Annotated in this window: 115 protein-coding genes, 5 tRNA genes, 2 rRNA genes and 1 riboswitch (2 of these 123 running past the window's edge); of the genes, 34 read left to right on the top strand and 88 right to left on the bottom strand. The window is 60.7% G+C overall.

What is annotated here, in order from left to right:
* A protein-coding gene (locus OZ911_RS02980; RefSeq protein WP_016484728.1) for a C13 family peptidase crosses the window boundary here: on the top strand, positions 1-306 show its end. The gene continues 1,428 nt to the left of window position 1, outside the view; 306 of the gene's 1,734 nt are visible here — the last part of the coding sequence; the start codon falls outside the window, past its left edge; its stop codon occupies positions 304-306.
* Between the two features lie 27 nt (positions 307-333).
* Complete coding sequence (locus OZ911_RS02975; RefSeq protein ID WP_016484727.1) at positions 334-981, top strand: oxidoreductase; 648 nt, start codon at positions 334-336, stop codon at positions 979-981.
* A gap of 82 nt (positions 982-1,063) precedes the next feature.
* Here the strand turns inward: OZ911_RS02975 and OZ911_RS02970 are convergent, their stop codons facing one another.
* From OZ911_RS02970 to OZ911_RS02955, 4 genes are all read right to left on the bottom strand, one after another.
* On the bottom strand, positions 1,064-1,351 hold the full coding sequence (locus OZ911_RS02970; protein WP_016484726.1) for a YceK/YidQ family lipoprotein: 288 nt from the start codon (positions 1,349-1,351) through the stop codon (positions 1,064-1,066).
* A complete protein-coding gene (gene ubiX / locus OZ911_RS02965; protein WP_023047368.1) occupies positions 1,348-1,977 on the bottom strand; it encodes a flavin prenyltransferase UbiX in 630 nt (209 codons plus the stop codon). The genes OZ911_RS02970 and ubiX overlap by 4 nt, the downstream gene beginning before the upstream one ends.
* Positions 1,974-3,323 carry a UDP-N-acetylmuramate:L-alanyl-gamma-D-glutamyl-meso-diaminopimelate ligase gene (gene mpl / locus OZ911_RS02960; protein ID WP_023047369.1) on the bottom strand — a complete coding sequence of 450 codons (1,350 nt, stop codon included), beginning with the start codon at positions 3,321-3,323 and terminating at the stop codon, positions 1,974-1,976. Before mpl ends, ubiX begins: the two co-directional genes overlap by 4 nt.
* Positions 3,324-3,389: 66 nt before the next feature.
* Positions 3,390-5,420 carry a sigma-54-dependent Fis family transcriptional regulator gene (locus OZ911_RS02955; RefSeq protein WP_023047370.1) on the bottom strand — a complete coding sequence of 677 codons (2,031 nt, stop codon included), beginning with the start codon at positions 5,418-5,420 and terminating at the stop codon, positions 3,390-3,392.
* A 255-nt stretch (positions 5,421-5,675) separates the two neighbouring features.
* Here OZ911_RS02955 and exaC point away from each other — a divergent pair, with 255 nt between their 5' ends.
* The 9 genes from exaC (at position 5,676) to OZ911_RS02910 (ending at position 14,962) form a co-directional block, all read left to right on the top strand.
* On the top strand, positions 5,676-7,196 hold the full coding sequence (exaC, locus tag OZ911_RS02950) for an acetaldehyde dehydrogenase ExaC (RefSeq protein WP_016484722.1): 1,521 nt from the start codon (positions 5,676-5,678) through the stop codon (positions 7,194-7,196).
* Between the two features lie 226 nt (positions 7,197-7,422).
* Complete coding sequence (eat, locus tag OZ911_RS02945) at positions 7,423-8,871, top strand: ethanolamine permease (RefSeq protein ID WP_023047371.1); 1,449 nt, start codon at positions 7,423-7,425, stop codon at positions 8,869-8,871.
* Positions 8,872-8,916: 45 nt separating this feature from the next.
* The gene (locus OZ911_RS02940) at positions 8,917-10,311 is read left to right on the top strand and encodes an ethanolamine ammonia-lyase subunit EutB (protein ID WP_016484720.1); all 1,395 of its coding nucleotides are present in this window, start codon (positions 8,917-8,919) and stop codon (positions 10,309-10,311) included.
* Between the two features lie 8 nt (positions 10,312-10,319).
* Positions 10,320-11,138 (top strand): ethanolamine ammonia-lyase subunit EutC, encoded by an 819-nt coding sequence (eutC, locus tag OZ911_RS02935; RefSeq protein ID WP_070086845.1) that lies wholly within the window; start codon positions 10,320-10,322, stop codon positions 11,136-11,138.
* A 108-nt stretch (positions 11,139-11,246) separates the two neighbouring features.
* Positions 11,247-11,705, top strand: coding sequence for a GNAT family N-acetyltransferase (locus OZ911_RS02930; RefSeq protein WP_016484718.1), 459 nt, complete (start codon positions 11,247-11,249; stop codon positions 11,703-11,705).
* Positions 11,706-11,974: 269 nt separating this feature from the next.
* Positions 11,975-12,622 (top strand): DedA family protein, encoded by a 648-nt coding sequence (locus tag OZ911_RS02925; protein ID WP_016484717.1) that lies wholly within the window; start codon positions 11,975-11,977, stop codon positions 12,620-12,622.
* 20 nt (positions 12,623-12,642) lie between these two features.
* Complete coding sequence (locus tag OZ911_RS02920; RefSeq protein ID WP_023048657.1) at positions 12,643-13,458, top strand: M90 family metallopeptidase; 816 nt, start codon at positions 12,643-12,645, stop codon at positions 13,456-13,458.
* A 93-nt stretch (positions 13,459-13,551) separates the two neighbouring features.
* Positions 13,552-14,079 (top strand): inorganic diphosphatase, encoded by a 528-nt coding sequence (ppa, locus tag OZ911_RS02915; protein WP_016484715.1) that lies wholly within the window; start codon positions 13,552-13,554, stop codon positions 14,077-14,079.
* A gap of 181 nt (positions 14,080-14,260) precedes the next feature.
* Positions 14,261-14,962, top strand: coding sequence for a LexA family transcriptional regulator (locus tag OZ911_RS02910; protein WP_016484714.1), 702 nt, complete (start codon positions 14,261-14,263; stop codon positions 14,960-14,962).
* 260 nt (positions 14,963-15,222) lie between these two features.
* Here the strand turns inward: OZ911_RS02910 and OZ911_RS02905 are convergent, their stop codons facing one another.
* Both OZ911_RS02905 and OZ911_RS02900 read right to left on the bottom strand, forming a co-directional pair.
* Positions 15,223-16,434, bottom strand: coding sequence for a glycosyltransferase family 4 protein (locus tag OZ911_RS02905; RefSeq protein ID WP_268968570.1), 1,212 nt, complete (start codon positions 16,432-16,434; stop codon positions 15,223-15,225).
* A gap of 263 nt (positions 16,435-16,697) precedes the next feature.
* Positions 16,698-18,875, bottom strand: a complete 2,178-nt coding sequence (locus OZ911_RS02900; protein WP_023048659.1) for a TonB-dependent siderophore receptor — start codon at positions 18,873-18,875, stop codon at positions 16,698-16,700.
* Between the two features lie 181 nt (positions 18,876-19,056).
* Here OZ911_RS02900 and OZ911_RS02895 point away from each other — a divergent pair, with 181 nt between their 5' ends.
* From OZ911_RS02895 to OZ911_RS02885, 3 genes are all read left to right on the top strand, one after another.
* On the top strand, positions 19,057-19,749 hold the full coding sequence (locus tag OZ911_RS02895; protein ID WP_023048660.1) for a response regulator transcription factor: 693 nt from the start codon (positions 19,057-19,059) through the stop codon (positions 19,747-19,749).
* Positions 19,749-21,095, top strand: a complete 1,347-nt coding sequence (locus OZ911_RS02890) for a HAMP domain-containing sensor histidine kinase (protein WP_268968569.1) — start codon at positions 19,749-19,751, stop codon at positions 21,093-21,095. Before OZ911_RS02895 ends, OZ911_RS02890 begins: the two co-directional genes overlap by 1 nt.
* Before the next feature lie 82 nt (positions 21,096-21,177).
* A complete protein-coding gene (locus OZ911_RS02885; protein ID WP_070086742.1) occupies positions 21,178-22,068 on the top strand; it encodes an alpha/beta hydrolase in 891 nt (296 codons plus the stop codon).
* A 7-nt stretch (positions 22,069-22,075) separates the two neighbouring features.
* Here OZ911_RS02885 and OZ911_RS02880 read toward each other — a convergent pair whose 3' ends face one another.
* Positions 22,076-23,062 carry a zeta toxin family protein gene (locus OZ911_RS02880; protein WP_016484708.1) on the bottom strand — a complete coding sequence of 329 codons (987 nt, stop codon included), beginning with the start codon at positions 23,060-23,062 and terminating at the stop codon, positions 22,076-22,078.
* A gap of 139 nt (positions 23,063-23,201) precedes the next feature.
* A riboswitch (FMN riboswitch) is annotated at positions 23,202-23,343 on the top strand.
* An 80-nt stretch (positions 23,344-23,423) separates the two neighbouring features.
* On the opposite strand from OZ911_RS02880, the gene ribB reads away from it, so the two are divergent.
* The 5 genes from ribB (at position 23,424) to OZ911_RS02855 (ending at position 29,491) form a co-directional block, all read left to right on the top strand.
* Positions 23,424-24,074, top strand: a complete 651-nt coding sequence (gene ribB, locus OZ911_RS02875; RefSeq protein ID WP_070086743.1) for a 3,4-dihydroxy-2-butanone-4-phosphate synthase — start codon at positions 23,424-23,426, stop codon at positions 24,072-24,074.
* Positions 24,075-24,267: 193 nt separating this feature from the next.
* Positions 24,268-24,510: an exodeoxyribonuclease VII small subunit gene (locus OZ911_RS02870; protein ID WP_003255380.1), complete on the top strand. Its 243-nt coding sequence runs from the start codon at positions 24,268-24,270 to the stop codon at positions 24,508-24,510.
* Entirely contained in the window at positions 24,507-25,394 is an 888-nt protein-coding gene (gene ispA / locus OZ911_RS02865) for a (2E,6E)-farnesyl diphosphate synthase (RefSeq protein ID WP_016484706.1), read from the top strand. Before OZ911_RS02870 ends, ispA begins: the two co-directional genes overlap by 4 nt.
* 205 nt (positions 25,395-25,599) lie before the next feature.
* Positions 25,600-27,495 (top strand): 1-deoxy-D-xylulose-5-phosphate synthase, encoded by a 1,896-nt coding sequence (gene dxs / locus OZ911_RS02860; RefSeq protein ID WP_023048247.1) that lies wholly within the window; start codon positions 25,600-25,602, stop codon positions 27,493-27,495.
* Between the two features lie 124 nt (positions 27,496-27,619).
* Positions 27,620-29,491: a TonB-dependent receptor domain-containing protein gene (locus OZ911_RS02855; RefSeq protein WP_070086744.1), complete on the top strand. Its 1,872-nt coding sequence runs from the start codon at positions 27,620-27,622 to the stop codon at positions 29,489-29,491.
* On the opposite strand, the gene OZ911_RS02850 is transcribed toward OZ911_RS02855, so the two are convergent.
* From OZ911_RS02850 to nrdR, 12 genes are all read right to left on the bottom strand, one after another.
* Positions 29,469-30,281, bottom strand: coding sequence for a cobalamin-binding protein (locus tag OZ911_RS02850; protein ID WP_070086745.1), 813 nt, complete (start codon positions 30,279-30,281; stop codon positions 29,469-29,471). The two genes, OZ911_RS02855 and OZ911_RS02850, sit on opposite strands and share 23 nt — an antisense overlap.
* Positions 30,281-30,700 carry a hypothetical protein gene (locus tag OZ911_RS02845; protein ID WP_016484702.1) on the bottom strand — a complete coding sequence of 140 codons (420 nt, stop codon included), beginning with the start codon at positions 30,698-30,700 and terminating at the stop codon, positions 30,281-30,283. The genes OZ911_RS02850 and OZ911_RS02845 overlap by 1 nt, the downstream gene beginning before the upstream one ends.
* Complete coding sequence (ribA, locus tag OZ911_RS02840) at positions 30,697-31,314, bottom strand: GTP cyclohydrolase II (protein ID WP_016484701.1); 618 nt, start codon at positions 31,312-31,314, stop codon at positions 30,697-30,699. Before ribA ends, OZ911_RS02845 begins: the two co-directional genes overlap by 4 nt.
* A gap of 233 nt (positions 31,315-31,547) precedes the next feature.
* Positions 31,548-32,291, bottom strand: a complete 744-nt coding sequence (locus OZ911_RS02835) for a substrate-binding periplasmic protein (RefSeq protein WP_016484700.1) — start codon at positions 32,289-32,291, stop codon at positions 31,548-31,550.
* Positions 32,292-32,306: 15 nt separating this feature from the next.
* Positions 32,307-32,810 carry a phosphatidylglycerophosphatase A family protein gene (locus OZ911_RS02830; protein ID WP_003255391.1) on the bottom strand — a complete coding sequence of 168 codons (504 nt, stop codon included), beginning with the start codon at positions 32,808-32,810 and terminating at the stop codon, positions 32,307-32,309.
* Positions 32,807-33,775 carry a thiamine-phosphate kinase gene (thiL, locus tag OZ911_RS02825; protein WP_016484699.1) on the bottom strand — a complete coding sequence of 323 codons (969 nt, stop codon included), beginning with the start codon at positions 33,773-33,775 and terminating at the stop codon, positions 32,807-32,809. The genes OZ911_RS02830 and thiL overlap by 4 nt, the downstream gene beginning before the upstream one ends.
* Before the next feature lie 18 nt (positions 33,776-33,793).
* Positions 33,794-34,294: a transcription antitermination factor NusB gene (gene nusB, locus OZ911_RS02820; protein WP_023049296.1), complete on the bottom strand. Its 501-nt coding sequence runs from the start codon at positions 34,292-34,294 to the stop codon at positions 33,794-33,796.
* A complete protein-coding gene (gene ribH, locus OZ911_RS02815; RefSeq protein ID WP_003255395.1) occupies positions 34,291-34,767 on the bottom strand; it encodes a 6,7-dimethyl-8-ribityllumazine synthase in 477 nt (158 codons plus the stop codon). The genes nusB and ribH overlap by 4 nt, the downstream gene beginning before the upstream one ends.
* Positions 34,768-34,858: 91 nt before the next feature.
* Entirely contained in the window at positions 34,859-35,950 is a 1,092-nt protein-coding gene (ribBA, locus tag OZ911_RS02810; RefSeq protein ID WP_016484697.1) for a bifunctional 3,4-dihydroxy-2-butanone-4-phosphate synthase/GTP cyclohydrolase II, read from the bottom strand.
* Between the two features lie 18 nt (positions 35,951-35,968).
* On the bottom strand, positions 35,969-36,634 hold the full coding sequence (locus OZ911_RS02805; protein ID WP_016484696.1) for a riboflavin synthase: 666 nt from the start codon (positions 36,632-36,634) through the stop codon (positions 35,969-35,971).
* A gap of 42 nt (positions 36,635-36,676) precedes the next feature.
* Positions 36,677-37,807 (bottom strand): bifunctional diaminohydroxyphosphoribosylaminopyrimidine deaminase/5-amino-6-(5-phosphoribosylamino)uracil reductase RibD, encoded by a 1,131-nt coding sequence (gene ribD, locus OZ911_RS02800; protein WP_070086746.1) that lies wholly within the window; start codon positions 37,805-37,807, stop codon positions 36,677-36,679.
* A 2-nt stretch (positions 37,808-37,809) separates the two neighbouring features.
* On the bottom strand, positions 37,810-38,274 hold the full coding sequence (nrdR, locus tag OZ911_RS02795) for a transcriptional regulator NrdR (protein WP_003255402.1): 465 nt from the start codon (positions 38,272-38,274) through the stop codon (positions 37,810-37,812).
* Between the two features lie 106 nt (positions 38,275-38,380).
* Here nrdR and OZ911_RS02790 point away from each other — a divergent pair, with 106 nt between their 5' ends.
* Genes OZ911_RS02790 through trxA form a run of 3 tightly spaced genes read left to right on the top strand, consistent with a single transcriptional unit; the run spans position 38,381 to position 40,397 of the window.
* Entirely contained in the window at positions 38,381-38,833 is a 453-nt protein-coding gene (locus OZ911_RS02790) for a YbaY family lipoprotein (protein WP_070086747.1), read from the top strand.
* A complete protein-coding gene (locus OZ911_RS02785) occupies positions 38,834-39,493 on the top strand; it encodes a class I SAM-dependent methyltransferase (RefSeq protein ID WP_016484693.1) in 660 nt (219 codons plus the stop codon). It begins immediately after the preceding gene.
* Positions 39,494-39,524: 31 nt separating this feature from the next.
* Entirely contained in the window at positions 39,525-40,397 is an 873-nt protein-coding gene (trxA, locus tag OZ911_RS02780; protein WP_016484692.1) for a thioredoxin, read from the top strand.
* Positions 40,398-40,532: 135 nt separating this feature from the next.
* Here the strand turns inward: trxA and OZ911_RS02775 are convergent, their stop codons facing one another.
* Positions 40,533-40,877 carry a hypothetical protein gene (locus tag OZ911_RS02775; RefSeq protein ID WP_016484691.1) on the bottom strand — a complete coding sequence of 115 codons (345 nt, stop codon included), beginning with the start codon at positions 40,875-40,877 and terminating at the stop codon, positions 40,533-40,535.
* A gap of 130 nt (positions 40,878-41,007) precedes the next feature.
* Here OZ911_RS02775 and OZ911_RS02770 point away from each other — a divergent pair, with 130 nt between their 5' ends.
* From OZ911_RS02770 to OZ911_RS02750, 5 genes are all read left to right on the top strand, one after another.
* On the top strand, positions 41,008-41,583 hold the full coding sequence (locus OZ911_RS02770) for a DUF2796 domain-containing protein (protein ID WP_023049328.1): 576 nt from the start codon (positions 41,008-41,010) through the stop codon (positions 41,581-41,583).
* On the top strand, positions 41,584-42,294 hold the full coding sequence (locus OZ911_RS02765; protein ID WP_070086748.1) for an ABC transporter ATP-binding protein: 711 nt from the start codon (positions 41,584-41,586) through the stop codon (positions 42,292-42,294). It begins immediately after the preceding gene.
* A complete protein-coding gene (locus tag OZ911_RS02760) occupies positions 42,294-43,559 on the top strand; it encodes an ABC transporter permease (RefSeq protein WP_023047570.1) in 1,266 nt (421 codons plus the stop codon). Before OZ911_RS02765 ends, OZ911_RS02760 begins: the two co-directional genes overlap by 1 nt.
* Before the next feature lie 126 nt (positions 43,560-43,685).
* A complete protein-coding gene (locus tag OZ911_RS02755; RefSeq protein WP_024717607.1) occupies positions 43,686-44,198 on the top strand; it encodes a DUF3299 domain-containing protein in 513 nt (170 codons plus the stop codon).
* Positions 44,199-44,307: 109 nt separating this feature from the next.
* Complete coding sequence (locus OZ911_RS02750) at positions 44,308-44,991, top strand: OmpW/AlkL family protein (RefSeq protein ID WP_014589498.1); 684 nt, start codon at positions 44,308-44,310, stop codon at positions 44,989-44,991.
* On the opposite strand, the gene OZ911_RS02745 is transcribed toward OZ911_RS02750, so the two are convergent.
* Positions 44,979-46,184 (bottom strand): MFS transporter, encoded by a 1,206-nt coding sequence (locus OZ911_RS02745; protein ID WP_031311890.1) that lies wholly within the window; start codon positions 46,182-46,184, stop codon positions 44,979-44,981. The two genes, OZ911_RS02750 and OZ911_RS02745, sit on opposite strands and share 13 nt — an antisense overlap.
* Positions 46,185-46,286: 102 nt before the next feature.
* On the opposite strand from OZ911_RS02745, the gene OZ911_RS02740 reads away from it, so the two are divergent.
* Positions 46,287-46,730, top strand: coding sequence for a winged helix-turn-helix transcriptional regulator (locus tag OZ911_RS02740; protein WP_070086749.1), 444 nt, complete (start codon positions 46,287-46,289; stop codon positions 46,728-46,730).
* Between the two features lie 131 nt (positions 46,731-46,861).
* Here OZ911_RS02740 and OZ911_RS02735 read toward each other — a convergent pair whose 3' ends face one another.
* Positions 46,862-47,794 carry an NAD-dependent epimerase/dehydratase family protein gene (locus OZ911_RS02735; protein WP_023047572.1) on the bottom strand — a complete coding sequence of 311 codons (933 nt, stop codon included), beginning with the start codon at positions 47,792-47,794 and terminating at the stop codon, positions 46,862-46,864.
* A complete protein-coding gene (locus OZ911_RS02730) occupies positions 47,787-48,671 on the bottom strand; it encodes a sugar nucleotide-binding protein (protein ID WP_024717608.1) in 885 nt (294 codons plus the stop codon). The genes OZ911_RS02735 and OZ911_RS02730 overlap by 8 nt, the downstream gene beginning before the upstream one ends.
* Positions 48,672-48,909: 238 nt before the next feature.
* Between OZ911_RS02730 and OZ911_RS02725 the strand changes: the two genes are divergently transcribed.
* Together OZ911_RS02725 and OZ911_RS02720 are read left to right on the top strand one after the other, a co-directional pair.
* A complete protein-coding gene (locus OZ911_RS02725) occupies positions 48,910-49,971 on the top strand; it encodes a hypothetical protein (RefSeq protein ID WP_023047573.1) in 1,062 nt (353 codons plus the stop codon).
* A 16-nt stretch (positions 49,972-49,987) separates the two neighbouring features.
* Positions 49,988-50,782 (top strand): TSUP family transporter, encoded by a 795-nt coding sequence (locus tag OZ911_RS02720; protein WP_024717609.1) that lies wholly within the window; start codon positions 49,988-49,990, stop codon positions 50,780-50,782.
* A 76-nt stretch (positions 50,783-50,858) separates the two neighbouring features.
* Here OZ911_RS02720 and OZ911_RS02715 read toward each other — a convergent pair whose 3' ends face one another.
* On the bottom strand, positions 50,859-51,668 hold the full coding sequence (locus tag OZ911_RS02715) for a helix-turn-helix domain-containing protein (protein WP_023047574.1): 810 nt from the start codon (positions 51,666-51,668) through the stop codon (positions 50,859-50,861).
* A 178-nt stretch (positions 51,669-51,846) separates the two neighbouring features.
* Here OZ911_RS02715 and OZ911_RS02710 point away from each other — a divergent pair, with 178 nt between their 5' ends.
* Both OZ911_RS02710 and OZ911_RS02705 read left to right on the top strand, forming a co-directional pair.
* Positions 51,847-53,289, top strand: a complete 1,443-nt coding sequence (locus OZ911_RS02710) for an alanine/glycine:cation symporter family protein (protein WP_060519285.1) — start codon at positions 51,847-51,849, stop codon at positions 53,287-53,289.
* Positions 53,290-53,352: 63 nt separating this feature from the next.
* Positions 53,353-54,351: an asparaginase gene (locus OZ911_RS02705; RefSeq protein ID WP_016484678.1), complete on the top strand. Its 999-nt coding sequence runs from the start codon at positions 53,353-53,355 to the stop codon at positions 54,349-54,351.
* 106 nt (positions 54,352-54,457) lie between these two features.
* Here the strand turns inward: OZ911_RS02705 and OZ911_RS02700 are convergent.
* From OZ911_RS02700 to OZ911_RS02655, 10 genes are all read right to left on the bottom strand, one after another.
* Positions 54,458-54,553 (bottom strand) — tRNA-Sec (locus tag OZ911_RS02700).
* Positions 54,554-54,559: 6 nt separating this feature from the next.
* A complete protein-coding gene (selB, locus tag OZ911_RS02695) occupies positions 54,560-56,482 on the bottom strand; it encodes a selenocysteine-specific translation elongation factor (protein ID WP_070086739.1) in 1,923 nt (640 codons plus the stop codon).
* Positions 56,479-57,906 (bottom strand): L-seryl-tRNA(Sec) selenium transferase, encoded by a 1,428-nt coding sequence (gene selA / locus OZ911_RS02690; RefSeq protein ID WP_070086738.1) that lies wholly within the window; start codon positions 57,904-57,906, stop codon positions 56,479-56,481. The genes selB and selA overlap by 4 nt, the downstream gene beginning before the upstream one ends.
* A 154-nt stretch (positions 57,907-58,060) precedes the next feature.
* Positions 58,061-58,987 (bottom strand): formate dehydrogenase accessory protein FdhE, encoded by a 927-nt coding sequence (gene fdhE, locus OZ911_RS02685; RefSeq protein ID WP_023048323.1) that lies wholly within the window; start codon positions 58,985-58,987, stop codon positions 58,061-58,063.
* A 4-nt stretch (positions 58,988-58,991) separates the two neighbouring features.
* The gene (locus OZ911_RS02680) at positions 58,992-59,648 is read right to left on the bottom strand and encodes a formate dehydrogenase subunit gamma (RefSeq protein WP_016484674.1); all 657 of its coding nucleotides are present in this window, start codon (positions 59,646-59,648) and stop codon (positions 58,992-58,994) included.
* Positions 59,645-60,595, bottom strand: a complete 951-nt coding sequence (gene fdxH, locus OZ911_RS02675; RefSeq protein ID WP_016484673.1) for a formate dehydrogenase subunit beta — start codon at positions 60,593-60,595, stop codon at positions 59,645-59,647. Before fdxH ends, OZ911_RS02680 begins: the two co-directional genes overlap by 4 nt.
* Positions 60,595-63,663 (bottom strand): formate dehydrogenase-N subunit alpha, encoded by a 3,069-nt coding sequence (fdnG, locus tag OZ911_RS02670; protein ID WP_139138803.1) that lies wholly within the window; start codon positions 63,661-63,663, stop codon positions 60,595-60,597. Before fdnG ends, fdxH begins: the two co-directional genes overlap by 1 nt.
* A 128-nt stretch (positions 63,664-63,791) precedes the next feature.
* The gene (locus OZ911_RS02665; RefSeq protein ID WP_016484670.1) at positions 63,792-64,553 is read right to left on the bottom strand and encodes an SDR family NAD(P)-dependent oxidoreductase; all 762 of its coding nucleotides are present in this window, start codon (positions 64,551-64,553) and stop codon (positions 63,792-63,794) included.
* 24 nt (positions 64,554-64,577) lie between these two features.
* Complete coding sequence (locus OZ911_RS02660; RefSeq protein WP_016484669.1) at positions 64,578-65,363, bottom strand: sulfite exporter TauE/SafE family protein; 786 nt, start codon at positions 65,361-65,363, stop codon at positions 64,578-64,580.
* A gap of 31 nt (positions 65,364-65,394) precedes the next feature.
* Positions 65,395-66,420, bottom strand: a complete 1,026-nt coding sequence (locus OZ911_RS02655) for a TauD/TfdA family dioxygenase (RefSeq protein ID WP_023048324.1) — start codon at positions 66,418-66,420, stop codon at positions 65,395-65,397.
* A 410-nt stretch (positions 66,421-66,830) separates the two neighbouring features.
* Here OZ911_RS02655 and OZ911_RS02650 point away from each other — a divergent pair, with 410 nt between their 5' ends.
* On the top strand, positions 66,831-68,225 hold the full coding sequence (locus tag OZ911_RS02650) for an aminotransferase-like domain-containing protein (protein WP_023048325.1): 1,395 nt from the start codon (positions 66,831-66,833) through the stop codon (positions 68,223-68,225).
* A gap of 200 nt (positions 68,226-68,425) precedes the next feature.
* Here the strand turns inward: OZ911_RS02650 and OZ911_RS02645 are convergent, their stop codons facing one another.
* Entirely contained in the window at positions 68,426-68,974 is a 549-nt protein-coding gene (locus OZ911_RS02645) for a single-stranded DNA-binding protein (protein WP_016484656.1), read from the bottom strand.
* Positions 68,975-68,983: 9 nt separating this feature from the next.
* Positions 68,984-70,378 carry an MFS transporter gene (locus OZ911_RS02640; RefSeq protein WP_016484655.1) on the bottom strand — a complete coding sequence of 465 codons (1,395 nt, stop codon included), beginning with the start codon at positions 70,376-70,378 and terminating at the stop codon, positions 68,984-68,986.
* 129 nt (positions 70,379-70,507) lie between these two features.
* On the opposite strand from OZ911_RS02640, the gene uvrA reads away from it, so the two are divergent.
* Entirely contained in the window at positions 70,508-73,342 is a 2,835-nt protein-coding gene (gene uvrA / locus OZ911_RS02635) for an excinuclease ABC subunit UvrA (RefSeq protein WP_023048326.1), read from the top strand.
* Positions 73,343-73,415: 73 nt separating this feature from the next.
* Here uvrA and bfr read toward each other — a convergent pair whose 3' ends face one another.
* From bfr to OZ911_RS02375, 52 genes are all read right to left on the bottom strand, one after another.
* Complete coding sequence (gene bfr / locus OZ911_RS02630) at positions 73,416-73,880, bottom strand: bacterioferritin (protein ID WP_003255449.1); 465 nt, start codon at positions 73,878-73,880, stop codon at positions 73,416-73,418.
* A gap of 163 nt (positions 73,881-74,043) precedes the next feature.
* Positions 74,044-75,483: a catalase gene (locus OZ911_RS02625; protein WP_023048328.1), complete on the bottom strand. Its 1,440-nt coding sequence runs from the start codon at positions 75,481-75,483 to the stop codon at positions 74,044-74,046.
* Between the two features lie 171 nt (positions 75,484-75,654).
* Positions 75,655-76,041, bottom strand: coding sequence for a 50S ribosomal protein L17 (gene rplQ / locus OZ911_RS02620; RefSeq protein ID WP_003255451.1), 387 nt, complete (start codon positions 76,039-76,041; stop codon positions 75,655-75,657).
* 42 nt (positions 76,042-76,083) lie between these two features.
* Entirely contained in the window at positions 76,084-77,085 is a 1,002-nt protein-coding gene (locus tag OZ911_RS02615; protein ID WP_003255452.1) for a DNA-directed RNA polymerase subunit alpha, read from the bottom strand.
* Positions 77,086-77,107: 22 nt separating this feature from the next.
* Positions 77,108-77,728 carry a 30S ribosomal protein S4 gene (rpsD, locus tag OZ911_RS02610; RefSeq protein WP_012270238.1) on the bottom strand — a complete coding sequence of 207 codons (621 nt, stop codon included), beginning with the start codon at positions 77,726-77,728 and terminating at the stop codon, positions 77,108-77,110.
* 15 nt (positions 77,729-77,743) lie between these two features.
* The gene (rpsK, locus tag OZ911_RS02605; protein ID WP_003255454.1) at positions 77,744-78,133 is read right to left on the bottom strand and encodes a 30S ribosomal protein S11; all 390 of its coding nucleotides are present in this window, start codon (positions 78,131-78,133) and stop codon (positions 77,744-77,746) included.
* An 18-nt stretch (positions 78,134-78,151) separates the two neighbouring features.
* The gene (gene rpsM, locus OZ911_RS02600; RefSeq protein ID WP_003255457.1) at positions 78,152-78,508 is read right to left on the bottom strand and encodes a 30S ribosomal protein S13; all 357 of its coding nucleotides are present in this window, start codon (positions 78,506-78,508) and stop codon (positions 78,152-78,154) included.
* Positions 78,509-78,639: 131 nt separating this feature from the next.
* Entirely contained in the window at positions 78,640-78,756 is a 117-nt protein-coding gene (rpmJ, locus tag OZ911_RS02595; protein WP_002555468.1) for a 50S ribosomal protein L36, read from the bottom strand.
* 28 nt (positions 78,757-78,784) lie between these two features.
* A complete protein-coding gene (secY, locus tag OZ911_RS02590) occupies positions 78,785-80,116 on the bottom strand; it encodes a preprotein translocase subunit SecY (RefSeq protein WP_003257108.1) in 1,332 nt (443 codons plus the stop codon).
* Positions 80,117-80,551 (bottom strand): 50S ribosomal protein L15, encoded by a 435-nt coding sequence (rplO, locus tag OZ911_RS02585; protein ID WP_003255461.1) that lies wholly within the window; start codon positions 80,549-80,551, stop codon positions 80,117-80,119.
* 3 nt (positions 80,552-80,554) lie between these two features.
* Positions 80,555-80,731 carry a 50S ribosomal protein L30 gene (gene rpmD / locus OZ911_RS02580; protein ID WP_016393393.1) on the bottom strand — a complete coding sequence of 59 codons (177 nt, stop codon included), beginning with the start codon at positions 80,729-80,731 and terminating at the stop codon, positions 80,555-80,557.
* A 2-nt stretch (positions 80,732-80,733) separates the two neighbouring features.
* The gene (gene rpsE, locus OZ911_RS02575) at positions 80,734-81,234 is read right to left on the bottom strand and encodes a 30S ribosomal protein S5 (RefSeq protein WP_003255465.1); all 501 of its coding nucleotides are present in this window, start codon (positions 81,232-81,234) and stop codon (positions 80,734-80,736) included.
* Positions 81,235-81,237: 3 nt separating this feature from the next.
* The gene (gene rplR, locus OZ911_RS02570; protein WP_003255467.1) at positions 81,238-81,588 is read right to left on the bottom strand and encodes a 50S ribosomal protein L18; all 351 of its coding nucleotides are present in this window, start codon (positions 81,586-81,588) and stop codon (positions 81,238-81,240) included.
* A gap of 10 nt (positions 81,589-81,598) precedes the next feature.
* Entirely contained in the window at positions 81,599-82,132 is a 534-nt protein-coding gene (gene rplF / locus OZ911_RS02565) for a 50S ribosomal protein L6 (RefSeq protein WP_003255469.1), read from the bottom strand.
* Positions 82,133-82,144: 12 nt separating this feature from the next.
* Positions 82,145-82,537: a 30S ribosomal protein S8 gene (gene rpsH / locus OZ911_RS02560; protein ID WP_003255471.1), complete on the bottom strand. Its 393-nt coding sequence runs from the start codon at positions 82,535-82,537 to the stop codon at positions 82,145-82,147.
* A gap of 209 nt (positions 82,538-82,746) precedes the next feature.
* Positions 82,747-83,052 carry a 30S ribosomal protein S14 gene (gene rpsN, locus OZ911_RS02555; RefSeq protein WP_009681970.1) on the bottom strand — a complete coding sequence of 102 codons (306 nt, stop codon included), beginning with the start codon at positions 83,050-83,052 and terminating at the stop codon, positions 82,747-82,749.
* 13 nt (positions 83,053-83,065) lie between these two features.
* On the bottom strand, positions 83,066-83,605 hold the full coding sequence (gene rplE, locus OZ911_RS02550) for a 50S ribosomal protein L5 (protein ID WP_003255474.1): 540 nt from the start codon (positions 83,603-83,605) through the stop codon (positions 83,066-83,068).
* Positions 83,606-83,625: 20 nt separating this feature from the next.
* Positions 83,626-83,940, bottom strand: a complete 315-nt coding sequence (gene rplX / locus OZ911_RS02545; protein WP_003255476.1) for a 50S ribosomal protein L24 — start codon at positions 83,938-83,940, stop codon at positions 83,626-83,628.
* Positions 83,941-83,951: 11 nt separating this feature from the next.
* Positions 83,952-84,320 carry a 50S ribosomal protein L14 gene (gene rplN / locus OZ911_RS02540; protein WP_002555479.1) on the bottom strand — a complete coding sequence of 123 codons (369 nt, stop codon included), beginning with the start codon at positions 84,318-84,320 and terminating at the stop codon, positions 83,952-83,954.
* Between the two features lie 23 nt (positions 84,321-84,343).
* Complete coding sequence (gene rpsQ, locus OZ911_RS02535) at positions 84,344-84,610, bottom strand: 30S ribosomal protein S17 (RefSeq protein WP_023534981.1); 267 nt, start codon at positions 84,608-84,610, stop codon at positions 84,344-84,346.
* Positions 84,611-84,612: 2 nt separating this feature from the next.
* Positions 84,613-84,804, bottom strand: a complete 192-nt coding sequence (gene rpmC / locus OZ911_RS02530; RefSeq protein ID WP_002555481.1) for a 50S ribosomal protein L29 — start codon at positions 84,802-84,804, stop codon at positions 84,613-84,615.
* On the bottom strand, positions 84,804-85,217 hold the full coding sequence (gene rplP / locus OZ911_RS02525) for a 50S ribosomal protein L16 (RefSeq protein ID WP_003255479.1): 414 nt from the start codon (positions 85,215-85,217) through the stop codon (positions 84,804-84,806). The genes rpmC and rplP overlap by 1 nt, the downstream gene beginning before the upstream one ends.
* Positions 85,218-85,229: 12 nt before the next feature.
* Positions 85,230-85,916 carry a 30S ribosomal protein S3 gene (gene rpsC, locus OZ911_RS02520; protein ID WP_003255481.1) on the bottom strand — a complete coding sequence of 229 codons (687 nt, stop codon included), beginning with the start codon at positions 85,914-85,916 and terminating at the stop codon, positions 85,230-85,232.
* Positions 85,917-85,929: 13 nt separating this feature from the next.
* A complete protein-coding gene (rplV, locus tag OZ911_RS02515) occupies positions 85,930-86,262 on the bottom strand; it encodes a 50S ribosomal protein L22 (RefSeq protein WP_003103908.1) in 333 nt (110 codons plus the stop codon).
* An 11-nt stretch (positions 86,263-86,273) separates the two neighbouring features.
* Positions 86,274-86,549, bottom strand: coding sequence for a 30S ribosomal protein S19 (rpsS, locus tag OZ911_RS02510; RefSeq protein WP_003255482.1), 276 nt, complete (start codon positions 86,547-86,549; stop codon positions 86,274-86,276).
* 16 nt (positions 86,550-86,565) lie between these two features.
* Positions 86,566-87,390, bottom strand: a complete 825-nt coding sequence (gene rplB, locus OZ911_RS02505; protein ID WP_008089816.1) for a 50S ribosomal protein L2 — start codon at positions 87,388-87,390, stop codon at positions 86,566-86,568.
* Positions 87,391-87,404: 14 nt separating this feature from the next.
* Entirely contained in the window at positions 87,405-87,704 is a 300-nt protein-coding gene (gene rplW, locus OZ911_RS02500; protein ID WP_003255484.1) for a 50S ribosomal protein L23, read from the bottom strand.
* Entirely contained in the window at positions 87,701-88,303 is a 603-nt protein-coding gene (gene rplD / locus OZ911_RS02495) for a 50S ribosomal protein L4 (RefSeq protein WP_003255485.1), read from the bottom strand. The genes rplW and rplD overlap by 4 nt, the downstream gene beginning before the upstream one ends.
* A 12-nt stretch (positions 88,304-88,315) precedes the next feature.
* Positions 88,316-88,951 (bottom strand): 50S ribosomal protein L3, encoded by a 636-nt coding sequence (rplC, locus tag OZ911_RS02490; protein ID WP_003257089.1) that lies wholly within the window; start codon positions 88,949-88,951, stop codon positions 88,316-88,318.
* Between the two features lie 80 nt (positions 88,952-89,031).
* Entirely contained in the window at positions 89,032-89,343 is a 312-nt protein-coding gene (rpsJ, locus tag OZ911_RS02485) for a 30S ribosomal protein S10 (RefSeq protein WP_003186070.1), read from the bottom strand.
* A 142-nt stretch (positions 89,344-89,485) separates the two neighbouring features.
* Positions 89,486-90,679: an elongation factor Tu gene (gene tuf, locus OZ911_RS02480; protein ID WP_016484647.1), complete on the bottom strand. Its 1,194-nt coding sequence runs from the start codon at positions 90,677-90,679 to the stop codon at positions 89,486-89,488.
* Between the two features lie 27 nt (positions 90,680-90,706).
* A complete protein-coding gene (fusA, locus tag OZ911_RS02475; RefSeq protein ID WP_016484652.1) occupies positions 90,707-92,851 on the bottom strand; it encodes an elongation factor G in 2,145 nt (714 codons plus the stop codon).
* 30 nt (positions 92,852-92,881) lie between these two features.
* Complete coding sequence (rpsG, locus tag OZ911_RS02470; RefSeq protein WP_003246741.1) at positions 92,882-93,352, bottom strand: 30S ribosomal protein S7; 471 nt, start codon at positions 93,350-93,352, stop codon at positions 92,882-92,884.
* A 106-nt stretch (positions 93,353-93,458) separates the two neighbouring features.
* Positions 93,459-93,830 (bottom strand): 30S ribosomal protein S12, encoded by a 372-nt coding sequence (rpsL, locus tag OZ911_RS02465; RefSeq protein ID WP_003255492.1) that lies wholly within the window; start codon positions 93,828-93,830, stop codon positions 93,459-93,461.
* 211 nt (positions 93,831-94,041) lie between these two features.
* The gene (gene rpoC, locus OZ911_RS02460) at positions 94,042-98,241 is read right to left on the bottom strand and encodes a DNA-directed RNA polymerase subunit beta' (protein ID WP_016484651.1); all 4,200 of its coding nucleotides are present in this window, start codon (positions 98,239-98,241) and stop codon (positions 94,042-94,044) included.
* A gap of 64 nt (positions 98,242-98,305) precedes the next feature.
* Positions 98,306-102,379 (bottom strand): DNA-directed RNA polymerase subunit beta, encoded by a 4,074-nt coding sequence (gene rpoB, locus OZ911_RS02455; RefSeq protein ID WP_016484650.1) that lies wholly within the window; start codon positions 102,377-102,379, stop codon positions 98,306-98,308.
* 220 nt (positions 102,380-102,599) lie between these two features.
* Entirely contained in the window at positions 102,600-102,965 is a 366-nt protein-coding gene (gene rplL / locus OZ911_RS02450) for a 50S ribosomal protein L7/L12 (protein WP_007957596.1), read from the bottom strand.
* A 77-nt stretch (positions 102,966-103,042) separates the two neighbouring features.
* Positions 103,043-103,543 carry a 50S ribosomal protein L10 gene (gene rplJ / locus OZ911_RS02445; protein ID WP_016484649.1) on the bottom strand — a complete coding sequence of 167 codons (501 nt, stop codon included), beginning with the start codon at positions 103,541-103,543 and terminating at the stop codon, positions 103,043-103,045.
* A gap of 197 nt (positions 103,544-103,740) precedes the next feature.
* Complete coding sequence (rplA, locus tag OZ911_RS02440) at positions 103,741-104,436, bottom strand: 50S ribosomal protein L1 (protein ID WP_016392127.1); 696 nt, start codon at positions 104,434-104,436, stop codon at positions 103,741-103,743.
* Entirely contained in the window at positions 104,436-104,867 is a 432-nt protein-coding gene (gene rplK / locus OZ911_RS02435) for a 50S ribosomal protein L11 (protein WP_003255500.1), read from the bottom strand. Before rplK ends, rplA begins: the two co-directional genes overlap by 1 nt.
* 119 nt (positions 104,868-104,986) lie before the next feature.
* Complete coding sequence (nusG, locus tag OZ911_RS02430; protein WP_003255501.1) at positions 104,987-105,520, bottom strand: transcription termination/antitermination protein NusG; 534 nt, start codon at positions 105,518-105,520, stop codon at positions 104,987-104,989.
* Between the two features lie 9 nt (positions 105,521-105,529).
* Positions 105,530-105,898, bottom strand: coding sequence for a preprotein translocase subunit SecE (secE, locus tag OZ911_RS02425; protein WP_016484648.1), 369 nt, complete (start codon positions 105,896-105,898; stop codon positions 105,530-105,532).
* Positions 105,899-105,942: 44 nt separating this feature from the next.
* Positions 105,943-106,018: transfer RNA gene (locus OZ911_RS02420), tRNA-Trp, on the bottom strand.
* 54 nt (positions 106,019-106,072) lie between these two features.
* Complete coding sequence (gene tuf / locus OZ911_RS02415; protein WP_016484647.1) at positions 106,073-107,266, bottom strand: elongation factor Tu; 1,194 nt, start codon at positions 107,264-107,266, stop codon at positions 106,073-106,075.
* Between the two features lie 78 nt (positions 107,267-107,344).
* Positions 107,345-107,420: transfer RNA gene (locus OZ911_RS02410), tRNA-Thr, on the bottom strand.
* Positions 107,421-107,449: 29 nt separating this feature from the next.
* A tRNA-Gly gene (locus OZ911_RS02405) sits at positions 107,450-107,523 on the bottom strand.
* A 24-nt stretch (positions 107,524-107,547) separates the two neighbouring features.
* Positions 107,548-107,631 (bottom strand) — tRNA-Tyr (locus OZ911_RS02400).
* 152 nt (positions 107,632-107,783) lie between these two features.
* Complete coding sequence (locus OZ911_RS02395; RefSeq protein WP_016484646.1) at positions 107,784-108,209, bottom strand: hypothetical protein; 426 nt, start codon at positions 108,207-108,209, stop codon at positions 107,784-107,786.
* Between the two features lie 7 nt (positions 108,210-108,216).
* Complete coding sequence (locus tag OZ911_RS02390) at positions 108,217-108,966, bottom strand: pantothenate kinase (RefSeq protein WP_016484645.1); 750 nt, start codon at positions 108,964-108,966, stop codon at positions 108,217-108,219.
* Positions 108,956-109,915 (bottom strand): bifunctional biotin--[acetyl-CoA-carboxylase] ligase/biotin operon repressor BirA, encoded by a 960-nt coding sequence (gene birA / locus OZ911_RS02385; RefSeq protein ID WP_031312439.1) that lies wholly within the window; start codon positions 109,913-109,915, stop codon positions 108,956-108,958. Before birA ends, OZ911_RS02390 begins: the two co-directional genes overlap by 11 nt.
* Positions 109,916-110,177: 262 nt before the next feature.
* Positions 110,178-110,293: ribosomal RNA gene (gene rrf, locus OZ911_RS02380) — 5S ribosomal RNA — on the bottom strand.
* Positions 110,294-110,427: 134 nt separating this feature from the next.
* Positions 110,428-112,038: ribosomal RNA gene (locus tag OZ911_RS02375) — 23S ribosomal RNA — on the bottom strand (it continues 1,282 nt past the right edge of the window).

Genomic DNA, 112,038 nt, shown 5'->3' with positions numbered 1-112,038 from the left:
GCTCGGGCCGACCGCGTGTCCTTCGGGTGCTCGGAAGAAGCCGATTTCACCTACTTTGGTGACGCCCTGTTCGCAGAAGCACTGAACCAGACCGACGACCTGAAACAGGCGTTTGAACTGGCACGCGCCAGCGTTGCCGAAAGAGAACAAAGGGAAGGCTTCGAGGCTTCGGAGCCCCAGCTGTGGGCGCCGCCAGCAGTACTTGAACACTGGCAGCACTTGCGCCGGCAACAGGCCGAAGAAGCATTGCGTAACGCCGCACAGGCCAACGTGGGAGGACAGGCAAAAATGCCTGGCAGCCACTAGACTTGTGTGTAACAAGGGAGAGACATCATGTATTTGACGCCTCAGCATGTCCTGCTTGCCGGTGCCACCGGCCTGACCGGTGAGCACCTGCTTGACCGCCTGCTCAACGAGCCCACCATCACCCGCGTACTGGCGCCTACCCGCCGGCCGCTGGCCGGGCATCCGCACCTGGAAAACCCGGTCGGCGACCCGGCGGTATTTCTTCCACAGCTGGCCGGGCGTGTTGATATCGCCTACTGCTGCCTGGGCACCACGCTGAAACAGGCCGGCTCCGAATCGGCTTTCCGCGCAGTGGACCTGGACATGGTAGTGGCGTTCAGCAAGCGTGCCCGGGAGATGGGCGCACGGCATTTGCTGGTGGTCAGTGCGCTGGGCGCCGACCCAAAATCGTCTATTTTCTACAACCGGGTGAAGGGCGAGATGGAAGAAGCGCTCAAAGCCCAGGACTGGCCGCAGCTGACCATCGTGCGGCCGTCTTTGCTATTGGGCGAGCGGATTGAGCCACGGCTCGCGGAACAACTGGCTTCGCCGTTTTCCCGGTTGATCCCCGGCAAGTACAGAGGGATCGAGGCTTGTACCCTGGCCCGAGCCTTGTGGCGGCTGGCGCTGGAGGAAGAGGACGGGGTGCGGATTGTGGAGTCGGATGAGCTTCGCAAGTTGGGCAAAACCCCCTGAAAGCTGCACTGGACCGTTGCAGGAGCGGCCTTGTGTCGCGATAGGGCCGCAAGGCCGCTCCCACAAGGGTGCACGGCGCTGGCTAGAGGCCGCCGGTGGCCTGGAAGCCTACCCCGGCCGCAGTCAGCAATGACAACGGCAACAACAGCGTATCGAGCAGCATGCTGCCGGGCAGGTCCAGGCCTGGATAGGCCGGTGCATCAGCCCCGTAGTGGTCCCGCGGGCAGCACCCGCCATTGATGACGTACAAATCCAGCCGGGTACCGGCATACACCACCGGTGCCCCTGGCTTGGCGGCATCCAGGGTGCGCGCAGTGGCGCAGCCGCCCAGCATCACCAGCGCCGCCACACCTAGCAACGCACGCTTCAATCATCCACCCCGAAATGATGCTCGCCCCAACGCGGCAACATGTCCTGGGGAATGGCCAGCAGGTTGAGGATGCGCGCCACGACAAAGTCGACCAGATCATCGATGGTTTGCGGCTGGTGATAGAAGCCCGGCGCCGCCGGCAGGATTACCGCCCCCATTTGCGACAGCTTGAGCATGTTTTCCAGGTGGATGGTGGAAAACGGTGCTTCGCGGGGTACCAGAATCAGCTGGCGACGCTCTTTGAGGGTAACGTCTGCCGCACGTTCGATCAGATTGTTGCAGCCACCTGTGGCGATCGAGGACAGGGTACCCGTAGAGCAAGGTACCACCACCATCGCCGCCGGGGCGCCGGAGCCTGAGGCCACCGGCGACATCCAGTCTTCCTTGCCGTACACACGGATCTGCCCGTCGGCGGCGCCGGTATATTCGGTAAGAAATGCCTGCATCGCCTGAGGCTTGGCCGGTAGCACCACGTCGGTCTCGGTGGCCATCACCAGCTGCGCGGCCTTGGAGATCAGAAAGTGCACCTCGCGGTCCTCGCGCACCAGGCAATCGAGCAGCCGCAGGCCATACTGGGCGCCCGAGGCGCCCGTCATGGCCAGGGTGATGCGTTCCGGCCCGCTCACTTCAGGGCCTCGGCCAGCTTGCCGTGCAGGCCACCGAAGCCGCCGTTGCTCATGATCACCACGTGGGTGCCGGGGCGTGCCTGGCCTTTGACCCGCTCGATGATCGCGTCGAGGCTGTCGGCCACCACGCTCGGTACCTTGCACTTCGCAGCGGTGGCCGCCAAGTCCCAGCCGAGGTTGGCCGGGGCGTACCAGATCACCTGGTCGGCGTCGTTGACGCTTTCCGGCAATCCGTCACGGTGGGCGCCGAGCTTCATCGAGTTGGAGCGTGGCTCGATCACGGCAATCACAGGCGACTCGCCAACACGCTTGCGCAGGCCGTCGAGGGTGGTGGCGATGGCGGTCGGGTGGTGGGCGAAGTCATCGTAGATGGTCACGCCCTGCACTTCGGCAACCTTTTCCATGCGCCGCTTGACGCTCTTGAAGGCGCTCAGGCCCTCGATGCCCATGGCCGGGACCACGCCGACATGGCGGGCCGCCGCCAAGGTAGCCAGGGCGTTGGCAACGTTGTGCTGGCCAGTCAGCGCCCAATCCACCACGCCCTGCACCTCACCCTCGAACAGTACCTCGAAACGCGAGCCGTCGGCGCTGAGCAGGCGCGCCTGCCACTGGCCGCCTTCGCCCGTAGTCTGCACCGGGGTCCAGCAACCCATGCCGATCACCCGCTCCAGCGCTTGCTCGGTGGTGGGGTGAATGACCAGGCCTTCGCCCGGGATGGTGCGCACCAGGTGGTGGAACTGCCGCTCGATCGAGGCCAGGTCCGGGAAAATGTCCGCATGATCGAACTCAAGGTTGTTGAGGATCGCGGTACGTGGGTGGTAGTGGACAAATTTCGAGCGTTTGTCGAAGAAGGCGCTGTCGTACTCGTCGGCTTCGACCACGAAGAACGGCGTATCGCCCAGGCGCGCCGACACCGAGAAGTTCTGCGGCACACCGCCAATCAGGAAGCCCGGGCTCATGCCGGCATGTTCCAGCACCCAGGCCAGCATGCTGCTGGTGGTGGTCTTGCCGTGGGTGCCGGCAACGGCCAGTACCCAGCGGCCCTGCAGCACGTGGTCTGCCAGCCATTGCGGGCCGGAAACATAGGGCAGGCCTTTGTTCAGCACGTACTCCACCGCCGGGTTGCCACGGGACATGGCATTGCCGATGACCACCAGGTCTGGCGCCGGGTCCAGCTGGGCGGGGTCATAGCCTTGGGTCAACTCGATGCCCTGGGCTTCGAGCTGGGTGCTCATCGGGGGATAGACATTGGCGTCGGAGCCGGTGACGCGATGGCCAAGTTCCTTGGCCAGCACCGCCAGCGAGCCCATGAAAGTGCCGCAAATACCGAGAATGTGAATATGCATGGTTGACCTCGCAAAACATCGAGGCAGGGTAGCCCAGGGCGCGACAATTCGCACTCGCTGTTTCGCTTAGTCAACCCGGGTGATGCCGTGTTTGCGCAGTTTTCGATACAAGGTATTGCGGCTGATGCCCAAGTGCTCGGCGACGCGGGTCAGGTGCCAGTGTTTTGCCTCTAGTACTGACAGGAGAGCTTCGCACTCAGCGGTCTCAAGGCGCACTGGCGTGCTTTTGTGGGAGAGACTGTTTTGCTCATGATCTCCAAGGCTATTGCTGAACCCGTGTGGGAGCGGGCTTGCCCCGCGAACACCGGCAAGGCCGGTGCCATCCACCGCGTTGCCTGCTTCGCGGGGCAAGCCCGCTCCCACAGAGGCCGCATTGCTGCGGAAGGTCGCGGGCAGGTCGCAGAGCTCAATGAAGGTGCTATCGCAAAGCGCTACCAATGTACGCAGTACATTGCGCATCTGCCGCACGTTCCCCGGCCAGGTGAAGTCCAGCAGCGCCTGGCGCGCACTGGGCTCCAGCTCGACCCGATGCCCCTGCGCCTCCTGACGCAGCAGGAAGTCCAGCAACTGCGCCTTGTCACTGCGATCGCGCACCGCCGGCAACGCCACCTCCAGGCCATTCAGGCGGTAATACAGGTCCTCGCGGAAACTGCCCTGTGCCACCCGCTCCAGCAGGTCGCGGTGGGTAGCGCTGACAATGCGCACGTCAACCGCTTGCGGTTCACCCCCGATCGGCACCACCTGGCGCTCCTCCAGCACCCGCAGCAGGCGGGTTTGCAGGGCCAGCGGCATGTCGCCGATCTCGTCCAGCAGCAAGGTCCCGCCGTCAGCCTGCAGCAGCTTGCCGCGCATGCCTTCTTTGCGTGCGCCGGTAAAGCTGCCACCTCGGTACCCAAACAGCTCGCTCTCGATCAGGCTCTCCGGGATCGATGCGCAGTTGATGGCGACAAACGGCTTGCCGCGCCGCTCACTGGCCTGGTGCACGGCCTGGGCAAACGCCTCCTTGCCACAACCGGTCTCGCCACGCAGCAACAACGGCACATCACGCTCAAACACCCGTACGCAGCGACGAAAGTCGTTTTGTAATGCCGGGTCGAGCAGGCAGATGGCCGGCTCCACTTCGCGCACGGGCTGGCGATAAGCGGTGGGCACTGACCATACCGGCGTACGTGCCTGGCCGCGCAGGCTGGCGAACACCTGGCGGCCGTCCCGGGTGTGTAGCGGCCATACCGTACTGCCAGCGGGCATGGCGCGGTTGAACAACTCGTCGTGGCTGCAGGCAAAGAAGCGCTGCATGGGCTTGCCCAGCACGCCACCGCGCACGGTCCCCAAGAGGTTCAGCGCACTCTGGTTGGCCGCACAGATGCGCCCGTCACCGTCGAACGCCAGCAAACCTTCGCTGAACAGGCCAACCGATTCGGCCTGCAGGTGGAAACGCAGTAACCACTGCTGCTCGAAATGGCGCAGGAAATAGCAGCTTTCAATCATCTTCGCCGAGAGGTTGACCAATGCCATGGTGTGAAACTGACTCTGGCGGGAAACATCAGGCCGGGCCGACGACACATCAAGCACCGCCAGCAGTTCGCCATGGGGGTCGAACACCGGGCTGGCCGAGCAGGTCAGCCCGGTATGGCGGCCCCGAAAGTGCTCATTCTGGTGGATGGTCAGGGCCTGGCGCTCGACCAGGCAGGTGCCGATGCCGTTGGTGCCCTCGCGCGCTTCGCTCCAGTCGGCGCCCAGCCACAGCCCGGCACGCTCGAAGCTGCGCCGCTCGGCGGGCGCGCTGACGCAATTGAGGATTACCCCGCGGGCGTCGGTCAGCAATACCGCGTGGCCAGCCCCGGAAAGCTGCTGGTGAAGGCTGTTCATCTCATGGTCGGCAATTTGCAGCACCTGGTGCAGGCGCTCGCGGCTTTCCAGCAGGCGCCCGTGCTCAAGCACCAGCGGGGCCTCGATCACAGCAGGGTCAAGGTGGTAGTCCTCGAGGCAGCGCAGCCATGAGCGGGCGATGGACGGGTCACTGCCCCCCTCCCCGGCCCCACCGTGGGCAACGGTATGGACTTGCTGGGCATGGCGACTGAAAGGATTGCTCTGCATTGTTGTAGTTCTCCGCAGATAGAGAGTCTGATCAGCATCCTCCACCCGGGATGGCTTTGCAATGCACCCTGCGGCAACGTGTCGCAAATGGCACAAAGTGTCACCCCAGTGCGTACCGGCGCTGGTACAGCGCCCGTCAACCTGGCCCAGGCAACTGACCCAAGTCATTGATTTGCCTGGCGTGCCAAACGCTGGCCCAACCTTTGCTCTACGCTTCTCAACTCCCCAACAAACATAACAGCCAGGAGACACACCATGCGTTACGCACATCCCGGTACCGACGGCGCGAAGGTTTCCTTCAAGAGCCGCTACGGCAACTACATCGGTGGCGAGTTCGTAGCTCCGGTCAAGGGACAGTATTTCGAGAACACGTCCCCGGTGAATGGCAAACTGATCGCCGAATTCCCCCGCTCCACTGCCGAAGACATCGACAAGGCGCTCGACGCCGCCCACGCCGCTGCCGATGCCTGGGGTCGCACGTCGGTGCAGGACCGTTCCAACGTGCTGCTGAAGATTGCCGACCGCATCGAGCAGAACCTTGAGCTGCTGGCCATTACCGAAACCTGGGACAACGGCAAGCCCATCCGCGAAACCCTCAACGCCGACATTCCGCTGGCCGTCGACCACTTCCGCTACTTCGCAGGCTGCATCCGCGCCCAGGAAGGCGGCGCCGCCGAGATCAACGAAGGCACCGTGGCCTATCACATCCACGAGCCGCTGGGCGTCGTCGGGCAGATCATCCCGTGGAACTTCCCGATCCTGATGGCGGCCTGGAAGCTGGCGCCTGCGCTGGCCGCCGGTAACTGCGTGGTGCTCAAGCCTGCCGAGCAGACCCCACTGGGCATCACCGTGCTGCTGGAAGTGATCGGCGACCTGTTGCCACCTGGCGTGCTCAACGTGGTGCAAGGCTATGGCCGCGAAGCGGGTGAAGCGCTGGCGACCAGCAAGCGCATCGCCAAGATCGCCTTCACCGGTTCTACCCCGGTTGGCTCGCACATCATGAAATGCGCGGCCGAAAACATCATTCCGTCCACCGTCGAGCTGGGCGGCAAGTCGCCGAACGTGTACTTCGAAGACATCATGCAGGCGGAGCCGAGCTTCATCGAAAAGGCTGCCGAAGGCATGGTGCTGGCATTCTTCAACCAGGGCGAGGTCTGCACCTGCCCGTCGCGTGCCCTGGTGCAAGAATCGATCTACCCGCAGTTCATGGAAGTGGTGATGAAAAAGGTGCTGCAGATCAAGCGCGGCGACCCGCTGGACACCGACACCATGGTCGGCGCCCAGGCCTCGCAGCAGCAGTTCGAGAAGATTCTTTCGTATCTGCAGATCGCCCAGGACGAAGGCGCCGAGCTGCTGACCGGTGGCAAGGTCGAGAAGCTGGAAGGCTCGCTGGCCACCGGTTATTACATCCAGCCGACCCTGCTCAAGGGCAACAACAAGATGCGCGTGTTCCAGGAAGAAATCTTCGGACCGGTGGTCAGCGTCACCACCTTCAAGGACGAAGCCGAAGCACTGGCGATTGCCAACGACACGGAGTTCGGCCTGGGTGCCGGCGTGTGGACCCGCGACATCAACCGTGCCTACCGCATGGGCCGCGGAATCAAGGCCGGCCGCGTGTGGACCAACTGCTACCACCTGTACCCGGCGCATGCGGCGTTTGGCGGGTACAAGAAGTCCGGCGTTGGCCGTGAGACCCACAAGATGATGCTCGACCACTATCAGCAGACCAAGAACCTGCTGGTGAGCTACGACATCAACCCGCTGGGCTTCTTCTAAACCGCGTCGCGGCCTTCGCAGGCTCGCCCGCTCCCACAGGTTCACCGTTGCTTCCAGAACCGATGCAATACCTGTGGGAGCGGGCAAGCCCGCGAAGAGGCCGGACCTGATCTACACAAAACCCAGAGCGGCAACCGTGCACCAACCGCTCTGGCTCGCTTCCTGCAGTACACATCACCATCGGCCCGAACCCTTCCGGCCACCAAGAAAAAGAACAGGTGAATCTATGCCAAGCGATCATTCCGCCGGCTCGCCGGCAGGCTCTTCCGTCGACTTCGAAAAAGTTGGGTCGGACTATTTCCAGCAACGTGAACTGAAAAAAGGCGCCGCCGGCTGGGTACTGCTGGTCGGCCTGGGCGTGGCCTATGTCATCTCCGGCGACTATGCCGGCTGGAACTTCGGCCTGGCCCAGGGTGGCTGGGGCGGCATGTTCCTCGCCACCTTGCTGATGGCCACCATGTACCTGTGCATGTGCTTTTCGCTGGCCGAACTGTCGTCGATGATCCCCACCGCAGGCGGCGGCTACGGCTTTGCCCGCAGCGCCTTCGGCCCGTGGGGCGGCTTCCTGACCGGCACGGCAATCCTCATCGAATACGCCATTGCGCCCGCAGCCATCGCCGTGTTCATCGGCGCCTATTGCCAGTCACTGTTCGGCATTGGCGGCTGGATGATCTACCTGGCGTTCTACATCGTGTTCATCGGCATCCACATCTTTGGTGTGGGTGAGGCGTTGAAGCTGATGTTCATCATCACCGCCATCGCCGCCATCGCCCTGGCGGTGTTCCTGGTGAGCATGGTGCCCCATTTTGATGCAGCCAACCTGTTCGACATCGCCAAAACGGACGCAGTAGGTGCCAGCAGCTTCCTGCCGTTCGGCTATGTCGGCGTGTGGGCGGCCATCCCTTACGCCATCTGGTTCTTCCTTGCCGTCGAAGGCGTGCCGCTGGCCGCCGAAGAAACCAAGAACCCCAAGCGTGACCTGCCGCGCGGCCTGATCGGCGCCATGCTGGTACTGCTGGCCTTCGCCCTGCTGATCCTGGTGGTCGGCCCTGGCGGTGCAGGCTCCGAAGCGCTGAAAGCATCGGGCAACCCGCTGGTCGAAGCGCTGTCCAAGGCTTACGGCGGCAGCACCTGGATGGGTGGCTTCGTCAACCTGGTGGGCCTGGCCGGGCTGATCGCCAGCTTCTTCTCGATCATCTACGCCTATTCCCGGCAGATCTTCGCCCTGTCCCGCGCAGGCTACCTGCCGCGCAAACTGTCGGAAACCAACAAAAGCAAGGCCCCGGTACTGGCCCTGATCATCCCCGGCATCATCGGCTTTGCCCTGTCGCTGACCGGCCAGGGCGACTTGCTGATCCTGGTGGCGGTATTCGGCGCTACGCTGTCCTATGTGCTGATGATGGCCGCGCACATCACCCTGCGCATCCGCCGGCCGAAGATGGAGCGCCCGTACCGCACCCCAGGTGGCATCTTCACGTCAGGCGTGGCACTGGTGCTGGCCTGCCTCGCCGTGGTTGCCGGTTTCCTGGTTGACCCGCGTGTGGTGATTGGCGCCGCAGTGATCTATGCGGTATTGATTGCCTACTTTGCTTTCTACAGCCGCCACCATCTGGTCGCTGGCACGCCGGAAGAGGAATTCGCCGCCATCCAGCAGGCCGAAGAGGCCTTGCACTGATTGCCGCCACCCGCCGCGGGGCAGCCCGCGGCTCTGGAGATTTGTATGGCAAGTTTCGTACACACGGTAGGCCACCTGGTCTACCGCTTCGACAGCCTCAAGGACGTGATGGCCAAGGCCAGCCCCGCACGCTCGGGGGACTACCTGGCAGGCGTGGCGGCCAGCAACGACGGCGAGCGTGTTGCTGCGCAGATGGCGCTGGCCAATATCCCGCTGACCCACTTTCTCAATGAAGCCCTGATTCCTTACGAAGCGGATGAAGTCACCCGCCTGATCATCGACACCCACGATGCCCAGGCCTTTGCCCCGGTCAGCCACCTGACCGTGGGCGGCCTGCGCGACTGGCTGCTGAGCGAAGAGGCCGATGAAGACAGCCTGCGCGCACTGGCGCCAGGGCTGACGCCGGAAATGGCGGCGGCGGTGTCGAAGATCATGCGCGTGCAGGACTTGGTGCTGGTGGCGCAGAAGATCCGCGTAGTCACCCGGTTCCGCGGCACCATGGGCTTGCGCGGGCGCTTGTCTACCCGGCTGCAGCCCAACCACCCGACCGACGAGCCGGCCGGTATCGCCGCCAGCATTCTCGACGGGCTGCTGTACGGTAACGGCGACGCGATGATCGGCATCAACCCGGCCACCGACAGCATTGCCTCGATCTGTGCCCTGCTGGAAATGCTAGACGCCATCATCCAGCGCTACGACATCCCCACCCAGGCCTGCGTGCTCACCCATGTCACCACCTCGATCGAGGCGATCAACCGCGGCGTGCCGCTGGACCTGGTGTTCCAGTCCATTGCCGGCACCGAGGCGGCCAACGCCGGGTTTGGCATCAACCTGAACGTGTTGCAGGAGGGGTACGAAGCGGGCCTGTCGCTGAAACGCGGCACCCTTGGGCAAAACCTGATGTATTTCGAAACCGGCCAGGGCAGCGCACTGTCGGCCAACGCCCACCATGGCGTCGACCAGCAAACCTGCGAGACCCGTGCCTATGCCGTGGCCCGCCACTTCAAGCCGTTTCTGGTCAACACCGTGGTCGGTTTCATCGGCCCGGAGTACCTGTACAACGGCAAGCAGATCATCCGCGCCGGCCTTGAAGACCACTTCTGCGGCAAGCTGCTGGGTGTGCCGATGGGCTGCGACATCTGCTACACCAACCACGCCGAAGCCGACCAGGACGACATGGACACCCTGCTGACCCTGCTGGGGGTGGCCGGGATCAACTTCATCATGGGCATCCCTGGCTCCGACGACATCATGCTCAACTACCAGACCACCTCGTTCCACGACGCGCTGTACGCACGCCAGACCTTGGGCCTGAAGCCCGGGCCGGAGTTCGAGGCATGGCTGGCCCGCACCGGCATCTTCACCCAGGCCGATGGCCGGGTGCGTTTCGGTGACAACCTGCCCCTGGCTTTCCGCCAGGCCTTGGCACAGCTTGCATAGGGATGACCATGGACCATCGCACGCCTACCCCCGACAACCCTTGGCTGGCCCTGCGCAACCTGACCCCGGCGCGCATCGCCCTGGGCCGCGCCGGCACCAGCCTGCCGACCGGGGCGCAGCTGGACTTCCAGTTCGCCCATGCCCAAGCCCGCGATGCCGTGCACCTGGCGTTCGATCATGCCGGCCTGGCTACCCAGCTGAGTGAGCGCGGACGCGAAAGCCTGGTGCTGCACAGCGCCGCCAGTGACCGCCATCAGTACCTGCAACGCCCGGACCTGGGCCGGCGACTGAACGATGCGTCGATTGCCACCCTGCGCCAGCACACCCAGGCCAACCCCGGCGGCGTCGATCTGGCCATTGTGGTCGCCGATGGCCTGTCAGCGCTGGCCGTGCACCGTCACACCCTGCCGTTTCTGAACCGTTTAGAGGAACAGGCCGCCGCCGACGGCTGGACCAGCGCCCCGGTTGTGCTGGTCCAGCAGGGGCGCGTGGCAGTGGCCGACGAGGTCGGTGAACTGCTGGGCGCACGGATGACGGTGATGCTGATCGGCGAGCGCCCGGGGCTGAGCTCACCCGACAGCCTTGGCCTGTATTTCACCTACGCGCCGAAGGTGGGCCTGACCGATGCCTACCGCAACTGCATTTCCAACATCCGCCTGGAGGGGTTGAGCTATGGCATGGCGGCGCACCGCCTGCTGTACTTGATGCGTGAAGCCTGCCGGCGGCAGCTTTCAGGAGTGAATCTGAAGGACGAAGCCGAGGTCCATAGCCTGGAGAATGAAGGCAGCGCCAGCCAGAAAGGCAACTTCCTGCTGGGTAAAGGGTAAAAAACCTGTCACGAAAGGCGGATTGCACTTGTGACATGCATTGGGCAGGATGCCCTTGAAAGCTGCTGGCATTCCGCTGTTTCCCCAAATGGACTCTGAGGGCCGCACATGCGCATCATCAAGGCAACCCTGGAACACCTCGACCTGCTCACCCCATTGTTCGTCAAATACCGGGAGTTCTATGGGCAGTTGCCCTACCCCGACAGCTCGCGCAGCTTTTTGGAAAAGCGCCTGAAGCGGGATGAATCGGTGATCTACCTGGCACTTCCCGATGATGACGACAGCAAGCTGATGGGTTTTTGCCAGCTCTACCCCAGCTACTCGTCGCTGTCGTTGAAACGGGTATGGATTCTGAACGACATCTACGTGGCCGAAGACTCGCGGCGCATGCTGGTGGCCGACCACCTGATGCGTGAAGCGAAGAAAATGGCCAAGGAAACCAACGCCGTGCGCATGCGGGTGTCGACCAGTGCGGACAATGAGGTAGCGCACAAGACCTACGAATCCATCGGGTTTCGTGAAGATACCGAGTTCAAAAGCTACATCCTGCCAATCAGCCAGGATTGACCCGCATGCCGGTACCGGCCTCATCGCCGGCAAGCCAGCGCCCACAGGTTGGCCACTACCTCAGGGCAGTCGTTGACCTGTGGGGGCTGGCTTGCCGGCGATGAGGCCGGTACAGTCGATACAACTGTCCAGGCCTTGCACCGTAACCCCCCGCTACAATCTCTCCGGGCATGCCCCTCACTTCGCCGTATAATGCCCCTCCTGTCATGTGTGAAAATTTACCCATCCTCAGGTAACCCTGCCTACACCCAAGAACACAGGTGCTGTACATGGATTTCAACCCGTTGGACCTTATCCTGCATCTCGATGCTTACCTCGATCTGCTGGTCACCAATTACGGTCCCTGGATCTACGCCATTCTATTCACCGTGATCTTCTGCGAAACCGGGCTGGTGGTCATGCCATTCCTGCCGGGCGACTCGCTGCTGTTCATCGCCGGCGCCGTAGCGGCAGGTGGTGGCATGGACCCTGTGCTGCTGGCTGGCCTGTTGATGGCTGCCGCAATCCTGGGCGACAGCACCAACTACGTCATCGGCCGAACAGCCGGGGAGCGGTTGTTCAACAACCCCAACTCGAAAATCTTCCGCCGCGACTACCTGCAGCGCACCCACGAGTTCTATGAACGCCATGGCGGCAAGACTGTGACCCTGGCGCGTTTCCTGCCTATCCTGCGTACCTTCGCACCGTTCGTCGCCGGCATCGCCCACATGCATTACCCGCGTTTCCTTGGCTTCAGCGTTGCCGGGTCGCTGCTGTGGGTCGGCGGCCTGGTCACCCTGGGCTACTTCTTCGGCAACGTGCCATTCATCAAGCAGCACCTGTCGCTGATGGTGGTGGGCATCATCATCCTGTCGCTGGTGCCGATGCTCCTCGGCCTGTTGCGCAGCCGCCTGGGCCGTGCGGCCAAGGCTCACTGACCTTTTAGCGAACAGCAGGCATGTGGTCGTTCAGCGCCTGGCGGCGCAAGCGCGCGCTGGCGCGCTACCCCATCGAGCCCGAACAGTGGCAGGCCGTGCGCGAGCGCCTGCCCATACTGGACGGCATCAGCGACGAGGAAGACCACTGGCTGCGTGAAGCCTGCATCCTGTTCCTGCTCGACAAGCACCTCACCTGCTTGCCAGGTGTCGAACCCGACGACGAGCAGCGCCTGTTGCTGGCCGCCCAGGCACAGTTGCCGCTGCTGCACCTGGGTGAGCTGAACTGGTACCAGGGCTTCCACGAAATCATCCTGTACCCCGACGATTTCAAGAGCCCCCAGCGCCACCGCGATGCCAGTGGCGTGGAGCATGTGTGGGACGGCGAGCACAGCGGCGAAGCCTGGCAACAGGGGCCGATCATTCTGGCCTGGAACGGCGTGCTGGCCGGTGGTGGCTGGGAGGCCTACAACCTGGTCATCCATGAGCTGGCGCACAAGCTCGACATGCTCAATGGCGATGCCAACGGCCTGCCCCCGCTACACAGCGGCATGCCGGTGGATGAATGGGCAACGGCCATGCAGCAGGCCTACGACGACCTCAACCGCCAGCTGGACAACAACCCCGACGCCGAAACTGCCATCGACCCGTATGCCGCGGAAAACCCGGCGGAATTCTTTGCCGTCACCAGCGAATACTTCTTTAGTGCCCCCGACCTGCTGCATCAGGCTTATCCACTGGTCTACCGCCAGTTGTCGCAGTTCTACCGGCAAGACCCGCTGGCGCGGCTGCACCGGCTGCAGGCCGAACACCCCGCATACGGCGAAAGCCACGCCTGACGGGGCCGCACATCAGGCCAGGCGTGGCATGCCCCGGCAGAATGTGCCTATAATCGCCGCCACTTTTTTGGTCAAACACGGGGGCACTGCCCAATGAGCTACAGCAAGATTCCGGCGGGCAAAGACCTGCCGAACGACATCTACGTCGCCATCGAAATCCCGGCCAACCACGCGCCGATCAAATACGAGATCGACAAGGACAGCGACACCCTGTTCGTCGACCGTTTCATGGCCACCCCGATGTTCTACCCAGCCAACTACGGTTTCATCCCGAACACCCTGGCTGACGACGGTGACCCGCTGGACGTGCTGGTGGTTACCCCTTACCCGGTAGCGCCAGGCTCGGTTATCCGCGCTCGTCCGGTTGGCGTGCTGAACATGACCGACGACGGCGGCGGTGACGCCAAGGTCATCGCTGTGCCTCACGACAAGCTGTCGCAGCTGTACGTCGACGTGAAGGAATACACTGACCTGCCAGCCCTGCTGATTCAGCAGATCGAGCACTTCTTTGCCAACTACAAAGATCTCGAGAAGGGCAAGTGGGTCAAGATCGAAGGCTGGGATGGCGCTGACGCCGCCCGTGCCGCGATTACCAAATCGGTTGCTGCCTACAAGGGCTGATACCGATTGTAAAAAAACCCGCTTCGGCGGGTTTTTTTATGCCTGAATCGGCGACAAGCCTTCATCGGTAAAATGTCCTACGCAGTCCTACACCAACGCCCTACAACGAGGCACTTTTCTTACAAGCCTCGTCAACAACTGGTTCATTTCCTTGCGGGGGCCCCGTCATTACACTCGCCCCATGAACACTTCCGGCGACCGCCTTAAAGCCCTTCTCCACGAATGTGGCCTGTCCGCTTCCGCTTTCGCCGCCCAGCGCAGCGTCACACCGCAGCACGTCAACAACTGGTTCAAACGCGGCGTGCCCCTGGCCCGCCTGGACGAACTGGCCGATCTGTTCTGTGTGCATCGGCGTTGGCTGCGCACGGGCGAAGGGCCAAAACACCCAAACCCGGTCCAGCGCAACTGCCCGCCACGCCAGGCGCCGGCCAACCCGCCCAGCCCACTGTCGGCACACCGTGCCCGGCAGGTAAAAGTGCCCTTTTTCGAACTGCAAAATGGCCTGCTTTCGCCGGTGCCCAGCAAACACCTGCGCCTACCCGCAAAAGCGCTGAAAAGATTGGGAGTGCACGCCGATAACGCCATCTGCCTGGCCATGACGGCAAACAACATGGTTCCGCAGGTGCCGCTGGGGGCCACTTTGGCAGTCGACCTGGGCATGACGCGGGTCATTGAGGGCGAAACCTACGCGCTGCTGCATAACGGCGCGCTGAGGGTAAACAACCTCAGCCTCAGCCCACAGGGCACCCTGTACCTGCGCAGCCATGACCGGCGCAATTACGCCGTCGAACGCTACACCCCTGCCCAGCGCCAGGCGCAGGGCCTGGAGATTATCGGGTGGGTATTCCACTGGTCGCATTTCCGCCAGCAGCGGCCTGGCTGAAACAACCTGTGCCATTTTTTGCTGGGCATCTTGCGCGTGCCCTTGTATGCTACGCCGCACATTAAGCCCCGACCGGCGCAAGCCGCGGTCCAGAGGGCTCGGCGATATCCCACACGGGCATCTGCCATCTCTTTCAGGCCCTTGATGGCCACACAGTTAAGGCGATTGCGGCTTACCATAAATTAGTCGGAAGCGTCCCCGAGAAGCCGGCCACAAGCCGGCTTTTTAATGCCCGAACGAATAGCCCATCATTGGCCATGTCAGGCGCGCGGCCTTGCAGAGGGCGTCAAACTGCTCTTCAGGAATGCCTCGCGCACCTGGTGCATCTGCAAGTGTGTTTTCCCGGTCGCATACTCCAGCCCCGCAAGCCCCATTTCCAACGCCAGTTCGGGATGCCGGGCAGCATGACGAATACAGGCTGCGAGGCTGGACGGGTTCCCGGTTTCAAACGTCAGCGCGTTTTGCTTGCTCGTGATGTCCAGTACCCCGGCTGTGTCAGAACCGATGACGGGAACGCCCTGGCTGAACGCGTCAAAAATGATGCGGGGCTGTTCCTGCTTCAAGGTCGGCACCAAAAGCCAGTCATGCTGGGCAATGATGCTGAAAAAGTCTCTGCCATAATCAACGGCGCTCTGGAACCGCACCTCGACGCTGCCACGGTTTTCAGCTGCAAAGCGTAAACAGTGCGCTTTCAAATCACCCTCACCCATGATGGTGACGGTGAGATCAACGTGCTCGACTTGCAGTTGCTTAATGGCTTCAAGGACTACCAGAACACCTTTATCAAGAACAAGCCGTGAGGGGTAAAGCACGTTGAGTGTACGGTTGCGCCTGCCTTCGAACCGTTTTCTGACTGCCTCGGGGCTTGCCATGAATTTTTTGTCGAGCCAGCTGGCAGGGTTGATCAACGTGCGGCTGTTATCACGCCCAAGGAAATAGTCCTTGTAAAAAGACTGGCTAAATATTCTGGCATTTGCCAGCTTTACGCAGCGCTTCAGCAAAAGGGTGTGCACATGGTGTTCGATGATTGCTCTGAGGGTTCGCGGCTGTCCTTGGGCCAGCATCCAGAAAGAAGATTCTATGACAACCACCCACTGAAAGCGGAAGAACGGCTTGAGCGGCAACACGTAGAAAGATAAAGGGAACGCCCAGCCCGCCCCGTCAGAATGAACAATTTGGGCCTTCTTGCAGGCGTTGATGACAGTTAGGAAGTTCGGAATAAAGTTCTTTAATACCGACCTGAACCCATGATCCTTGCGCAACTCATAAAGCCATTTTATATCCAGATGAGCGATGCTCTGCAGCCCGTCAACATCACGGCCTCTCTCAACAGGGCAGCACATTCCGAAATTCTCTATGTAGCCCAAATGAAGTTCTATATCTTTGACCCACAACGGGTCCGTAAATAAAACACCTTGCTCATTTACTACAACAGGAATGCGGGTAAACAGAATATATGGGTCTTCAATCATATTCCCCTCACAGGGATACCAGGACGCCAACGATTGAATTGTCTACATGGGGCTTACTCCTCAATACCAGCCGTCCATCTCAACAACGTTCCAGCGTCCTTGCAGACCTTCTGCTTACGCAGCAAGCGCTCCGCTTGGGGTTCACTCTAGTGCGCCTTCACAAATTGCACACGTGGTGTAGCAACAATTTCTCATCATTTGCTGGCCCCATCGCGGCACAAGGCCGCTCCAACAGGGACCGCAGACGTGGCGAAACACGCTGATCAGAAATCGTATCGCGCCCCAACCATCATGCTGCGCGAGGGCCCATAGAAGTTGAACGTCGACGTCGATCCCACCCGCGACAGGTAGTCCCGGTCAAACAGGTTGTTGACGTTGAAAGTGGCCGTCAGCTTCGAGGTAACCGGGTACGACAGCATCGCGTCCACCGTGGCATAGCCGGGTGCATCGATACGCACGCCACCATTCTCGGAGTAGAAACTGCTCATTGCCGATACACCGCCGCCAATGGCCAGGCCGGTTAGCGGGCCTTGGCTGATGGTGTACTTGCTCCACAGCGAAGCCTGGTTGCGCGGCATGATGAAGAACGTGGTTTCGGCATCACCCTTGAGGGTTTCGGTTTCCATCCAGGTGTAGCCGGCCAGCAACTCCCAGTTTGGCGTCAGCTTGCCGCTCACTTCCACTTCCGCGCCTTTGACGCGGGTCTTGCCGGAGGCAATCGAGAAATTGGTGTCTACACCATCCTCGTCATATTCGGTGGTGGCACGGTTCTTGTCAGTCAGCCGGAATACCGAGAAACGGGTATTCAGGTCGCCGCCAAAATAGCTGCTCTTGAGGCCGAGCTCGTACTGCTCGCCTTCACGTGGCTTCAACACCCGGCCGTTGCTGTCGGTGTCTGATTGCGGCTTGAACACCTGCGAGTAACTGGCGTACAGCGCATGGTTCTCGGTCAGGTCGTAAACCAGGCCGCCATACGGGGTGAAGTGGCCATCTACACGTTTGCTGTCGTTGGTGGAAGCACCGTTGCTCAGGGTAGTGGTGTAGAAATCACCGCGGTACCAGCTGAAGCGGCCACCGGCAATCAGCGCCAGGCGCTCGATCGGGCGGAAGGTAACCTTGGAATACAGGCCGTATTCCTCTTCCTGCATGCCGGTCTCGGTGCTGTAGTTGGGCGACGGTTTGGCGAACTGCTTGGGCGAGTAGGTGTTGACGTTGATGGCGCCCAGGTTGGTGGTGCCGTTGAGGTACTCGGTGTCGTAGTTCTTGTAGTCGGTGCCGACCACAAACTCGCTGACCTGGCCGAGGGTTTCGAACGGCTGGCTGTAGCTGGCGTCCAGCGAGTAGGTGTCCTGGGTAAAGTCGCGGGCGCTGGCGCGCTCGGAGTTGGCACCAGTGTTGGCATTGGTCGCGGTGAAGGCATAAAGGTAGTTGGTGTCACGGTGCGAGCCGCGCGCCGCGACACGGCCATAGCCGCCGTTGTCGAAGCGGTGGGTCAGCTCGGCCACCAGGTCGGTGGTCTTGCCATCGAAGTAGTTCCAGTCAGCCCCCAGGAAACGGGAATGGCTGAAGTCGGGCACCTCGCCGGACAACGTTGCTGGGTAGCCATTGTGCGGCGTGATGTTTTTCACTTCGTGCATCAGGCCAAACGATAGCGTGGTGGCGTCGTCAAGGTCGACATCCAGCGCACCGTAGTAGCTGTTGCTGGTGTTGGCGTTGTAGTCGACCTCACCATTGGTGTCATCACGGGACGCGATGAAACGCCCGCGCACGCGGCCAGCGTCATCCAGCGGCCCACTCAGATCGATTTCTTCGTGGTTGGTGTCCCACGTGCCATAGCTGCCTTCGACGTGGCCCTGGAATTCGGCGGTCGGGCGCTTGCGCACCATGTTGACGATGCCACCCAGTTCACTGGTGCTGCTGAACAGCCCGGCCGGGCCGCGCATGATTTCGACACGGTCGAACGCCGCCAGCGATGGCACGGTACCAAAGATGCTGGCCATTGGTGCCGGCAGGCCGTCAATGTTGAACTCGCTGTACTCGTAGCCGCGGGCGTATATCGACGACCGGCCACTGTCGTTGGTCAAGGTACGCAGGCCGGCGGTGTACTTGGCCAGGTCATCCAGGTGCACGAACTGGCGGTCTTTGACGTAGTCCTGGGTGTACACGGTGATCGACTGGGGGATGTCCTTCAGCGCTGCTGGCGTCTTGGTGCCCACGGTCGCTGCATCGACGCTGTAGCCACCGGTCGCTTCGGAGGGCAGCATGTCATAAAGGCGGTTGCCTTCAATGGTGAGTGCCGGCAGGTCGAGCGAGCTATCCTCGGCTGCTGCCTGGGTCGCTACCGTTTCCGCCAGTGCCGACAGCGAAAACGGCGCCAGCAAACCCAGTACAAGCCAGCCCCGAGCCCATGGCGAGCCCCCCACACTTTTGAAACCGTTCATGACACACCCTTAGCCCAAATGATATTAATTCGCAAACGAAACAAGTTGCTTTTTGCGAACGATACCGGAGGGTAAACGGGGGCGCAGCAGGATTAACCTTCTTAACACACCCAGGCGTTGCCCTCTCCTGCTGGCAATGGGATGATTCGTAACTGATACAGGTTCTCATTCAAGGCTCGCCGTGCCCACCTCACTTCTCCTCGCCGAAGACGACGCAAGCCTGCGTCAGGACCTGGAATGCCATTTCCTCAAACGCGGTTTTCGGGTGCACGCCTGCGCCACGGGCACGCAGGCCCTGGACGCAATCCGGCAATCTTCGTTCGACCTGGTGTTGCTGGACATCATGCTGCCGGGTATCGATGGCCTCAGCCTGCTCGGTGAGCTGCGCCGACAACAGGCGGTGCCGGTCATGCTGATGTCGGCGCTGGGGGCCGAGCAGGACCGCATCAGTGGCTTTACCCGTGGTGCCGACGACTACCTGCCCAAGCCCTTCAGCCTGGCGGAGCTGGACGCACGGGTGGATGCCTTGCTGCGGCGCGTGGCATTCGATCGCGGCATGGTGCTGCGTACCGATGTCGGCGAAGTGCTGCTGGACCACGACCGCCAGGACGTTATCCACAACGGCAACGCCGCTGGCCTCACCGCTTCCGAATTCCGCTTGCTGGTCACGCTGCGGGCGCACCCCAATGAAGCCTTGAGCAAACCGTTCCTGTACCAGACCGTGCTGCATCGGGCCTATACCCGCCTGGACCGGGGCCTGGATGTACATGTGTGCAACCTGCGCCGCAAACTGGCCGATATCAGTGCCCAGCACCTGCAGATCCAGGCCGTGCGCGGGCAGGGGTACATCCTGGTCGACACGGAACAGCCCTGATGCGGCGCCACCCGTTGCTGTGGAAACTGGCCGTACTGCAGGTCAGCTTCTGCCTGCTGCTGACCTGGCTGATCTGGACCTGGGGCCTGTCCGTGGAACGCAGCACCTATTTTCTGTCCCGGGCCGACCAGGATTACCTGGCGCGCTATGCGCAACAAGCTGAAGACGCCTGGAACCAAGGCGGCGCAATCGGCGCCGAGGCCTGGCGCAGGCAACTGGAGCAGGCCGAGGATACGTGGGTGGCGGTGATCGGGCCGCACCTGCAAAGCCTCGGCACCACGCCGCTGAGCGCCAAGGAAGCCAGCCACCTGACCTTCATGCGCAAACTGGACTGGCCAATGAGCCGGCGCCTGCAGGATGAACTGCCCTACGTCAGCATTGAGTTCCCGCAACACCCCGAGCACGGCCGCTTGGTGCTGCAACTGCCCGAACGTATGTTGCCCACCGGCCTGACGCCATGGACCCATGCGATCACCCACGGCGTTGCCCCAGCACTGCTCGCCCTGCTGCTGGGGCTGGCGTTGTATCGGCATCTGGTAGTACCGCTGAACCGCCTGCGCGACCGCGCCGACGCCCTGCGTGCCGACGACCTTGACCACCCCGCCTTGCCCCTGCTGGAACGCCGCGACGAGCTGGGTGAACTGGCACAGGCCTTTGAGCATATGGCCGGGCGCCTGCGCCAGAGCCTTGAGCAACAGCGCCTGCTGTTGCGCACACTGTCTCACGAATTGCGCACGCCCCTGGCGCGGTTGCGCATCGCCCACGACAGCGACTTGCCGCCGCCGCAGTTGCGCGAGCGCCTGGACCGCGAAGTCAACGACATGCAGAAACTGCTGGAGGACACGCTGGACCTGGCCTGGATGGATACCGAACAACCCAGCTTGCCAACCGAGCCGGTATTGATAGCTTCGGTATGGGAAGCACTGTGCCAGGACGTCTGCTTCGAAAGTGGCTGGGACCGTGCGCGCCTGTCGTGTTTGCTCGGTACCGAGTGTGTGGTGCACGCCCATCTGGACAGCCTGGCTCAAGCCCTTGAAAACCTGATGCGCAATGCCATTCGCCACTCGCCAGCCCAAGGCCGGGTATGCCTGGATGGCTGGCGTGAGGGTGATTGCTGGCACTTGCGCCTGAGCGACCAGGGCCCCGGCGTACCTGACGCCGACCTTGAACGTATCTTCAAGCCCTACCAGCGCCTGGCCGACAGCGGCGCCGGGTTCGGCCTTGGCCTGGCCATCGCTCGCCGCGCCATCGAACTGCAGGGTGGCCGCTTGTGGGCCCGCAATGGCCACCCTGGCCTGTGCCTTCACATGACGTTGCCGAGGGCACGGGACTGTTTAGAAAGTTAATGCGCTTTACGCTCAATCAGGACTGATTATCATCTTGGCGTTTCAGCCTTGCGGTCCTCGCAACGCCCTGACGAGAAGCCTGATGAGCAAGATGATCCTGACGCTGGCTTTGGCACTGGCCCTTGCAACCCCCGTGGCCCTGGCGCAGCCCGAGCGAAACCAGAAGATGGACACCTCGCTGCTGCAACGTCAGGACCTGGCCTACCGCTTCAGCCAGCTCGACCTTGACTCGGCCGATGGCCAGCGTCATTACCGTTTGTGGATCGGCACGCCGAACCGCCCGGCACCTGCCGCAGGCTACCCGGTGCTGTGGATGCTCGACGGCAATGCCGCCCTGGGCGCCCTGGACAGCGACCTGCTGAATAAGCTCGCCAAGGGCCAGGCGCCGCTGTTGGTGGCGGTGGGGTACCAATCCGAGCAGCGCATCGAGCGGGCCAGCCGCACCTACGACTACACCCCGGCGATTGCTGGGCTGACAGAACAGCGCGATCCGCTGACCGGCCAGCCCAGCGGTGGCGTGGATGTGTTTTTCGATCTGTTGACCCGCCACATGCGGCCGATGGTGGCCAAGGTGGCACCTATCAACCTGCAGCGCCAGACGCTATGGGGGCATTCATATGGGGGGCTGGCAGTGTTGCATGCGCTGTTCACTCGGCCTGAAGCCTTCAGTGATTACGCGGCGGCCAGCCCTTCATTGTGGTGGCATGACGGCGCGATCGTTCGCGAGGCGCAGGGGCTACAGCAGCGATTGGGTAACAAGCGACGACAGTTGCTGCTGATGCGCGGCGATGAAGAGCCGTCGAGCCCTCGGGGGCCGATGAAAGGCGATGTGGAACGGCCGGCGCGGGAGCTGGCGGCATCCCTGGCCGAAGTGCCAGGGATGGAGGTGCACTTTGAACGGTTCAATGGACTGGGGCATGGCGCCATGCTGCCAGCCTCACTGCGCCTGGTCTTGGAGCAGATGACGCATTAGGCCCCGCTCAAGGGTAGATGTACTTGAGCACATACATACTCAACTGGTGGAACACGTCTGCGGGCACGCGCGGCATTTCCGTCTGTGCCCGATCGAGCGTCTTGCAACACAAGCGGACCATCTGCTGTCGCGTGTCCTCCTCAAGCATGCCGGTATGCACAACCTGGGAATATTGCGGATAGGAACATGGCGCGTTGGCCGCAGGGGTTCGGCGAATTTCGAATGACGGGTTCAACTGCGCAGCGGTAAAGAACGGCTTCCCCTTGAAATCTGGCTGAGGCGTCAGGTTATCAACGGCTTCGCAGCGGCTGGAGCATAGCACCTGGCTGTCCATGCCCGTCTCGATTCCGCGTTGATACAACGTGATTTCAGAGTCTTGCACTTTTATGCAGGCATTTTCGAAGGCGTCCAGGATAGCCCGGGCATTGGCTTGCGAACCCTCAATCACCGACAGTGGCATGAACCGTTCGGGCTCGTTTGCGCCGATGCTTTTGATGCCCCGGTCGAGGGTCGCCCAATGGCTGAACTCCTTTTGGCACGCAATCAGGTGCACTTCGAATCGATAACCAGCCTCTACGGCTTGCGCGGGGAAATCGGCGAAACGAAGATCATCGAGCGCGCATTCCATGATGATGTTGTATCGATTATCAAAGGCATGGTTGAAAACCTTTTCACACAAGGCCCAGATGAATGGCTCGGTGTGTTCGTAGACATGCAGCACGCCCTTTTCCTGCATGGCCGCGTAATGCGGATGCAGTTCGCGAAACGAGGGCAAGTACAGTCGCACAAAGTCATCATAGCGCCCGCTTGGCAGCAGGTGGTTGTCCAGCAGGTAAGTCTTGCCGGAGCCTTGGGCCCCGGCCACGATCAAGATGCTGGGGTTGGGGTTGCTGTCCAGGCCCGAGGCGTAGCGTTTTTTATCGAACCAGAGCGGCTCAAGCGAAGCAAATACCTTGTCAAGATCGGCGGCAGTGTAGGGGTAGAGTGTGGTCATGGGTGCTCCTGGGTGAGGTAAGACAGAGCCTGCACTCTATGGGCTGGAAACTGGCACGATGTGGTAAGTGGCTACATGCATGCGCCAAAAGTCGAGGTGCACCGGGTTGCCAGCCAGGCGTCACAGTGCTGTATGCTTGGCGGGTCTTCAGGGCGGGGTGCAAGTCCCCACCGGCGGTAAATCGAAAGATGAGCCCGCGAGCGCCCCGGCCATGCCGGGGGTCAGCAGATCTGGTGCAACTCCAGAGCCGACGGTCATAGTCCGGATGAAAGAAGGCGTCAGGCAGGGGCCATCCGGGCGCCCCTGCGCGCGCATTTTGTTCGCCCCGAGACGTTCATCGATCACTCACGAGGAGCGTTTCATGTCCACCCAGCACCACTCGAAGTTCCCCAATGTTTCCGCCGCCATCGCCGCCTTCCAGGCCGGGCGCCCTGTATTGTTGCTCGACGATGACGACCGCGAGGACGAAGCGGACATCATTGCCGCTGCCGAAAACATTACGCTGCAGACCATGGCCATGATGATTCGCGACTGCAGCGGCATCGTCTGCCTGTGCCTGGACGAAGCCACCGTCGACGCACTGCAACTGGCGCCAATGGTGCAGAACAACCAGGCCCGCCACGGCACCGGCTTCACCGTTACCATCGAGGCGGCAGAAGGCATCACCACCGGGGTTTCTGCCCAGGACCGCATCACCACCATTGGCGCGGCACTGCGCTCCAGCGCCGAACAGCGCCATATCGTCAGCCCGGGGCATGTGTTCCCGCTGCGCGCCCGCAATGGCGGGGTGCTGACCCGCCGTGGGCACACCGAAGGCTCGGTGGACCTGGCGCGCCTGGCCGGCCTGCGCCCGGCGGCAGTGCTGTGCGAGCTGATGAACCCCGATGGCAGCATGGCGCGTGGCGAGCAGGTGGCGGTTTATGCGCGGCAGTACAACTTGCCGGTGCTGACCATCGAGGAGCTGGCGCGGTACCGCGAGGCGATGCTGGAACGGGAAGCAGAGCTGGCCTGATAGGCCACCTTGAGGCTATTCGCGGGCTTGCCCGCTCCCACAGGGTCCGCGCCGGGTTCAGAACCGGTGTAATACCTGTGGAGGTTTACCCGCGAAGAGGCCGGCAAATCCAACCGCATTGCCCGGGAAGTTTGCTCCCCCCGCCCCGCTCTGCTAGTGTCGCGCCGTTCTGAATGCCACCGAGAAAGTCGCCATGGCCCGCAAAAAAGCCTCCCTCGATTTCGAGCAATCCCTCGCAGACCTGCAAGCACTGGTCGAGCGCCTGGAGAACGGCGAGTTGTCGCTGGAAGAGTCGCTGGCCGCCTTCGAGCAAGGCATCGCCCTGACCCGTGATTGCCAGGGTGCACTGGCCCAGGCCGAACAGAAGGTGCAGATCCTGCTGGAACGCGACGGCGAACTGGCCGCGCAGCCCTTCGACGCGGAGCCGGAAGCATGATCGGCACCTACCAGGCCAGCTGCCAGGCGCGGGTCGACGCTGCCCTCGAACGGCTGTTCGTTGCCCCGTCCAAAGAGCTGGAACGCCTTTACGCCGCCATGCGCTACAGCGTGATGAACGGCGGCAAGCGCGTACGCCCGCTGCTGGCCTACGCGGCCTGCGAAGCCTTGGGCGCCCCGGCCGAACAGGCCAACGGCGCGGCCTGCGCGGTCGAACTGATCCACGCCTACTCGCTGGTGCATGACGACCTGCCAGCCATGGACGATGACGACCTGCGTCGCGGCCAACCCACTACCCACAAAGCGTTCGACGAAGCCTGCGCCATCCTGGCGGGCGACGGTTTGCAGAGCCTGGCGTTCAGTGCCCTGCTCGACCCGGGCCTCAGCCCGCAGGCCGACAGCGTACGCCTGACCATGGTCCAGGCCCTGGCCAAGGCCGCCGGCCCGGCAGGCATGGTCGGCGGCCAGGCCATCGACCTCGGTTCGGTAGGCCTGAAGCTGGACCAGCAGGCACTGGAGTTCATGCACCGGCACAAGACCGGCGCACTGATCGAGGCCAGCGTACGCCTCGGCGCCCTGGCCAGTGCCCGTGCCGAACAGGCGCAGCTGGATGCCTTGCAGGTGTATGCACAGGCCATTGGCCTGGCATTCCAGGTGCAGGACGACATCCTCGATGTGGAAAGCGACACCGCCACCCTGGGCAAACGCCAGGGTGCCGACATAGCACGTGACAAACCGACCTACCCGGCCCTGCTGGGCCTGGAAGCGGCCAAGGCCTACGCAACCGAACTGCGCGACCAGGCGCTGGTCGCACTACAAGGGTTCGGGGAAACGGCCGAGCCGCTGCGGGCCTTGGCCCGCTACATCGTCGAACGCCGTAACTGATTGATTGGGGCCGCTGCGCGCCCCATCGCCGGCAAGCCAGCTCCCACAGGTACCTCAGCGGCCTGTGATATGTGAAGCTCCTGTGGGAGCTGGCTTGCCGGCGATGGGCTGCACAGCAGCCCCGTGCGACACCCGTCTGAATGGGCAGTATTTCCTACAATGGGGTAAACTGCCGCGTCTTCACACACCTATAACGACTCGCCTGATGCCCACGACGTTTCAAGAGATCCCCCGCGAACGCCCGGTCACGCCGTTGCTCGACCGCGCTGACACGCCTGTCGGCCTGCGCCGGTTGGCCGAAGCCGACCTGGAGACCCTGGCCGACGAACTGCGCCAGGAACTGCTCTACACCGTGGGTCAGACCGGTGGGCATTTTGGTGCCGGTCTGGGCGTGATCGAGCTGACCATCGCCCTGCACTACGTGTTCGACACCCCGGACGACCGGCTGGTGTGGGACGTGGGCCACCAGGCCTACCCGCACAAAATCCTCACCGGGCGCCGTAACCGCATGCTCAGCCTGCGCCAGAAGGACGGCATCGCCGCCTTCCCGCGCCGCAGCGAAAGCGAGTACGACACCTTTGGCGTCGGCCACTCCAGCACCTCGATCAGCGCCGCATTGGGCATGGCCATTGCCGCCCGTCTGCAGAACAGCGCACGCAAGTCGATCGCGGTGATCGGCGACGGTGCGCTGACTGCCGGCATGGCCTTCGAGGCGTTGAACCACGCCCAGGAAGTCAACGCCGACATGCTGGTGATCCTCAACGACAACGACATGTCGATTTCGCGCAATGTCGGCGGCCTGTCCAACTACCTGGCCAAGATTCTCTCCAGCCGCACCTACGCGAGCATGCGCGAAGGCAGCAAGAAAGTGCTGTCGCGCCTGCCGGGCGCCTGGGAAATCGCCCGCCGCACCGAGGAATACGCCAAAGGCATGCTGGTGCCGGGTACGCTGTTCGAAGAGCTGGGCTGGAACTACATCGGCCCGATCGACGGCCATGACCTGCCGACCATGATCGCCACCCTGCGCAACATGCGTGACCTGAAGGGCCCGCAGTTCCTGCATGTGGTGACCAAAAAGGGCAAGGGCTTCGCCCCGGCCGAGGTCGATCCGATCGGCTACCACGCCATCACCAAGCTGGAGCCGGCCGACAAGCCTGCCGCGCCGAAGACCGTCAGCGGCCCGAAATACTCCGCCGTGTTCGGCCAGTGGCTGTGCGACATGGCCGCTGCCGACAACCGCCTTGTGGGTATTACCCCGGCGATGAAGGAAGGCTCGGACCTGGTCGACTTCAGCGAGCGTTACCCGGAGCGCTACTTCGACGTGGCGATCGCCGAGCAACACGCCGTGACCTTGGCAGCCGGCATGGCCTGCGAAGGGAGCAAGCCGGTGGTGGCGATCTACTCCACCTTCCTGCAGCGTGCCTACGACCAGCTGATCCACGATGTAGCGGTGCAGAACCTCGACGTGCTGTTCGCCATCGACCGCGCCGGCCTGGTTGGCGAAGACGGCCCGACCCACGCAGGCAGCTACGACCTGTCTTACCTGCGCTGCATCCCGGGCATGCTGGTGATGACCCCGAGCGACGAAAACGAGCTGCGCAAGATGCTCAGCACCGGACACCTGTACAACGGCCCGGCAGCCGTGCGCTACCCGCGCGGTACCGGCCCGAATGCGCCGATCAGTGGCGATCTGGACCCACTGGAAATCGGCAAAGGCGTGGTTCGCCGCCAAGGCGAGAAAGTCGCCCTGCTGGTGTTCGGCGTGCAGCTGACCGAGGCCATGCAGGTGGCCGAGCAGATCAACGCCACGGTGGTCGACATGCGCTTCGTCAAGCCGCTGGACGAAGCCTTGGTGCTTGAACTGGCTGGCAGCCACGCGCTGCTGGTAACCATTGAAGAGAACGCCATCATGGGTGGCGCGGGTGCAGCGGTGGGCGAGTTCCTTGCCAGCCAGGCAGTGCTCAAGCCGCTGCTGCACCTGGGCTTGCCCGACATCTACGTCGAGCATGCCAAGCCTGCGCAGATGCTGGCTGAGTGCGGGCTGGATGCGGCCGGGATCGAAGCTTCGGTAAAAGCCCGCATGGCCAGGCTCGGCCTGTAATCCCTGGGGCCGCTTTGCGGCCCATTCGCGGGGCAAGCCCGCTCCCACAGGTCCATCACGCTTTTCGAGAACATTGACAATCCTGTGGGAGCGGGCTTGTCCCGCGAATACTTTGGGGCTGCCCATGAAACCATCCGCCTGTGCCGCACTACTCTGTGCCCCCACATTCCTGCTAGCCGCCGAGCGCGACGACGCCCTCAAGCTCCCCGACGTGCTGATCAGCGCCAGCCGCCAGGTCGAGTCGCGCACCGCCACCAGCGCTGCCAACACCGTCTTCACCCGTACTGACATCGATCGCCTGCAACCCGCCAGCGTCACCGACCTGCTCAGCCGCGTGCCCGGCGTGCAAGTGGCGCCAACCGGTGGCCGGGGCAGCCTGCCTGGCATCTTCATCCGCGGCACCAAGGCGGCACAAAGCCTGGTGCTGGTCGATGGGGTGCGCATTGCCAACGCTACCTCTGGCGACAGCGGCCTGCAGTTTCTGAACGTCGACCAGATCGAGCGGGTGGAAGTGCTGCGCGGCTCGCGCTCGGCGGTGTACGGCAGCGACGCCATTGGCGGGGTAATCCAGATCTTCACCCGTCGCAGCAATGGCCCCGGCCTGCAGCCGCGCCTGCGCATGGCCGCCGGCAGCAACCAGACATTCCAGCGCAGCCTGGGGCTGTCTGGCGGCAGCGACGCGACCCGCTTCAACCTTGGCGCCAGCCTGGATGAAACGGCCGGCATCGACTCGACCGGGCCGTCCTTCGCCAGCGATGGCGACCACGACGCCTACCGCAACAAGGCATTCAACCTGAGCCTGAGCCATACCTTTGGCGAACGCTTCGAGGCCGGCCTGAACCTGCTCGACAGCCGTGGCCGCAGCGAATACGACAACCCGTTCGGCGGCTTCGACCCGGTCACCTTCGAAAGCTACGGCCAACAGCCGTACACCGATTTCAGCGTCAGCAGCCTGGGCAGCTACTTCGACGCCCAGCTCACCGACATCTGGCATTCGCGGCTGGAACTGGCCCACAGCGAGAACCGCGACGACAAGCGCGACAAGCTCAGCGCCGAACGCTTCGTGTTCAATACCTACCGTGATCAGGTCACCTGGCAGAACGACCTGGCCCTGGGCGAGCGACACAGCGTGTTGCTGGGTGGCGACTGGTACGAAGACCGCGTGCACGCCAGCACCGACTTTACCGAGGACAGCCGCTGGAACCGCGCCGTCTTCGTCCAGCACCGCTACCAGGGCGAGCAGTTCTCAACCGAGGTGGGCGTGCGCCATGACCGTAACCAGCAGTTCGGCGGCCAGACCACCTGGAGCGGCAGCCTGAGCGTACCGTTGAATGCGCAGAATGATGTGCTGCTGTCCTACAGCGAGGGCTTTCGGGCGCCAACCTTCAACGACCTCTATTACCCCCAGTTCAGCAACCCGGACCTGGACCCCGAGCACTCCAGAAGCTACGAGCTGCAATGGCGCAGCCAACTGACGACGCACAGCCGCCTGGAAGCCTCGCTATACCGCACCGATCTGCGCGATGCGATCGTGTTTGGCCAGGACTCGGTACCCCGCAACGTGGCCTCGGCACAGATCAACGGTTTCGAAATGGCATTGGCGCAACAGTGGGGCGCCTGGCACAGCCAGCTGGGCCTGGCACTGATCGACCCGCGTGACCGTGACAGCGGCCACACTCTCGCCCGCCGTGCACGCCGCACGTTAAGCCTGGATCTGGACCGTGAGCTCGGGCGTTTCACCGCGGGGGCAAGCTGGCAAGCGGTCAGCGGCAGCTACGACGATGAGGCCAACCGCAACGGCATCGGCGGCTATGGTGTGCTCGGTCTGCGCGGTAGCTGGGCCGCCACTGATGAACTGAAACTGGAAGCGAAGCTGGATAACCTGCTGGACCGCTCTTACAGCCGCGCCCTGTACAGTTATGAGGGGGCCTATCACCCCTACCGTGAAGAAGGCCGTACGCTGCTGTTCAGCGTTACCTGGACGCCGGCGCTTTAGCCGCGAGCGCTGCGCACAAACGGGCGGTGGCTTCGATCATCTGCCCACTGGGCCGCTCAATGCCTTTGTCGGGTATCACCAGCAAACCGCCATCGGCAACCGCACGCAGTTGCGGCCAGGCCTTCCAGCTTGCCAGTTGCGCTTGATCACCCGCCAGGATGACCTGTGGATTTCGCAGCAGCACAGACTCCACATTCACCTGCGGCGCTGGTTGGCTGAGGTCGGCGAACACATTGCGCGCCCCGCACACGGCCAGGGCATCGCTCACCACCTGCCGGCCACCCAGGGTGTACAACGGCTGGTCCCACACCTGATAGAACACCTGCAAGGGCTCGTCACGCCGGTACTGCTGGCGCAGCTGCCGCAGCCGTTCCCGCAGGGCCTGGGCATATTGATGGCCTTGCCCGGCACGGCCGATACGCTCGGCGATGGCTTCGATCTGCGCGATCAACTGGTCGATGTCACGGGGCTCTGCACTGAAGGTGGCAATGCCCAGGCGCTTGAGCTGGTCGCGCTGGGCAGGTGGCACGCTGCCCGGCCAGAGCAGCAGCAAGTCAGGGCGCAGGCTGAGCAGGCGCTCCATGTCCAGTTGACCTTGGCGCCCTACCGAGGGCAGGTCGCGCAGGGCTGCCGGCCGTTCGCCACCGTCGAGCACGCCGACCAGCAGGTCGTCGGCCTGCAGTTCAAGCATGATTTCAGTCATCGAAGGCGCCAGGCTGACCACCCGCAAGGGGTCAGCGGCCAGCGCGGTACAGGCGAACAGCGCCAGCAGGCCAGGTAGAAAGCGCATCAGCCCAGTTGGCGCGGAATGCGATAGAGGTACAGCACCACCACGGTGGACAACGCCAGCAGGATCTGCGGCACCGCCTCCAGGCCGACCAGTACAGACAGTGCGGCGACCCAGGCCGGCAAGCAGGCGTACAGCATGGCCATGCGCCGCACCCGCGCCAGTTCGATCCAGGCAGCGGGCTCTTCGCCCGTGCCGAGCACCTTGGAGGTGGCGATCAGTGCGCGCTTGTAAGCGCCGAAGCGCGGCAGGCTGAGGAACATGGTCGCCGCGCCGGCGATGAACAGTGGCATGGCCAGCACCGGGATCAGCGCGTCACCACCACCAAAGGCCCAGGCCATGACCGGCAGCGGCACCAGGCCAACCGCCAGGTACTGCCACCAGGCCAGTGCCAGGCGCCGCTTGACCTCGGCGCGGGTCACGCCTGGGGCACCTCGCCCTGGTGTTCATTGCCCAGCATGTGGCCGAGTTTACCGGCCTTGGTCGCCAAGTAGTAACGGTTGTGCGGGTTGTGGCCGGTGTGCAGCGGTACACGTTCGGCAACCACGATATTCATGTCGGTCAGGGCTTTGACCTTGCGCGGGTTATTGGTCATCAGGCGCAGGGCTTTCACGCCCAAGTGCTCCAGCATCGGCAAGCAGATGGCGTAGTCGCGCTGGTCGGCGGCAAAGCCCAGGCGTTCATTGGCTTCGACGGTATCGGCGCCACCATCCTGCAGCTCGTAGGCGCGAATCTTGTTCAACAGGCCGATGCCACGGCCTTCCTGACGCAGGTACAGCAGTACCCCACGGCCTTCACGGGCGATCGCCTGCAGCGCGGCTTCCAGCTGCGAACCGCAGTCACAGCGCTGGCTGAACAGGGCGTCGCCGGTCAGGCACTCGGAGTGCAGGCGCCCCAGCACCGGCTGGCCATCCGCAATGTCACCCAGGCTGAGCACTACGTGCTCGCGGCCAGTGGCTTCGTCGAGGAAGCCGTGCATGGTGAAGGTCGCGAATGGCGTCGGGAGTTTAGAGGCGGCAACAAAGACGACGGGCACGTTGTGCTCCTGGAATAAGTTGGAAATTTCTCGTGGGCCGATTGTATCAGCCGGTTGCAGGCTGTGGGCGGGCTGAATACCGCGGGTTAAGATCGAAAAGTTCGATGCTTAGGTTCACCAGGCCCGGCCTTATCGCCGGCAAGCCAGCGCCCACAGGTACTTCACAGGATCCGAAGCCGCGGTGATCCTGTGAGCGCTGGCTTGCCGGCGATGGAGTGCGAAGCGCCCCTGCTTCAATGGGGTTTGCTGTCTGCAGTGAACGGGTACGGCTGTTTCCAGTGCTCGAAAATCGGCTTCAGCTCGCCGCTGCGCACCAGTTCGTCCATGCGCTTGTCGAACAGGTCACTCAGGGCCTTGGCCTGGCCATTGTGGGCAAACGCCAGGTACAGCGGTAATTCGGCCACATGGTTAAGGCGGAAGCGCTCGGGGTGGGATGACTGGCTGAGGACGTAATTGACTTCGGTCAGCGCATCAATGTAGAAGTCCACCCGGTCATGCTCGAGCATCGGCAGAATGCCTTCGCGGCGCTGAATTTCACGGAATTCATGCACATCTGGCAGGTAGCTGCCGTAATCGTAGCCACGCACCCAGGCCAGGCGATACTTGCCCACGTCCTGCGCAGTGGGCACAGGTTTGCTGGCAAGCCCCAATGCGTAGATGTGGTCGACGTCGAAGTGCCAGCGTGGGTACAGGTTGTCGTCGTTCTCTTGCTTGTACGAGCCCACCCAGGCATCGGCTTCGCCGCGTTTGACCAGCCCGACTGCACGGCTGTAGGGCGCGCTCTGGGTCACCACCTGGACCCCTGCCGGCTCGAACACCTTGCGCAGTACGTCCCAGGCCACCCCGGTACCGTCAGCGTTGGTGTAATCGAGCCATTCTTCACTGACCAGGTGGATCTGCTTGGGCACGCCTTCAGCAGCTGCCACCCATGGGGCAACGCTCAGCAGCACTGCCAACAGCAACGTCCTTATGGCCATTCACGCGCTCCCTGTTCAGGCAACCGCCCACACCAGAACCTGCATGCCCAGCCAGGCAAACACGCCGGCCAGGATATCGTCGAGCATGATGCCGACACCCCCGTGCACATGGCGGTCGATCCAGCGGATCGGCCATGGCTTGAGGATGTCGAAGAAGCGGAACATCAGGAACCCTGCCAGCAACCACTGCCAGCCCTCCGGCACCAGCCAGAGGGTGATCCACATGCCGACAATCTCATCCCAGACAATGCCTTCATGGTCGTGTACGCGCAAGTCATTGGCGACTTTGCCGCACAACCAGAAGCCAAACAGCATGCTTACGCCCAGCAACAGCCAGTAGCCCCAGTCAGGCAGCATCTGCCACAACGGGATGAACGGTATGGCCACCAGCGAACCCCAGGTACCCGGGGCCTTGGGCAAGGTACCCGAACCGAAGCCAAAAGCGATGAAGTGCCACGGGTTGCGCCAGACCGAAGGCGGAACAAACTCCGCAGGCACCTGATTGGGGTGATCGGTCACGGTGTCTCCCTAAAGTGTTGATAGCCCCGCTGAACGGGGGTGATGTCCCGGCCCTGCACATCGCGCAAGGTGACGCCCTGCCCTTCGAGCACACGACCAATGGTATGCACCTCGACCACGCCAAGATCAGCCAAGGGCGCCAGCGCCTCAGGCGGCAGCGTAAAGGCCAGCACGTAATCATCGCCACCGGCGAGGGCTGCCTGCACTGCTGCTTCGCGGCCGAGGAAAGCCTCTACAGCAGGAGACACTGGCACCTGGGCCAGGTTCACCTCCAGCGCAACGCCGGACGCCTTGGCGATGTGCCCGCAATCAGCGAGCAGGCCGTCAGAGATGTCCAGCGCCGCCGTGGCCCGACCACGCAGCAGCGTTCCGAGGGTGAGCTGCGGCATTGGCGACCAGTAATGGGCCAGCAGCGGCTCGGCCTGTTCAGCAGGCGCCTCGCGCTCGCCCAGCACCAGCGGCAGCGCGCCGGCCGCCTTGCCCAGCACCCCGCCAACGCACAGCAGGTCGCCTGGCCGTGCACCGCTACGGCGCAACGCCTGGCCTGTCGGTACACGGCCAAACACGGTAACGGTTATGCTCAGCGGGCCTCGGGTAGTGTCACCCCCGATCAGGCTCATGCGGCAACGGTGGGCCATGCGGCTGAGGCCGTCAGCATAGGCTGCCAGCCAGTCAGGGCCAACATCAGGCAAGGTCAGGGCGAGGGTGAAGCCGATCGCAGTTGCACCCATGGCGGCCAGGTCACTGGCGGCCACGGCCAGCGAACGCTGGCCAAGCAGCAGCGGATCGCAAACAGCGGGAAAATGCACCCCGGCGACCAGGGTGTCGGTCGACACCGCCAGTTGCTCACCGGGGGGAAGGGCCAGCAGGGCGCAATCGTCGCCGATACCCAGGGCCACGCCTTCGCCGCCCTGCGCACAAGGCGCGGCGGCGAAGTAATGGTTGATCAGCTCGAACTCACCCATGGCTCGGCAGCGCCAGAATCAGCGCTTGTTCGCCTTGACTTCGGCTTCACGCAGCGACGGTGCCAGCTTGTCCAGCACGCCGTTGACGAACTTGTGGCCGTCGGTGGCACCAAAGACCTTGGCCAGCTCGACACCTTCGTTGATCACTACGCGGTACGGTACGTCGACGCGCTTGATGAACTCCCAGGTGGACAGACGCAGCACGGCCAGCTCGACCGGGTCGAGCTCTTCCAGCGTCATGGTCATGCAAGGCGCCAGGGCCTTGTCGATTTCGCCCTTGATTGCCGGAACCCCATGCAGGATTTCACGGAAATAGGCACCGTCGACATCGGTGAAATCGTTATCCACCCGGAACTGCGCTTCGATCTCGTTCAGCGAATGCTGCGCCATGTGCCACTGGTACAGTGCCTGGGTCGCGAGCTTGCGGGCTTCGCGGCGCTTGGCGCTCTTCGAGGGCTTGCCGGCATCCGCAGGTTTTGGATCGCGCGGGTTGAAACGATCGCTTTCGTCGCTAATCACTTGGCCTCCAACTGCGCCAGCAGGCTGACCATTTCCAGTGCGGACAGGGCAGCTTCAGCACCTTTGTTGCCGGCCTTGGTGCCGGAACGCTCGATGGCTTGCTCGATGGAGTCGACGGTCAGTACGCCGAAGGCCACTGGAACACCGAACTCCATGGACACCTGGGCCAGGCCCTTGGTGCATTCGCCCGCCACGTATTCAAAGTGCGGGGTACCGCCACGGATCACGGCGCCCAGGGCGATGATCGCGTCGTAGGCGCCTTGCTGGGCGACCTTCTGTGCTACCAGCGGGATTTCAAATGCGCCCGGGGCACGGATGATGGTGATGTCGCTTTCGCTGACACCGTGGCGTACCAGGGCATCAACGGCACCGCTTACCAGGCTTTCAACGACGAAGCTGTTGAAGCGGCCAACCACCAAAGCATAGCGACCTTTGGGGGCGATGAAGGTACCTTCGATGGTCTTCAGGGTCATTCCGATATTCTCATCTTCAAGAGCGAGGCCGCATACAAGCGGCCTCGACAGGGGTCTGGACTCGAGCAGAGGGCGTCAATGCCGCCTCAAGTCACTCGGAGGGCACGTATTCTACAACTTCCAGATCGAATCCGGATATCGCGTTGAACTTCATCGGCGAACTCATCAGGCGCATCTTGCGCACACCGAGGTCGCGCAGGATCTGCGAACCGGCACCCACGGTGCTGTAGGTAGTCGGTGCCTTGGCGGGTGCATCGCCCGCGCTTTCGCGGATGTGGGCCAGCAACACGTCGCCGTCCAGCGGGTGACCCAGCAGCAGCACCACGCCACTGCCAGCCTCGGCCACGGCAGCCATGGCAGCACGCAGGCTCCAGCGGCCTGGCTGCTTGACCAGCAACAGGTCGCGCAGCGGGTCCATGTTGTGCACACGCACCAGGGTAGGCTCTTCGGCGCAGATCTTGCCCAGGGTCAGGGCCATGTGCACGTCGCCTTCGACCGCGTCGCGGTAGGTGACCAGGTTGAACTCGCCCAGCTCGCTCTCCACCGGCTGCTCGGAAACACGCTGCACGGTGCGCTCGTGGATCATGCGGTAGTGGATCAGGTCGGCGATGGTGCCGATCTTCAAGCCGTGCTCGGCGGCGAACACTTCCAGCTCGGCGCGACGCGACATGGTGCCGTCGTCGTTCATCACTTCGCAGATCACGCCGCTTGGCTCGAAACCGGCCATGCGTGCGAGGTCGCAGGCGGCTTCGGTGTGGCCGGCACGGGCCAGGGTACCGCCGGGCTGGGCCATCAGCGGGAAGATGTGGCCAGGGCTGACGATGTCTTCGGCCTTGGCGTCCTTGGCAGCGGCGGCCTGCACGGTGCGTGCTCGGTCGGCGGCGGAGATGCCGGTGGTTACGCCTTCGGCGGCTTCGATCGATACGGTGAACTTGGTGCCGAAGCCCGAGCCGTTGCGCGGCGCCATCAGCGGCAGCTTCAGCGTTTCGCAACGCTCGCGGGTCATCGGCATGCAGATCAGGCCACGGGCGTGCTTGGCCATGAAGTTGATATGTTCGGGCAGGCAGCATTCGGCCGCCATGATGATATCGCCTTCGTTCTCGCGGTCTTCGTCATCCATGAGGATGACCATTTTGCCCTGGCGGATGTCTTCGACCAGTTCTTCGATGCTGTTGAGCGCCACGCGGCACCCCCTTCTCAATCAGGATTTCAAGAAGCCGTTGGCGGCCAGGAAGCTTTCGGTAATGCCACTGCCCTTGCTCGGTTCGGCAGCCTTGTCACCCAGCAGCAAGCGCTCCAGGTAACGGGCCAGCAGGTCGACCTCAAGGTTTACCCGACGCCCTGCGCGGTAGTCGGCCATGATGGTTTCGGACAGGGTGTGCGGGACAATGGTCAGCTCGAACTCGGCGCCATTGACCTCATTGACCGTCAGGCTGGTGCCGTCGACGGTGATCGAACCCTTGTGGGCGATGTACTTGGCCAGCTCCTTGGGTGCACGCACACGGAACTGGATGGCGCGGGCGTTATCGCTGCGCGAGATGATTTCGCCGACGCCGTCGACATGGCCGCTGACCAGGTGCCCGCCCAGACGGGTGGTGGGGGTCAGGGCCTTTTCCAGGTTGACCTTGCTGCCGCTCTTGAGGTCGATAAATGCGGTGCGTTTGAGGGTTTCGACGCTGACATCGGCCCAGAAGCCATTGCCCGGCAGTTCGACGGCGGTCAGGCACACACCGTTGACGGCGATGCTGTCGCCGAGCTTGACGTCGCCCAGGTCAAGCTTGCCGGTGTCGACGTGGACGCGCACATCCCCCCCCTTGGGGGTGAGGCTGCGGATGGTGCCGATGGATTCGATGATGCCGGTGAACATGGGGTCTTCCTCAAAAACGGTTTGCACGGGGCAAGCCCGGCATTATACGCCGGGCGCCGGCAGGGGGATGGCCGTGACCCGCCAGTCATCGCCCACTGCGCGCATTTCGGTAATTTTCAATCGCGGCGCTTCGCTCATCTTGTCCAGCGGCCACTCCAGCAATGGGCGGGCGTCGGAGCCGAGGAAGGTGCCAGCGACGAACAGCTGATACTCGTCGATCAGGCCTTGGCGGGCAAAGGCGCCGACCAGGCCGGCACCGCCTTCCAGGAGGATTTCGTTGACGCCGCGGGCGGCCAGGGCCTGCAACAGCGCCGCAAGGTCGACCTGGCCATTGTCGCCCGGCAAGCTGAGCAGTTCGTGGCCGGCAGCGGCATAGCGCGGGTCATCTGCGACAGCGGTCACCACCAGTGCCGGGCCGGCCAGGAAGAACGGCGCAGCCAGTGGCAGGCGCAGGCGGCCATCGACCAGCACTCGCAGCGGGGTGCGGCTGAGTGCCAAGGCGGTGGTTTCGGCGTCCAGGCCCAGCTCGGCGCCACGTACGGTCATGCGCGCATTGTCGGCCAGCACACTGGCAGCGCTGGTCAGCACCACGCTGGAACGGGCACGCAGGCGCTGCACCGCCGAACGGGCAGCGGGGCCGGTGATCCACTGGCTTTCGCCGCTGGCCATCGCGGTGCGGCCATCCAGGCTCATGGCCAGCTTGGCGCGCACGAACGGCAGGCCGTGTTCCATGCGCTTGAGAAAGCCTGGGTTGAGCGCGCGGGCCTCGGCTTCGAGCACGCCACTGGCCACTTCGATGCCAGCCTCGGCCAGGCGCCGCAGGCCCTGCCCCGCCACTTGCGGGTTAGGGTCCTGCATGGCTGCCACCACCCGCGCTACGCCAGCCTTCACCAGTGCTTCGGCGCACGGCGGCGTGCGGCCATGGTGGCTGCACGGCTCGAGGGTAACGTATGCACAGGCGCCACGGGCACGCTCACCGGCCTGGCGCAGGGCATGCACCTCGGCATGTGGCTCGCCAGCACGCACATGCCAGCCTTCGCCCACCACTTCGCCATCGCGTACGATCACGCAACCTACGCGCGGGTTGGGGTGGGTGGTGTACACGCCCTTACGCGCCAGCTCCAGCGCGCGGGCCATGTAGTGGGCGTCAAGGATGGCGGCTTGGCTGGGCATGTTCACTCTTTAGCCGGCTCACGGGCCAGGCGGTCGATTTCTTCGCGGAACTCGTCGAGGTCCTGGAAGCGTCGGTACACCGAGGCAAAGCGGATATAGGCCACCTCGTCGAGCTTGCGCAACTCGGCCATGACCATTTCTCCCACCACCAGCGATTTGACTTCGCGCTCGCCAGTGGCACGCAAGCGGCTTTTGATGTGCGCCAGCGCCGCTTCCAGGCGCTCGACGCTGACCGGGCGCTTTTCCAGCGCCCGCTGCATGCCGGCGCGCAGCTTTTCTTCGTCGAAAGGCTGGCGCGTGCCGTCCTGCTTGATCAGCCGGGGCAGCACCAGTTCGGCGGTTTCGAAGGTGGTGAAGCGCTCGCCACAGGCCACGCATTCGCGGCGGCGGCGCACCTGCTCGCCCTCGGCAACGAGGCGAGAGTCGATGACCTTGGTGTCGTTGGCACCGCAAAAGGGACAGTGCATGGTGGCAGGCAACAAAAAAAGGGAGGGCCATGGTAGCGCATTGCACTGGCAAGACAAGCCAAAGGGGTTAACATCCATGGGAAATCTGCCCGTGAAGGACGACCCCATGCACTACCGAACGCTCGTTGTGCTGTGCTGCGCCGCCCTGCTCGCTGCCTGCGGCAGCGACAGGCCGAAAACCGATACGCCCCCGGCGCCCACGCCAACCCGCTCGGCCAAACCGGCCGAAGTACTGGGACCGCTGCCGGCCTACCAGCGCGAACTGAGCGGCACCTTGCTGGAAATCCCGGCAGGTGCCGACGTGGAACTGGCCTTGCTGGTCATCGACGAACGCGACCGCCCGCAACGCCTGCTGGCCAGCAGCAACCTGACCGGCACCGGCCAGGCCCTGCCCTACCACCTGCGCTTCAACCCCGAAGCGTTCCCGGCCGGCGCGCGGGTCGAGCTGCGTGGCCGCGCCAGCAGCTCCGGCCAGTTGATCATGCACCTGCCACCGGTGCGTATCAGCCAGGCCCAAACCCAAGCCACCGGCCCGCTGCGTTTCGAGAAGGCGCCGTAAGTGGCACCCGTGGCCCTGCAACAGGCCCTCAGCGGCCTGATCGGCGAAGCGCGCCTGATCGTCAGCGAGCTGCCCGGCTGTGACCTGAAGCTGTGGTTGATCGACGACCAGAACATGGACCGCGCTTTCAGCAGCGAAGAAACCCGGCGCATCCTTGAAGAGCCGCCCTACTGGAGTTTTTGCTGGGCCAGTGGCCTGGCCATGGCCCGCTACCTGGCCGAGCGCCCGGAGTGGGTGGCCGGCAAGCGCGTGCTGGACTTTGGCGCCGGCTCAGGTATCGCCGGTATTGCCGCCGCGCGCGCCGGTGCATTGGAAGTGGTGGCCTGCGACCTCGACCCGCTGGCCCTCGATGCCTGCCGCGCCAATGCCGCGCTGAATGGGGTCGAGCTTAATTACAGCAGTGACTTTTTTGCCGAGGACGACCGCTTCGACCTGATCCTGGTCGCCGATGTGCTGTACGACCGCGCCAACCTGCCGCTGCTGGACGCCTTCCTCGGCCGCGGCCGCCAAGCGCTGGTGGCCGACTCGCGCGTACGCAACTTCTGCCACCCGCTGTACCAACAGCTGGGCGTGCTCGAAGCGCTGACCCTGCCGGACCTGGCCGAGCCACACGAATTCCGCAGGGTCAGCCTGTACCACGCCAGCCGCGACGCCTTATAGTGGTGCCATTCACGAGTTTGCGAGAGTCGCGATGACCCAAGACACGCCTTACATTTTCGACGCTACCGATGCCACCTTCCAGCAACTGGTAATCGAGAACTCCTTCCACAAGCCGGTGCTGGTGGACTTCTGGGCCGAGTGGTGCGCGCCCTGCAAGGCACTGATGCCGTTGCTGGCCAAGATCGCCGAGGGTTACCAGGGCGAGCTGCTGCTGGCCAAGATCAACTGCGACGTGGAGCAACAGGTGGTTGCCCAGTTCGGCATTCGCAGCCTGCCGACCGTCGTGCTGTTCAAGGACGGCCAGCCGGTGGACGGTTTTGCCGGGGCTCAGCCGGAATCGGCGATTCGCGCCATGCTCGAGCCGCACGTGCAGATGCCCGCTGCACCCGTCGCTTCGCCGCTGGAGCAGGCCAAGGCGCTGTTTGCCGAAAGCCGCTTTGCCGAAGCCGAAGCGTTGCTGCAGGCACTGCTGGGTGAGGACAACAGCAACGCCGAGGCGCTGATCCTGTACGCCCGCTGCCTGGCCGAACGTGGCGAGCTGGGCGAGGCCCAGGTGGTGCTGGATGCGGTCAAGACCGACGAGCACAAGGCTGCACTGGCCGGGGCCAAGGCCCAGCTGACCTTCCTGCGCCAGGCCGCCAGCCTGCCAGAAGTGGCAGACCTGAAAAGCCGCCTGGCGCAGAATCCGCAGGATGACGAGGCGGCCTATCAGCTGAGCATTCAGCAGCTGGCGCGCCAGCAGTACGAAGCGGCGCTGGATGGGCTGCTGAAGCTGTTCCAGCGTAACCGTGGCTACGAGAACGGGCTGCCGCAGAAGGCGTTGCTGCAGGTGTTCGAGCTGCTGGGGGGGGATCATCCGCTGGTTGGCGTTTATCGCCGCAAGCTATCGGCGGCGATGTTCTGACCTGGTGGCATTTGCGAGGGCTTCGCCCTCGTTCGCGGGCATGCCCGCTCCCACAGGTGTGCACAGCTCCCAAGTGCGGTGAAATCCTGTGGGGGCGGGCGCGCCCGCGAAGAGGCCAGAACAGGCAATACCAATTCACCCAACCCAGTGATAGACCGGCGCATCCACGCCACTTTCCACCTTCACCTCACTGCTGTGCCGCAAGCGCACCAGCAGCCGTTTGCCTGCCGCCGTGCTTCCCGCCAGCCCTTCCAGCCGGTCCAGCAACTCCGGCCCGCTCATCTGCCCGGCAAGGCGCAACACATCACGCGCGGCGGTCCATTGCCCGTCATCCTGGCGCGGTGCCGCCACTGTAGGCGTCGCAGCACCTTGAACCACTGCAGGCACCTCGATTTGCTTACCCAGTTGCGCCCACTCTTCAGGCGCCAGCTCGATGGTCAGGTCCACCGGCCAGTCACCAATCTGTCCACGAATTCTCATGATGCGTTCCTTGAGCCCAAGTCAATGCAGCCATGCTACCGCAACATGAAACCTTAGCCACGCAGGCTGGCGGCGCGCAGAAAAGTTGTTATAACATAACTCAATCTTCCAGCCCGCTCCGGAGTCGTCCATGCGTCGCCTGCTGCTCGCCCTGCCCTTCGCCTTGCTGCCACTGGCCGTGGCCCATGCCCACGATGACCATGATCATGATCACGCCCATGGTACGCTCGGCGCCCACGAGCATGGCGTGGCCAAGCTCAACATCGTGCTCGATGGCAACACCCTTGAGCTGGAGCTGGACAGCCCGGCGATGAACCTGGTGGGCTTCGAGCATGCCGCAAGCAGTGATGCCGACAAGGCCAAGGTCGCTGCCGTGCACCAGCAACTCGAACAACCCCTCAAGCTGTTCGGCCTTTCTGCAGCAGCAAACTGCAAGGAAGAACAGCAGGAACTGGAAAGCCCGTTGTTCGGTGACGCCGCGAAAGCTGACGACGATGACGATGAACACGCGCATGGCCACCCGCACAGCGACATCGGCGCCCATTACCAACTGACCTGCGCCAACCCCGAAAAACTCACACAGTTCGACCTGACGCCCCTGTTCAAGGCCTTCCCGGCCACCCAGAAAATCAACGTGCAACTGATCGGCCCCAACGGCCAGAAAGGCGTGGAAACCACGCCTGCCAAGGCAGTGGTCGCCTTCTGAATGAACCAGCCGCTGATCGAACTGCATGACCTGGTGTTCGCCTGGCCAGGTCAGCCGCCGCTGCTGGATATTCCGGCATTCCACCTGAACGCGGGTGAAGCCCTGTTTCTCAAGGGCCCCAGCGGCAGTGGCAAAACCACTTTGCTGGGCCTGTTGGGCGGGGTGAACGTGCCGGCGCAGGGCAGCATCCAGTTGCTCGGGCAGGACCTCGGCAAGCTGGGCCAGGGTGCCCGTGATCGCTTTCGGGTCGATCACACGGGCTACATTTTCCAGCAGTTCAACCTGCTGCCATTCCTCTCGGTACGTGAGAACGTCGAGCTGCCCTGCCGCTTCTCGCGCAGCCGCAAGGCACGCGCCGAGCAGCGCCACGGCAGTGTCGACCAGGCCGCAAGCACGCTGCTCGCCCACCTGGGCCTGGACGACCCGGCCCTGCTCGCCCGCCGCGCCGACAGCCTGTCGATCGGCCAGCAGCAGCGCGTCGCCGCTGCCCGCGCCCTGATCGGTCAGCCGGAGCTGGTGATTGCCGACGAACCGACCTCGGCGCTGGATGCTGACACACGCGAAGCGTTCATCCGCCTGCTGTTCGATGAGTGTCGCGCTGCCGGCACCAGCTTGCTGTTCGTCAGCCACGACCAGAGCCTGGCGCCCCTGTTCGACCGTCACCTTTCCCTGGCCGACCTCAACCGCGCCGCCAAGCCCCGGGAGGCCTGATGTACCTGCTCCGCCTTGCCCTGGCCAGCCTGGCCAACCGCCGCTTCACCGCCTTTCTCACCGCCTTTGCCATCGCCCTTTCGGTGTGCCTGCTGTTGGCCGTGGAGCGCGTTCGCACCGAAGCTCGCGCCAGCTTCGCCAGCACCATCAGCGGCACCGACCTGATCGTCGGCGCCCGTTCCGGTTCGGTGAACCTGCTGCTGTATTCGGTGTTTCGCATTGGCAACGCGACCAACAACATCCGTTGGGAAAGCTTCCAGCACTATGCGCAGGACCCGCGAGTGAAATGGGCGATCCCGATCTCGCTGGGCGATTCGCACCGCGGCTACCGAGTGATGGGCACCACGACGGATTACTTCAGCCATTACCAGTACGGCCGCCGCCAGCATCTGGAACTGAGCCAGGGGCGTGAGTTCGCCAGCGACCCGTTCGAGGTGGTGCTCGGCGCTGAAGTGGCCGAGGCGTTGCACTACAAGCTGGGTGACAAGCTGGTGCTGGCCCACGGCGTGGCCGCCATCAGCCTGGTCAAGCATGATGACAAGCCATTCACCGTGGTCGGTGTGCTCAAGCGCACCGGCACACCGGTCGACCGCACCCTGCATATCAGCCTGGGCGGTATGCAGGCCATCCATATCGACTGGCACAACGGCGTACCCGCCCGTGGCGCTGGGCGCATCAGCGCCGAGCAGGCACGCACGATGGACCTGCAACCCGCAGCCATTACCGCGTTCATGCTGGGCCTTAACAACAAGATCGCGACTTTCAGCCTGCAGCGCGAGATCAACGAGTACCGCAGCGAGCCGTTGCTGGCAATCCTCCCGGGCGTGGCCCTACAGGAGCTATGGAGCCTGATGGGCACGGCGGAACAAGCGTTGTTCGTGGTCTCGCTGTTCGTGGTGCTGACCGGCTTGATTGGCATGCTCACGGCAATTCTCACCAGCCTCAACGAGCGCCGCCGGGAGATGGCGATCTTGCGGTCGGTCGGGGCCAGGCCGTGGCATATCGCGGGGCTGCTGGTACTGGAAGCGCTGTCACTGGCAGCGGTCGGGATCGTGGCCGGGCTTGGCTTGCTGTATGCGGGGATTGCCCTGGCGCAGGGGTACGTGCAGGCCAACTATGGCTTGTATCTGCCACTGGCCTTGCCGAGCGCACATGAATGGACCTTGCTGGCTATCATCCTGGGGGCGGCGTTGCTGATGGGCAGCGTGCCGGCGTGGCGGGCTTATCGGCAGTCGCTGGCCGATGGCCTGTCCATACACCTCTGAGTGCGCGTAATGATCAGACACCTCACCGCCTGCTTCGCGGGCACGCCCGCTCCCACAGGGTTCTCCACTAGCCTCAGGCCTTGTAGAGGACCTGTGGGAGCGGGCATGCCCGCGAAGAGGCCGGCCATGCGCATGCTGCTGGCCCTGCTGTTGCTGGTGGCGATGCCTCTTTGGGCCGCCGAACCCAAGGAGCTGGACTGGCCCGCCCTGATCCCCGAAGGCGCCCCGGTCATCCCGCCACAACTGGCGCCGCTGCACGACATGTCACAGCTCAGCAACGCCCTGGCTGCCGAATCTGCCCCGCCCGCGCGTCAGCAAGCCCCCGACGCCCCGGTTGTAAAAGAGCTCGACGGCCAACAGGTCAAGCTGCCTGGCTACATCGTGCCACTGGAGGTCAGCGAAGAAGGCCGCACCACCGAATTCCTGCTGGTCCCTTATTACGGTGCGTGCATCCATGTGCCGCCGCCACCGTCGAATCAGATCGTGCACATTTTCAGCGAGATGGGCGTGCGTGTCGAAGACCTCTACCAGCCCTACTGGATCGAGGGAAAGATGCAGGTTAGAGCCTCCAGCAGCGAACTGGCCGACGCCGGCTATCAGATGGAAGCCGAGAAAATCTATGTTTATGAGCTGAGATGAGAACTGTTTCGAATTCGTGAAGACGCTTCTTTGAGCTGGGTCAAACTTTCTGTTTAACCACCTCCGTACCATTGGACTACTCGATTAATAACGTCCTTTGGGAGCTTCCATGAACAAGTCCTTGCTCGGCGCCTCGCTTGTGGCCCTTGCGCTCGCCGCCCCTGCCGCCCACGCCTATCAGGCGGGGGACATGATCTTGCGCGCAGGCGCAATCACCACTGCCCCGAACGAGAGCAGCGGCGACCTGAAGTTCGACGGCAACAAAGTGTCGGGCACCAAAGCGACCCTGGACAGCGACACCCAGCTGGGCCTGACCTTTGCCTACATGCTCACCGACCACATCGGCCTGGAACTGCTGGCAGCCACCCCGTTCAAGCACACCGTCGGCGTAAAAGGCCTGGGCGGCGGGCTGGACGGCAAACTGGCCGACATCAAGCAACTGCCACCGACCCTGTCGCTGCAGTACTACCCGATGGAGCCGAATTCGCGCTTCCAGCCATACGCCGGCGTGGGTATCAACTACACCCTGTTCTTTGACGAAGACCTGAGCAGCGCGCGCAAGCAACAAGGCTTCAGCAACCTCAAGCTGCAGGATTCGGTAGGTATCGCCGGCCAACTGGGTATGGATTACATGCTGACCGACAACCTGCTGGTCAACGCCTCGGTCTGGTATGTCGACATCGACACCAAGGCCAGCGTCAACGGCCCGACCGCGCTGGGTTACAGCAAGACCAAGGTCGACGTCGACGTCGACCCGTGGGTGTACATGGTCGGCCTTGGCTACAAGTTCTGACCTGAACACTGCAGGGCGGCTTCGGCCGCCCTCGCGCGTTGCAACCAGAGCCAGTAGCCCAGCGCTGCCGCACTGAAGGCCATGCCAAGCCCACACACCGCAGCCCACCCCCAATGGGCATGCACCCAACTCGCAAGCACCGCCCCCAGCCCGCTGCCAAGCGAATAGCAGCACATGTAGGCACCGATCAAGCGGCTGGCCATCGCGCCGCGCCCTGCCAGTAACAGGCTCTGGTTGGTGACATGCACCGCCTGCACGGCAAAGTCCAGCATCAGCACGCCTAGCACAAAGGCTATCAGGGACTGCCCGACAAAAGCGGTGGGCAACCACGACAGCGTCAGCAGCGCCAGCGCCAACCCGGTGGTGCGCTCTCCCAGCCCCCTGTCGGCCAAGCGACCGGCGCGCGCTGCCGCCAGAGTACCTGCAACACCTGCCAGGCCGAACAGGCCAATTTCGGTATGGCTCATAGCCAATGGCGCAGCACTGAGGGGCATGACCATGGCGCTCCACAGCACGCTGAACGCGGCAAAGATCAATACCCCAAACACCCCGCGCTGGCGCAGCAGCGTGTCTTCCCGATACAAACGGAACTGGGACACGAGCATCGCCCGGTAGCCAGGCCGGTGCATCAACGGCTGCCTGCTGGGCAGGCTGCGCCACAGCACCACGGCCAGTAACATCAGCAGCCCTGCGGCAACCAGATAACCACTTCGCCAACCGGCCAGGTCGGCTAGCCCGCCCGCCACCAGCCGCGCCAACAGAATCCCCAGCACAATGCCACTGGTGACGGTGCCCACGGCCTGCCCTTGCTCGCCAGGCGAGGCGAGGCTGGCCGCATGCGCCACCATTACCTGGACCATGACGGCCATCAGCCCGGTAATGGCCAAGGCCAGCAGTAACATCGCCCAGTTCGGCGCCATGCCCACGCCGACCAGCGCCAGCGCCGAGAACAACAACTGCCCGAGCAACAGGCGCTTGCGATCGACCAAGTCCCCCAGAGGCACGATCAGCAGTAGCCCGAGGGCGTAGCCTGCCTGGGTCGCGCCGACCGCCCAGCCAATCTGCTGCTGCGCCACCCCCAGGTCGGCAGCCATCGACTCGAGCAGAGGCTGGGCGAAGTAAATCGTCGCCACCGCCATGGCGCTGGTGGTGGCAAGCAACAGGAATATCCAGCGTGTCAGCGAAGGTGTCATAAGGCCGGCCTCGTCCATCTGGTTTCGATTTGAAACCACATACTGGCTATTTAGCAAATGTGGTTTTAATCTGCAACCAGATAATCAACACAGGTTTGACCCATGCTCGATGAAAACAATGCGCAGTGCCCCGTAGCCCGTGCTCTGGAGGTGCTGGGTGATCGCTGGGCACTGATGATCCTGCGCGATGCCTTTGACGGGCTGCGGCGGTTCAGTGAATTTCAGAAGAACCTGGGGCTGGCCAAGAACATCCTCGCCTCGCGGCTCAAGCTGCTGGTGGAGAGCGGATTACTGGCGCTGCAGCCGGCATCGGATGGCTCTGCCTACAAGGAATATGTGCTGACCGAGAAAGGGCTGTCGGTGTTTCCGGTGGTGGTTGGCTTGAGGCAGTGGGGGGAGCGATACCTGTTTGAAGCGGGGGAAGCGCGTTCTGAATTGTTCGAGGCTGCCAAAGGGCAGGCCATCGAGACATTGCAGGTGCGCGCTTTGGATGGGCGGGTACTGGGGGCCGAGGATTGCCTGCGCAGGGTTGTGCGGCATGGGTGATTTTTGGGGCTGCTGCGCAGCCCATCGCGACACAAGGCCGCTCCCACACTGAGCGCAAGTCAATTGGCTGCACGCTGTCCCTGTGGGAGCGGCCTTGCGTCGCGAAAGGGGCGCAAAGCGCCCCCAGGGGCTCAGTGTTTACCGAGAAGCTTGGCCAGGCCCTCGACCATCGACGTCGCCTGCGGAAACTCGAACCGCGCCAGCAACCGCTGGTTATCCGCCCGCGAATGGCGAATGTCACCGGCACGCGCCGCCACATGCGTAATCGCCGGCAAGCTGCCCACCACCTTCTCAAGCGCCACCAGCAACTGGTTCAGCGAGGTAGCCTGGTTGAGGCCGATGTTCACCGCCCCCTCCTCGACCTGCGGCTGCTCCAGCGCCTGCACCATCACCTGCACCAGGTCGCCCACGTAGAGGAAGTCGCGGGTCTGCTCGCCATCGCCGAAGATGGTGATCGGCAAGCCCTGCACTGCGCGCTCGCAGAAGATGCTGATTACCCCGGAATACGGTGAGGACGGGTCCTGGCGTGGCCCGAAAATGTTGAAGAAGCGGAACACCACCGGCTCCAGCCCATGCTGACGGCGGTAGAAGTCCAGGTACTGCTCACTGGCCAGCTTGTCCACGGCATAGGGGGTCAGCGGCGCCTTGGGCGTGTCTTCGGCAATCGACTCGCCTTCGCCATTGTTGCCGTACACCGCCGCACTGGAGGCGAACAACACCCGGCGCAGACCCTGCACGCGCATGGCTTCGCACACGTTCAGGGTGCCAATGAAGTTGCTCTGGTGGGTACGCACCGGGTCTTCGACCGAGGCCTGTACCGAGGCCACCGCCGCCAGGTGCACCACGGCACTGCAGCCTGCCGCGGCCTGCATGACCAGCCCGGCGTCGGCGACATCGCCTTCGATCAGTTCCAGACGCGGGTGGCCAACCTGCAGGTTGCTGCGCCGGCCGGTGGAGAAGTCGTCGAGAATGCGTACGGCGTAGCCTTTGTCCAACAACGCATCGCACAGGTGGGAGCCAATGAAGCCGGCACCGCCGGTGATCAGGATGGGGGCGTCAGCCATGGCGGTAGAACCGGTCCAGTAGAGGCGGCAGGCCGGCGCGCCAGGCGCGCGGCTTGATGCCGAAGGTATGAAGGATTTTCTTGCAGGCCAGTACAGCGTTCTGCGGCTCTTCGCTGGCATCCGGCCGTGCGGCATGGGCCTGCGGTGTCGGCGCCTGCACCGCCAGCTGGCGGTGTTGGCCTGCTTCGGTAAGAATCGCCTGGCCCAGCGCCAGCGGCGTGGTCGCCTCGTTGCCGGCGTAATGGTAAGTGCCCCACAGCGGCGCACTGCAATCGAGTTGCTTGAGCACCGACAGAATCACCCGTGCGGCATCGTCGACCGGTGTCGGGTTGCCACGCCGGTCATCGGCCAGCAGCAGCTCCTGCGGTTGCTCGGCACGGGTCAGGAAGCGGCCCAGCGAGCCGTCGATGCTCTCGTCGAGCAACCAGCCGAAGCGCAGCAGTACGTGCTGCGGACAGGTCGCGCGCACACTCTGCTCGATGCGCCACAAGGCCTGGCCACGCAGGCCCAGCGGCACGGGCTCGTCCTTTTCGCTGTAGGCCGTTGCCCGCGAACCATCGAATACCCGGTAGCTGGAAGGTTGCACCAGGGTGATCTGGTGGTGCTGGCACAGCTCTGCCAGCCGCTCCACTGCCCGCTCCTGTTGAGCCAGGCGTTGCTCGCTGACCGACTCGGCCTGGAACCAGTCGAAGTAATAGGCCAGGTTGACCAAGGCGTCGGGGCGGTGATCGTCGAGCAACTGAGTGAGGTTGGCCGGCGTCCAGCCATTCTCGGGAGGGCGCGGCGCCAGGAAAGCAATGTCCTCCTCGGCCCCAAGACGAATCAGCGCTTGCCCGAGGGCATTGCCACCACCCAACAGCATTAGGCGCATACGCATAGAGTCAGCAGATCCGAGAGGTTGATGAAGGAAAGGGGTCATTTTGCGGTTTCCGGGCGGGGAAGTCCAACCCTGAGGCTGACAGCACTACCCACCCAAGACGATTCCTACCACACCCATAGACATTCCCTACAGCTCGCAAGGGCTCCACCTTACATCATCGGTAAAAGGTCTCTGGCTAAATAGTCTCCGCCCTAACAAGAAGAGTCACCTTTACCTACATACAAGGAGAATAAAAATGGAAGGGGTAAACGCTAAGGCCGGAACCGAGATCCTTCATCTCACATTTAGTAAAATGCAAGCCAGCATACTTGATCACGGCTCACGACAAACTGCCGCTGTCGGCGGCCCAGATGTCGCGGGAGCTGCTGCCCTATCTGCCTGTCAGGCAAAAATCTTGAAGAATTCACTGGATGACGCACAGCTTGCTTTGCTAGAAATATTTGCCTCCGGAAAAGCAGCAGCACTTGAATTCGCTGCAATGAAAGTTCCTAACGTGGGCCCTGTACCGAGCGAGCTGGCAGACATTGATATTTTGAAGATCGATCCGGTTACCGTCTATATGGCCTCACGAAACCAGATTCTTTTGAGCCTTGTCGACTACCGCTCATTCGCTTTTGATATCGACAATGGCGGTATGCAAGTACGGCTTGTTGGAAATTTCAAAGGTGGCGGAGTGCGATTGCTACCGAATGAACTCAACCTGCATCAAGCCGAACTGAGCTCCCATGCAGGCGTTCAACTGGGCCCACACACTGAACCTCCTTACAACTGCTCAGTTCAGTTCGAGGGTGAGCATTCCCCTGCTCCAAGCGCATTGATCCTGAGTGCAAGATGGAATCCATTACAGGAACCGACCAAATTCATACCCGTGCGCAATGCGATCTCAAATCTCAACGGCCTTGAGGCACTGGCGCTATCTTCCAAGTCATTCTGCTTTACCCGCAGCGACTGCTTCGTGAAGGATGAGAGTCAGGCGACGATCGCAAATTCGATTCTTCAGTTCGATGTTAGAGGCGATTTCACCCTCCGATATAGCAGCTATAGGCACTCACTGCATGATGAAGCTAACCATTCGACACGACAGGCTTATCAAACATTGCGAGACTTGCTGGACAAAGAGCAACCCTACGATTTCCTGCCAAGCCCCGACTCTGCACTATTGATCAATAATTGCCAGGCACTTCACGCCCGCGACGTCATCAAGGACAACCGCAGACTGCTGGTTCGACTATTTGGGTACTCACCTGATGCCCGGCCTGTGATTTTACAACAAGACCCATTGATCGTACGCGGCTAAGGCGGGGAAAAGAAAAGTGGAGATTGAAGTTTCAATACTCTTGGCGCTGGCCTCTGTCGCCTTGCTCGCCGGTTTTTTTGATGCGATAGCAGGAGGCGGAGGATTACTCACGTTACCAGCTTTTTTCATTGCAGGTGTCGACCCATTGGCTGCAATGGCTACCAATAAATTTCAGGCCTCTTCAGCAAGTGTTTCAGCAGTGTGGGCGTTCGCCCGAAAGAGAATGATCCAGTGGCGGACTGGCTGGCCGATGGCCGCTTTGTCGTTCGCGGGGGGCGTTACAGGCGCGTTGTCGATCAGCATGCTCGATAAAGCGCTCCTCGAGTCAATTGTCCCCATCTTGCTAATTACAGTAGCCGGCTATTTTACGTTCAGCCCCAAGCTTGGTACCAAGGATCGTCGGCAGAGGATGTCGTATCTGGGCTTCACGCTGGCAGTTGCGCCAGTCATTGGTTTCTACGACGGGATCTTTGGACCAGGCACGGGTTCGTTTTTCATGGTCGCTTTCACCTTACTCTTGGGTCAGCATCTTATGCAGGCGATCTGCAACAGCAAATTGCTCAATGCATCCTGCAACCTAGGCGCCCTTTCAGTCTTTGCCTTTAGCGGCGCAATCATCTGGCCTTTAGCCCTGGCAATGGCGCTTTGTGCCATTGTTGGCGCCCAACTCGGCGCACGTTGCGCTATCTACTTCGGACCACGGCTAATCAAGCCACTGCTGATCACTGTTTGCTGCTTGATGTCCTTGAAGCTTTTACTCGATGAGGGGCGTCCGGCTGGGGAGTGGTTGCGGCAACTTAGTCTTTTCTGAACAGTCATTGAGCCGGGAGCACCGCCCCTTTCCAACAGGTGAGGCCCCGGCAACAAGACCCGTACAGGCACTCAATCTATTCAATCTCAAACAAGCTGTTGCGCAACGGCCCCACACTCAACCGCTCACGCACATCATCATCTATTCGCGGATCATCCGGGCGGTACAGTTTCACCTGCCGATATGCATTGATGCGATTGATCTCCTCGCCCAGGTACTCCCACACCACCCGGGTGCAGGCCGGGTTGCGCCGGTCGCCGCTGGAAACCCCGGCCTTGAGGCCGTTCAGGCGGGTGATGCGGCTTTTGAAGCTGGGGATGAGAATGGTCTGGCTCATTTCGTTGAAGGTGAGCGACTCGTAGTCGATGAGGAACACCCGGTCCTGCAGCTGGAACGCCGCGCCCAGGTAGCGGCAGCGCACCTCGGCATGCTGGTCCGTGGCACTGGAACGTTCCTGGCGCTCCTGGCGCTCGAACAGGAAACGGCCGCGCTCCTCCCACAGGTGCACCAGCGAGACCAGGATCGTGCCCGGCACCGACATGCAGTTGGAATACTCGAAGTAATAACCGCAATAGCGCGACAGGTTGCCCGCATGGTCATGCAGCGGGCGGAACAGTTCGCTGATCGGGTCGCTGGGCTGCTCGGCAAGGGTCGACACCCGCGCACCGATCAGCCGGGCGAACTGCTCGGCCGGCAGGTTCAACTCGTAATCCTCGACCCCGAAGAAATCGCCAATGCGCTTGAGGTTGAAAGCCGTCGGACGGCTCTGCCCGCTCAGGTACTTGTTGAACTGAGCGCGGTTGATCGAGAGCTGCCGGCAAACTTCGGAGATAGAGCGGTAGTGGCTGCAGGCCAGTTTGAGGTTGGTGGCGAAATGCTCACTCATGTGCGGAACCCAGGTGACGCGAATGGCGCCATTGTAGCATCAAGTAGCATCAACTCAGAGCAACCCGCGAAATTGTAACCACTCTTGTCATGGCCAACCATTCGCCCCAACGCATAGCGGTGCGCCTGCCGTCCGCTGGTCTTTCCACACGAAGAATAAGAATCGAGGTCATTTTCCAATGCTCGAAGTACTCAACGATTTCCTTTCGGGGAAACTCCTCATCGTGCTGATCGTAGGGCTGGGTAGCTACTTCACTATCCGTTCGCGTTTCGTGCAGTTCCGCCATTTCGGCCACATGTTCACCGTTTTCAAGGAATCGCTGCGTGGCCAGGCAGGCCAGCTGAGCTCCTTCCAGGCTCTGATGCTCAGCCTGGCCGGCCGCGTAGGTGCCGGTAACATTGCCGGTGTCGGTATTGCCGTGACCCTGGGTGGCCCGGGCGCCGTGTTCTGGATGTGGGTCACCGCACTGGTGGGCATGTCCAGCAGCTTCTTCGAGTGCACCCTGGCACAGGTCTACAAGCGTGCAGACGGCGACGGCCTGTACCGTGGCGGCCCGGCGTACTACATCCAGCACGGCCTGAAGCGCAAAAGCATGGCCATCGTGTTCTCGATCCTGCTGCTGGTCACCTACGGCTTCGCCTTCATCGGCCTGCAGTCGTACACCGTGACCCATTCGCTGCAGAACGCCTTCAACTTTGCCCCAAGCCAGACCGGCATCGTCCTGGCAGTGCTGCTGGCCATCACCTTCATCGGCGGCATCAAGCGCATCGCCGCCGTGTCGGACCTGCTGGTCCCGATCAAGACCCTGGCCTACATCGGCGTGACCCTGTACGTGATCGGCACCCAGATCGAACACGTGCCGGCCATGCTCGAAACCATCTTCAAGAGCGCCTTCGGCCTCGACCCGGCGTTCGGCGGCCTGCTCGGCAGCGCCATCGTCATGGGCGTGAAGCGTGGCGTGTTTGCCAACGAAGCGGGCCTGGGCAGCGCACCGAACGTGGCCGCCGTGGCCGCCGTCAAACACCCGGGCGCCCAGGGCGTGGTCCAGGCCTTCAGTGTGTTCCTCGATACCTTCGTGATCTGCACCTGCACCGCGCTGCTGATCCTGCTGTCGGGCTTCTACACCCCAGGCTTCGAGGGTGACGGCATTGTCCTGACCCAGAACTCGCTGGCTGCCGTGGTCGGTGACTGGGGCCGTGTGTTCGTCAGCGTGGCGCTGTCGCTGTTCGTGTTCACCTGCATTCTCTACAACTACTATCTGGGCGAAAACAGCCTGCAGTTCCTCACCCGCAACCGTGTGGTGCTGATGGTGTTCCGTGGCCTGGTGCTGGCACTGGTGGTGTGGGGCTCGATGCAGGACCTGTCGACCGTGTTCGCCTTCGCCGACATCACCATGACCTGCCTGGCTTTCGTCAACCTGGTGGCCCTGGCCCTGCTGTTCAAGGTCGGCCTGCGCGTCATGCGTGACTACGACGACCAGCGCAAAGCCGGCATCGGCCAGCCTGTGTTCGATTCGTCCAAGTTCGCCGACCTGGACCTGGACCGCAATGCCTGGCCTGCCAATCCGCAGGTGGAAACAGCCGCTGACAAAGCAGCCGTCCAGGCTCAGCCGCAGCGCTGATATCCTCCCCTGCCCAGCCGCCCCTTCCGCGGGCGGCTTTTCTTTCTCCGCTCACCGCTACGGATGTTTTCCATGCGTGCAGTCAAGAATCTTCTCGTTCTCTACACCGGTGGCACCATCGGCATGCTCGAAACCCCGGAAGGCCTGGCGCCGGCCGGTGGCTTCGAAGCGCGGATGCGCGAACACTTCGCCCACATGGCCGATGCGCCCCGGCTGCAATGGACCTTGCAGGAACTGAACCCGCTGCTCGACAGCGCCAACATGCACCAGCACAACTGGCTGGCGATGCGCGATGCCATCGTCGAAGCCGTGGAGGTGGCAGGCCATGATGGCGTGCTGGTGCTGCACGGTACCGACAGCATGGCTTACAGCGCTGCGGCGTTATCGTTCTTGCTGCTGGGTTTGCCAGTGCCGGTGCTGCTGACCGGCTCGATGCTGCCGGCAGGTGCCACAGACAGCGATGCCTGGGCCAACCTGTGCGGCGCGTTGCACCAGTTCGAATCCGGCCTGGAGGATGGCGTGCAGCTGTACTTCCATGGCCAGTTGCTGCATGGCTGCCGGGCATCAAAGTTGCGCAGCGAGGCGTTCGATGCCTTTGCTGCGCTGCCGCGCCATCGTGACGGCGAGCGGGCCCATGTTATCCCTGCCGAACTTGGCTACAAGCATCCGCGTCAGCCGGTCAACCTGGCGATCGTGCCGGTGTTCCCCGGGCTGCAGGCCGCGCACCTGCAAGCCTTGATCGACAGTGGTGTGCAGGGCTTGCTGCTGGAGTGCTACGGCAGCGGTACCGGGCCGTCAGATGACCAGGCGCTGCTGAGTGTGCTGAGCGCAGCACGCCAGCACGGCGTGATGCTGGCGGCTATCAGCCAGTGCCCTGAGGGTTCGGTGGTATTCGATACCTATGCGGCGGGTAACCGCTTGCGTGGGGCCGGGCTGGTCAGTGGCGGTGGCATGACCCGTGAAGCGGCGCTGGGCAAGATGGTTGCGCTGCTGGGGGCGGGGTTGGATGTGGATACTGCAGAACAGTGGTTTGCCCTGGATCTGTGTGGGGAGCGGGCTTAGGCTTCACCCTTCAGGGCCTCTTCGCGGGTGAACCCGCTCCCACAGGTACCGTGCAAGTCCCAAGAGCTGTGAAGCGCCCCGTAGAGCCCCGACAGGCGAATGAAAATGGCGGAAGGCAGCGGGAGTCGAACCTGCCCGGGAACGGCTGCCGTCCCCAACCGGGTTTGAAGCCCGGCCGCGCCACCGGGCGCGATTGCCTTCCTTGAACTCAGTGCCTGGCCTGTTGCTGGGCCAGGGCGCTGTCGGCGCGGATGTGACGCTGGTCGGCCACCCTCCGGGTCAGGCCGATGCGGTCGAAATATTCCAGAATCTGCACACTGCGCTTGCGACCGATGCCCAACATATCGCGAAACGCGGCCACCTGCACTATCGGCGTTTCGTTGGCCTGCCCCAGCAACAGCTCTGCCATGCGCTGTAATGTTGCCTCAGGGTAGAACAGGTCACGCACCACCTGATGCACCACACCGAGCCGAGCCAGCTTGCGCAGCAGCAGGCGCACTTCGGCTTCGGCGCAACGCTCCTCATTTGCCAGGGTCCTGACCCAGGGCGGATCGTACTGCCCCGCCAGCAACTTCGGCTGCAAACGCGCCCACATAGCACTGTCGGCTTCGCTCAATTGCACCTTGTGATCGGGCAAGTGCATCCAGGGCCCGCTGCTGGCGATGGCGCCGTCATCGAGCAGTTCATCCAGCAGGCTGACGAAGGCCGGCCGCTCAAGGGGCAAGGCCGCAAAGCGGCGCAGGCGGTCTCGGTCCGGCCCGAGCTGGTCAGGCTCCTGCTCATGGAACCGCGCCAACTGCTCCACCACCTGTTGCTTCAGCGCCAGCCACTGGCGGTTGGCAAACAGCAGTTGCCCCTGCCGCGTGGCCACCACCCATACATCCTCCGGCAGCTGCCATGTTGCACGCGGGCGATTGAACTGCCGCTCGAGCCGCTGGGGGTCAATACCACCGGGCGCGGTAGCGAGCAGTGCTGGCAAGGCCTGCTCCAGGTCCTCGGTATCTCGTAGTACCTGCAACTGGCGCAGGCGCTCATCGCTGCGGCGCTGCCGGCTTGGCGCGAACGGGTCCAGTACTTTGCCGCCCCCCAAAGTACGCTGGGCACGCTGGTCACGCAGCACCAGGCGATCGCCGTGCACGGCCTGCAACGGCGCGTTGAGCAGCAGCTGGGCGAACATGCGCTGGCCCGCCACCAAGGACTCGCCTTCGAGCAAGGCCACGCGGGCGGTTACATCCTGGGTGCCGAGGTGCACGTGTACAGCGCTGAAATGCTCAAACGTGCGGGGCTCGCCCGGCAGCAGGTTCAGCTCGATATCCACCCGCACGCTGGGCGCATGCAGCCACTCAGGCACCAGCCAGTCACCCCGATGCACGTGCTCCAGCGCCAGGCGTTCGGCCGTGATATTCAACGCCACCCGTTGGCCCGCCTCAGCCACCAGCGCGGCCTGGTTCTGCGCATGCAGGCCTCGTACCCGCACCGGTTTGCCGGCCTTGCCCAGCAACAAGGTGTCACCGGCACTGACGCGCCCCGCCAGCGCCGTGCCGGTTACCACCACGCCGGCACCGGTAACCGCGAAAGCACGGTCCACAGCAAGACGAAAACCGCCGCTATCGCTGCGCTGCCGCACCGTGGCTTCGGCCTCCAGCAAGGCCTGACGCAGCGCAGCTACGCCTTCCCCACTGATGCTCGACAATGGAAACTGCTGCGCCCCGGCATAGGGCCCGCGCGCCAGCAGCTCTTCGACTTGCAGCTTAACTTCGGCCACGCGCAAGGGCTCGACGCGGTCGCATTTGCTGATCGCCACCAAAGCCTGGGGAATGCCCAACAGCTCGATGATCGCCAGATGCTCGCGGGTCTGCGGCATGACCCCGTCGTCGGCAGCCACCACCAGCAACACCAGGTCGATACCCTGGGCACCAGCCAGCATGTTGTGGATAAAACGCTCGTGACCCGGCACATCGATGAAGCCGGTCAGCGGTGCACCTTCAACCAGCGCCGCGTAGCGATAGCCCAGGTCAATGGTCATGCCGCGTGCACGCTCCTCCTGACGCTGGTCGCCGGCCTGCCCGGTCAGCGCCTGCAGCAGTGCGGTCTTGCCATGGTCGATATGGCCGGCGGTGCCGACGATCACTGCACCGGCCCCAGTTGCAGGGCGGGTAACTGCGCCAGCCACTCGGCTTCGTCATCCAGTTGGCGCAGGTCCAGCCACAGAGCGTCGTCATCGATACGGCCGAGCACCGGTACCGGCAGGCCGCGCAGCGCCCGCTCCAGCACATGCAGGCTGCGCCCTCGCAACTTCTTCGATACCTGCGGGCGCAGGCACAGGGCTGCACTGGGCAGGCGCGCCACCGGCTGGCTGCCACTGCCGATCATGCCCAGCGCCGGCTCCACGCTGACAGCCCATTGCTCACCGAGGCGAGCCTTGAGCTCAGGGGCCAGGCGTTCGGCCTGGGCCTGTATGTCGGCCTGGCTACGGGTCAACAGCCGCAGGCTGGGCAGGCGCTCGGCCAGGCGGTCAGGGTTGCGGTACAGCGCCAGCACCGCTTCGAGTGCAGCGAGGGTGATCTTGTCGACGCGCAGCGCACGCTTGAGTGGGTTTTTCTTGATCCTGGCAATCAAGTCCTTGCGACCGACGATAATCCCGGCTTGCGGCCCGCCCAGCAGTTTGTCGCCGCTGAAGGTGACGATGTCGGCACCGTCGGCCAACGCCTGACGCACCGTGGGCTCGACGGGCAAGCCCCAGCGGGTGAGGTCCAACAGGCTGCCACTGCCCAAGTCTTCGAGCAGCGGCAGTTCATGCTGGTGGGCGATGCGCGCCAGCTCGGCCGTGGGTACTTGGGTGGTGAAGCCCTGGATGCTGTAGTTGCTGCAATGCACGCGCATCAGCAAGCCGGTGCGCGGGCCGATGGCAGCCTCGTAGTCGCGGGCGTGGGTGCGGTTGGTGGTGCCGATCTCGTGCAACTTTACGCCAGCACGGGCCATGATGTCGGGGATACGGAATGCGCCGCCAATCTCGATCAGTTCTCCCCGCGAAATGATGCCTTCTTTGCGTGCACCCAAGCTATTGAGCGCCAGCAACACAGCGGCAGCATTGTTGTTGACCACGGTGACGGCTTCGGCACCGGTCAGCTCGCGGATCAGGCCTTCGATCAAGTCATCGCGGTCGCCACGTTTGCCGGTGGCCAGGTCGAACTCCAGGTTGAGCGGATAGCGGGCGGCGGTTTGCATGGCCTCAATGGCTTCTTCCGGTAGCAAGGCGCGGCCCAGGTTGGTGTGCAGCACGGTGCCGGTGAGGTTGAACACGCGGCGGACCTGGCTTCGTTGCTGGGTGGCCAGGCGCTCGCCGGTGCGACCCAAGAGGATTTCGGGGGCCAGTTCGGCGGGGGTGAGTTGGCCTTGCCGGGCGGGTTCGCGCAGGTCGTCTAGCAGTTGGCGCAGCGTATTCAGCACGCCCTCGCGGCCGTGCCGATCGATCAACGGGAGGCAGGCCGGGTGGCGCAGGAGAGTGTCGATGGAAGGCAGGCGTGGGGTGTTATCGGCGAGGCTTGAAGACATCAGGTACTACCTTGAGCTGGTCCGTTGTCTGTTCTGGCCTCTTCGCGGGGCAAGCCCGCTCCCACAGGTATTGCACCGATGTCAAAGCAGGTACTGTACCTGTGGGAGCGGGTTTACCCGCGAAGAAGGCGACTCGGTGTTTCAGTGTAGACACTCACCCACCACCCGGGGCGAGCATCAGGTTGGGCGCCAGGCGATGAAAGCCCTCCTCGTCCAGGCGCATATCCAGCGCCAGGCTGGCCAGGTCATCGGCCAGCGGTTCGGCCGCCGCGTCGTTCTCCAGGTAGTTCTGCTTCAGGTAGCTGTTGCACCCCGGGCAGCATTCGGCGCGCAGCGGCGCCTTGCCCGGCGCGTGGCGGTCATCCTCCAGGCTGGTGTAGCGCAAGTCCTTGCTCGACTCGCAGTACACGCATTTGACCCTCACCACATGCCATTCACAGGCGCACAGCGAACAGGCCAGATAACGCAAACCATTGTGCTTGCCACGGTTGCGCACCACCCCGGCCATAGCCGGCGAACCGCACGCCGGGCACTGGGCCAGGCTACCGGCGGGCTTGAGTTCAGGCGCCGGCAGCGCCAGCAACCAACTGGACCAGGCTGCCTGCAGCGCAGCCCCCAGGAACGGCACCAGTGCTGCAGGCACCGCATCGTACTGGCCAGCCAGCAAGGCAATGCCCCAGCCTTTGCGCTGGTGGTCATCACTGCCGCGCAGCGCCTGCAACGCCTCCCCCATCGGGCCGGTTGTTGCGCCGCTGAAGTGCTCTAGCAGGGCTTGCAACCAGACAAGCCACGGCCCTTCACGCACCAGGCTGTCGGCCGCCAGCGGCGGCAAACCATGGCTTATGCACAGGCGCTGGCGCTCCTCGGCCACCGGCATGCCGGCGGGGGGGTTATCCACAAGCTGCTGCTGGATGCGGCATAACCGTGCAATCAACTGCAGGTAGTCACCAAGGGCATTGCCTTCGGCCAGTTGCTCAAGGCGTGCGGCACGCAGCTCGAACAGATTGGCGGGGGGCAGGTGCAAAAACGGCGGCGCTACTGCCGACGCTTCAATCTGCCCGGGTTCGAGTATCGTGCTCAAGCGCTTATCCTTCTTTTCGTCCGTGATTGCCCGGTGTCTTGTCACCGGTGACTTCGCGGTACCACAACGCATGGTGCTTGCGCGCCCAGGCACGGCTGACCCAGCCGTGCAGCATGGCGCCGATCGAGCCCTTGATCCAGATGCCGGCGTAAATGTGCACGATGATGCTGAGAATCAGCACGAAGCCCGCCAGCGCGTGAGCCAGCGACGCCAGGCGAATCGCGCCGATGTCGAAGAAATGGCTGAAATACGCCCGCCAGATCACCACGCCGCTAACCAACAACACCAGCATGCACAGCAACAGGGTCCAGAACAGCAACTTCTGCCCTGCGTTGTACTTGCCGATGGGGGGTACGCCGTCCTCGCGGTTGACCATCACCCGATCAATGCGGCGCAACCACAGGCGGTCGTTGGCGGTGATGAAGTTGGCGCGCCAGAAGCGCACCACCAACCCGAGGAAAAACACGAACATCGCCACGCCCATGAACGGGTGCAGGATGCGTGTCCACGGCCCGCCGCCGAACAGATGGCTTAACCAGAACAGCGCCGGGTGAAACAGCGCCAGCCCGGAAAGCCCGGCCATGAAGAACAGAATGGCGACGATCCAGTGGTTGGTCCGCTCGTTGGCGGTGTAGCGCAGGATGGGTTTGTTGTCGTTCATGGCCGCTGCTCCCCTTGCCCACCGGGCTGCTTCGGATCGTAGACATGCACCGCGGGGTCCACTTGGTGCACGCTGTCATCGGGCGGCGTCGGGTGTTCGTCTTCCTCTACCCGCTGCGGGCCAACCCGCACGTAGTGGAAGAACCCCGCCAGCACCGCTGCGCCCATGGCCAGCAGCGCCAGCGGCTTGGTGAAGCCTTTCCAAAGCCCCACCAGCGGGCTGATCACCGGCTGGTCCGGCAGGCCGGCGTACAGCCTCGGCGTGTCGGCATGATGCAGCACGTACATCACGTGGGTGCCACCGACGCCGTCCGGGTCGTACAACCCCGCCTTGTCGTAGCCCCGTGACTTCAGGTCGACGATGCGCTCGGCAGCGTGCACCTTCATCTCGTCCTTGCTGCCGAACACGATCGCACCGGTCGGGCAGGTTTTCACACAGGCCGGCTCCAGGCCCACGCTGACGCGGTCGGAACACAGGGTGCACTTGTACGCCTTGTGGTCCTTTTGCGAGATGCGCGGGATGTTGAACGGGCAGCCGGTGATGCAGTAACCGCAACCAATGCAGTGGTCCTGGTTGAAGTCGACGATACCGTTGGCGTGCTTGATGATCGCCCCCGGGCTGGGGCAGGCCTTCAGGCAACCGGGGTCGGCGCAGTGCATGCAACCATCCTTGCGGATGAGCCACTCCAGGTTGCCGTCGTCGCGCTCGTGCTCGGTGAAGCGCATCAGGGTCCAGGTCTCGGCGGTGAGGTCCTGGGGGTTGTCGTAGGTACCGTGGTTGTGGCCGACCTCGTCACGCAGTTCGTTCCACTCCGAGCACGCCACCTGGCAGGCCTTGCAGCCGATGCACTTGGTGGTGTCGATCAGCTTGGCGACTTCCTGCTGCTGACGTACCGAAGACGGTACGGTGGTGGTGGCCGAGCGGGCGATGATGTCTTGGCTGGCCATCAGAGTTTCTCCACTTTGACGAGGAACGACTTGGACTCCGGCGTCTGCGTGTTGCCGTCACCAAGGAATGGCACCAGGGTATTGGTCAGGTAGCCATGCCGCGTTGCGCCGGTGAAGCCCCAATGCAACGGGATGCCGATCTGGTGCACGGTCTGGTTGTTGACCTGCAGCGGGCGAATCCGCTTGGTCACTACCGCCACCGCATCGATATGCCCGCGCTTGCTCGACACCCGCACCCGGTCGCCGGCCTTGATGCCTTTCTCATTGGCCAGCACCTCGCCTATCTCGACGAACTGCTCGGGCTGGGCAATGGCGTTGAGCCGGCAATGCTTGCTCCAGAAGTGGAAGTGCTCGGTCAGCCGGTACGTGGTCGCCGCATAGGGGAACTCGTCGTGCGTGCCGAGGGTGTCCCACACCGAGTCGAAAATGCGCCCGGCCGGGTTGCTGACCACCTTCTTGTTCTGCGGGTGCAGCGGGTTGATGCCAATCGGTGTTTCGAATGGCTCGTAGTGCTCGGGGAACGGGCCTTCGGCCATTTTGTCGATGGCGAAGAAACGCGCCACGCCTTCGGGGTTCATGATGAACGGGTTCATCCCCGCTTCCGGTGGCGAGTCGACCTTGAAGTCCGGCACGTCGGTGCCGGTCCAGGCCTTGCCGTTCCACCACACCAGGCGCTTTTTCTCCGGGTCCCACGGCTTGCCTTGTGGGTCGCTGGAGGCACGGTTGTAGAGGATGCGGCGGTTGGCCGGCCAGGCCCAGGCCCAGTTCTGCACCTGATGCATGCCGTAGGGGTCGCTGTTGTCGCGACGGGCCATCTGGTTGCCCTGCTCGGTCCAGCTGCCGGCGAAGATCCAGCAGCCAGACGCGGTGCTGCCATCGTCCTTCAGTTGCCCGAAGCCCGACAGCTGCTGGCCAGCTTTGAGCATGGCGCCGGTGGCGTCGGTAACGTCGGTGACTGCCCAGCCGTTCATCTCCTTGGCCAGCTCCTCCGGGGAGGGCTCTTCAGGGATCTTGTACGGCCAGCTGATGTTCATCAGCGGGTCGGGGTAGGCGCCGCCCTCGGTCTGGTAGCGTTGACGCAGGCGCAGGAACAGCTCGCTCATGATCTGCACGTCGGTGCGGGTCTCGCCAGGGCCGTCGGCGCCCTTCCAGTGCCACTGCAGCCAACGGCTGCTGTTGACCAGCGAGCCGTCTTCCTCGGCGAAGCAGGTGGTGGGCAGGCGGATCACTTCGGTCTGGATACTGGCCGTGTCGACGTCGTTGAACGGCCCGGCATTGCGCCAGAACTCCGAGGTCTCGGTAGCCAGTGGGTCCATGATCACCAGCCACTTGAGCTTGCCCAACGCCGCAGTCACGCGGTTCTTGTCCGGCAGCGCAGCAATCGGGTTGAAGCCCTGGCATACGTAGCCGTTAACCTTGCCTTGGCTCATCATCTCGAACATGCGCAGCACGTCATAGGCAGGCACGTCGAGCTTGGGCAGCCAGTCGTAACCCCAGTTGTTGTCTGCCGTGGCGTTGGCGCCGTACCAGGCCTTCATCAGGCTGACGTGGAACTTGCCATAGTTCTGCCAGTACGACAGCTGCCCAGGGCGCAATGGCTTGGAAGCGCGCTTGTCGATGTAGCTGGCGTAGTCCTGCTCGGCATCGCCAGCCAGGGTCAGGTAACCCGGCAGCGAGTTGGACAGCAGGCCGAGGTCGGTCAGCCCCTGGATGTTGGAGTGCCCGCGCAAGGCGTTGACCCCGCCACCCGGCATGCCGACGTTACCCAACAGAAGCTGGACCATGGCCGCGCTGCGAATGATCTGCGCACCGATCGAGTGTTGCGTCCAGCCCAGCGCATAGAGAATCGTCATGGTCTTGCCCGGTACCGAGCATGTGGCGATCTCTTCCCAGACCTTCATCATGGCATCCTGCGGCATGCCACAGATCATGCTGGCCAGTTCCGGGGTGTAGCGGCTGTAATGCTGCTTCATCAGCTGGAACACACAGCGAGGGTGCTGCAGGGTCGGGTCGACTTTGGCAAAACCGTCCTCACCCAGCTCGTAACCCCAGCCGGACTTGTCGGCATACACACGCTTGGTCTCGTCGTAGCCGCTGAACAGCCCATCCTCGAAGCCATAGCTCTCTTTGACGATGAACGACACGTCGGTGTAGTTGCGCACGTACTCGTGCTGGATCTTGTCAGTACTCAGCAGGTAATTGATCAGCCCGCCCATGAAGGCGATGTCGGTACCGGTACGGATCGGCGCGTAGTAATCCGCGACCGAAGCGGTACGGGTAAAGCGTGGGTCGACCACGATCAGCCGCGCCTTGTTGTGCGCCTTGGCCTCGGTCACCCATTTGAAGCCGCACGGATGCGCTTCTGCTGCGTTGCCACCCATCACCAGGACCAGATTCGCGTTGGCGATATCGGACCAGTGGTTGGTCATGGCGCCACGGCCGTACGTCGGGGCAAGACTTGCCACCGTCGGGCCATGTCAGACACGTGCCTGGTTATCGAACCCCAGCATGCCTGTTGCGCGGACGACCTTGTGGGTCAGGTAGCCAGCCTCGCTAGAGGCGGCGGAGGCAGCAAGAAAACCGGTGGTAAGCCAGCGGTTGACAGTTTGCCCCTGGGCGTTCTTCTCGATGAAGTTGGCGTCGCGGTCCTGCTTCATCAGGCCGGCGACGCGGTCGAGCGCCTCATCCCAGCTCACCCGCACCCACTCCTTGCTGCCAGGCTTGCGCACCTCGGGGTACTGCAGGCGGCTTGGGCTGTGGATAAAGTCCAGCAGGCCAGCACCTTTCGGGCAGAGCGTGCCACGGTTGACGGGATGGTCGGCGTCACCTTCGATGTGGATGATGCTCTGTTTAACGTTTTTGCCCGCATCGCCCTGGCTGTACAGGATCAAGCCGCAGCCGACCGAGCAGTAAGGACAAGTGTTACGGGCTTCTTTGGTATGCGCCAGTTTGAAGTGGCGCACCTGCTCGGCGAAGGCCGGCGTCGGGGCCATGCCCAACGCTGCCAGGCTCGAGCCTCCAAGGCCGACTGCGGCGACCTTGAAGAATTGCCGACGGTTGAGGTCCATCGTGCACTCCTGATCAGGTTTCGGGCGCTCGGGGCATTGCCGGCACCTCGGGTCATCACGGTGGCGGCAAAGTGATGCCGCCAACCGTTAAGACTAGTCAAGAATGGCAAAAGTGCGATTGATCCCGGTCAGCACCGCGGCAGATTGCGCGCCACGTTCAAGGCCGCACTGCTCTGCGCCACCGGCATGATTTCGAGCGTATTGATGTTTACGTGTGGCGGCTGTTCGGCGATCCAGGCAACCATGGCGGCAATGTCCTCGGGCAGGATTGCCTGCACATCACGGTACAACGCATCCACCGCATTCAGGTCGCCGTTCAGGCGTACCACCGAGAAATCGGTCCCGGAACACAGCCCAGGCTCGATGTTGCTGACCCGCACGCGGGTGCCTGCCAGATCGGCGCGCAGGTTCAGGCTGAACTGACGCACGAATGCCTTGCTTGCGCCATAAACATTGCCACCCGGGTAGGGGTAAGTGCCGGCAATCGAACCCATGTTGATGATCATCCCACTGTCGGCTTCGACCATCTGTGGCAACACCGCATGGGTGACCATGGCCAGGCCGGTTATGTTTGTGTCGATCATGCGCTGCCAGTTCTCGGCGCTGCAGGCCTGAGCCCGCTCGATACCCAGCGCCAGGCCTGCGTTGTTGACCAGCACATTGATGCTCGACGCAGCTTCGTTGATCTGCGCCACTGCTGCGCTGATCGACTGCCCATCAGTCACATCCAGCGCCAGTGGAATGAAGTTGTCGCCAAGCTCATGCTCCAGTGCCTGCAGCTTGTCCATGCGGCGGGCACCACCGATCACACGGTAGCCCTTGGCAACCAAGGTGCGGCATATGGCTCGGCCAAAGCCTGAGGAGGCGCCGGTCACGAATGCAGTTTTCATCAGGTTTGTCTCCCAGAGGTATTGTCAGACCAGGTACTTCACGCCCAGGCTGGTGAACAGGCACAGCATGGAAAACACCAACACCTTGCGTACCACGTCATTCCCTTTGCGCAGTGCTAATGCACTGCCCATGTGATTGCCGAGGATGTTGCATGCCACCAGCGGCAACGCCAGCAGATAGACAACCTTGCCGGCCATGATGAAGGCGACCAGCGCACCGATATTGGAGGCGAAGTTGAAGGTCTTGGAGTTGGCCGAGCTGGAAACCAGGTCCATGCGCAGCAGGTAGTGAAACGCGATGATGAACATGCTGCCGGTACCTGGGCCGAAGAAGCCGTCGTAAAAGCCGATGGCCAGACAGGTCAACGGCACGACGGTGTAGAGCATCCGCGCCGACAGCACTCGCTCCTCTATCGGGCGGTCCTTGGGGGTGAGGAAAATCAGAATGCCGAAAGGGATCAATGCAAGGATGATCTTGCCCACGGTTTCCTGAGAGATCGAGACAATCAGGTGCGCTCCCAGGTAGGCGCCGAGCAGTGAGAAAGGTACGCCAACCAGTGCCACCTGCCAGACCATCTTGCTGTTGGCCAGGAAGTTGCGGATCGCGGCCAGCGTACCCAGCGTACTGACCAGTTTTTCCTGCCCCAGCGCTACCTGAGGCGGCATGCCCACCAGCAAAAACCCTGGCACCAGAAACAACCCGCCGCCCCCGGCAATGCTGTCCACAAAGCCCGCGACAAAGGCAATGGCGCCCAGCAGCAGGATCGCCAGCAGCCAGTGTTCCGCCCAGTAAGCGCCTAACAGTTCCATAGCAGTAATTCCGTCGAAAAATGAAGAGAAATCAGGAGAGCACTTCGTAAAGGTGATCGGCCCGGGCAAAGCGCACCCGGTTCAGGTCGTTGACCGCGAACACCCGTAGCAGCCAACGGTCAGCACCGTCGTTCTGCGGCTCGAAACCATCACGGGCATGCAGCACGCGCTGGTTCTTGAAGATCATGAAATCGCCTGGCAGCAGCAGGTGAGGCTCATCGAAACGCCGGGTTTCCAACAGACCGCGCAGGGTGGCCAGGGCCTGCTCGGCTCGCAGGTTCAGCCCGTGGGTGTTCTCGCTGTCGAAGCGGCACAGCCACTCGCCTGAATGGCCGCGCACCAGTACCGGCAACTCAGCGGTGCAACGGCGGTTACCGGTGAACGAATCAGGGCGGCGGATTTCGAACTGCGCTTCGCACAGTTCACGCACGGTGGCCAAGGGCAGCGACGCGATCACTGCGTCAAGGTTGACCAAGGTGGTACTGATACGCGGGTCACAGCGCATACCGAAGAACGACAGGTATTCCGGGCAGCAGGAAACACTACCCAGCGGCTCGGAGGACAATGGCAGGTCCGGATTGTCGACGTGATAGGAGAAGCGCAGCCGCGAGCCATGTGAACTCTTTTGGCTGGATGAAGTACGGGCAGGGATTACATGGCGAAACAGACGCCCGTCATTTTCACCCTCGTAGACAACCGGGTTGATGCCCATCAGATGCTGCATGGTCAGGCTGACAAGACAGGCAATCGGCGTGCTGCGCGGGCTGAGCACACCAGAGTAAGGGGTCGGAGGCACATCGCGATCGCGTGGGCAATTACGCACAATCATGCTGGTCAGTTGCGGACCCTCAACGAAACCCCGGATTTGCTGGCACAGTGCTTTGCCCAGGACCTCTTGCGCCTGCTCCTTCAGTTGCGGGTAAAGCTCTTTGCTGGTTTCGAAATCGAGCGGCGTATTGCTCAGCAAGGTTTGCCACGCGCTGGAGACCACCCAGGGCAGGCGGATTTCGAGTGAGGTTTGAGGCTCGGCTGCTTGTTGCAGGTGTGCGCTTTCCATTTCAGGTGCTATTCCATTGGCCATTCGGTGTCTTGCTATGCCGGGCAGACGCGGCGGTTTTTGAAACCGTTCACACTTGAGCGATACGAGCGAGAGGTGCCGCTCCAGGCACCACCACATTGCATCGACTCAATCATTGTAATTACAAAAATAAACTCGATTCAATTACTTTAATTGGCCGATTGCCACCATCATTGAATCGACTCAATCAACTTATTGATTTCAAAAGATTTCTTTTAGCAGCGCTTTTAACGCGTGATCACGCGCGTGCGCACCCGGCCAAGGCGAGCCCGCAGTGATACGCGCCGATTCGCACCAATAGAGTTAATTCACACATCGGAAACGCGATTACCCCGATAAGAGCTTTCGTGCTAGGCTTCCGCGTTCTTGCAGATTCTGGTGCCATTTCCATGTGGGTTCCTCACTACAGCGACCTGGCGCAGCCGGTCTACCTGATGATTGCCGATGCTCTTGAACAGGACATTGGCAATGGCCGTCTGGCGCCAGGCGACCGCCTGCCAACACTCAAGGATCTCGCCGAGTCATTACAGGTGACGCCTGGCACTATCGGACGCGCCTATGACGAAGCCGCCAAAAGGGGTTTGGTGGTTGGCGAGGTTGGTCGGGGGACTTTCGTCCTGCAGCAACGGCCGGCGCGTGCCCCTGCCCCCACCGCATCTTTGCGGCCAGCACCGCCCAAGCATGAAAGCGGCCAGATTGACCTTTCGATCATCAAGCCCAACGACGCGCACATGGCCGACTGGCTGCGCAGAGCAATTACCGAGCTGGCCTCATCCCCCGACCTTGACCAAGTGCTCGACTACGTTACTGACGGTGGCCATGCGACGCACAAGCAGGCTGGCGCCAGCTGGATTCAGCGCTGGCTGCCCGACGCTCGCGCGCAACAGGTGGTGCTGACCTCCGGCGCTCAACATGGGCTGCTGGTGGCCATCAGCAGCTTGTCGAAAAGCGATGATGTGATCCTCTGCGAGTCGCTCTGCTACCCCGGCATCATCTCCCTTGCCCACAGCATGGGCCGCCGTTTGCGCGGGGTAGCCATGGACGAGCACGGCCTGATTCCGGAGGCCTTGCGGGCCGCCTGCCAGGAGCACCGGCCGTCGCTGCTGGTATGTGTGACCACTCACCAGAACCCGACCAATTCGGTAATGCCGCACGCGCGTCGCGAGGCTATCGCGCAGATTGCCCGCGAGTTCGACCTGTTCATCGTGGATGACGATATCTACGGTTTCCTCGAACCGGCGCCTGACTACAAACCCTTGGCCGCCTATGCACCTGAGCGCTCGGTGTACCTGACCAGCCTGTCCAAAAGCGTGCTGCCGGCCCTGCGTATCGGCTACCTCTACGCGCCGCCACAAACGCTTTCACGGTTGTCGTCCATGGTGCGCAGCAGCGTCTGGATGCCCTCCCCGCTGATGGCCCAGTTGGCCAGCAACCTGATCAACAGCGGTATGGCCGATCAGCTGGTGCGGGAGCAGCAGGAAGAAGCCGCCGCACGGCAGCTTATGGCACAGGAAATCCTGGGCAGGTACAAGATTCGCAGCCAGCCCAACAGTTTCCATATCTGGCTGGAACTCCCTGAACCATGGACCAGCGATGAATTCGCCAACCTGGCGCGCAACAATGGCGTCACCGTGGTCAGCGGCAGCCAGTTTCTGCCTGAGCGCACACCCGCCAGCTGTGGCGTGCGTATCGCCCTGATGACGCCAAGCCGTGCCGAACTCAGCTTTGCCTTGACCAAACTCGCCAGCTTGCTGGATTCATCCGAACCACGGCTTTTCTACTAGCAATGAGCGAGGCTGGAGGGTGCTCACGAATCCGCTGACACGCCGGCGGCATTGGCATCAGTGGCGCAACGCCGAGTCCTCAACATGCAGCTTGGCTACGCGGCGGGGCGCGGCGCTCCCTCAGTATCGGAGGGGGCGCGCATAAAAAACCCAGGGAAATGCCCTGGGTTTTCGATGTAGCGGACGCGTTACCGGTCGTGTCAGAACGGAATATCGTCATCAAAGCTGTCAAAGTCCGCAGCCGGCTGAGGCGCGGGCTGTTGCGGCGCCGGGCGCTGAGGGGCCTGTTGCGGGCGCTGAGCCTGTTGGCGAGGCGGTGCCTGGTTGTATTGCTGGGGCTGGCCACCCTGGTTGTAGTTGCCGCCACCCTGGTTGTACGGGTCGCCGCCCTGCTGCTGACCCTGTGGACGGCCGCCAAGCAGCTGCATGGTGCCGTTGATGTCGACGATGATCTCGGTGGTGTAGCGCTTGATGCCGTCTTTTTCCCACTCGCGGGTCTGCAGCTTGCCTTCGATGTAGCACTGCGAACCTTTGCGCAGGTACTCGCCGGCGATTTCGGCAACCTTGCCGAACAGCGACACACGGTGCCATTCGGTACGCTCGACCTTCTGGCCCGACTGCTTGTCGGTCCACTGCTCGCTGGTGGCCAGGCTCAGGTTGGTCACGGCGTTACCGTTGGGCAGGTAGCGGACTTCGGGATCCTGGCCACAGGTGCCGACCAGAATGACTTTGTTAACCCCACGGGCCATAACGTTCTCCTAGGCTTCGCACGCCGAAGAGGCCGGGTTAACCAGGCGCTCGAGGGTCGTACGGTCCAAAATTTTCGTATCCAGTTTGATATAGATGGCGGCTTCGTCTTCCACCACAACGGCGTCGGTTACACCCGGCACGGCCATCAGGCGCTCGGTCAGGCCGGCTTCCCGGACTGCCTCTGGCGTCAGCGGCATGCGCAGGCTGGTCACATAGGGCGGCTCGTTCATGCGCAACGCGACGACCAGCCAGATGGCACACAGTACCGCGCAACCGAGGAACACCATGTTCAGCCCGCCGTGCTGGAATAACCAGCCACCGAGGATTCCTCCCAAGGCAGCGCCGAGGAACTGGCTGGTGGAATAAACCCCCATTGCCGTCCCCTTGCCACCGGCAGGCGACACCTTGCTGACCAGCGAAGGCAGCGAAGCCTCCAGCAGGTTGAATGCGGTAAAGAATACCACGGTGCCAATCACCAGTCCGCGCAAACCGTCAGCCCACTCCCAGAAGTATATCTCTGTCAGCAGCAGGACACTGACCGCGCCAGCCAACACGCGTTTCATCTTGCGCTTTTTTTCGCCGTAGATGATGAACGGGACCATTGCAAAAAATGAGATGAACAGCGCGGTCAGGTATACCCACCAGTGCTCCTCCTTGGGCAGCCCCCCGCGCTCGACGAAGGCCAGGGGCAATGCGACGAAGCTGGCCATGAGGATGGCGTGCAGCACGAAGATGCCCAAGTCCAGGCGCAGAAGGTCCGGATGGCGCAGGGTCGGGCCGATGGCCTGGCGTGCCACACCCGACTCACGGTGCTGCAAAATGCTGTGCGTGTTGGGCACGACAAAAGCGACCAGCAGGATGCCGACCAGGGCAAGCCCGGCCGTGGCCAGGAACAATCCTGACAAACCGAAGGCACTTGTCAGCAATGGGCCGACGACCATGGCGACAGCGAACGACAGGCCGATGCTCATGCCGATCATGGCCATGGCCTTGGTCCGGTGTTGCTCGCGGGTGAGGTCGGACAGCAGCGCCATGACTGCGGCAGAAATCGCCCCGGCGCCCTGCAGGATACGCCCGGCGATCACCCCCCAGATGGAGTCGGCCTGTGCCGCCAGCACGCTGCCCAGGGCAAAGATCACCAGCCCCAGGTAAATCACCGGCCGACGGCCGATGCGGTCGGAAATCATGCCGAACGGGATCTGCAGTACCGCCTGGGTCAAGCCATAGGCACCGATGGCCAGGCCGATCAGCGCTGGCGTGGCGCCGGCCAGGTCCATGCCGTAGGTGGCCAGTACCGGCAAGACCATGAACATGCCCAGCATACGAAAGGCAAAGACCAGGGCAAGGCCGCCAGCGGCGCGGGTTTCGCCGCCACTCATGCGCTCGTTGTGGGTGTCGTGCATGGATTAACCTCATGTGAACCGGCGGCGATTCTATCAGTCCGACAGCTTGACGGCATCTACGCGACGCTTTGCCGCGTACTGGCAGGGCGCCGTATACTTCTTTGTTTATGCCCGCCGAGCGAGGCCGCAGTGGACAAGATCCTGATTCGTGGGGCACGTACCCACAACCTGAAGAACATCGACCTGACCCTGCCCCGGGACAAGCTGATCGTGATCACCGGCCTGTCCGGTTCCGGCAAGTCGTCCCTGGCGTTCGACACCCTGTACGCCGAAGGCCAGCGCCGCTACGTGGAATCGTTGTCGGCCTATGCCCGGCAGTTCCTGTCGATGATGGAAAAGCCAGACGTCGACACCATCGAAGGCCTGTCGCCGGCCATTTCCATCGAGCAGAAGTCGACCTCGCACAACCCTCGCTCCACGGTTGGCACCATCACCGAAATCTACGACTACCTGCGCCTGCTATATGCCCGCGTCGGCACGCCACGTTGCCCAGATCACGATATTCCGCTGGAGGCGCAAACGATCAGCCAGATGGTCGACCTGGTGCTGGAGCGCCCGGAAGGCACCAAGCTGATGCTGCTGGCACCGGTCGTGCGCGAGCGCAAAGGTGAGCATCTGGCGGTGTTCGACGAACTGCGCGCCCAGGGCTTTGTGCGGGCCCGGGTAAACGGCAAGCTCTACGAACTTGATGAACTGCCCAAGCTGGACAAGCAGAAGAAGCACAGCATCGATGTGGTAGTGGACCGCTTCAAAGTCCGTGCCGACCTGCAGCAGCGCCTGGCCGAATCGTTCGAGACCGCACTCAAACTGGCCGACGGCATCGCCCTGGTGGCGCCAATGGACGACGAGCAAGGTGAAGAGATGATTTTCTCCGCCCGCTTCGCCTGCCCGGTCTGCGGACATGCCATCAGTGAGCTGGAACCGAAACTGTTCTCCTTCAACAACCCGGCTGGCGCCTGCCCGACCTGTGATGGCCTGGGGGTCAAGCAGTTCTTCGACACCAAGCGCCTGGTCAATGCCGAACTCACCTTGGCCGAAGGCGCCATACGCGGCTGGGACCGGCGCAACGTGTACTACTTCCAGATGCTGGGTTCGCTGGCCGCGCACTACGGCTTCAGCCTGGAGGAACCGTTCGGCGAGCTGTCGGCCGAACACCAGAAGGTCATCCTGCAAGGCAGTGGCAAACAGACTGTCGACTTCAAGTACCTCAACGACCGTGGCGATATCGTCAAGCGCTCGCACCCGTTCGAAGGCATCGTGCCGAACCTGGAGCGCCGCTACCGCGAGACCGAGTCGGCCACCGTGCGCGAGGAACTGGCCAAATTCCTCGGCACCCAGCCCTGCCCGGATTGCCGGGGCACCCGCCTGCGCCGTGAGGCACGCCATGTCTGGGTAGGCGAAAAAACCCTGCCGGCAGTGACCAACCTGCCCATCGGTGAGGCCAGTAGCTACTTTGGCGAACTGACCCTGACCGGGCGCCGCGGTGAGATTGCTTCGAAGATTCTCAAGGAAATCTGCGAACGCCTGCAGTTCCTGGTCAACGTCGGCCTCGACTACCTGACCCTCGACCGCAGCGCCGATACCCTCTCCGGGGGCGAAGCGCAGCGTATCCGCCTGGCCAGCCAGATCGGCGCCGGCCTGGTAGGGGTGATGTACATCCTCGATGAACCGTCTATCGGCCTCCATCAGCGCGATAACGACCGCCTGTTGGCTACCCTAAACCATCTGCGAGACCTGGGTAATACAGTGATCGTGGTGGAGCATGACGAGGACGCCATTCGCCTGGCCGACTACGTGGTCGACATTGGCCCTGGGGCCGGTGTGCACGGTGGGCAGATCGTCGCCGAAGGCACGCCGCAGCAGGTCATGGACCACCCCGACTCATTGACCGGTAAATACCTGTCCGGCCGCAAGAAGATCGTCGTACCCGGCAAGCGCACGCCCCGCAACAAAAAACTGCAGCTCAAGCTCAAGGGCGCGCGCGGCAACAATCTGCAGAACGTCGATCTGGAAATCCCGATCGGCCTGCTGACCTGTGTGACCGGGGTATCCGGCTCGGGCAAGTCGACGCTGATCAACAACACCCTGTTCCCGCTGGCAGCCACTGCCCTCAATGGTGCAAGCACCCTGGAAGCGGCCCCGCACGGCAGCATGGACGGCTTGCAGCACCTGGACAAGGTGGTGGATATCGACCAGAGCCCGATCGGCCGCACCCCGCGCTCGAACCCGGCGACCTACACCGGCATCTTCACGCCGATCCGCGAGCTTTTCTCCGGCGTGCCGGAATCGCGCTCACGCGGCTACGGGCCGGGGCGCTTTTCGTTCAACGTCAAGGGCGGCCGCTGCGAGGCTTGCCAGGGCGACGGCCTGATCAAGGTAGAGATGCACTTCCTGCCGGACATCTACGTGCCATGCGACGTGTGCAAGAGCAAGCGCTACAACCGCGAAACCCTGGAGATCAAGTACAAGGGCAAGAACATCCACGAGGTGCTGGAAATGACCATCGAGGATGCCCGCGAGTTCTTCGACGCAGTACCCGCGCTGGCGCGCAAGCTGCAAACGTTGATGGATGTGGGCCTGTCGTACATCAAACTGGGCCAGTCGGCCACCACGCTGTCTGGCGGTGAAGCGCAGCGGGTGAAGTTGTCACGCGAGCTGTCCAAGCGCGATACCGGCAAGACCCTGTACATCCTCGACGAACCTACCACAGGCCTGCACTTTGCTGATATCCAGCAGTTGCTGGACGTACTGCATCGCCTGCGCGACCACGGCAATACCGTGGTGGTGATCGAGCACAACTTGGATGTGATCAAGACCGCCGACTGGCTGGTGGACCTGGGGCCTGAGGGTGGTTCCAAAGGTGGCCAGATCATTGCCTGCGGTACACCCGAAGAGCTGTGTGAGATGAAACAGTCGTATACCGGGCATTACCTGAAGCCGCTGCTGGCACGTGATCGGGCCTGAATGTTCCCGATGCAATGAAAAGCCCCTGGTACCGTCGGTGCCAGGGGCTTTTTTTGTTGAAACTGTGGATTAATTACATCTGCGATTGCAGGTAGTTCTCCAGACCAATGGCCTTGATCAGCCCTTGCTGCTTTTCCAGCCAGTAGGTGTGATCTTCCTCGGTGTCAGCCAACTGCGCTCGAAGAATGTCACGGCTGACGTAGTCCTTGTGCAGCTCGCACAGCTCAATGCCTTTGCACAGGGCGCCACGCACCTTGTATTCAAGTTTGAGGTCAGCCTCGATCATTTCCGGCACGGTGCTGCCGACTTCCAGGTCGTCCGCGCGCATGTCAGGGGTGCCTTCGAGCATGAGGATGCGACGCATCAGGGCATCGGCGTGCTGCGTCTCTTCTTCCATCTCGTGATTGATGCGCTCGTAGAGCTTGGAAAGGCCCCAGTCTTCGTACATGCGCGAATGGATGAAATACTGGTCGCGTGCCGCCAGTTCGCCCTTCAGCAGCGTGACGAGATAGTTGATTACGTCTGGGTGGCCTTGCATCGCCATGGTTCTCCATGTGAAAACGTCTATGCCACATAGTGTGAACCAGCTTTTGCCTGCGGTCACTGAAAAAGGCGCAATCCGACGCAAAAAAACGGTTAAACAGTAGTGATATTCATTGAAAAACCGCCCAAATGAGGGCGGTTCTGCTTATCACTTAGAGTCAGGCCAGGTTGATGCCCAACGCCTTGGCAATGCCTTCGCCATAGGCCGGGTCAGCCTTGAAGAAGTACTGCAACTGGCGCTGGATCACGTCTTCGCTGACACCTGCCATGGTCCCGGCGATATTGCTGATCAGCAACGCCTTCTGCCCTTCGCTCATCAGGCGGAACAGCGCGCCGGCATGGCTGAAGTAGTCGGTGTCCTCACGGTGATCGAAACGGTCTGCCGAACCGTTCAGAGCCAGGGGTGGCTCGGCATGGCGTGGTGACTGCTTCGGCGCCTCAGCGTAGCTGTTGGGCTCGTAGTTAGGGGCACTCCCATAGCTGCCCGTGGCCATGGAGCCATCGCGCTGGTAGCTGTTGACTGCGCAGCGTGGCGCATTCACAGGCAAGTGCTGGTGGTTGGTGCCCACACGGTAGCGGTGCGCGTCTGCGTAGGCGAATACACGGCCCTGCAGCATGCGGTCCGGCGACAGGCCAACCCCTGGCACCATGTTGCTCGGCCCGAACGCCGCCTGCTCGACTTCGGCGAAGTAGTTGAGCGGGTTACGGTTGAGCTCCAGCACGCCCACCTCTATCAACGGATAATCCTTCTGCGACCAGGTCTTGGTGACGTCGAAGGGGTTCTCGTCTCGGCTGGCAGCCTCGGCTTCGCTCATCACCTGAATGCATACGGTCCAACGCGGGTAGTCGCCACGTTCAATGGCTTCGAACAGGTCGCGCTGGGCGTAGTCCGGGTCAATACCCGCCAGGCGTGCAGCATCTGCCGGCGCGAGGTTCTTGATGCCTTGCTGGGTCTTGAAATGCCATTTGACCCAGGTACGCTCGCCCTTGGCGTTGATCAAACTGTACGTGTGGCTGCCGAAGCCGTGCATATGCCGATAGCCGTCCGGAATACCACGGTCCGAGAACAGGATGGTGACCTGGTGCAGCGCCTCGGGCGAGTGTGACCAAAAATCCCACATCATCTGGGCGTTCTTCAGGTTGGACTGCGGATGGCGCTTCTGGGTGTGGATAAAGTCGGGGAATTTCAGCGGATCGCGAATAAAGAACACTGGCGTGTTATTACCCACAATGTCCCAGTTGCCTTCTTCGGTGTAGAACTTGACGGCAAAGCCACGAGGGTCGCGTTCGGTGTCTGCAGAGCCACGTTCGCCACCGACAGTGGAGAAGCGCAGGAAGGTTTCTGTTTGCTTGCCGACCTGCTCAAACAGCTTGGCGCAGGTGTAGCGGGTGATGTCGCGATTGACGGTAAAGGTGCCGTAGGCGCCCGAGCCTTTGGCGTGCACACGGCGCTCAGGAATGTTCTCGCGGTTGAAATGGGCGAGCTTCTCGATCAGGTGGAAGTCGTCGAGCAACAACGGGCCACGCGGGCCGGCGGAACGGGAGTTCTGGTTGTCGGCTACGGGTGCACCGCTGGCGGTGGTAAGAATCTTGCTCATGGGCTCTCCTTATCGGTCTTCAAGCGCCGGCTAATCGGCTTGGAGAGAGTATCGACGAGCAAGGTTACAGGGACAAATTCATTACATGACTTGTATCAATAGAAATTAACAATACAAACAGACACAAAAAACCGGGCACTAGGCCCGGTTCTCTGTAGCAGACAGAACGTCTTACTCAGCAGCTTCTACAGCACCGCCGACCGGACGATCAACCAGCTCGACGTACGCCATAGGCGCGTTGTCGCCAGCGCGGAAACCGCACTTCAGGATGCGCAGGTAGCCGCCCTGACGGGTGGCGTAACGCTTGCCCAGGTCGTTGAACAGTTTGCCAACAGCGGACTTCGAACGGGTACGGTCGAAGGCCAGACGGCGGTTAGCAACGCTGTCTTCCTTGGCCAGGGTGATCAGCGGCTCGGCAACGCGGCGCAGTTCCTTGGCTTTCGGCAGGGTGGTTTTGATCAGCTCGTGCTCGATCAACGACACTGCCATGTTCTGGAACATAGCCTTGCGGTGAGAGCTGGTACGGCTCAGGTGACGTCCACTTTTACGATGACGCATGATTCATTCCTTACCAAACACAACGTTCGGTGATTACGACGATCAGGCGGTCGCCTTGTCGTCTTTCTTAAGACTTGCAGGCGGCCAGTTGTCGAGGCGCATGCCGAGAGACAGACCACGAGAGGCCAGGACGTCCTTGATTTCAGTCAGGGACTTCTTGCCCAGGTTAGGAGTCTTCAACAGCTCTACTTCGGTACGCTGAATCAGGTCGCCGATGTAGTAGATGTTCTCCGCCTTGAGGCAGTTGGCCGAACGTACAGTCAGTTCCAGGTCGTCAACCGGACGCAGCAGGATCGGATCGATCTCGTCTTCCTGCTCGACTACGACAGGCTCACTGTCACCTTTGAGGTCGACGAACGCGGCCAGCTGCTGTTGCAGGATGGTCGCAGCGCGGCGGATAGCCTCTTCAGGATCCAGGGTGCCGTTGGTTTCCAGATCAATGACCAGCTTGTCCAGGTTGGTACGCTGTTCAACACGGGCGTTTTCGACCACATAGGCGATACGACGCACCGGGCTGAACGAAGCGTCCAACTGCAGACGGCCAATGCTACGGCTTTCGTCTTCGTCGGTTTGACGGGAGTCGGCCGGCTCGTAACCGCGACCACGAGCTACAGTGAGCTTCATGTTCAGGGCGCCGTTCGACGCCAGGTTCGCGATTACGTGATCGGGGTTGACGATCTCGACATCGTGATCCAGCTGAATATCGGCAGCGGTAACCACCCCCGAACCCTTTTTCGACAAGGTCAGCGTAACTTCGTCACGACCGTGCAGTTTGATAGCCAGGCCTTTCAGGTTCAACAGGATTTCAATTACGTCTTCCTGTACACCTTCGATCGCGGAGTACTCGTGGAGTACGCCATCGATCTCGGCCTCGACTACTGCACAGCCAGGCATGGAGGACAACAGGATGCGGCGCAGCGCGTTGCCCAGGGTATGGCCGAAACCACGCTCGAGAGGCTCGAGCGTAATCTTGGCGCGGGTCGGACTGACCACCTGCACATCAATGTGGCGGGGAGTCAGGAACTCATTTACCGAAATCTGCATGGATGCACCTATTTTCTAGCCCTTACTTGGAGTAGAGCTCGACAATCAGGTTTTCGTTGATGTCGGCAGACAGGTCGCTGCGAGCAGGAACGTTCTTGAAAACGCCCGACTTTTTAGCAGCATCCACGTCAACCCACTCAACGCGGCCACGCTGGGCGCAGAGTTCAAGGGCTTGAACAATGCGCAGCTGGGCCAGCGACTTCTCGCGGACCGCGACCACGTCACCCGGACGAACTTGGTAGGATGGAATGTTTACAGTCTTACCGTTGACGCTGATCGCTTTGTGCGAAACCAGCTGACGGGATTCGGAACGAGTCGAACCGAAGCCCATACGGTAGACGACGTTATCCAGACGGCACTCGAGCAGTTGCAGCAGGTTCTCACCGGTTGCGCCTTTTTTCGAGGCAGCAGCTTGGTAGTAACCGCGGAACTGACGCTCCAGAACACCGTAGATACGACGAACTTTTTGTTTCTCGCGCAGCTGGGTACCGTAGTCGGACTGACGGCCACGGCGCTGGCCGTGGATACCTGGGGCTGCTTCGATGTTGCACTTCGATTCCAGAGCGCGAACGCCGCTCTTCAGGAACAGATCGGTGCCTTCACGACGAGACAGTTTGCATTTTGGACCAATGTAACGTGCCATTCTTCTGTCTCCTGATTACACGCGACGCTTCTTCGGCGGACGGCACCCGTTATGCGGGATTGGCGTCACGTCGGTGATGCTGGCGATCTTGTAGCCGCAGCTGTTCAGTGCACGAACGGCGGATTCACGACCCGGACCTGGACCCTTGACGTTTACGTCGAGGTTCTTCAGGCCGTATTCCAGCGCAGCTTGACCAGCACGTTCAGCAGCAATCTGGGCTGCGAACGGGGTGGATTTGCGCGAACCACGGAAACCCGAACCACCGGAGGTCGCCCAGGACAAAGCATTGCCCTGACGGTCGGTGATGGTCACGATGGTGTTGTTGAAAGAAGCGTGGATGTGGGCGATGCCATCAACCACTGTCTTTTTGACTTTCTTACGAGGACGAGCAGCAGGTTTTGCCATGTCTATATTCCTGGGCGGTTACTTGCGGATCGGCTTACGCGGGCCCTTACGGGTGCGTGCGTTGGTCTTGGTGCGCTGACCGCGAACCGGCAGACCTTTACGATGACGCAGGCCGCGGTAGCAACCCAGGTCCATCAAGCGCTTGATCTTCATGTTGATGTCACGACGCAGGTCACCTTCGGTGGTGAACTTCGCAACTTCGCCACGCAGGGTTTCGATTTGCTCGTCGCTCAGATCCTTGATCTTAGCGGCTGGGTTTACACCAGCGTCTGCACAGATCTTCTGTGCAGTTGTGCGACCGACACCATAGATGTAGGTCAGCGAGATAACAGTATGCTTGTTATCTGGAATGTTGACGCCTGCAATACGGGCCATTCAGTGGGACTCCAATTGACAGCTACCTACGCCCCGGAAGCCAAGAAATAGGGCGCGAGATAATATCGCTGTAGAAACGAATAATCAACCCAGCAGCACACTAGCTGCTGGGTTTGAAGCGCAGATCACACTCAGCCTTGGCGCTGTTTGTGACGCGGTTCCGCGCTGCAGATCACTCGAACGACGCCTTCGCGACGGATGATCTTGCAGTTGCGGCACAGCTTTTTCACCGATGCACGAACTTTCATTACCGACTCCTCGAACCTTAGGGGCGTATCAGCGCAGCAGACCGCTGCCACCGTAGCCTTTCAGGTTGGCTTTCTTCATCAGGGATTCGTACTGGTGCGAAACGAGGTGCGATTGTACTTGGGACATGAAGTCCATCACAACCACTACCACAATCAGCAACGAGGTCCCGCCAAGGTAGAACGGCACATTTGCTGCCACCACCAGGAACTGGGGCAGAAGGCAGACGGCCATCATGTAAAGAGCACCGAACATGGTCAAACGGGTCAGAACGCCATCAATGTAGCGCGCAGACTGCTCACCAGGACGGATACCCGGAATAAAGGCACCGGACTTCTTCAGGTTTTCCGCTACGTCTTTCGGGTTGAACATCAACGCTGTGTAGAAGAAGCAGAAGAAAATGATCCCTGCACTAAACAGCAAAATGTTCAACGGCTGACCAGGAGCGATCGACTGCGAGATGTCCTGCAGCCAGCCCATACCTTCGGACTGACCGAACCAGGCACCCAGCGAAGCCGGGAACAGCAAAATGCTGCTGGCGAAAATGGCCGGGATAACCCCCGCCATGTTCACCTTCAACGGCAAGTGGCTGGTCTGCGCAGCAAAGACCTTGCGGCCCTGCTGACGCTTGGCGTAGTGAACAGCGATACGACGCTGACCACGCTCAATGAACACCACAAAACCGATAATCGCTACTGCCAGCAAACCGATAGCGACCAGGGCGAAAATGTTGATATCGCCTGTGCGTGCAGACTCGAAAGACTGCCCGATTGCTCTCGGAAGACCGGCAACGATACCTGCGAAGATCAACATCGAGATACCGTTGCCCACACCGCGCTCGGTGATCTGCTCGCCCAGCCACATCATGAACATCGCGCCTGCCACGAACGTGGAGACGGCAACGACATGGAAGCCCAGGCCCACAGAAAACGCCACGCCCTGGTTGGCCAGGCCAATGGACATGCCAATGGCTTGAACCAGTGCCAGGATAACGGTGCCGTAGCGGGTGTACTGGCTGATCTTGCGACGGCCAGCTTCACCTTCCTTCTTCAACTGCTCCAGTTGCGGGCTGACCGCCGTCATCAGCTGCATGATGATCGATGCCGAAATGTACGGCATGATCCCCAGTGCAAAGATGCTCATGCGCTCAAGCGCGCCACCGGAAAACATGTTGAACAAGCTAAGAATGGTCCCCTCATTCTGCCGAAACAGATCCGCCAGACGGTCCGGATTGATGCCTGGAACCGGGATATGTGCACCTATCCGATAGACGATAATCGCCATGAACAGAAAGCGCAGACGAGCCCAGAGTTCCGACATCCCGCCCTTACCGAGCGAAGAGAGAGCACCTTGCTTAGCCATTTATTCCTCGAATTTGCCGCCAGCTGCTTCGATAGCCGCACGCGCACCCTTGGTGGCTGCGATGCCCTTGATGGTGACTGCGCGAGTAACTTCGCCAGACAGCATGATTTTCACACGCTGAATGTGCTGGTTGATCACGTTGGCATCCTTCAAGGATTGCACGGAGATCACGTCGCCTTCCACTTTGGCCAGCTCGGACAGACGCACTTCGGCGCGATCCATGGCTTTCAGGGAAACGAAGCCGAATTTCGGCAGACGACGGTGCAGCGGCTGTTGACCGCCTTCGAAGCCCGGAGCGATCGAACCACCCGAACGGGAGGTCTGACCTTTGTGGCCACGGCCGCCGGTTTTACCCAGACCGCTACCGATACCACGACCCGGACGATGCTTCTCGCGACGGGAACCCGGCGCTGGACTCAGATCATTGAGTTTCATCGATTAACCCTCGACGCGCAGCATGTAGTAAGCCTTGTTGATCATCCCGCGATTCTCGGGAGTATCCTGGACTTCTACAGTGTGACCGATGCGACGCAGACCCAGGCCCTTAACACACAGTTTGTGGTTAGGCAGACGGCCCGAGACGCTCTTGATCAGCGTTACTTTTACGGTTGCCATGATTAGAAGATCTCCTCGACGCTCTTGCCGCGCTTGGCAGCAATGGATTCAGGAGATTGCATGGCTTTCAGACCCTTGAAAGTGGCGTAAACCACGTTCACTGGGTTGGTCGAACCGTAGCACTTGGCCAGAACGTTCTGAACGCCAGCAACTTCCAGGACAGCACGCATTGCGCCACCGGCGATGATACCGGTACCTTCCGAGGCAGGCTGCATGTAAACCTTCGAGGCGCCGTGGGCAGCCTTGGTGGCGTACTGCAGGGTGGTGCCCTTCAGGTCAACCTGGATCATGTTGCGGCGAGCAGCTTCCATGGCTTTCTGAATCGCAGCAGGTACTTCGCGCGATTTGCCACGGCCGAAGCCGACACGACCTTTACCATCACCTACCACGGTCAACGCGGTGAAGGTGAAGATACGGCCGCCTTTTACGGTCTTGGCAACGCGGTTAACCTGAACCAGCTTCTCGATGTAGCCTTCGTCGCGCTTTTGATCGTTATTTGCCATAACTTAGAACTCCAGCCCGCCTTCACGAGCAGCATCAGCCAGCGCTTTGACGCGGCCATGGTACTTGAAGCCGGAACGGTCAAAGGCAACTTGAGATACACCGGCGGCTTTCGCACGCTCAGCTACCAGCTTGCCAACCTTAGTGGCCGCGTCGATGTTGCCAGTGGCGCCATCACGCAGGTCTTTGTCCAAGGTCGAGGCGCTTGCCAGAACCTTGCTGCCGTCGGCCGAAATGACCTGGGCGTAGATGTGCTGCGAGGAGCGGAACACGCACAGGCGCACGACTTCGAGTTCGTGCATCTTGAGACGTGCTTTGCGAGCGCGACGCAGTCGAATAACTTTTTTGTCGGTCATTTACTAGGCCCTACTTCTTCTTGGCTTCTTTACGACGGACTACTTCGTCCGCGTAACGCACACCTTTGCCTTTGTAAGGCTCTGGCGGACGGAAGTCGCGGATTTCAGCGGCCACCTGACCTACCAGCTGCTTGTCGATACCCTTGATCAGGATGTCGGTCTGGCTAGGCGTTTCAGCGGTGATACCGGCTGGCAGTTCGTAGTCCACTGGGTGCGAGAAGCCCAGGGCCAGGTTCAGGACGGTGCCTTTAGCCTGTGCCTTGTAACCAACACCGACCAGCTGGAGCTTACGCTCGAAGCCTTGGCTTACGCCCTGGACCATGTTGTTCACCAGAGCGCGGGTGGTACCGGCCATGGCACGAGCTTGCTGGTCACCATTGCGAGCAACGAAACGCAGCTCACCAGACTCTTCGGTAACTTCAACAGACGAGTGAACGTTCAGTTCGAGAGTGCCCTTGGCACCCTTCACCGAAAGCTGCTGACCTGCGAATTTGACTTCGACACCGGACGGCAGCTTAACGGGGTTCTTAGCGACGCGAGACATGTCTATCCCCCCTTAGAACACTGTGCACAGAACTTCGCCGCCGACACCGGCAGCGCGCGCAGCGCGATCAGTCATCACACCTTTGTTGGTGGAGACAATAGACACGCCCAGACCGCCACGTACTTTCGGCAGATCGGTGACGGCCTTGTACTGGCGCAGGCCTGGACGGCTGGAGCGCTTCAGTTCCTCGATGACCGGACGGCCTTCGAAGTACTTCAGTTCGATCGACAGGGAAGGCTTGGCTTCACCAGTTACCTGGTAGCCAGCGATGTAACCTTCGTCCTTCAGAACTTTGGCAACCGCGACCTTCAGGGTAGAAGAAGGCATGCTTACGACGGACTTTTCAGCCATCTGGGCATTACGGATGCGAGTTAGCATGTCCGCTAACGGGTCCTGCATACTCATGGGCTAGATGCTCCTGATACAAGAATTATTAGCCTTGCGGCTATGACAACCACCTGAGCGGATTGGGTAAAAAACCCAGGCTCGGGTGAGCCGGTCATTCTAGACACAAGGCAGAAACGAAACAAGCCCCATATAGGGGCTTGTTTCTTGGCGAGATCACCGGCGGTCGGAAGATTGCTCCCCTTGCGCCGGCATCACACCGACAGCGATTACCAGGAGGCCTTGACCAGACCTGGTACGTCGCCGCGCATTGCAGCTTGACGCAGCATGTTACGGCCCAGGCCGAACTTACGGTATACACCGTGAGGACGACCGGTCAGGCGGCAACGGTTGCGCAGGCGCGAGGCGCTAGCGTCGCGTGGCTGCTTCTGCAGAGCGACAACGGCAGCGAAACGCTCTTCTGGAGAGGCGTTAACGTTGACGATGGTCGCTTTCAGCTCAGCACGCTTCTTAGCGAACTTGGCTACCGTCAGCTGACGCTTCAGCTCACGGTTTTTCATGCTCTTCTTGGCCATTTTCCTACTCCAATCAGTTGCGGAACGGGAACTTGAAAGCACGCAGCAGAGCGCGGCCTTCGTCGTCCGAACGAGCAGTGGTGGTCAGGGTGATGTCCAAACCGCGCAGAGCATCGATCTTGTCGTAATCGATTTCCGGGAAGATGATCTGCTCTTTCACGCCCATGCTGTAGTTGCCACGGCCATCGAAGGACTTGGCATTCAGGCCGCGGAAGTCGCGAACCCGAGGCAGGGAGATCGCCAGCAGGCGGTCCAGGAATTCGTACATCTTGTCGCTACGCAGGGTCACCTTGACACCGATCGGCCATCCTTCGCGGACTTTGAAGCCAGCGATGGATTTACGAGCGAAAGTCACGACCGGCTTTTGACCGGTGATCTTTTCCAGGTCAGCTACTGCGTGCTCGATGACTTTCTTGTCGCCGATCGCTTCGCCCAGACCCATGTTCAGGGTGATTTTGGTAACGCGCGGAACTTCCATCACGTTCGACAGCTTAAGTTCTTCCTTAAGCTTAGGAGCGATTTCGTTCCGGTAAATCTCTTTCAGTCGTGCCATGGTCTTCTACCTAGCAGTGTTCAAGCATCAACCGCTTTTTGGGTCGACTTGAAGACACGAATTTTCTTACCGTCTTCTACTTTGAAACCAACGCGGTCAGCCTTGTTGGTTTCGCCGTTGAAGATGGCAACGTTGGAAGCGTGCAGAGGCGCTTCTTTCTCGACGATACCGCCCTGAACGCCCGCCATCGGGTTAGGCTTGGTATGACGCTTGACCAGGTTCACGCCACCGATGACCAGACGGTCATCAGCCAGAACCTTCAGCACCTTACCGCGCTTACCTTTGTCTTTGCCGGCGATCACGATGATCTCGTCGTCACGACGAATCTTTTGCATGTCGGATCTCCTTACAGCACTTCAGGGGCGAGCGAGACGATCTTCATGAACTTCTCAGTACGAAGTTCACGGGTCACTGGCCCGAAGATGCGAGTGCCGATCGGCTCTTGCTTGTTGTTCAGCAGAACAGCAGCGTTGCCGTCGAAACGAATGATGGAACCGTCAGCGCGACGAACACCGTGACGGGTGCGCACGACAACAGCGGTCATCACTTGGCCTTTTTTGACCTTACCGCGCGGAATTGCTTCCTTGACAGTAACCTTGATGATGTCACCGATGCCGGCGTAACGACGGTGCGAGCCGCCGAGCACCTTGATGCACATGACGCGACGAGCGCCGCTGTTATCGGCCACATCGAGCATGGATTGAGTCTGAATCATAAAATTTCTCCGACCCCTAGCCCTTAGACTTCAACAGCGCGTTCGAGGACTTCAACCAGTGCCCAGGACTTGGTCTTGGCCAGCGGACGGGTTTCGGTAATCGAAACCTTGTCGCCGATCTTGCACTGGTTGGTTTCGTCGTGCGCGTGCAGCTTAGTCGAACGCTTAACGTATTTACCGTAGATCGGGTGCTTTACGCGACGCTCGATCAGAACGGTGATGGTCTTGTCCATTTTGTCGCTGACGACACGGCCAGTCAGCGTACGGACGGTTTTTTCAGCTTCAGCCATGATCACTTACCTGCCTGCTGGTTGAGCACAGTTTTCACGCGAGCGATGTCACGCTTAACTTGCGAGAGCAGGTGCGACTGCCCCAACTGGCCAGTTGCTTTCTGCATACGCAGATTGAACTGGTCACGCAGCAAGCCGAGCAGTTGCTCGTTCAGCTGCTGTGCCGATTTTTCACGAAGTTCATTCGCTTTCATCACATCACCGTCCGCTTAACAAAGGAGGTGGCGAGAGGCAGCTTTGCAGCAGCCAGGGCGAAAGCTTCGCGCGCCAGCTCTTCAGAAACACCCTCGATCTCGTACAGGACTTTGCCTGGCTGGATCTGGGCAACCCAGTATTCCACGGAGCCCTTACCTTTACCCATACGAACCTCGAGAGGCTTCTTGGAGATCGGCTTGTCCGGGAACACACGGATCCAGATCTTGCCGCCACGTTTAACGTGACGGGTCAGCGCACGACGTGCGGACTCGATCTGGCGAGCGGTGAGGCGACCGCGAGCAACAGCTTTCAGGGCGAATTCGCCGAAGCTGACCTTGCTACCGCGCAGTGCCAGACCACGGTTGTGGCCGGTCATCTGCTTGCGGAATTTTGTACGCTTTGGTTGCAACATTTGGCGTACCCCTTACTTAGCAGCTTTTTTACGAGGCGCTGGTGCTTGTGGTTTCAGTTCTTCTTGGCGACCACCAATAACTTCGCCTTTGAAGATCCAAACCTTCACACCGATCACACCGTAAGTGGTGTGAGCTTCGTAGGTGTTGTAGTCGATATCGGCACGCAGGGTGTGCAGAGGCACACGACCTTCGCGATACCACTCGGTACGAGCAATCTCGGCACCGCCGAGACGACCGCTCACCTGGATCTTGATGCCCTTGGCACCAATACGCATGGCGTTCTGTACGGCGCGCTTCATGGCGCGACGGAACATTACGCGGCGTTCCAGCTGCTGAGCTACGCTCTGCGCAACCAGCATAGCGTCGAGTTCCGGCTTGCGGATCTCTTCGATGTTGATGTGCACAGGCACACCCATCTGCTTGGTCAGGTCCTGACGCAGCTTCTCAACATCTTCACCTTTCTTACCGATAACGATACCGGGACGAGCGGTGTGGATGGTGATGCGTGCAGTTTGAGCCGGACGATGAATATCGATACGGCTTACGGACGCGCTTTTTAGTTTGTCTTGGAGGTACTCACGCGTTTTCAGATCCTTCAACAGGTAATCTGCGTAAGTAGCACCGTCTGCGTACCAGACGGAGGTGTGCTCCTTGACGATTCCCAGGCGAATGCCAGTGGGATGTACTTTCTGACCCATCTGATCGACTCCGTTACTTGTCCGCAACCTTGACAGTGATATGGCAAGACCGCTTGACGATGCGATCAGCACGGCCTTTGGCACGTGGCATGATACGCTTCAGCGAACGCCCTTCGTTGACGAAGACGGTGGAGACCTTCAGGTCATCAACGTCTGCGCCTTCGTTGTGTTCGGCGTTGGCTACGGCCGACTCGAGGACTTTCTTCATGATTTCAGCGGCTTTTTTGCTGCTGAAGGCCAACAGGTTGAGCGCTTCGCCCACCTTCTTCCCGCGGATCTGGTCGGCGACCAAGCGGGCTTTCTGGGCGGAGATGCGAGCGCCCGACAACTTAGCGGCTACTTCCATTTCCTTACCCCTTAACGCTTGGCTTTCTTGTCAGCCACGTGCCCGCGATAGGTGCGGGTACCGGCGAACTCGCCCAGTTTGTGGCCGACCATGTCTTCGTTCACGAGAACTGGAACATGCTGGCGACCGTTGTGAACCGCGATGGTCAGACCGACCATTTGTGGCAGGATCATCGAGCGACGCGACCAGGTTTTAACTGGCTTGCGATCGTTCTTCTCCACCGCCACTTCGACCTTCTTCAACAGGTGAAGATCGATAAAAGGACCTTTTTTCAGAGAACGTGGCACTGTCGTATCCCTCTAGTTACTTGCGACGACGGACGATCATGTTGTCGGTACGCTTATTACCACGGGTTTTAGCACCCTTGGTTGGGAAGCCCCATGGCGATACCGGATGACGACCACCGGAGGTACGACCTTCACCACCACCATGTGGGTGGTCAACCGGGTTCATGGCAACACCACGAACGGTTGGGCGAACGCCGCGCCAGCGTTTGGCACCCGCTTTACCCAGCGAACGCAGGCTGTGCTCGGAGTTCGAGACTTCGCCCAGGGTCGCACGGCACTCAGCCAGTACTTTACGCATTTCACCGGAACGCAGACGCAGAGTCACGTATACGCCGTCACGAGCGATCAGCTGAGCCGAAGCACCAGCGGAACGAGCGATCTGAGCACCTTTACCCGGCTTCAGTTCGACGCCGTGAATGGTGCTACCTACTGGGATGTTGCGCAGCTGCAGGGAGTTACCGGCCTTGATTGGGGCCAGGGCACCTGCGATCAGCTGGTCGCCAGCGCTCACGCCTTTAGGGGCGATGATGTAGCGACGCTCACCGTCTGCGTAGCACAGCAGGGCGATGTGAGCAGTACGGTTCGGGTCGTATTCGATACGCTCGACAGTGGCTGGAATGCCATCTTTGTCGTTGCGACGGAAGTCAACCAGACGGTAATGCTGCTTATGACCACCACCAACGTGACGAGTGGTAATGCGGCCATTGTTGTTACGACCACCAGACTTCGATTTCTTCTCGAGCAGCGGTGCGTGAGGAGCGCCTTTGTGCAGCTCCTTGTTGACCACCTTGACCACGAAACGGCGGCCAGGGGAAGTCGGTTTGCATTTAACGATTGCCATGATGCACCCCTTCCTTACTCAGCACTGCTGCTGAAATCGAGATCTTGGCCTGGCTGAAGGGAGACGATCGCCTTCTTCCAGTCATTACGCTTGCCCAGACCACGTGCGGTACGCTTGGTTTTACCCAGAACGTTAACAGTCGACACGTTTTCAACTTTTACGTTGAACAGGCCTTCGACAGCTTTCTTGATTTCCAGCTTGGTTGCATCGGTAGCAACCTTGAATACGAACTGGCCTTTTTTCTCAGCCAGAACGGTAGCCTTCTCGGAAACGTGCGGGCCAAGGAGGACTTTAAATACGCGTTCCTGGTTCATCCCAGCAGCTCCTCGAATTTCTTCACGGCCGAGACAGTGATCAACACTTTCTCGTATGCGATCAGACTGACCGGGTCGGAACCTTGTACGTCACGTACGTCGACGTGCGGCAGGTTGCGAGCAGCCAGGTACAGGTTCTGATCAACAGCGTCGGAAACGATCAGTACGTCGCTCAGACCCATGCCGTTCAGCTTGTTCAGCAGATCTTTGGTTTTCGGTGCTTCAACAGCGAAGTCCTGAACCACGACCAGACGGTCGCTACGCACCAACTCAGCGAGGATGGAGCGCAGAGCTGCGCGATACATCTTCTTGTTGAGCTTTTGCGAGTGATCTTGAGGGCGAGCTGCGAAGGTTACACCACCGCCACGCCAGATCGGACCACGAGTGGTACCAGCACGAGCACGGCCAGTACCCTTCTGACGCCATGGGCGCTTACCGCCACCAGCCACGTCGGAACGGGTCTTTTGCTGCTTGGTGCCCTGACGGCCGCCGGCCATGTAGGCCACGACTGCTTGGTGTACCAGCGTCTCGTTGAATTCGCCACCGAAAGTCAGTTCGGAAACTTCGATCGCCTGAGCGTCATTTACATTGAGTTGCATGTCAGTTTCCCCTTAACCGCGAGCCTTGACAGCTGGACGTACAACCACGTCGCCGCCAGTAGCGCCAGGAACGGCACCCTTGACGAGCAGCAGGTTGCGTTCAGCGTCTACGCGAACTACTTCCAGGGACTGAACAGTCACGCGCTCGGCGCCCATGTGACCGGACATTTTCTTGCCCTTGAACACACGACCAGGAGTCTGGCACTGGCCGATGGAACCAGGCACACGGTGCGACACGGAGTTACCGTGGGTGTTGTCCTGACCACGGAAGTTCCAGCGCTTGATGGTACCGGCGAAGCCTTTACCTTTGGACTGACCAGTAACGTCTACCAGCTGGCCTGCAGTGAAGAGTTCAGCTTTGATCAGATCGCCAGCCTGGAAATCGCCTTCTTCAAGACGGAACTCCCAAACACCGCGACCAGCGGCAACGTTAGCTTTGGCGAAGTGGCCTGCCTGAGCGGCAGTCACACGCGAAGCACGACGCTCGCCGACAGTGACTTGCACTGCACGGTAGCCATCGGTTTCCTCAGTTTTGAACTGGGTGACGCGATTCGGCTCGATCTCAATGACCGTGACCGGAATGGAGACACCTTCTTCGGTGAAAATGCGGGTCATACCGCATTTGCGACCGATTACACCAATAGTCATGTTGTAAACCTCATGAGTGTACGGGGCTTTCACCCGCTATGGCCGCCCATTTCAGAGCGTTACACGACTAGACCGAAGTCTTAGCCGAGGCTGATCTGAACTTCCACACCTGCCGCCAGATCAAGCTTCATCAGCGCGTCAACGGTTTTATCCGTTGGCTGGACGATGTCCAGAACACGCTTATGAGTGCGAATCTCGTACTGGTCACGCGCGTCTTTGTTGACGTGCGGGGAGACCAGAACGGTGAAACGCTCTTTGCGGGTAGGCAGTGGAATCGGACCACGCACTTGTGCACCAGTACGTTTCGCGGTTTCCACGATTTCCTGGGTGGATTGGTCGATCAGGCGATGGTCGAAAGCCTTCAACCTGATACGGATTTGCTGATTTTGCATTGGATTTCAGACTCCAGGCTGTTCCCAACGGACGCACTACGCCCGCTAAAAGGAGGCGTGATTCTATAGACGCCCCAATTTAGTGTCAACCCAATAAAAAAAGCCCCCGCTGAGCGGAGGCCTTTTTCAATCGGTCGAGTGATTACTCGATGATTTTGGCCACGACGCCGGCGCCGACGGTACGACCGCCTTCACGGATAGCGAAGCGCAGACCGTCTTCCATTGCGATGGTCTTGATCAGGGTAACAGTCATCTGAATGTTGTCACCTGGCATTACCATTTCAACGCCTTCCGGCAGTTCGCAGTTACCGGTCACGTCAGTGGTACGGAAGTAGAACTGAGGACGGTAGCCTTTGAAGAACGGAGTGTGACGACCGCCTTCTTCCTTCGACAGGACGTAGACTTCTGCGGTGAACTTGGTGTGCGGCTTGACCGAACCTGGCTTGACCAGAACCTGGCCACGCTCAACGTCGTCACGCTTGGTACCACGCAGCAGAACGCCGCAGTTCTCGCCAGCACGACCTTCGTCCAGCAGCTTGCGGAACATCTCAACACCGGTGCAGGTGGTGGTGGTGGTGTCACGCAGACCAACGATTTCCAGCGGATCCTGAACGCGGACGATACCACGCTCGATACGACCGGTAACAACGGTACCACGACCCGAGATCGAGAATACGTCTTCGATTGGCATCAGGAACGGCTTGTCGATAGCACGCTCTGGCTCTGGGATGTAGCTGTCCAGAGTTTCAACCAGCTTCTTGACGGCGGAGGTGCCCATCTCGTTGTCGTCTTTGCCTTCCAGCGCCATACGAGCCGAACCGATGATGATCGGGGTGTCGTCGCCTGGGAAGTCATAGGTGGACAGCAGGTCGCGAACTTCCATCTCGACCAGTTCCAGCAGCTCAGCGTCGTCTACCAGGTCAGCCTTGTTCAGGAAGACCACGATGTACGGAACGCCAACCTGACGGGACAGCAGGATGTGCTCACGGGTTTGTGGCATCGGACCATCGGCGGCCGAGCAAACCAGGATCGCGCCGTCCATCTGGGCAGCACCGGTGATCATGTTCTTCACGTAGTCAGCGTGACCTGGGCAGTCAACGTGAGCGTAGTGACGAATGTTCGAGTTGTACTCGACGTGAGCGGTGTTGATGGTGATACCGCGCGCTTTTTCTTCCGGAGCCGAGTCGATCTTGTCGAACTCAACGACTGCCGAACCGAAAACTTCGGAGCAGACGCGAGTCAGAGCTGCGGTCAGAGTGGTCTTACCGTGGTCAACGTGGCCGATAGTGCCGACGTTAACGTGGGGAAGGGAACGATCAAATTTTTCTTTAGCCACGACAGTGAACCTCTTGCCTAAAGGGGATTAGCCTTGTTTTTTAACGAGTGCTTCGACGATGTTCGACGGAGCTTCGGCGTATTTGGAGAATTCCATGGAGTAGCTTGCGCGACCCTGAGACATGGAACGAACGTCGGTTGCGTAACCGAACATCTCTCCGAGCGGTACTTCAGCGCGGACGACACGGCCAGAGACCGATTCATCCATACCCTGGACCAGACCACGACGACGGTTCAGGTCACCCATCACGTCACCCAGGTAGTCTTCCGGGGTTACAACTTCAACCTTCATGATCGGCTCGAGAACCACGCCACCGCCCTTCTGGGCCAGTTGCTTGGTCGCCATCGAAGCGGCGATTTTGAACGCCATTTCGTTGGAGTCGACGTCGTGATACGAACCATCGAATACCGCGGCCTTCAGGCCGATCAGAGGATAGCCGGCAACAACGCCGTTCTTCATCTGCTCTTCGATACCCTTCTGGATCGGGGCGATGAATTCCTTAGGAATCACACCACCAACGACTTCGTTGGAGAACACCAGACCTTCGGTGATGTTGCCTTTTTCGTCCTGATCCGGCTCCGAGAAACGGATCCAGCAGTGACCGAACTGACCACGACCGCCCGACTGACGAACGAACTTGCCTTCGATCTCGACGTTGGACTTGGTGATCTTCTCGCGGTACGAAACCTGCGGCTTGCCGATGTTGGCTTCGACGTTGAACTCGCGCTTCATGCGGTCAACGAGGATGTCCAGGTGCAGCTCACCCATACCCGAGATGATGGTCTGGCCAGTCTCTTCGTCGGTCTTGACGCGGAACGACGGGTCTTCCTGGGCCAGCTTGCCCAGTGCAATACCCATCTTCTCCTGGTCAGCCTTGGTTTTCGGCTCTACGGAGAGCGAAATGACCGGCTCAGGGAAGTCCATACGCTCAAGGATGATTGGCTTGTCGGCGTTGCACAGGGTTTCGCCCGTGGTCACGTCCTTCATGCCGATCAGTGCAGCGATGTCGCCAGCGCGCACTTCCTTGATTTCTTCACGCTGGTTGGCGTGCATCTGCACCATACGACCAACGCGCTCTTTCTTGCCCTTGACCGAGTTGATGACGGAGTCACCGGAGGTCAGAACACCCGAGTAGACGCGAACGAAGGTCAGAGTACCCACGAACGGGTCAGTCGCGATCTTGAACGCCAGAGCCGAGAACGGCTCGTCGTCGTCAGCGTGACGCACGTCTTTACGAACAGCCGGATCTTCTTTGTCCAGTTCCTTGTCATCCGGGTTGATACCCTGGATCGCAGGAATCTCGGTCGGAGCTGGCAGGTAGTCGATGACGGCGTCGAGAACCAGGGGAACACCCTTGTTCTTGAACGACGAACCGCAGACAGCCGGTACGATTTCGCTGGCCAGGGTGCGCGCGCGCAGACCGGCTTTGATCTCTTCGACGGTCAGCTCTTCGCCTTCCAGGTACTTGTTCATCAGCTCTTCGCTGGACTCGGCAGCCGCTTCAACCATGTTGGAGCGCCACTCTTGAGCCAGCTCCAGCATATCGGCAGGAATTTCTTCCTCGCGATAAGTGGTGCCTTTGTCGTCGTCGTTCCAGTAGATAGCCTTCATCTTGATCAGGTCAACCTGACCCTGGAAGTTATCTTCCGAACCGATGGCCAGCTGAACAGGAACCGGGGTGTGACCCAGACGGTTCTTGATCTGACCTACGACGCGCAGGAAGTTTGCACCGGCACGGTCCATCTTGTTCACGTAGACAACACGTGGAACGCCGTACTTGTTGGCCTGACGCCATACGGTTTCGGACTGAGGCTCAACGCCGGAGGTACCGCAGAACACAACGACAGCGCCGTCGAGTACGCGCAGCGAACGCTCTACTTCAATAGTGAAGTCAACGTGGCCAGGGGTATCGATGACGTTTACACGGTAGTTGTCATACTGACCAACAGAGCCTTTCCAGAAGGTGGTAACGGCAGCGGAGGTAATGGTGATACCCCGCTCCTGCTCCTGCACCATCCAGTCGGTGGTCGCGGCGCCATCATGCACCTCGCCCATCTTGTGGCTCAGACCTGTGTAGAACAGGATCCGCTCGGTAGTGGTGGTCTTGCCCGCGTCAACGTGGGCACAGATACCAATGTTACGATAGCGGTTAATTGCTGTAGTACGAGCCATAAAGCCCTCGCAAAATGATTGATGCTTGAATTAGAAGCGGTAGTGCGAGAACGCTTTGTTGGCTTCAGCCATACGGTGAACGTCTTCACGCTTCTTGACTGCAGCACCTTTGCCTTCAGCAGCATCCAGCAGCTCGCCAGCCAGGCGCAGAGCCATCGACTTCTCGCCACGCTTGCGGGCGTAGTCTACGAGCCAGCGCATTGCCAGAGCATTACGACGGGATGGACGAACTTCAACCGGGACCTGGTAAGTGGCACCGCCGACACGGCGGGACTTTACTTCGACCAGCGGAGCGATGGCGTCGAGAGCTTTCTCGAAGATTTCCAGGGGGTCGCTGTTCTTGCGTGCTTTGACGGTATCCAGGGCACCGTAAACGATGCGCTCGGCTACAGCCTTCTTGCCGCTTTCCATCACGTGGTTCATGAACTTGGCGAGGATTTGGGATCCGTATTTAGGATCGTCCAGAATCTCACGTTTTGCTGCTACACGACGTCTTGGCATGATAAGCCCTCAAACGGTCTTCAGGTTAGCCCGGGACGTGGGTCTTCGACCCCTGCCCGACCTTACTCTTATCGACTCAAAAAATTGGATATGTGCAAACGGCCGATTACTTCGGACGCTTGGTACCGTACTTCGAACGACCCTGGTTACGGCCTTTGACGCCCGAAGTATCCAGAGAGCCGCGAACGGTGTGGTAACGAACACCTGGCAAGTCTTTTACACGGCCGCCACGGATCAGAACGACGCTGTGCTCTTGCAGGTTGTGGCCTTCACCGCCGATGTACGAGGAAACCTCGAAACCGTTGGTCAGACGCACACGGCATACTTTACGCAGTGCCGAGTTAGGTTTTTTCGGCGTGGTGGTGTACACACGGGTGCACACGCCACGACGTTGCGGGCAGTTCTGCAGCGCAGGAACGTCGGACTTCTCGACCGAACGCTTACGCGGCTGACGTACCAGCTGGTTGATAGTTGCCATCTACTAGCTCCACTGATTGTCTTGCGACTCTATTGTCTTGCAAGAAAGCCAAAAATTGGCGAGACGGAGCCTCACCAAATTTAAGGGTACAAAAGTCTACGGAGGATCTTGCACCCAGTCAAGACAAGGCCCCGGCCCTCCTCGCCCGATCATCGGCAACATTTCATGTCGCCGATGATCGATCGAAGCTTGCCGGGGCCCTGCCCTGTACTTAGTTACCGCTGGAATTCAGCGCTTCGGTCAGTGCGGCTTCCACCTCACTGGCGCTTACACGCAGCGGTTTGTCGGCTTCACGGCGACGCTTGCGCTCGCTGTGGTAGGCCAGACCGGTACCGGCCGGGATCAGACGACCCACGACCACGTTCTCTTTCAGGCCGCGCAGGTAATCGCGCTTGCCGGTTACCGCCGCTTCGGTCAGTACGCGGGTGGTTTCCTGGAAGGAAGCCGCGGAGATGAACGATTCGGTCGACAGCGACGCCTTGGTGATACCCAACAACACGCGAGTGAACTTCGAGATGAACTTGTCTTCGCTGGCGAGACGCTCGTTCTCGACCAGTACGTGAGTCAGTTCCATCTGGTCGCCCTTGATGAAGCTGGAATCGCCCGACTCGGAGATCTCGACCTTGCGCAGCATCTGACGCAGGATGGTCTCGATGTGCTTGTCGTTGATCTTCACGCCTTGCAGACGGTAAACGTCCTGGATCTCGTTGACGATGTACTTCGCCAGGGCGCTCACACCCAGCAGACGCAGGATGTCGTGCGGATCGCTCGGGCCGTCGGAGATAACTTCGCCGCGGTTTACCTGTTCACCTTCGAAGACGTTCAGGTGGCGCCACTTCGGAATCAGCTCTTCGTACGGATCGCTGCCGTCGGTCGGCGTGATGACCAGGCGACGCTTGCCCTTGGTCTCTTTACCGAACGCGATGGTGCCGCTGACTTCAGCCAGAATCGAGGCTTCTTTCGGACGACGCGCTTCGAACAAGTCAGCTACGCGTGGCAGACCACCGGTGATGTCACGGGTCTTCGACGTTTCTTGCGGGATACGCGCGATAACGTCACCAACACCGATCTGGGCACCGTCAGCAACACCAACCAAGGCGTTGGCTGGCAGGAAGTACTGCGCCGGTACATCGGTACCTGGCAGGTACAGGTCCTTGCCATTGGCGTCGACCATCTTGATTGCCGGACGGATTTCCTTGCCTGCGGCAGGGCGATCCTTGACGTCCAGTACTTCAATGTTGGTCAGGCCGGTCAGTTCGTCGGTCTGGCGCTTGATGGTGATGTTTTCTTCCATGCCCACGAAGGTCACGGTACCTTTCAGCTCGGTAACGATCGGGTGGGTGTGCGGGTCCCACTTGGCGACGATGGCGCCAGCTTCGACCTTCTCACCTTCCTTGACCGAAATTACCGCACCGTAAGGCAGCTTGTAACGCTCACGCTCACGACCGAATTCGTCAGCAATGGCCAGCTCGCCAGAACGCGACACAGCAACCAGGTTGCCATCGGCACGCACGACCTGCTTCAGGTTGTGCAGACGTACCATACCGCCGTTCTTCACCTGGACGCTGTCGGCAGCCGAAGTACGGCTCGCAGCACCACCGATGTGGAACGTACGCATGGTCAGCTGGGTACCCGGCTCACCGATCGACTGAGCAGCGATAACGCCGACAGCTTCACCGATGTTCACCTGGTGACCACGCGCCAGGTCACGACCGTAGCACTTGGCGCAGATGCCGTAGCGGGTTTCGCAGTTGATCGGCGAACGCACGATAACTTCGTCGATGCTGTTCAGCTCGATGAACTCGACCCACTGCTCGTCTACCAGCGTACCGGCCGGAACGATGACGTCCTCGGTGCCTGGCTTGAACACGTCACGGGCAATGACACGGCCCAGTACACGCTCACCCAGCGGCTCTACAACGTCACCGCCTTCAATGTGCGGAGTCATCAGCAAGCCATGGTCGGTACCGCAATCGATCTCGGTTACAACCAGGTCTTGCGCAACGTCTACCAGACGACGGGTCAGGTAACCGGAGTTCGCAGTCTTCAACGCGGTATCCGCCAGACCTTTACGAGCACCGTGAGTCGAGATGAAGTACTGGAGTACGCTCAGACCTTCACGGAAGTTCGCAGTGATCGGCGTCTCGATGATCGAGCCGTCCGGCTTGGCCATCAGGCCACGCATACCGGCCAGCTGACGGATCTGGGCTGCGGAACCCCGCGCACCAGAGTCAGCCATCATGTACATCGAGTTGAAGGACTCTTGCTCGACTTCTTTGCCTTCGCGGTCGATGACCTTCTCTTTCGAGAGGTTGGCCATCATCGCCTTGGACACTTCGTCGTTCGCCTTCGACCACAAGTCGATGACCTTGTTGTACTTCTCGCCCTGGGTTACCAGGCCGGAGGCGTACTGGCTCTCGATTTCCTTCACTTCATCGGTAGCGCTGTTGATGATGCGCGCTTTCTCATCAGGGATGACAAAGTCGTTCACACCAATGGACACGCCAGAGATGGTGGAGTAAGCGAAACCGGTGTACATCAGCTGGTCAGCGAAGATAACGGTCTCTTTCAGACCAACCACGCGGTAGCACTGGTTGATCAGCTTGGAGATCGCCTTCTTCTTCATCGGCTGGTTGACCACGTCGTACGGCAGGCCTGCCGGTACAACCTGGAACAGCAGCGCGCGGCCGACCGTGGTGTCGACAATACGGGTGTTCTTGGTAACGCTGCCGTCGCGATCTTTCACGGTTTCGTTGATACGAACCTTGATTTTCGCGTGCAGCGCAGCTTCGCCGGCGCGGAATACGCGGTCGACTTCCTGCAGGTCGGCAAATACGCGACCTTCGCCCTTGGCGTTGATGGCTTCACGGGTCATGTAATACAGACCCAGTACCACGTCCTGCGACGGTACGATGATTGGCTCACCGTTGGCTGGCGACAGGATGTTGTTGGTCGACATCATCAGCGCGCGCGCTTCGAGCTGGGCTTCCAGCGTCAGCGGCACGTGAACGGCCATCTGGTCACCGTCGAAGTCGGCGTTGTACGCGGCACAGACCAGCGGGTGCAGCTGGATAGCCTTACCTTCGATCAGAACCGGTTCAAAAGCCTGGATACCCAGACGGTGCAGGGTCGGTGCACGGTTGAGCAGTACGGGGTGTTCGCGAATCACTTCGGCGAGAACGTCCCACACCTCTGGCAGCTCGCGCTCGACCATCTTCTTGGCAGCCTTGATGGTGGTCGCCAGACCACGCATTTCCAGCTTGCCGAAAATGAACGGTTTGAACAGCTCGAGGGCCATCTTCTTCGGCAGACCGCACTGGTGCAGACGCAGGGTCGGGCCTACGGTAATTACCGAACGGCCAGAGTAGTCCACACGCTTACCGAGCAAGTTCTGACGGAAGCGACCTTGCTTACCTTTGATCATGTCGGCCAGCGACTTCAGCGGACGCTTGTTCGAGCCAGTGATGGCGCGACCGCGACGGCCGTTGTCCAGCAGGGCGTCGACCGCCTCCTGCAGCATGCGCTTTTCGTTGCGCACGATGATGTCTGGCGCCGACAGATCCAGCAGGCGCTTCAGACGGTTGTTACGGTTGATCACCCGACGATACAGGTCGTTCAGGTCGGAGGTCGCGAAGCGGCCGCCATCCAGCGGGACCAGCGGACGCAGGTCCGGTGGCAGTACTGGCAGGACGGTCAGGACCATCCACTCAGGCAGGTTGCCCGAGCCCTGGAAAGCTTCCATCAGCTTCAGGCGCTTGGACAGCTTCTTGATCTTGGTTTCCGAGTTGGTCTGCGGAATCTCTTCGCGCAGGCGACCGATCTCGTGCTCCAGGTCGATAGCGTGCAGCAGTTCGCGGACAGCTTCGGCACCCATGCGGGCATCGAAATCGTCACCGAACTCTTCCAGCGCTTCGAAGTACTGCTCGTCGTTCAGCAGCTGGCCCTTTTCCAGGGTGGTCATGCCTGGGTCGATAACGACATAGCTCTCGAAGTAGAGCACGCGTTCGATATCACGCAGGGTCATGTCCATCAGCAGGCCGATACGGGACGGCAGCGACTTCAGGAACCAGATGTGGGCGACCGGCGAGGCCAGTTCGATGTGCGCCATGCGCTCACGACGAACCTTGGCCAGGGCAACTTCAACGCCGCACTTCTCGCAGATCACGCCGCGGTGCTTGAGGCGCTTGTACTTGCCGCACAGGCACTCGTAGTCCTTGACTGGGCCAAAGATCTTGGCGCAGAACAGGCCGTCACGCTCAGGTTTGAACGTACGGTAGTTGATGGTTTCCGGCTTCTTAACTTCACCGAACGACCACGAACGGATCATTTCAGGCGACGCCAGACCGATACGGATGGCGTCGAACTCTTCGACTTGACCCTGGTTTTTCAGCAAATTCAGTAGGTCTTTCAAGGCCTTTCCTCCTGGCGGAGCAGGGAGCGGGCATTACCTGCCCCACCCCCCTTCGCGTCACGTGTTATTCGGTTTCCAGATCGATATCGATACCGAGCGAACGGATCTCTTTGATCAACACGTTGAAGGACTCGGGCATGCCCGGCTCCATACGGTGATCGCCATCCACGATGTTCTTGTACATCTTGGTACGGCCGTTCACGTCGTCCGACTTCACTGTGAGCATTTCTTGCAGGGTGTATGCCGCGCCATATGCTTCCAGCGCCCACACTTCCATCTCCCCGAAACGCTGACCACCGAACTGCGCCTTACCACCCAGCGGCTGCTGGGTAACCAGGCTGTAGGAACCAGTGGAACGCGCGTGCATCTTGTCGTCCACCAAGTGGTTCAGCTTGAGCATGTACATGTAACCAACGGTCACCGGACGCTCGAACTTGTTGCCGGTGCGGCCATCGAACAGCACCATCTGGCCGCTCTCTGGCAGATCGGCCAGCTTCAGCATGGCCTTGATCTCGCTTTCCTTGGCACCATCGAAGACCGGAGTAGCCATCGGCACGCCCTTCTTCAAGTTGTGTGCCAGGGCCAGGATCTCTTCGTCGGTGAACTCGGCGAGGTTTTCCTGACGACCGCCGATCTCGTTGTAGACCTCGGTCAGGAATACGCGCAGCTCAGCAGCCTTGCGTTGCTCTTCGATCATGCGGTCGATCTTTTCGCCCAGGCCCTTGGCCGCGAGGCCCAGGTGGGTTTCGAGGATCTGACCAACGTTCATACGCGAAGGTACACCCAGCGGGTTCAGTACGACGTCGACCGGAGTACCGTTGGCATCGTGCGGCATGTCTTCAACCGGCATGATGACCGAGACAACACCCTTGTTACCGTGACGACCAGCCATCTTGTCACCCGGCTGGATGCGACGGCGAATTGCCAGGTAGACCTTGACGATCTTAAGTACGCCCGGAGCCAGGTCATCGCCCTGCTGCAGCTTGCGCTTCTTGTCTTCGAACTTGTCGTCCAGCAGACGGCGACGGTCGACGATGTACTGTTGAGCCTTTTCCAGCTGCTCATTCAGTGCATCTTCAGCCATGCGCAGTTTGAACCACTGGCCGTGCTCCAGACCGTCCAGCACTTCGTCGGTGACCACGGTGCCTTTCTTCAGGCCCGCGCCACCGTCGACCACCTGGCCGTTCAGGGCAGAACGCAGACGCTCGAAGGTTGCACCTTCGACGATGCGGAACTCTTCGTTGAGGTCCTTGCGAATCTCGTCCAGCTGCATCTTCTCGATGGCCAGAGCGCGGCTATCGCGCTCGACGCCATCACGGGTGAAGACCTGTACGTCAATGACAGTGCCCTTGGTGCCAGTTGGCACGCGCAAGGAGGTGTCTTTAACGTCGCTCGCCTTCTCACCGAAGATTGCGCGCAGCAGTTTTTCTTCCGGAGTCAGCTGGGTTTCGCCTTTTGGCGTGACCTTGCCAACCAGGATGTCACCAGCGCCGACTTCAGCACCCACGTAGACAATACCGGCTTCGTCCAGTTTGTTCAGTGCAGCTTCACCCACGTTCGGGATGTCCGCAGTGATTTCCTCTGGGCCAAGCTTGGTGTCACGCGCCACACAGGTCAGTTCCTGAATGTGGATGGTGGTGAAGCGATCTTCCTGGACCACACGCTCGGACAGGCAGATGGAGTCTTCGAAGTTGAAGCCGTTCCACGCCATGAACGCGATGCGCATGTTCTGACCCAGTGCCAGCTCACCCATGTCGGTGGACGGGCCGTCGGCCATGATGTCGCTACGCTGAACCTTGTCACCCTTGCTGACCAGCGGACGCTGGTTGATGCAGGTGTTCTGGTTCGAGCGGGTGTACTTGGTCAGGTTGTAGATATCTACACCTGCTTCGCCGGTTTCCACCTCGTCGTCGTTGACGCGAACAACGATACGGCTGGCGTCGACCGAGTCGATCACGCCACCACGGCGAGCAACCACGCAGACACCGGAGTCACGGGCAACGTTGCGCTCCATGCCGGTACCTACCAGCGGCTTGTCAGCACGCAGGGTCGGTACAGCCTGACGCTGCATGTTCGAACCCATCAACGCACGGTTGGCGTCGTCGTGCTCGAGGAACGGAATCAGCGACGCAGCAACGGAAACTACCTGCTTCGGCGAAACGTCCATCAGGGTGACGTCTTCCGGCGCCTTGACGGTGAATTCGTTCAGGTGACGAACAGCTACCAGCTCATCGATCAGTTGCTTCTTGTCGTTCATCGCGGCCGAAGCCTGGGCGATGACGTGATCCGCTTCTTCGATTGCCGACAGGAACACGATGTCGTCGCTGACAACGCCTTCCTTCACCACACGGTACGGGCTTTCCAGGAAGCCGTACTGGTTGGTGCGGGCATAGGCCGCCAGGGAGTTGATCAGACCGATGTTCGGACCTTCAGGGGTCTCGATCGGGCACACACGGCCGTAGTGAGTCGGGTGTACGTCACGGACTTCGAAGCCAGCACGCTCACGGGTCAGACCGCCCGGGCCGAGCGCAGAGACGCGGCGCTTGTGGGTGATCTCGGAGAGCGGGTTGTTCTGGTCCATGAACTGGGACAGCTGGCTGGAACCGAAGAACTCTTTCACCGCCGCCGCAACCGGCTTGGCGTTGATCAGGTCCTGCGGCATCAAGCCTTCGCTTTCCGCCATCGACAGACGTTCCTTGACCGCGCGCTCTACACGCACCAGGCCAACGCGGAACTGGTTCTCGGCCATCTCGCCGACGCAACGTACGCGACGGTTACCCAGGTGGTCGATGTCGTCGACGATGCCTTTGCCGTTACGGATATCGACCAGGGTCTTGAGGACCTCGACGATGTCTTCCTTGCTCAGCACGCCTGAACCTTCGATCTCGGTACGACCGATACGACGGTTGAACTTCATGCGGCCGACAGCAGACAGGTCGTAACGCTCGGCGCTGAAGAACAGGTTGTTGAACAGGGTCTCGGCGGCATCCTTGGTCGGCGGCTCGCCTGGACGCATCATGCGGTAGATCTCGACCAGGGCTTCCAGCTGGTTGCTGGTGGTGTCGATCTTCAGGGTGTCGGAGATGAACGGACCGCAATCAATGTCGTTGGTGTACAGGGTCTCGATACGGACGACCTGTGCCTTGGCGACTTTGATCAGCAGATCAGTGGTCAGCTCGGTATTGCACTCAGCCAGGATCTCGCCAGTAGCCGGGTGCACGATGGCCTTGGCAGTGGTGCGACCCAGGACGTATTCCATTGGAACGTCCAGCTGCTTGACGCCGGCCTTCTCGAGCTGGTTGATGTGGCGCGCAGTAATACGGCGGCCCTGCTCGACAATGACCTTGCCGGTTTCGTCATGGATGTCCATGACCGCAACTTCACCACGCAGACGCTGCGGCACGAGTTCCAGGCTGAGTTTTTCGCCGGAAATGTGGAACACGTTGGTGGTGTAGAAGGTGTTCAGCACTTCTTCAGTGCTGTAACCCAGGGCGCGCAACAGCACCGACGCCGGCAGTTTGCGGCGACGGTCGATACGTACGAACACGCAGTCTTTCGGGTCGAACTCGAAGTCCAGCCAGGAACCGCGGTAAGGGATGATGCGAGCGGAGTACAGCAGCTTGCCGGAGCTGTGAGTCTTGCCACGGTCGTGGTCGAAGAACACACCAGGCGAACGGTGCAGCTGGGAAACGATCACACGCTCGGTACCGTTGATAACGAAGGTACCGTTCTCAGTCATCAGGGGGATTTCACCCATGTAGACTTCTTGCTCTTTGATGTCCTTGATCGCTTTGTTCGACGATTCCTTGTCGAAGATGATCAGGCGCACCTTGACCCGCAGTGGGACCGCGAAGGTCACGCCACGCAGGACACATTCCTTCACATCGAAGGCAGGCTCGCCCAGGCGATAGCCTACATACTCCAGGGCAGCATTGCCGGAGTAGCTGATGATCGGGAATACCGATTTGAAGGCCGCGTGCAGGCCGACGTCGCGGAACTGATCCTTGGATGCTCCCGCTTGCAGGAATTCGCGATACGAATCCAGCTGGATGGCCAGGAGGTAAGGCACATCCATGACGTCCGGCAACTTGCTAAAGTCCTTGCGGATACGTTTTTTCTCAGTGTATGAGTAAGCCATCAGCGTTCCCCAGCTTGGTCACCTGCTTGTTTGGCTTCTCCCGGCGGGAGCAGCCAGAAAATCGTGCAAACCCCTTGGTTTGCGCCACCCACGTGGGTGTCTTGCAGCTTGTTATCGGGGCCGGCTTGACCGACCGCCAATAACGGAAAAAGGCCGGTGGCATAAGCCACCAGCCATCAGCCTTGTGCTCAACGCTCAGGCTGGCATCGCAAAGTCGAAATTACTTCAGCTCGACTTTAGCGCCTGCTTCTTCCAGCTTCTTCTTAGCGTCTTCAGCGGCTTCTTTCGAAACGCCTTCAGCTACAACCTGAGGAGCGCCATCGACTTTCTCTTTGGCTTCTTTCAGGCCCAGACCGGTCAGCTCGCGAACGGCTTTAATCACGTTCACTTTCTTCTCGCCGGCTTCAACCAGAACAACGTTGAACTCGGTCTGCTCTTCAACAACAGCGGCAGCAGCAGCTGGGCCAGCAGCGGCAACAGCAGCGGTCACGCCGAAGGTTTCTTCCATTGCTTTGATCAGCTCAACAACTTCCAGAACGGTTTTCTGGCCGATTGCTTCGATGATTTGCTCGTTAGTCAGGGACATGACTTAAATCCTGTATTGGGGTGAAGGCCTACGCAGCCATCAAATTAAACAAATGATTTTGAAAGAGTTCGCGTGCCTTAGGCAGCGGTAGCTTCTTTCTGGTCGCGAATGGCTGCCAGAGTACGAGCCAGCTTGCTGGTGGCGCCTTGAATAACGCTCATCAGTCGTGCAATAGCTTCGTCGCGGGTCGGCAGGGTAGCCAACACGTCGATCTGGTTCGCTGCAATGAAATTGCCGTCAAACGCAGCTGCCTTGATCTCGAACTTGTCCTGACCCTTGGCGAACTCTTTGAACAGACGAGCAGCAGCGCCCGGGTGTTCGTTGGAGAAAGCAATCAGGGTCGGGCCCTTGAACGCGTCGTTGAGGACCGAAAACTCGGTGCCTTCAACAGCGCGCTTGAGCAGGGTGTTACGTACGACACGTACGTAAACGCCAGCCTCGCGGGCCTCTTTACGGAGTCCGGTCATTGCGCTTACAGTCACACCACGGGCATCAGCCACAACAGCGGACAGAGCGACTTTGGCAGCCTCGTTGACTTCAGCGACGATGGCCTTCTTGTCTTCGAGTTTAATTGCCACGGGTTTACTCCTGGTTTTTACCGTTTCATCTGGCCGAAGCCGGATGTCGTTTTGGTGTCTGATTCGGTAACGAATCGGGAGCACCATCTGCGTGGGCTGGTGTTTTAAGGCTTGCGCCACCTACGGTCTTGGATAGCCCCCGCCAGGCAGGGACCCCAATTTTTGCTGGCGGCGAGACGAATCGCACCGCCATGTTCTTACACGTTCAGCGAGCTCTGATCGATGACCAGACCTGGGCCCATGGTGGTGCTCAGGGTAACGCGCTTGACGTAGATACCTTTCGACGAAGCTGGTTTGATACGCTTCAGATCAGCGATCAGGGCTTCAACGTTTTCCTTCAGCTTGCCAGCTTCAAAGCCGACCTTGCCAACGGAGGTGTGGATAATACCGTTTTTGTCGGTACGGTAGCGAACCTGACCAGCCTTGGCGTTTTTCACGGCAGTGGCTACGTCTGGGCTAACGGTACCAACTTTCGGGTTAGGCATCAGGCCGCGAGGACCCAGAACCTGACCCAGCTGACCTACAACGCGCATGGCATCAGGCGATGCGATGACGACGTCATAGTTCAGATCGCCGGCTTTCATTTCGGCAGCCAGATCGTCCATACCTACGCGGTCAGCGCCGGCAGCCAGAGCGGCTTCAGCAGCTGGACCCTGGGTGAAGACAGCAACGCGAACGGTCTTGCCAGTGCCGTGTGGCAGCACAGTAGCGCTACGAACGACCTGGTCGGATTTACGCGGGTCAACACCGAGGTTAACGGCGATGTCGTAGGACTCGACGAACTTGGCAGCAGGCAGCGAGGCCAGCAGAGTTGCCGCTTCTTCGAAGTTGTAGGCCTTGCCTGCTTCGATTTTTTCGGCGATTGCCTTTTGGCGTTTGGTCAGCTTAGCCATTACACACCCTCCACGTTCAGGCCCATGCTGCGGGCAGAGCCAGCGATGGTGCGTACAGCAGCGTCCAGGTCAGCAGCGGTCAGATCAGCCTGTTTTGCCTTGGCGATATCTTCCAGCTGAGCACGGGTAACGGTACCGACTTTAACGGTGTTCGGACGAGCCGAACCACTGGTCAGGCCAGCAGCTTTCTTCAGCAGAACCGAGGCAGGGGTGCTCTTGGTCTCGAAGGTGAAGCTACGGTCGCTGTAGACAGTGATGATCACAGGAGTCGGCAGGCCGGCTTCTTGACCCTGGGTACGGGCGTTGAAGGCCTTGCAGAATTCCATGATGTTCACACCGTGTTGGCCCAGTGCTGGACCAACGGGTGGGCTTGGGTTGGCCTGGCCGGCCTTAACTTGCAGCTTGATGTAAGCCTGAATCTTCTTAGCCATGAGCTACTCCAAAATCGGGTACGAACGCCTGATGGCTCCCCGGATGACTTGCGTTTTATCCCAGTGACGACAAAACCCCGCAACACACAGGGCTGCGGGGTTTGGGATGCTTCGTCCGCCTAGACCTTTTCGACCTGGCTGAACTCGAGCTCCACCGGAGTAGAGCGACCGAAAATGAGCACCGCCACCTGGAGGCGACTCTTTTCGTAGTTAACCTCTTCGACACTACCATTGAAGTCAGCGAACGGACCGTCAATGACACGAACCACTTCACCTGGCTCGAACAGTGTCTTCGGCTTCGGCTTGTCGCTACCGTCAGCAACGCGACGCAGGATAGCTTCAGCTTCTTTATCGGTGATCGGTGCAGGCTTGTCTGCGGTACCGCCAATAAAGCCCATCACACGAGGGGTGTCCTTGACCAAGTGCCAAGTCCCTTCGTTCATCTCCATCTGGACCAGTACATAGCCAGGGAAGAATTTACGCTCACTCTTGCGCTTCTGGCCGTTGCGCATTTCGACGACTTCTTCGGTCGGAACCAAGATCTCGCCGAAACCGTCTTCCATGCCAGCCAGCTTGACGCGCTCAATCAGGGAGCGCATTACATGCTTCTCGTAACCCGAGTAAGCATGCACAACATACCAACGCTTAGCCACGGGACACCTTTAGCCAACGATCAGGGAGACCGCCCAGCCGAGCAGGGAATCTAGACCCCACAGCAGCAGTGCCATAACCAGCACGACAGCCACGACAATCAGCGTGGTCTGGGTGGTTTCCTGGCGGGTCGGCCACACGACTTTACGGATTTCGGTACGAGCTTCCTTCGCCAACGCAAAGAACGACTTGCCCTTCGCAGTCTGCAGAGCTACAAAGCCTGCGACAGCAGCCAGGACGAGAAGTGCGAGAACGCGATACAGGATCGGAGAGGCGGAGTAATACTGATTACCCACAACAGCTACAACCACCAAAGCAACTACAGCCAGCCACTTGAACAGATCAAAACGCGATTCTTGGGCTTCAGTTTTGGGAGTCATCAAGGAGGATCCTGTGAGAAGAAAGCCATCACACCGAAGTGAAATGGCAGGTCAGGAGGGAATCGAACCCCCAACCTACGGTTTTGGAGACCGTCGCTCTGCCAATTGAGCTACTGACCTGTAACGCTGTATCAGGCCGGCCATTATACCGGCCTGATCAAGTAAATCAACTACTTATTCAATAATTTTTGCTACGACGCCGGCGCCGACGGTACGACCGCCTTCACGGATAGCGAAGCGCAGACCGTCTTCCATTGCGATGGTCTTGATCAGGGTAACAGTCATCTGAATGTTGTCACCTGGCATTACCATTTCAACGCCTTCCGGCAGTTCGCAGTTACCGGTCACGTCAGTGGTACGGAAGTAGAACTGAGGACGGTAGCCTTTGAAGAACGGAGTGTGACGACCGCCTTCTTCCTTCGACAGGACGTAGACTTCTGCGGTGAACTTGGTGTGCGGCTTGACCGAACCTGGCTTGACCAGAACCTGGCCACGCTCAACGTCGTCACGCTTGGTACCACGCAGCAGAACGCCGCAGTTCTCGCCAGCACGACCTTCGTCCAGCAGCTTGCGGAACATCTCAACACCGGTGCAGGTGGTGGTGGTGGTGTCACGCAGACCAACGATTTCCAGCGGATCCTGAACGCGGACGATACCACGCTCGATACGACCGGTAACAACGGTACCACGACCCGAGATCGAGAATACGTCTTCGATTGGCATCAGGAACGGCTTGTCGATAGCACGCTCTGGCTCTGGGATGTAGCTGTCCAGAGTTTCAACCAGCTTCTTGACGGCGGAGGTGCCCATCTCGTTGTCGTCTTTGCCTTCCAGCGCCATACGAGCCGAACCGATGATGATCGGGGTGTCGTCGCCTGGGAAGTCATAGGTGGACAGCAGGTCGCGAACTTCCATCTCGACCAGTTCCAGCAGCTCAGCGTCGTCTACCAGGTCAGCCTTGTTCAGGAAGACCACGATGTACGGAACGCCAACCTGACGGGACAGCAGGATGTGCTCACGGGTTTGTGGCATCGGACCATCGGCGGCCGAGCAAACCAGGATCGCGCCGTCCATCTGGGCAGCACCGGTGATCATGTTCTTCACGTAGTCAGCGTGACCTGGGCAGTCAACGTGAGCGTAGTGACGAATGTTCGAGTTGTACTCGACGTGAGCGGTGTTGATGGTGATACCGCGCGCTTTTTCTTCCGGAGCCGAGTCGATCTTGTCGAACTCAACGACTGCCGAACCGAAAACTTCGGAGCAGACGCGAGTCAGAGCTGCGGTCAGAGTGGTCTTACCGTGGTCAACGTGGCCGATAGTGCCGACGTTAACGTGGGGAAGGGAACGATCAAACTTTTCCTTAGCCATCGATACAATCCTCCGCAGAAGAAATAGTCTTGCGCTGATAAAACAAAGGCAGATATTTTCATATCTGCCTTGTTTATATGGAGCTCTTGAGCGGACTTGAACCGCTGACCTCACCCTTACCAAGGGTGTGCTCTACCAACTGAGCTACAAGAGCGAAACACTTTGCGCAAAATCCAGCAAACTTGGAGCGGGTAGCGGGAATCGAACCCGCATCATCAGCTTGGAAGGCTGAGGTTCTACCACTAAACTATACCCGCGGAGCTTGCGGCTCTCGCTAAAACTGGTGGAGGGAGAAGGATTCGAACCTTCGAAGCTCTCGCAACGGATTTACAGTCCGTCCCCTTTGACCGCTCGGGAATCCCTCCAGATGTGGCCGGCATTCTATTTGTCTGCCGTCCCAGTGTCAAGCGTTTTTTCAAATTTTTTCAATCAAATCTGAAACTTAGCTGCTTTGACACCGCTTCTAGTTCTACCACCTGAGTGGTGTTCCCTGTGAAGCGGGCGCCATTCTATCAAGCTATTCACCAGTTGCAATACCCTGGCAGAAAATAATTTTATGTTTTAAGTCTTTGAAATCATTGGAAAGAGCCGAAAGCACCGTTTGGTCCAGCAAACGCTCGCTTTCCGGGGCAACCTTGAGCCAGCGCCCATCTGCTCCAGGCAACTGCCCCACCACTGGCAAAGTGGCAATATCTAGGCTCAGCAAGCGCTGACGCAGTGCATCCAGCTGCTCCTGCCCTGTTACCCCCCCCACCACCAGGCACTCATCACGGCGCCTGGGTGGCGCCGACAGACCCGTTTCACGCAACAGACGGATTTCTTGCTGATTCCCCTTGTACAACGACAGGGGAGCGACTTCCTTGACCTTCAGCGGTGCTTCCTGCTGATGCCAAACGTAATAGAAGACGTTGAGCACCAGTAACAACAGAAACAACCAACGCATAGGCACCTCAATCCAATGGGCAGGCCATGGCCAGACCAACAAAAACCAGGTCAGGGACGACACGCGCCTGCGGCACGGCCTCCCTCACCAGCGGCGCATCGCCCCCGGTGAGGAACACCGTGAATTCATCCCCCCACAGCGCACGCGCCTGCTCGAGCTGCGTACGTGCAAAGCCCTGAAGCATCAACACGCAGCCACGCTCGACCGCTTCGACAGTAGAGCGGCCCGGCGACAAACTGGTCAATGCGCGCTCGGCAGAGTCATCGTCATAACGGATTCGCCGGGTGTGGGTACGCAACTGACTGCGCATCAATGGCATGCCCGGGCAGATGTAGCCACCCAGGTGTTCGCCGTCTGCGGCCACAAAGTCCGCTTTAGCAGCGGTACCAAGGTCGATCACCAGGCACGCGCCCTTGGCCAGGTGAAATGCACCCAGCGCTGCCAGCCAACGGTCCATGCCCAGACGCTGATAGTCATCATAACCGTTGCGCACACCGGCCATGCGCTGGGCCGGATGCGCAACATGCGCCTGCACGGTAAATGCCTGGGCTATCAACGCACAAAGCGCATCGGTTTCTTCCTCGCTGCGCACACTGACGATGCGGCACCCGGTCAGACGTACCGATGCCAGCGCAGCCACTTCAGCCAGCAGCGCTTGATCGGAATCGACGATCCCGCCACCTTCAATCACTGCATCAGCGGTATGGATTACGCGCCACTTGATGAAGCTATTACCGCAGTCGAGCTCAAGAATCATCACGCAACCTCAAACTGAGCTCACCACCACTGAAGCTCTTTTCAACTCCGTCCACCTCAAGGCGCAAGCCGCCCTGCCCGTCGACGCCAAGAACCACGCCATCAATACGCGTGCTACCGGCAACCAGTGAAACAGTGCGCCCCTGCCACAGGTGCGCCTGCTCCCATTCCTCCTGGAATGCGGCAAAACCGTAACGACGATGGCGTGCCAATTCGTGCTGCAATTGCTGATTGAGCGACGCCACCAGGTGGTTGCGGTCTATCGCCGCACCCAGCTCACGCCGCATTGAGGTCCACTCCTGGTCGACTTGGCCATTGACCTGCATGTTCACATTGATACCGATACCCAGTACCACATGACAGACATCGGCCGGGTCACCCACCAGCTCCAGGAGAATGCCAGTTATCTTCTGCCCGCGAACCAGCACGTCATTGGGCCATTTGAGCCCGACATCCTTTACGCCGAATGCCTGCAGAGTACGCATCACTGCAACACCCACCACCAGGCTCAAGCCTTCGAGCTGGCGCATGCCGCCATCCACACGCAAGACAAGGCTGTAATAGAGGTTTTCGGCAAATGGGCTGACCCATTGCCTGCCACGTCGCCCGCGGCCTGCGCTTTGCCGCTCAGCCAAGACGATAAATGGCGCTACCTGCCCTTGATTGGCAAGCCTCAAGCCTTCGGCGTTGGTCGAGTCGATGATTTCGTGGATGAAAACCGGCCACTGCTCGCCTTCGGCAAACCCGGCGATAGCCTGTGCCTCGAGCAAAGCCAGCGGTGCCGCCAGCTGGTAGCCGCGCCCACGAACCTTGTGAATGGTGAGGTTCAGCTCGCTCTCCAGGTGCTGCAGCTGCTTCCAAACGGCGCTGCGACTCACCCCGAGGGCTGCCCCCAGAGCTTCTCCGGAATGGAACCGGCCATCCTTGAGGAGGTTCAACAACTTCAGCATGCCAGTCTCGACTTGGAATAAGGCAGGCATGATAGCCATGGGCTGTTGGCTTGCATAGGAAAAGGGCCTGCATACCTGGCGTGCGCCCTGCCTTGTGGCAGCGGGCGTGCCCGCGAAACAGGCTGCGAGGTGAATGGCACGGGCTTCGCCCGTGTTCGCGGGACAAGCCCGCTCCCACAGGGATTCGAGCTGGGCAGAATTTTTTTGCCCACAAAGACAAAACCCCTACCTGCATGCGCAGATAGGGGTTTTGCGAAATGAATCTTGACGATGACCTACTCTCACATGGGGAAACCCCACACTACCATCGGCGATGCATCGTTTCACTGCTGAGTTCGGGATGGGATCAGGTGGTTCCAATGCTCTATGGTCGTCAAGAAATTCTGTAGCCAGAATGTCCAGATGGACAGCCCAGCGAATCCGGATATGTGATGTTTGTGGTTCGTTGCGAACTTTCGGTTCGTATCATCTTCACCACTGCAATCTGCGTCAGCAAATTGCTTGGGTGTTATATGGTCAAGCCTCACGGGCAATTAGTATTGGTTAGCTCAACGCCTCACAGCGCTTACACACCCAACCTATCAACGTCGTAGTCTTCGACGGCCCTTTAGGGGATTCAAGATCCCAGTGAGATCTCATCTTGAGGCAAGTTTCCCGCTTAGATGCTTTCAGCGGTTATCTCTTCCGAACATAGCTACCCGGCAATGCCACTGGCGTGACAACCGGAACACCAGAGGTTCGTCCACTCCGGTCCTCTCGTACTAGGAGCAGCCCCTCTCAAATCTCAAACGTCCACGGCAGATAGGGACCGAACTGTCTCACGACGTTCTAAACCCAGCTCGCGTACCACTTTAAATGGCGAACAGCCATACCCTTGGGACCGGCTTCAGCCCCAGGATGTGATGAGCCGACATCGAGGTGCCAAACACCGCCGTCGATATGAACTCTTGGGCGGTATCAGCCTGTTATCCCCGGAGTACCTTTTATCCGTTGAGCGATGGCCCTTCCATACAGAACCACCGGATCACTAAGACCTACTTTCGTACCTGCTCGACGTGTGTGTCTCGCAGTCAAGCGCGCTTTTGCCTTTATACTCTACGACCGATTTCCGACCGGTCTGAGCGCACCTTCGTACTCCTCCGTTACTCTTTGGGAGGAGACCGCCCCAGTCAAACTACCCACCATACACTGTCCTCGATCCGGATAACGGACCTGAGTTAGAACCTCAAAGTTGCCAGGGTGGTATTTCAAGGATGGCTCCATGAGAACTGGCGTCCCCACTTCAAAGCCTCCCACCTATCCTACACAAGCAAATTCAAAGTCCAGTGCAAAGCTATAGTAAAGGTTCACGGGGTCTTTCCGTCTAGCCGCGGATACACTGCATCTTCACAGCGATTTCAATTTCACTGAGTCTCGGGTGGAGACAGCGCCGCCATCGTTACGCCATTCGTGCAGGTCGGAACTTACCCGACAAGGAATTTCGCTACCTTAGGACCGTTATAGTTACGGCCGCCGTTTACCGGGGCTTCGATCAAGAGCTTCGCTTGCGCTAACCCCATCAATTAACCTTCCGGCACCGGGCAGGCGTCACACCCTATACGTCCACTTTCGTGTTTGCAGAGTGCTGTGTTTTTAATAAACAGTCGCAGCGGCCTGGTATCTTCGACCGGCATGGGCTTACGGAGCAAGTCCTTGACCCTCGCCGGCGCACCTTCTCCCGAAGTTACGGTGCCATTTTGCCTAGTTCCTTCACCCGAGTTCTCTCAAGCGCCTTGGTATTCTCTACCTAACCACCTGTGTCGGTTTGGGGTACGGTTCCCAGTTATCTGAAGCTTAGGAGCTTTTCTTGGAAGCATGGTATCAACCACTTCGTCGCCTAATGGCAACTCGTCATCAGCTCTCGACCTTGAAATCCCGGATTTGCCTAAGATTTCAGCCTACCACCTTAAACCTGGACAACCAACGCCAGGCTGGCCTAACCTTCTCCGTCCCTCCATCGCAATAACTGGAAGTACAGGAATATTAACCTGTTTTCCATCGACTACGCTTTTCAGCCTCGCCTTAGGGACCGACTAACCCTGCGTCGATTAACGTTGCGCAGGAAACCTTGGTCTTTCGGCGTG

Origin of the sequence: Pseudomonas fortuita, from assembly GCF_026898135.2 — a bacterium.
In the GTDB taxonomy this organism is placed as follows: Bacteria; Pseudomonadota; Gammaproteobacteria; order Pseudomonadales; family Pseudomonadaceae; genus Aquipseudomonas; species Aquipseudomonas fortuita.
This window is presented reverse-complemented; position numbering and strand designations above follow the sequence as displayed.

What these genes read in the sequence shown, in the direction of transcription:
- OZ911_RS02975 (WP_016484727.1), top strand. Translation starts at nt 334, where the DNA reads ATGTATTTGACGCCTCAGCATGTCCTGCTTGCCGGTGCCACCGGCCTG.
- mpl (WP_023047369.1), bottom strand. Translation starts at nt 3,323, where the DNA reads ATGCATATTCACATTCTCGGTATTTGCGGCACTTTCATGGGCTCGCTG.
- OZ911_RS02955 (WP_023047370.1), bottom strand. Translation starts at nt 5,420, where the DNA reads ATGCAGAGCAATCCTTTCAGTCGCCATGCCCAGCAAGTCCATACCGTT.
- exaC (WP_016484722.1), top strand. Translation starts at nt 5,676, where the DNA reads ATGCGTTACGCACATCCCGGTACCGACGGCGCGAAGGTTTCCTTCAAG.
- eat (WP_023047371.1), top strand. Translation starts at nt 7,423, where the DNA reads ATGCCAAGCGATCATTCCGCCGGCTCGCCGGCAGGCTCTTCCGTCGAC.
- OZ911_RS02940 (WP_016484720.1), top strand. Translation starts at nt 8,917, where the DNA reads ATGGCAAGTTTCGTACACACGGTAGGCCACCTGGTCTACCGCTTCGAC.
- eutC (WP_070086845.1), top strand. Translation starts at nt 10,320, where the DNA reads ATGGACCATCGCACGCCTACCCCCGACAACCCTTGGCTGGCCCTGCGC.
- OZ911_RS02930 (WP_016484718.1), top strand. Translation starts at nt 11,247, where the DNA reads ATGCGCATCATCAAGGCAACCCTGGAACACCTCGACCTGCTCACCCCA.
- OZ911_RS02925 (WP_016484717.1), top strand. Translation starts at nt 11,975, where the DNA reads ATGGATTTCAACCCGTTGGACCTTATCCTGCATCTCGATGCTTACCTC.
- OZ911_RS02920 (WP_023048657.1), top strand. Translation starts at nt 12,643, where the DNA reads ATGTGGTCGTTCAGCGCCTGGCGGCGCAAGCGCGCGCTGGCGCGCTAC.
- ppa (WP_016484715.1), top strand. Translation starts at nt 13,552, where the DNA reads ATGAGCTACAGCAAGATTCCGGCGGGCAAAGACCTGCCGAACGACATC.
- OZ911_RS02910 (WP_016484714.1), top strand. Translation starts at nt 14,261, where the DNA reads ATGAACACTTCCGGCGACCGCCTTAAAGCCCTTCTCCACGAATGTGGC.
- OZ911_RS02905 (WP_268968570.1), bottom strand. Translation starts at nt 16,434, where the DNA reads ATGATTGAAGACCCATATATTCTGTTTACCCGCATTCCTGTTGTAGTA.
- OZ911_RS02900 (WP_023048659.1), bottom strand. Translation starts at nt 18,875, where the DNA reads ATGAACGGTTTCAAAAGTGTGGGGGGCTCGCCATGGGCTCGGGGCTGG.
- OZ911_RS02890 (WP_268968569.1), top strand. Translation starts at nt 19,749, where the DNA reads ATGCGGCGCCACCCGTTGCTGTGGAAACTGGCCGTACTGCAGGTCAGC.
- OZ911_RS02885 (WP_070086742.1), top strand. Translation starts at nt 21,178, where the DNA reads ATGAGCAAGATGATCCTGACGCTGGCTTTGGCACTGGCCCTTGCAACC.
- OZ911_RS02880 (WP_016484708.1), bottom strand. Translation starts at nt 23,062, where the DNA reads ATGACCACACTCTACCCCTACACTGCCGCCGATCTTGACAAGGTATTT.
- ribB (WP_070086743.1), top strand. Translation starts at nt 23,424, where the DNA reads ATGTCCACCCAGCACCACTCGAAGTTCCCCAATGTTTCCGCCGCCATC.
- OZ911_RS02870 (WP_003255380.1), top strand. Translation starts at nt 24,268, where the DNA reads ATGGCCCGCAAAAAAGCCTCCCTCGATTTCGAGCAATCCCTCGCAGAC.
- ispA (WP_016484706.1), top strand. Translation starts at nt 24,507, where the DNA reads ATGATCGGCACCTACCAGGCCAGCTGCCAGGCGCGGGTCGACGCTGCC.
- dxs (WP_023048247.1), top strand. Translation starts at nt 25,600, where the DNA reads ATGCCCACGACGTTTCAAGAGATCCCCCGCGAACGCCCGGTCACGCCG.
- OZ911_RS02855 (WP_070086744.1), top strand. Translation starts at nt 27,620, where the DNA reads ATGAAACCATCCGCCTGTGCCGCACTACTCTGTGCCCCCACATTCCTG.
- OZ911_RS02850 (WP_070086745.1), bottom strand. Translation starts at nt 30,281, where the DNA reads ATGCGCTTTCTACCTGGCCTGCTGGCGCTGTTCGCCTGTACCGCGCTG.
- OZ911_RS02835 (WP_016484700.1), bottom strand. Translation starts at nt 32,291, where the DNA reads ATGGCCATAAGGACGTTGCTGTTGGCAGTGCTGCTGAGCGTTGCCCCA.
- thiL (WP_016484699.1), bottom strand. Translation starts at nt 33,775, where the DNA reads ATGGGTGAGTTCGAGCTGATCAACCATTACTTCGCCGCCGCGCCTTGT.
- ribH (WP_003255395.1), bottom strand. Translation starts at nt 34,767, where the DNA reads ATGACCCTGAAGACCATCGAAGGTACCTTCATCGCCCCCAAAGGTCGC.
- OZ911_RS02805 (WP_016484696.1), bottom strand. Translation starts at nt 36,634, where the DNA reads ATGTTCACCGGCATCATCGAATCCATCGGCACCATCCGCAGCCTCACC.
- ribD (WP_070086746.1), bottom strand. Translation starts at nt 37,807, where the DNA reads ATGCCCAGCCAAGCCGCCATCCTTGACGCCCACTACATGGCCCGCGCG.
- nrdR (WP_003255402.1), bottom strand. Translation starts at nt 38,274, where the DNA reads ATGCACTGTCCCTTTTGCGGTGCCAACGACACCAAGGTCATCGACTCT.
- OZ911_RS02790 (WP_070086747.1), top strand. Translation starts at nt 38,381, where the DNA reads ATGCACTACCGAACGCTCGTTGTGCTGTGCTGCGCCGCCCTGCTCGCT.
- trxA (WP_016484692.1), top strand. Translation starts at nt 39,525, where the DNA reads ATGACCCAAGACACGCCTTACATTTTCGACGCTACCGATGCCACCTTC.
- OZ911_RS02775 (WP_016484691.1), bottom strand. Translation starts at nt 40,877, where the DNA reads ATGAGAATTCGTGGACAGATTGGTGACTGGCCGGTGGACCTGACCATC.
- OZ911_RS02770 (WP_023049328.1), top strand. Translation starts at nt 41,008, where the DNA reads ATGCGTCGCCTGCTGCTCGCCCTGCCCTTCGCCTTGCTGCCACTGGCC.
- OZ911_RS02765 (WP_070086748.1), top strand. Translation starts at nt 41,584, where the DNA reads ATGAACCAGCCGCTGATCGAACTGCATGACCTGGTGTTCGCCTGGCCA.
- OZ911_RS02760 (WP_023047570.1), top strand. Translation starts at nt 42,294, where the DNA reads ATGTACCTGCTCCGCCTTGCCCTGGCCAGCCTGGCCAACCGCCGCTTC.
- OZ911_RS02755 (WP_024717607.1), top strand. Translation starts at nt 43,686, where the DNA reads ATGCGCATGCTGCTGGCCCTGCTGTTGCTGGTGGCGATGCCTCTTTGG.
- OZ911_RS02750 (WP_014589498.1), top strand. Translation starts at nt 44,308, where the DNA reads ATGAACAAGTCCTTGCTCGGCGCCTCGCTTGTGGCCCTTGCGCTCGCC.
- OZ911_RS02745 (WP_031311890.1), bottom strand. Translation starts at nt 46,184, where the DNA reads ATGACACCTTCGCTGACACGCTGGATATTCCTGTTGCTTGCCACCACC.
- OZ911_RS02740 (WP_070086749.1), top strand. Translation starts at nt 46,287, where the DNA reads ATGCTCGATGAAAACAATGCGCAGTGCCCCGTAGCCCGTGCTCTGGAG.
- OZ911_RS02735 (WP_023047572.1), bottom strand. Translation starts at nt 47,794, where the DNA reads ATGGCTGACGCCCCCATCCTGATCACCGGCGGTGCCGGCTTCATTGGC.
- OZ911_RS02730 (WP_024717608.1), bottom strand. Translation starts at nt 48,671, where the DNA reads ATGCGTATGCGCCTAATGCTGTTGGGTGGTGGCAATGCCCTCGGGCAA.
- OZ911_RS02725 (WP_023047573.1), top strand. Translation starts at nt 48,910, where the DNA reads ATGGAAGGGGTAAACGCTAAGGCCGGAACCGAGATCCTTCATCTCACA.
- OZ911_RS02715 (WP_023047574.1), bottom strand. Translation starts at nt 51,668, where the DNA reads ATGAGTGAGCATTTCGCCACCAACCTCAAACTGGCCTGCAGCCACTAC.
- OZ911_RS02710 (WP_060519285.1), top strand. Translation starts at nt 51,847, where the DNA reads ATGCTCGAAGTACTCAACGATTTCCTTTCGGGGAAACTCCTCATCGTG.
- OZ911_RS02705 (WP_016484678.1), top strand. Translation starts at nt 53,353, where the DNA reads ATGTTTTCCATGCGTGCAGTCAAGAATCTTCTCGTTCTCTACACCGGT.
- selA (WP_070086738.1), bottom strand. Translation starts at nt 57,906, where the DNA reads ATGTCTTCAAGCCTCGCCGATAACACCCCACGCCTGCCTTCCATCGAC.
- OZ911_RS02680 (WP_016484674.1), bottom strand. Translation starts at nt 59,648, where the DNA reads ATGAACGACAACAAACCCATCCTGCGCTACACCGCCAACGAGCGGACC.
- fdxH (WP_016484673.1), bottom strand. Translation starts at nt 60,595, where the DNA reads ATGGCCAGCCAAGACATCATCGCCCGCTCGGCCACCACCACCGTACCG.
- OZ911_RS02665 (WP_016484670.1), bottom strand. Translation starts at nt 64,553, where the DNA reads ATGAAAACTGCATTCGTGACCGGCGCCTCCTCAGGCTTTGGCCGAGCC.
- OZ911_RS02660 (WP_016484669.1), bottom strand. Translation starts at nt 65,363, where the DNA reads ATGGAACTGTTAGGCGCTTACTGGGCGGAACACTGGCTGCTGGCGATC.
- OZ911_RS02655 (WP_023048324.1), bottom strand. Translation starts at nt 66,420, where the DNA reads ATGGAAAGCGCACACCTGCAACAAGCAGCCGAGCCTCAAACCTCACTC.
- OZ911_RS02650 (WP_023048325.1), top strand. Translation starts at nt 66,831, where the DNA reads ATGTGGGTTCCTCACTACAGCGACCTGGCGCAGCCGGTCTACCTGATG.
- OZ911_RS02645 (WP_016484656.1), bottom strand. Translation starts at nt 68,974, where the DNA reads ATGGCCCGTGGGGTTAACAAAGTCATTCTGGTCGGCACCTGTGGCCAG.
- OZ911_RS02640 (WP_016484655.1), bottom strand. Translation starts at nt 70,378, where the DNA reads ATGCACGACACCCACAACGAGCGCATGAGTGGCGGCGAAACCCGCGCC.
- bfr (WP_003255449.1), bottom strand. Translation starts at nt 73,880, where the DNA reads ATGCAAGGCCACCCAGACGTAATCAACTATCTCGTCACGCTGCTGAAG.
- OZ911_RS02625 (WP_023048328.1), bottom strand. Translation starts at nt 75,483, where the DNA reads ATGAGCAAGATTCTTACCACCGCCAGCGGTGCACCCGTAGCCGACAAC.
- rplQ (WP_003255451.1), bottom strand. Translation starts at nt 76,041, where the DNA reads ATGCGTCATCGTAAAAGTGGACGTCACCTGAGCCGTACCAGCTCTCAC.
- OZ911_RS02615 (WP_003255452.1), bottom strand. Translation starts at nt 77,085, where the DNA reads ATGCAGATTTCGGTAAATGAGTTCCTGACTCCCCGCCACATTGATGTG.
- rpsD (WP_012270238.1), bottom strand. Translation starts at nt 77,728, where the DNA reads ATGGCACGTTACATTGGTCCAAAATGCAAACTGTCTCGTCGTGAAGGC.
- rpsK (WP_003255454.1), bottom strand. Translation starts at nt 78,133, where the DNA reads ATGGCAAAACCTGCTGCTCGTCCTCGTAAGAAAGTCAAAAAGACAGTG.
- rpsM (WP_003255457.1), bottom strand. Translation starts at nt 78,508, where the DNA reads ATGGCCCGTATTGCAGGCGTCAACATTCCAGATAACAAGCATACTGTT.
- rpmJ (WP_002555468.1), bottom strand. Translation starts at nt 78,756, where the DNA reads ATGAAAGTTCGTGCATCGGTGAAAAAGCTGTGCCGCAACTGCAAGATC.
- secY (WP_003257108.1), bottom strand. Translation starts at nt 80,116, where the DNA reads ATGGCTAAGCAAGGTGCTCTCTCTTCGCTCGGTAAGGGCGGGATGTCG.
- rplO (WP_003255461.1), bottom strand. Translation starts at nt 80,551, where the DNA reads ATGAAACTCAATGATCTGAGTCCAGCGCCGGGTTCCCGTCGCGAGAAG.
- rpmD (WP_016393393.1), bottom strand. Translation starts at nt 80,731, where the DNA reads ATGGCAACCGTAAAAGTAACGCTGATCAAGAGCGTCTCGGGCCGTCTG.
- rpsE (WP_003255465.1), bottom strand. Translation starts at nt 81,234, where the DNA reads ATGGCAAATAACGATCAAAAGCGCGACGAAGGCTACATCGAGAAGCTG.
- rplR (WP_003255467.1), bottom strand. Translation starts at nt 81,588, where the DNA reads ATGACCGACAAAAAAGTTATTCGACTGCGTCGCGCTCGCAAAGCACGT.
- rplF (WP_003255469.1), bottom strand. Translation starts at nt 82,132, where the DNA reads ATGTCTCGCGTCGCTAAGAACCCCGTTAAGCTGCCGTCCGGTGTCGAA.
- rpsH (WP_003255471.1), bottom strand. Translation starts at nt 82,537, where the DNA reads ATGAGTATGCAGGACCCGTTAGCGGACATGCTAACTCGCATCCGTAAT.
- rpsN (WP_009681970.1), bottom strand. Translation starts at nt 83,052, where the DNA reads ATGGCCAAGAAGAGCATGAAAAACCGTGAGCTGAAGCGTCAGCTGACG.
- rplE (WP_003255474.1), bottom strand. Translation starts at nt 83,605, where the DNA reads ATGGCACGACTGAAAGAGATTTACCGGAACGAAATCGCTCCTAAGCTT.
- rplX (WP_003255476.1), bottom strand. Translation starts at nt 83,940, where the DNA reads ATGCAAAAGATTCGTCGTGACGACGAGATCATCGTGATCGCCGGCAAA.
- rplN (WP_002555479.1), bottom strand. Translation starts at nt 84,320, where the DNA reads ATGATTCAGACTCAATCCATGCTCGATGTGGCCGATAACAGCGGCGCT.
- rpsQ (WP_023534981.1), bottom strand. Translation starts at nt 84,610, where the DNA reads ATGGCTGAAGCTGAAAAAACCGTCCGTACGCTGACTGGCCGTGTCGTC.
- rpmC (WP_002555481.1), bottom strand. Translation starts at nt 84,804, where the DNA reads ATGAAAGCGAATGAACTTCGTGAAAAATCGGCACAGCAGCTGAACGAG.
- rplP (WP_003255479.1), bottom strand. Translation starts at nt 85,217, where the DNA reads ATGTTGCAACCAAAGCGTACAAAATTCCGCAAGCAGATGACCGGCCAC.
- rpsC (WP_003255481.1), bottom strand. Translation starts at nt 85,916, where the DNA reads ATGGGTCAGAAAGTACATCCCACTGGCATTCGCCTGGGAATCGTCAAG.
- rplV (WP_003103908.1), bottom strand. Translation starts at nt 86,262, where the DNA reads ATGGAAGTAGCCGCTAAGTTGTCGGGCGCTCGCATCTCCGCCCAGAAA.
- rplB (WP_008089816.1), bottom strand. Translation starts at nt 87,390, where the DNA reads ATGGCAATCGTTAAATGCAAACCGACTTCCCCTGGCCGCCGTTTCGTG.
- rplW (WP_003255484.1), bottom strand. Translation starts at nt 87,704, where the DNA reads ATGAACCAGGAACGCGTATTTAAAGTCCTCCTTGGCCCGCACGTTTCC.
- rplD (WP_003255485.1), bottom strand. Translation starts at nt 88,303, where the DNA reads ATGCAACTCAATGTAAATGACGCTCAGGCGATCGAAGTTTCCGAACTG.
- rplC (WP_003257089.1), bottom strand. Translation starts at nt 88,951, where the DNA reads ATGACTATTGGTGTAATCGGTCGCAAATGCGGTATGACCCGCATTTTC.
- rpsJ (WP_003186070.1), bottom strand. Translation starts at nt 89,343, where the DNA reads ATGCAAAATCAGCAAATCCGTATCAGGTTGAAGGCTTTCGACCATCGC.
- fusA (WP_016484652.1), bottom strand. Translation starts at nt 92,851, where the DNA reads ATGGCTCGTACTACAGCAATTAACCGCTATCGTAACATTGGTATCTGT.
- rpsG (WP_003246741.1), bottom strand. Translation starts at nt 93,352, where the DNA reads ATGCCAAGACGTCGTGTAGCAGCAAAACGTGAGATTCTGGACGATCCT.
- rpsL (WP_003255492.1), bottom strand. Translation starts at nt 93,830, where the DNA reads ATGGCAACTATCAACCAGCTGGTACGTCAGCCGCGTAAGCGTTCGGTC.
- rpoB (WP_016484650.1), bottom strand. Translation starts at nt 102,379, where the DNA reads ATGGCTTACTCATACACTGAGAAAAAACGTATCCGCAAGGACTTTAGC.
- rplL (WP_007957596.1), bottom strand. Translation starts at nt 102,965, where the DNA reads ATGTCCCTGACTAACGAGCAAATCATCGAAGCAATCGGCCAGAAAACC.
- rplA (WP_016392127.1), bottom strand. Translation starts at nt 104,436, where the DNA reads ATGGCTAAGCTGACCAAACGCCAAAAGGCAATCGCCGAAAAAATCGAA.
- rplK (WP_003255500.1), bottom strand. Translation starts at nt 104,867, where the DNA reads ATGGCTAAGAAGATTCAGGCTTACATCAAGCTGCAAGTTAAGGCCGGC.
- secE (WP_016484648.1), bottom strand. Translation starts at nt 105,898, where the DNA reads ATGACTCCCAAAACTGAAGCCCAAGAATCGCGTTTTGATCTGTTCAAG.
- tuf (WP_016484647.1), bottom strand. Translation starts at nt 107,266, where the DNA reads ATGGCTAAGGAAAAGTTTGATCGTTCCCTTCCCCACGTTAACGTCGGC.
- OZ911_RS02395 (WP_016484646.1), bottom strand. Translation starts at nt 108,209, where the DNA reads ATGCGTTGGTTGTTTCTGTTGTTACTGGTGCTCAACGTCTTCTATTAC.
- OZ911_RS02390 (WP_016484645.1), bottom strand. Translation starts at nt 108,966, where the DNA reads ATGATTCTTGAGCTCGACTGCGGTAATAGCTTCATCAAGTGGCGCGTA.
- birA (WP_031312439.1), bottom strand. Translation starts at nt 109,915, where the DNA reads ATGCTGAAGTTGTTGAACCTCCTCAAGGATGGCCGGTTCCATTCCGGA.